Below are 112,929 nucleotides of genomic sequence, written 5' to 3' on the forward strand. Positions count from 1 at the left end.
CTTCGTCGTCCTGCTCTCGGGCTACGTCTATCCGGTGTTGACCGAGGGACCCCACACCACGGCGACGTTCTCCAGCTACGCCGTCGGCTGGCTCACGACGCTGGTCCCGCTCGTCGGCGTGCTGCTCGGCTACGGTGCGGTGGTCGGTGAACGCGAGACCGGCTCGCTGTTGCTGTCGCTCTCGCTCCCGATCAGCCGCGAGGACATCGTCCTCGGGAAGTACGTCTCGCGGACCGGGCTGCTGGCCGCGACCATCGTCGGCTCGATGGCCGGCGCGGGCGCGCTCGTCGTGTACCCGTTCGGGACGCTCGACCTGCTCCCGTTCATCGGGTTCGTCGTGCTGACCGTCCTCTTCGGTGCCATCTGGACGGGGATCGGCATCGCCGTCTCGCTCCTGGTCTCCACGAAGCGCCGGGCCCTCGTCCTCGGCGTGACGGTGTTCTTCGTGCTCGTCATCGTGTGGGACACCGTCGTGGGCGCGCTCGCGCTCGCCCTCGAGGCACTCGGAATCACGGACGGTGACCTCCCGGACCCCCTCCAGTTCGTCGTCGGGCTGGAGCCCGGCCGCCTCTTCCGCCGCCTCACCGAGGGGTTCGTCGATCCGAGCACGACGGTCGACGGTGCGTGGTACCTCAGTGAGTGGATCGCACTCGTCCTGTTCGCCGTCTGGCTCGTCATGCCGCTCGGGCTCGCCCATCTCCGCTTCTCGGGGGTGGATCTCTGATGAGCTGGCGCGACATCGCCCACAAGGACATCAACGACGCGGGCCGCTCGAAGAGCATCTGGCTCCTCGTCGGCATCCTGCTTGTGCTCTCGCTGGGGTACGCCTACGTGCACCAGTACCTCGGCGACGAGACGTTCGAAGCCTTCGTCAACGGGCTCGCAGGCGTGATGGCACTCGTCGTCCCGCTGCTCGCCATCATGCTCGGCTACAAGTCCATCGTCCACGAGCGGACCAGCGGGAGCCTGCTGCTCACCCTGTCGCTCCCGCACGACCGTCGCGACCTGGCCGTCGGCACGTTCGTCGGCCGGGCGGTCGTCCTGCTCGTCCCCACACTCGTCGCGCTCGTCCTCGCAGGCGGATTCGGCGTGGTCCTCTACGGGACCGAGGGCCTCGCGATGTACCCCTGGTTCCTGCTCGCCACCGTGCTGTTCGGCCTCTCGTTCGTCGGTATCGCGGTCGGACTGTCGATGTCGACCACCCGGGACCGCTGGATCACCTTCGGCGCACTCGGCGGCTACCTGCTCCTCGTGAACTTCTGGGGGCTCCTGCACACGATGACGCTGCTCATCCTGCACCGGTTCGACGGCACGGTACTGCTGCCACAGAACCTGCCGGAGTGGGCGTACCTCTACCGACTGCTCGAACCCGGCCAGTCGTACTACCGGCTGCTGGAGGTCGGGTTCGACGGGCAACTGGCCAGTCTCTACCTCCGGGAGGGCGCACCGTTCTACGTCGACTGGTGGATGGGCGTCCTGCTGCTGGTGCTCTGGGCCGTCGTCCCGATGCTATTCGGCTATCGACGGTTCGTCAGGCAGGACATCTAGCGCCTTCATCTCCCCAGCCGACACCGAATCGAGGCGCGCGCTCTCCAAGTTCGAACGACGTTCAGTCCTCGGACGGGATGCCGCCGTCGCCAGCGTCGACCAGGACAGACGCGGTCTGGTCCGGAACGTCCCCCCTGAGACGGATGAGGACCGACTCCGCGTCAGAGTCTGGGTCCGCGTGCTGAAAGCTCGCTTCCATTCGGTTCGTCCTCAGTTGGTGGCCCCAGAAGCAACATTCTACCCGGACCAGGGGCGAAGATTGGTGGTCCGAATCCCGAATCGGCAAACGCCTCACGGCGACGGGACGACCAGACTCTGAGAGCGGCGGCAGTTGCGCAGTCAGGAGTCGTCTGGAGCCGTGAGCGAGAGTTCGTAGTCGCTCGTCCCGGGTCTGTTCAGAACGACGTGGTCGGTCCGTTCGCCGTCGAGGGAGACATCGACCTCGACCTCGACGAACGGAACCGGCTGCCCGGTGAGCACTGCCGTGTCGGCAGCCTCGAGTGGGGCCTCGACGAACATCGTCGTCCGGGCGTCCGCGCCGCCGAACCAGCGCCAAGAGGAGTCGTCGTCCGACGAGGCTCCGTACACACCATCCAGGTAGATCGGTTCCGACGCGTCGCCACCGATATCGTACGAGACGACCGTCTCGCCGTCGGACTGGAACGATAGTTCCGTCGCCTGGAACGCGAGTTCCCGGCTGTCGTCGCTGTCGGACCGGTGAGCTGCCGGAGCCGCCGTCCGGTTGAACGCGAGCGAGAACGTCGCGCCATCCGGGTCGAACCCCGCGGACTGGCCCGTTGCGAGTCGGTCGCGTGTGAGTTCCAGATACCGGGTGCCGAACTCCTCGTCGGGTTCGACCTGGGTGTTCTCGTACCACTCGTTGAACGAGGTGACGAGCACTGCGGGGGCCGTCGCGAGGTGGGGGTCGACCTGCTCGAGCACGCGCTCGTACCGTTCCGGGGTCGAGGAGAGTATCGGGTTGTCCTCGCGAATCGATGCGGGGAGTCCGGTGTCGTTGAACCCCGGCATGACGACGGGAACGTGGTCCGCGTCGAGTGCCTCCGCGCCGAGCTCCAGCACCTCGTTGCCGCGCTCGTAGCGGTCGTGGAAGATCGATTCGATGTCGGACCGGGCGAAGTACGGGTTGTACGCGGTGAAGCCGTCGGCGACCTCCCCGACCGGCGCGGTTCCGGGTGCGCCCCCGAACGCCACGTCCGCCAGGATGTAGGGTCGGACACCGATGGCCTCCTCGACCGCCTCGAACGCTTCCACGAGGTCACCCCGGAGGTTATCCGCGAGGTAGACGAACACGACCGGCCGCTCGTCGAGGTGGAGGTAGTTCTCCCTGCCGAAGTAGTGCTCCGCGAGGTAGCGGAAGTCGTCGACGAGGATACCCCGACCGATGGCGTCGTCGAGGTCGTAGTCCCGACCCTCGAGGCGGCCCTTGGTCTCGTAGAGGATCGAGAACTCCAGGTCGTCGAACCGCTCGCGCGGGAGGAGGGTGCGCTGGATGACGTCGTCCGTGCCCGTGTCAGGGCCCCACCAGCTCAGCGAGAGCCAGCGGATGCCATGTTCCAGACACCACTTGAGGTGCTGGTCGACCACGGCCGGGTCGCTCCCCGCGTACTCACCGAGCACCGGCTCGGAGACGATCCGGTCCGTCCAGTTCGCGTGTCCACGTGTCTCGTACCACGGGTAGTAGTGTGCACCCACGAGCCGGTCCGTATCGACGGGGTCGACGTGAATCGGTACGTGTTCGGTACGGATGCTGGTCGTGGCCTCGGCACCCGACTCGTCCGTTGCCGTGACCGTGACCTCGTACCGCTGGCCACCGTCGACCGCGACGGTCGTGTCGAGTTCGAGCCGATTCGCTGCCTCGGCGTCGACCCTCCGGCGCTGGTCTGCCACCGCTATCGTCACGGCCTGAAGCGCAGTGGTGGCCTCGACTGTCCCGGTTACCGAAAGCTGTGTGGCGTCCCCACCCAGTTCACTGGCGGTCTGCAGCGTGAACGCCACCTCGCCTCCCGACTCAGTCGTGGCCCGCGTGCTGGTCGGTGTGGTCGGGCTCCCGGTGGCGGCGCTCTCGACCGCCGGGTCCTCGCTTCCCCCCTGACAGCCTGCGAGCGCCGAGATCCCGAGCACCCCGGCTGACTGGAGTAGATCCCGGCGGCGTCTGTCGGGCATGTACGGGTCCTGTATCTGGGCTGTCAAAAATCCATGGGCCGCCCACAGGGACCCGATATCCTCGCCCGGTGAGGTGACCGTCCACGTGCGGTCGGTCCGCGTGGACGACTCGACGATGCGGGTCGTGTCGGTGCCAGCCGACACCGGGACGTGGCGGTGACCGGTCGTTCCCAGCAGCGAAACCCTTAGGCGGTCGCTTCGACTCAGACAGCACGTACATGGGCTCCGAGACCGATGCGGACCCGGGTGATGCCTTCGCCGCGCTCGGCAACGAGTTGCGGGTCGCCATCCTCCGGACACTGGCGGAAGCCGCTGAGGCCGACCGGGGCGGGTTGACCTTCACAGAGCTGTATGACGGGCTGGCCATCGACAGTACCTCCCAGCTGTCGTACCACCTGGGTCAACTGGAGGGACGCTTCGTCCGGAAGTCGAACGACACCTACGTCCTCACTCAGGCCGGGGAACGGGTCATCAGGGCGGTCCGGTCGGGGACCTACGAGCGCGAGCCCTCGTTCGAACCCACGACGGTCGAGGGTGCCTGTCCACGCTGTGACTGCACGACGTTGTCGGTGTCGTACCGTGAGCGACTGCTGACCGTGGCGTGTGCGGACTGCGACACGACCGTCGTGACCTACGACCTGCCGCCACCCGCGACGGGCGACCGGACCAGCGAGGAGGTCCTCGCGGCCTGCGACCGGCGAGCGCGGAATGAGTACGCGGTCGCAGTAGCGGGCACCTGCCCGAAGTGCGGCGGGGCGATGGAGCGCTCGGTTGAGCCGGCTGACGCCCCCGCGACCTACAGTTGTCGTGCCGACTGCTCCCAGTGTGGACTGTGCCTGTTCGCACCGGTGGAGGCCAGTCTGCTGTACCACGCGGGGGTCATCGCCTTCCTCTGGGAGCACGACGTCGACGTGACGAGCCTTCCCTTCTGGCGGTTGCTGCCGCTCATCGAGGAGTGGGAGGTCGAGCGGGTCGGTGCCGAACCATTGCCGCTGCGGGTCACCGTCGTCGAGGGGGACGACAGCCTGGTCGCGACCATCGACGAGGACCTCGGCGTGCGGTTGCTCAAAGATCTTTGAGTAGTATACCCGATAATATATAAAATCCTCGACAATATTTATCCCCGGACCGGCACTACCGGTCACCGTGACCCGACACCGACGAAGCGTACGCATTCGAATCAGAGGACGACGTACCGACTGGGAGGCGGGCCGAGCGTGACGGCCATCGAGACCGACCACCTGACGAAACGCTATGGCGACGACGTCTACGCCGTCAACGACCTCTCGTTGACCGTCGCCGAGGGGGAGGTCTTCGGCTTCCTCGGCCCGAACGGCTCCGGGAAATCGACGACTATCGACATGTTGATGGACTACGTCAGACCGACCGCTGGCTCCGCGTCCGTCCTCGGATACGACGCACAGACGGAGGCGGACGAGATCCACCGACGAGTCGGGATCCTTCCGGACGGCTACAGCCTCTACGACCGGCTCAGCGGCCGGGCACATATCGAGTACGCGATCCGTCTGAAGGGCACCGACGACGACCCCGATGCCGTCCTCCGACGGGTCGGCCTGGACCCCGACGCGGCCACCCGGACCGCCGGGACGTACTCGAAGGGGATGAGCCAACGGCTCGCACTGGGTATCGCACTCGTCGGGGACCCGGAACTGCTCATCCTCGACGAGCCCTCCAGCGGCCTCGACCCGGACGGGATACGCGACATCCGCGATCTGACCCGTGCACACGCGGAGGACGGTGGGACCGTCTTCTTCTCCTCACACATCCTGAGCCAGGTGGAGGCGGTCTGTGACAGGGTCGGCATCCTGAACCGCGGCCGACTGGTCGCGGTCGACACCATCGACGGCCTGCGGGACTCGCTGGGCACGGGAGCGACCATCTCCGTCACGGTCGACAGGATGCCAGCCGACCACGGCCTCGACGAACTCGCCGGTGTCTCCAGTGTCCTCGCGGAGGGCGACGAGGTCGCGGTGACCTGCACGGAACCGACGGCGAAGCTCGCGGTCCTGGACCGGCTCAGGGAGACGGGCGCGAGCATCCGCGACTTCGACACCCGGAAGTCGTCGCTCGAGGACCTGTTCTCCGCCTACACGCACCCCGACGAGACACGCCCACGGGTGGAGGCAGGGCGATGAACTGGCGTATCATCGCCCGGAAGGAGTTCGAGGACGCCGTCCGGTCGCGCCTGCTCTGGGGGGTCGTCGCGTTCGTGACGGTCATCGTCAGCGCGACGTTCCTCATCCCGCTGCTCGTCCCCGCACTCGATACGGGGGTCCTCTCGGCACTGGGTGGGGCGAGCGAGTTCGCGTCGATGCTGGTTCCGGTCGTCGCCCTCGTGGCGGCCTACCTCGCCATCGCCGGCGAACGGGAGTCGGGGAGCCTCCGCATCCTGCTGGGGCTCGAACCGGACCGCCGCACCGTCGTGCTCGGCAAGTTCGCCGGACGGAGCGCCGTGGTCATCGTCGGCCTCGTCGTTGGCTTCGTCCTCGCGGGTGTCGTCGCCATGGCCGTCTACGGGTCCGTTCCGGTCGTCGGCTTCCTGTCGGTCGTCGGGCTGACCGTCGCACTCGGCGTCAGTTTCGTGGGCATCGCGGTCGGCGTCTCCGCGGCCGTCGCGACACGCTCCCGTGCGATGACCGTCGGTATCGGCCTGTACCTCGGGCTCGCTCTCCTCTGGGACCTCGTCCCGCAAGGAGCCTACATGGCGACGAACGGGTCGCCGCCGGGTGGCGCGGTACCGGCCTGGTTCGTGTTCCTGCAGGGCCTCAGCCCGTCCGGCGCGTACAGCTCCCTCGTGATGACGGCCATCCACGCGACGGACCCTGCCTACCCCGCGGCCACGGCGGCCGTGCAGGGGCCGGTGCCGTTCTACGTCGAACCGTGGGTGTTCGCGGCCGTCCTGACCGCGTGGACGGTCGGACCGCTGTGTATCGGGACGTTGCTGTTCGAGCGAGCCGACCTCAACTGACGGTCCAGCCGCGACGACACAGTCGGCCGCGTGAGGGAGTCACCTGCCCCCGGGAACGGTCGTCCCGGAAACTAAGTGAGCGGGAGCAGTAGGGTTCGGACACGAGATGGTCCCCGACCTCCCCTCCCCCGACAGACGACAGTTTCTCGGTGGCCTCGCGGGTCTCGGTGCCATCGGGACGGGTCTGACCGTGGCCGTCGGCGCGTCGGAGCCCACGGCGTTGCCCGACCCGCTCACCGATGCAGCCACCAGACACTACCCGACCCCACCGGAGGTGACGGCACACTGGCGGCCGACCGTGACCGAGGACCACGCTTCCTTCGCGGTCGAACTCCTCGCACGGACCGTCGAACGAGCAGCGCCGCTGTGGGAACAGCTCGAGACGGACAGACCGTTCACCGGTGCCGGCGGCTGGCTCGAGGATGCCCGACGGGACCTCCGGTCGGGCAGGACCCACGACGCGCTCTGGAAGGCCACCTACGGACTCCAGTTCGCGGGTGAGTACCTCGGCGAGGCCCGCTGGGAGCTGGACCGTGTCGAGCTCGACGAACTGGCCGCCCGGGGTCGGTCGGTGCGCGACCGGGTCGAGACCGTCGTCGACGGCCTCGAGCCGTACCCGGTCTCGGACCCGGCGACCGACCTGTCGTGGTACCTCGAGATCGAACAGGAGGCGCTGCGGGCCGGCCAGCGAACCGACCGGTGGGCGACGGACGACGACGGCGAGACGGAGGGCGGTCCCGACAGTGTCGACGCGGACGACGTGGGCGAGGCGACGGCAGCCCTCCTCCTGGCCGAGGTCAACGTCGAGAGCGCAGAGCGGTTCCAGCGGCACCTCACGGACCGTCTCGGCGAGGATACGCGGCCGTTCGCAGAGCGGTTGGAGTCAACCACAGAAGGGTTCCGGCTGGCGCTCTCGGAGGTGCCAACCAGCGACGAGGCGCTGGCCCGGTTCGGACTGGCGGAGCGGGACCGAAGTGGACCCTACGCCTTCGCCCACTACCGGCTTGCGGACTGGTGCTACCCGACGGCGGCCCCGATGCCGTGGACGACCACGGTCGACCGGCAACTGCGTGTCGTGACGGCCGTCGGTTTCTCGCAGGCTGTGGCTCGCGCCCGCGCCCATCGCTTCGCAGTGGGCGAACTCGTCGTCGGCGAGGACGACACCGGGTTCGACTCCGGGCACGTCCTCGCCGAGAAGCGCCGCGCCCGGTCGGTGTATCGGTCGGTCGTCGGGTCGGACCCACCGCCGCTGCTGACGCGGCAGGCCGGGCGTGCCATCGAGGACCTCCAGGTGGCCGAGGTCGACGGTGGCGGCGGGTCGGAGTGGGAGATGTGGCGCGAACGACTCCAGGCGTACCTCTACGCACTGGTCGGGCGTGCGAAGCTGCGGGAGTACCCGGCCGTGCACCAGCGACTCGTGGACGACGGGTGACCGGCACGGCTCCGTCTCGGGCCGACACGTCCGGTCCGGTATCGAAGTTACTATGCGCCGCTTTCACCTCGGAGGGAACATGGGCGAGATCCGTTCGGTCGTCGACGAGAGCATCAAGAACCTGCGCGGTGCGGGGTTCGGTGCCGTCCGGGAGGTCGTCTCCCGGTCCTACCTGCGGTACGCCCGCAGTCTCGACGCCGACGACATGTTCGCCGAGGACTGGGACATGCTGGTCGTCCTCGACGCCTGCCGCGCGGACCTCTGGGACGAGGTGGCCGGCGACTACGACCTTCCGACCGGCGAGTCGCGCATCTCTCCGGGCGGCACGTCGACGGAGTGGCTCGACTCGACGTTCGGCTCCCGCGACGCCGACGAGCTGGGCGACGTGGGCTACGTCACGGCGAACCCGTACAGCTCGTCACACGTCGACCACGACGCGTTCGCCTTCGTCGAGGAGGTCTGGCGCGACGGCTGGGACGACGACGTGGGCACCACGCCGCCGCGGCCGGTGACCGCCGCCGCGGTGCGGGCCGCCCGGACCCACGACGTCGACAGACTGGTCGTCCACTACATGCAACCCCACTTCCCGTCGCTGGCGGACGAGCGCGACGACGGCATCGCGCTCGACGACTTCGGGGAGGAGTCGCTCTCGGTCTGGGAGGACCTCCGGTTCGGCAAGCGGACCGTCGAGGAGGTCTGGGAGGCCTACCGCACGAACCTCGAGATCGTCCTCGAGGACGTCGGGCTCCTGCTCGCGAACGTCGACGCGGACCGGACCGTCATCACGGCGGACCACGGCAACGCAGTCGGCGAGAAGGGGCTCTACGGTCACGCCGCCGGGATCGCGCTGCCGGAGCTCCGGACCGTTCCGTGGGCGGTGACGACGGCGAACGACGGCGGCGAGTACGACCCAGTGGCGGCGGGTGAGCTCGTGGACGGCGACGGGGCGGTCGACGCCGACGTCGCGAGCCGTCTCGAACAGCTCGGCTACCGCTGAGTGCCCGGCCGCAGTCAGACCCCTTTCGTCCGGAGCTTCAGAATGCCGATAGCGGCCGCGCCGACCGAGGTCGTGAAGAAGAACCCCCCGACGCGGGAGATGGCGACCGCGGCCGTGATGGTCGGGGCGACGACCGTCGTCGTGGCCACGAGGAGGGTGATCTGCAGGGTCTCGACGCCGCCGAGCCCGCCGGGCGTGGGGAGAGCGCCGGCGAACGCGCCCAGGGTGACCACGAACAGCGGGATGTACGGCGGGATGACGATGCCCAGCGCCCAGAACGCGAACCAGAGGCCGGCCGCCTGAAGCGCCCACCCCGAGGCCGACAGCACGACCGCGATGACGAGCCGTCGGCGGTCCGTCGCGATGCGCTCGATGCCCACGAAGAACTCCTCGACCATCCGCTCGATCGCCGCCCGGCCCGGCAGCGAGACCTTCGGGAGCACCCGGTCGACGAACCGCAGCGGCGGGACGAGGACGCCGACCAGTCGCCGCTCCAGCGCCTCGCGCTTGCGCCACACGAGCCCGCCGAGCACCGGCAGGGCCACCGCCAGCAGGAGCAGTCCGGCGGCCAGATACTGGATTTGCTGGACGAGGACCGCCTGGACCGCGTAGTAGCCGAGACCGACCAGCGCGAACAGCAGCGACGGGACGACGTTGATGGTGTCGAAACTCGTCATCGCCGCCAGCGCTCGCTCGAACTCCGCGTCGCTCGTCTCGGTGACCAGCCACGCCGCGATGGGCTCGCCACCGGCCTGCCCGAACGGGGAGATGTGGTTCGCGAAGGCCGCGCCGGCGTGGACGAGCACCGCGTCGACGATCGAGATCTCGACACCGACCGCCGCGAGGATAACTCGCAACGAGACCCCCCAGAGACAGAGCCACGCGAAGATGGCCAGCGGGACCAGCACGACGCGGGCGGGGTTGGCCCTGCGGAGCGCGTCGAGTATCTCGCCGGTCCCGACGAGGTACGCGAGCGCCAGCAACACGGCGGCCGCGATGGCGAACCCGACCAGCGTCGCGGCGGCGTTGCGAACGTTCACACCGTATCTTGGCTCGAAAGGTGGCTTCAACCCTCCGGAACTTGTCCGTCGCTGGTCGGCACGCCCCTGGTCGGGGGGATGCCGACGCGTGCTGTCCCAACAACGCCACGATTAACTCATCGTTGACACGATACGCCGCCATGGGCCAGCGATACCTCGTCCTCGGTGACCACCACGGGGACACCGAGTCGCTCCGCCGAGTCCGCGACGATATCGAGGGTGAGACGTTCGACTTCGTCGTACACGTCGGCGACGTCACCGACGCGATGCGGGCGGGCCGGGAGACGGCCGTCCGGCAGCTCCGCGAGGTCGAACCACTGCTCGATGCTATCGCGTCCCACGCCCGCCACGGCCTCATCTGGGTGTGGGGCAACCGCGACCACTTCGGCGACCTCGACGCCGACCTCGACGTCGGGACCGAGGCCCCGTCCGAGGGCTGCGTGACCGTCGGCGGCCAGCGGTTCACGAACGACCTCGACGCGGTGGCGTCCGACGTGGTCCTCGTGACCCACATGGAGACGTGGCGGCTGCTCGACCACTTCGAGGGCAGGGCGCACTTCTGCGGGAACACCCACCTCGGACGGCTGAAAGGTCGTCGGGTCAACTCCGCGTTCCTCCAGTACACCCATCGGGAGACCGGCGAGCAGTCCTTCGGCGGCTACTTCGTGGTCGACGTGACCGACGAACCACCGTTCGACGTGGAGGTGCACGAGGTGGGGACGCTGAACCGGTTCGACTGCCCTGCCCACGGCGAGCGCGGCGTCCAGTACCACGCCGCGTTCGACGGCTGCATGTACTGTGCCGAGTCGGACATCCTCATGCGCGAGATGGCGGCGTCGGCGTTCTACGGGCTCACGGACGGAACGGACCGGGAGGCGGTGCGTGAGGAGGCGCTGGTGTCGTACGCGGTCGAGCTGTGGGAGGACCCGCCACGGGGATTCCGGTCGGCGTTCGCGGACTACATCGAGGGTATCGACGGCGACCGCTACGCGCCACTGGACCGGGCCGACGATGGGCTACTCGCGGTCGCCGAGCGGAGCTACGCCTACTGAGGGCGGCGGCGGCCCGACTCACCGGAACTGCTCACGGGCCTGCCAGAACGCCACAACCGTCGTCAGCACCAGCAGGAGGAGCAACGGGATGGGGTGGAACGACGTGAACGCTCCGGGCGAGAGGAGCAGGTAGACGATTAGCACGACGGCCACGATGCCACTCACGAGTAAGGCGACTCCCCGGATGCGGTCTGTGGGGCCGGGCGACATCCTGACAGCAGTATCGTAGGCGAGCCGGAAAGGCAGTCCCTGCCTACCACACTTCTAGGGGGCGGCTGGCCCGGGTTACCGCCAGCCGAACGCGGCGGGTGCGTCACGGAACCGCTGTCCGTCGTACCGGAGCGACGCCCAGCCCCGCTCTCGTGCACCGTCGACGTCCGCGTCGGAGTCACCGACCATCCCGAACGCATCCGCCGTGACGGCCGACTCCGCGGCCTCGAAGGGTGCGGGCTCGGGCTTGTGTGCGCCGACTTCGTAGGACGTGACGACGGCGTCGAAGTGCCGGTCGAGGTCGTTCGCCGCGAGCTTCTCGCGCTGCCAGCCGGGCATCCCGTTGGTGAGCACACCCAGCTGGTAGCGTTCACCCAGCGCGGCGAGGTCTGCGTGGGTCCCGTCGGGGACTCGGCCGTACTCGGCCTCGAGTTCGAGCAGTTTCGTCGCGAGCGTCTCGTCCTCGTCGCTGACCGTGGCGAACGCTCGACGGACCGGGTCCGGTTCGCAGGCCTGGAACGCCTCGAAGAACGCCTCGTCGTAGCTCGTCAGCCACTCGTCGCGGCACTCGCCGTGGACCGACCGGAAGGTCTCCGCGAGGATCTCACCGTAGCCCCGCTCCTGCTCGAGGAGGGTGCCGTCCAGGTCGAAGTAGATCGCTCGTTTCACAGCGACGGTCCGCACAGATGGACAATAAACAGTCCGGATTCCGGCACGTTGGCGACGGAGCAGTGGGCCGTCCGAGGACGGACGTTCGGTCTGTCAGCGGCGTTCGATGAGCGCCTCGTCGGGGTCGCCGATGCGGACCGCCTCCACCTCCGCGTGGTACTCGACGGCCTCCGTCAGCTTGCCCGCGTTCTCCGCGTAGATGGTGAACAGTTCGTCCTCGGCCGCGACCTGGTCGCCCTCCCGACAGTGGAGTCGGATGCCGGCACCCGGGTCCCGGGGGGCACCCGCCCGTCTGGCGACCTCGCTGATATGACGGTTCTGGATGGTCATCACGAGCCCGTCCCGACCGGCGGTGACAACGTGACGTCGCCCACCGGGCGACAGGTCCTCGCGTTCGACCTCCGGGTCGCCACCCTGTGCGGCGACGATCTCCTGGAACTTCGACCGTGCGGCCCCGGAGTCCAGCAGTTCGGCCGCATCGGCGTCGACGTCACAGAGGTCGAACAGGATGTCGGCGAGTCTGACGCTCTTGAGTCGGAGTTCGAGCGGGCCGTCGCCGTCGAGCACGGCCAGAACGTCGCGCGCCTCCAGAATCGGCCCGATGCCCTGGCCGATGGGTTGGCCGCCACGGGTGATGGTGCACGCGATGTCGATGTCGAGATGCTCCGCGACGAGGCGGAAGTCGTCGGCGAGTTCGCGGGCACCGACCAGACTGGTGACCTTCGCGTGCTCCCCGTACGGGATGTCGATGAGCACCCGGTTCGAGCCGGCGCTCTTCTTCTTCGAGAGCACCGACGCGATGATCTGTCCGGGTGGGTCCACCGAGAGCGGGTTCTCCGCGCGGATGATCTTGTCGTCGACCGGCGACAGGTCGACGCCGCCGCCCCACACCAGGCAGCCGCCGGTCTCCTCGACGATGGCCCGCATCTCGTCCGTGGTGAACTCCACGTCGCAGAACACAGCCATCGTGTCGGCGGTGCCGGCGGGCGAGGTGATCGCCCGCGAGGAGGTCTTCGGGACGGTCACACCAGCGGCCGCGACGATGGGGACCATGATGGGCGTGACCCGGTTGCCCGCCACGCCGCCGATGGAGTGCTTGTCGGCGACGACGTCCTCCGACCAGACGATGCGCTCGCCGACCGCCGTCATCGCCTCTGTGAGATGACGGGTCTCCTCGTGGGAGAGGCCGTTCGCGTGGAGCCCGGAGACGTATGCGCCGAGTTCCACGTCCGTCAGCCGGTTCCGGTTGATGTCGTGGACGATCTGCTCGATGTCGGGGCGCTCCAGCTCGTGGTCCTCGAGCTTCGACCGGATATGGGCGACCGAGCGGGGTTTCGGAGCGAGTGAGACGCTGACCGGCCCGGTGACGTGACCCAGCCGGCTCGTCACCGCCAGCATCCCCTCCTCGACGAGTTCGGTCGTCGTCTCGACCACGCCCGTGTACGTCCGTCCGTTCCGGTCGATTCGGATGCGGTCGAGCGGATGCGCGCCCAGCTCCTCGGCGTCGGCGGTGTGGAGGATGACCGTCGGGGTCGGGGTCGCGATGTCGATCTCACGCGCGGTGAGCTCCATACCCGAGAGAGGCCCGATGCGGTAAAGAAAGGTGGGGGCCACCGTCGCGGGGGTGTGACACCAGGCGGTCCCTCGACGATATCCCGGGGAGTATCGGTGCGTTTTCCCGTTTGGTGCCCACAAAATACGGTCGTACGTTTACAACCGACTCCACGTAACAGACCGATACTACCCGATGACGGCCCTCCCATCCTGGATAGACGACCGGATCGACCACGACTTCACCAAGAAGCTCACGCAGGAGCACGTGGTCGAGACGATGCTCCACGCCGACAGACCGTTCTTCTCCGCCTCGCAGATCCGCGCCCGCGTCACACCCGAGGTCAGCAAGGAGACGGTCCGCAACCGACTCAACGAGCTCCGCGAACTGGATGTCGTGGCGACGGAGGCGTATCCCGACACCATCACGCTGTACTACATCAAGCACCCCGAGTCCGCGTGGCCGGTCTCACCCGAGGGACGGCAGGCGCTCGCCCACGAGACGCCCCTCGATACCCTCTCCGTGACCGACTTCGTCCGTCTGCGCAACCCCGCCGGTATCAGGACGCTCGTCCTCGCGGGGTTCCAGCTGAGCCTCGTGCTGTTCTCGCTCGGCGCGGTGACCGCCGCACTCTCCGTCGACATCGCCATCGGGAGCAGCATCAGGCTCTGGGCGGCCGCAGGGAACCTCTTCCTCGTCTGTCTCGTGTTGCTGTTCGCAGAACGCATCGCCCGCCAGCTCAGAGGCGACGGACTGGGTGCGCTCGCACCCTGGTCGAATCGACCGGGGGATGATCGACGGTGAAGCGTCCCACCCGACCACCCACGGAGGACGACGACGAGAGCCCGAGCGGCTACGAGGAGTCCGAACCCGGACCCAGCCTCCTGACGGAACGGACGCTGACCGGTATCTTCCTCCACCCGCTCGGTCTGGTCTCGGGGGTGGCACTGCCAGGGATCGTCTACCTGACGACCGACCACCCGTTCACCCGTGAGAACGCCCGGAACGTACTGAACTGGCATCTCTGCTACATGTCCGTGCTGGCCGGGGTGCTGTTCGGCTTCGGACTCACGTTCGTCGTGGACGCGATACTGCCGGACTTCTCGCCGTTCGACTGGGTGGTCCTCGCCATCCTCCTGCTGGTGGTCCTCGGCGTCTTCGTCCTGGCCATTCTGACGCTGTTGACGATGGTCTTCTCGGTCGTCGGCATGGCGAAGGCGATCTTCGGGACCGCGTGGGAGTACCCACTCGCGCCCGACCTGCTCGCGTGGGGGCGTGAGCTGACCAGCTGACCGTTCGGACGGAACCGCATGAGGGGACCGGTTTGGTGGCCACCAAACGGTCGTTGACGGGTGTCGATTCGCGTTCGGTGCCCGCCAAATCTGCTCCCGCTTTTACCCACCCATCGACACTGGGTCCAGACACGATGGCAGACCGACCGAACTGGTCCCGACCGCAGCGTGCCGACGAACGAACGACAGCCACCCGCCGCCGGTTCCTCGGTGGCGGTGTCGCCGCGGCCGCCCTCTCCCTCGCGGGCTGTCTCGACGACACCCTAGCGGGCGCTCATACCGACGATGACGAGACCGAGAACACGGAACAGACGACCACGAACCCGACGGACAGCCTGCGAAACGTCATCGGTGAGTACATCGACGCGGCGGCCGCGGGGGACATGGACGCACTCGCCGCGGTCACCCACGGCGAGAGCCTCCTCCACCCCGATCAGTGGAGCGACACCGACTGGGAGTTCGACACCGAGCTGTACAGGGCCGTCGACGACTTCGAGCTCCAGCAGGTGACCAGAGACGTCTCCATCGAGTTCCTGCTGGAGTTCCACGCCGTCGACGTCTGGTTCGACGAGGAGCAACTCGGGACCCGCATCGGGCCCGCCGACATCGCGGTGGTCGACCTCGGTTCGGATCCCCTGACCGAGGCAGAGCGGGACAGCTGGATCCTCGTGACCGAGGACGGCGAGTGGCGGGTGTTCTTCGTCGGCGATGGCCGGCGAGCGACCGAGGACCCGCGAGCGTCGTTCGAACCGGAGATCCTCGACACAGAGGGCGACGTCGTCGACACAGTCACGTGGGACGTCGAGCCGGGCTCCACGGCCGGAGAGGCGGCAGCGGGCCGCATCCGCGTGCGGGTCGCACTCACGGATTCGCCGGGTGTCGACGCCGACACCGTCCGCATCGAGACGACGGTCGCCGACACGGAGCTCGAGTTCTACACCGAGAAGGACGGGGCGATAACCACCAGCTGGGCGGGGAACACCGGCACCATCGGCGCGAACGCCACCGGCGACCAGCTGGTCGTGACTGCGGTCGACGGCGAGACCGAGACAGTCGTCCATCGGGAGCACTACGAGCCCGGGAACGACGATGACGCCTGATCTGAGTATCACGGCCGCGGGACGGAAGCTCGGCTTGGTCCGGGGTGGATTCGCCATCCTGCTCGTGGGCTGTGCCGTACTCGGGTACGGAGCCTACGACTACCAGCAGCAGTCCGACGCGCTACAGGGGGCGACCACGGTGAACGCCACCGTCACCGAGACCGGCATCGAACAACTCCCCCAGCGCCGCGGCAGTCCCGACTACCGCCCGACCGTGACCTACGAGTACCGGTACGAGGGGACGTCCTACACGTCCCACAACGTCTACCCCGGTTCGGCCGGCCCGAGGTTCGAGACACGGTCCGACGCCGAAGCCGAGCTCGGGGCATACGAGAACGGCTCCGTCGTGACCGCGTACGTCCAGCCAGACGCCCCGGGGGAGTCGTATCTCGCCCAGCAGCGGACGGACGCGCCGCTGAAACTGGTCGGTATGGGCGGGCTGTTCGTCCTCGTCGGACTCGGCTCGGTGCTCAAGTCGTTCCTCGGAGGCTGAGGCGGGCGTCGACTGCTGGTTGCCAAACCGTTTTCCGCCGCAATCCCCGAATACCGTCGTGAAACTCTCCATCGTCGACCTGTCGCCGGTCCCCGACGGCGGGACGGCCACCGACGCCTACGCGAACACCGTCGAGGCGGCGAAACAGGCGGAACGACTGGGGTACGAACGGTTCTGGGTCGCAGAACACCACGGGATGGCGGAGCGGCTCGCCGGGACGACACCGGAGGTGCTGCTCGGGCACCTCGCCGCCGAGACGGACAGCATCGGACTCGGCTCCGGGGCCGTCCTGCTGAACCACTACAGCCCGTACAAGGTCGCGGAGGTGTTCGGTGCGCTCGACGGGCTCGCCCCGGGGCGCATCGACGCTGGGCTCGGCAGGGCGAACGGCTCTCCCGCGAGCGACCGGGCCCTCGGGACGGAGCGGTACAGCGAGGACCCCGACGGCGACCACCGCGAACGCGTCGAGGCCGTGGTGAACCACCTCTACGACGACTATCCCGAGGGACACGAGTACGCCGACCTGTCCGTCCCGGGCTCCAGCGCGGAGCCACCGGAGCCGTGGCTCCTCGGGTCCAGCCCGTCGAGCGCCGAGCTCGCAGCCGAACTCGGGCTCCCGTACTGCTTCGCCGGGTTCATCCGCCCGCAGTGGGCCGAACACGCCTTCGAGACGTACCGCGAGGAGTTCCAGTCCGGGGCGCTCGCCGCCGGCGTCGACGAGCCGACCGGGATGGTCGCGGTGAACGCGGTCTGTGCGGAGACCGACCAGGCGGCGGCCCGACTGCGGGCGGTCGCGGAGGCGTCGTACCAGCGGCTCCGTCGCGGCGAGCTCGGGTCGACGCCGTCCGTCGACGAGGCCATCGAGGAGCTCGGCGGCGTCCCCGACCCGACCCCGGAGACGCTCGACGACGACGAGTGGCCCCGGGCCGTCTCCGGGAGTCCCGAGACCATCGAGAGCCTGCTCGAGCAGTTCGCGGACCGCGTCGGCGTCGACGAGGTGATGATCCAGCACGTGGTCGCCGACCACGACGACGGACTGCGGTCGCACGAGCTGCTGGCGGACGCGGTGGGCCTCGACCCGCGCTGAACCAGCCGGCCCACCGGAACTTCTTTCGTCGGAGCGTTCCATCGGGCGTCCGTGAACGAGGACGACGGCGGTTCGGGCGCGGACGGCGTTCCCGTCCCGGGGATGACACGGCGTCGGGTCGTCCGCACGCTCTTCCTCGTCGTCTTCCTCGACCTGCTCGGGTTCGGCATCCTCATCCCGGTCATCCCGCTCTACGCGAGGTTCTTCGGCGCGAACGAGTTCGTCGGGAGCCTGCTCATCGCGACGTACTCGCTGTTCCAGTTCGTGGGCGCGCCAGTCCCCGGCCGGCTCTCCGACGAACGGGGGCGACGACCCGTACTCCTGCTGTCCCTCAGCGGAAGCGTGATCGCGTGGACGCTGTTCGGGCTGGCGGGCGAGCTCGGGAGCGGATCGAATCGACGGCCGACGACTAGAGCAACGGCGTCGCCTCGGCCCAGAGGGATTCGAACTCCCGCTCGAACGCCTCCACGACCGCCGGATCGGTGACGCCGACGACCCCGAGCCTGTCACCCGGGTCCCGTGGGTGGGGGAGGTCGACCGTCGCCAGCTCCCCGTCGACGACGTCGAACGAGACGGGAACCGTGTGCGTGGCCCGGATCTCGAACGTTCCAGGCGCGGCCTCGACGAGGTCGGGGAAGCTGTCGGGGAGCACCTCGAGGACACTCCCGGCGAGGACGAGCGAGACCGAGACACCGTCCGTCGTGTTGTCGAGGAACGCCGCGACTTCCGTCCGGAGGGTCTCCCAGGAAGCGCCCTCGTACGGAGGCCCGACGGTCGCCAGGACCGACTCGGTGGCGGTTCGGGTGTGCTCCTGCATGGCGGTCTGCATCTCCTCGCCGCCGAGCGACCCGAGCCAGACGCTCGCGTCCGCCGGTGCCGAGGGGAGGAGGTTCGACCGGACCGACCGGGCGACTCCCCGATACCGCCGCCACTCGTCGGCGAGTTCGCGCGACCGCTCCGCGAGCAGCCTGTCGACCGCGATGTCGGGGTCGACCGCCCGGTAGCGCGTCGGCTCCGTGGGCTGGGTCCCGACCAGCCCGCGCGATTCGAGGCCGTTGAGCACGTCGTAGATACGGCCCCGCGGGACGTCGCTGGCGGTCGAGAGGTCGGCGGCCGTCGTCGCGCCGGTCACGAGCAGGGCCCGGTACACCTGCTCCTCGTAGCTCGACAGGCCCAGTTCTCCGAGCTCCGTCATCACCAGGGCCTTCTCGGGTCTCCGACAAAAATGGTCGGAGGTCCGGCGGTCGTGACCGTGCCGAGGAGCCTGCAACGAACTGCAAGTGGCAGGGGATTCGGGAACAGTGATACGAACCGCGGTGCGAACGACGGGCATGCATCCGTACCTGTTGCTCGCCGCCGCGATCGGCTCCGAACTCGTCGGGACGACCGCACTCAAGCTCTCCGACGGGTTTTCGAAGCCGGTCCCGAGCGTGGTCGTGGTCGTCGGCTACGGCGTGGCGTTCTACCTGGTGTCGCTGACGCTGGAGGAGCTCCCCATCGGCGTCGTCTACGGGACCTGGGCGGCGCTGGGCATCGTCGGTGTGGCCGCAATCGGCGTCGTCGTGTTCGACGAACCGATCGACCTCGCGGGCGGTCTCGGTATCCTGTGCATCCTCGTCGGCGTCTACGCGGTCAACGTCGTCTCCGAGATGTCCGCGCACTGAAGGTGCCAGCCGGAGGGACGTCGGCTCCGGTCGGGGGGCTCGCTTCAGTCGTCGTCGGAGGCGTCCCCATCTGCCTCGTCGAGCAGGAGCATCGCCCCGCCGAGGAGGGCGACGTTCTTGCAGAAGTTCACCTTGTTCGCCTGTCGTTCCTGGCCCTCCATCGTCCAGAAGTCGTGGATGACCGGCGTCGTCCCGAGGAAAAAGAGGATGACGGCACCGACGGACGCACGCGGGAACCGCCAGAGGAGGATCCCGACGTTGGCGACGAGCAGCATCCCGGTGACGACCGGCACGGCCACGTCCGCCATCGGGAGGCCCTTCGCCTCGGCGATATCGACCCGCTTGTCGTTGTTGCGGAAGCCGTCGATGGCCATGTAGACGAGGGTCGCACTGAACAGGGTCCGGCCGAGTCTGGACGGCGCGTCGGCCATGTTCAGACCACCTCGAGCCGGCTGACGTTGGCGCTCACGCGGCCGACGGTCTCGTACTCGCCGCCCTCGCTCCGACGCATGATCCGCCCCTCGACGTCGTCACGCTGGTCGGGGACGTCGAACAGCCCCGAACCACAGATGACGTCGCCGTCGTGCACCGCCCACGTCTCGACGACCTCGTGTGGTTCACCGGGATACGACACCCGTTCGAGGTCGCGACAGAAGTTCGTCGACTCGAACAGCGCCACCCCGTGTTCGTCGTTCACCCATGCCGGTGGTGCCTCCTCGCCGCCCCCGAAGAAGACGGTGCCCTCGTGGACGAACACGCAGCGGATGTAGGAGTAGTCGTTCCCGCGGTCGATGCGGGTCCACGAGTCGCCGGCGTCGACGGTGCGCCAGAGTCCGCCCTCCCCGACCGCGTGGCCGAGACCGAGGTTCTCCAGGTCGTGGTCGAGGTAGCCCGTCGTCGCCAACCACACGTCCTCGGAGATGGGGAGTACCTGGTGGACGTCGTCGACGATGGTGTCCCGGCGGTCCTGCCAGGTCCGCCCACCGTCCGTGCTGAGGTGGATCCCGCCTGCTTCGACGCCCGCGATGAGGTGGTCCGGTCGCCCGGGCACCGTCTCGAGCGCCCGGAGCCGGGCGTAGTGCGGGTCGATGGGGGACTCCCAGTGACCGCGGGACGGCAGGTCGCGGAAGCCCTTCAGCTCGGCCCACGTCTCGCCGTCGTCGACGGACCGGAAGATGTAGGGGTCGTTCGTGCCGGCGTACAGCGCACCGTCGGCGGTGGCGAGTATCGACCAGACCTCGCTCTGGCCGGCGTGCCAGAACCGGTCGCCGAGCGGCACTCCCAGGTCGGTCCAGCTGTAGCCGCCGTCGAGCGACCGGTAGGCCCCTGTCGACGAGGCGACGAACACGCCCTCGGTGTGGGACCAGGATTCGACGGCCGTGACAACACCGCAGTCGAGCACCAGCTCGAGCTCGTCGCGCTCGAACGGCACGGAGTCCGCCCTGCACAACCCGTCGTCTGTCCCGATTAGCAGTGACATATGTGATGTGTTACATGGGCACATATTAAGTTTTTACCAAGCTGTAAAACGCTAAGTGGCAGGGCTCCGAAGGAGTGTCCAGTACGACCGTCGACGGACGGCCGGTCGACGGGGCGAGCCAGCGCGACGACCACCACCCAGCAATGACACCCGACTACCCCACCGCCCGACCGACGGACGCATCGCACCTCGAGGACCAGTCCGAGCTCCCGACGGAGCTGCTCAACCTCCCCTGGATCGACCCCCACAACCACGCCCACACCCTGTCCTGGGAGGATCGGGAGCGATACGCGCTGTCCGGCTGTCGGTCCATGGTGATGGTGGCATCGGGCTACCACTGGACCCCCTACAAGCCGGTGCAGGCGAGCGACATCAGGTTCCTCTGGGACGACGCCATCAACCGTCGTGCCGCCATCGAGCGGAACCACTTCTTCGAGGCGAAGCTCGGGCTCGGCGTCCACACCGGCGTCCGCATCGAGGACCCCGACGAACTGCTGGCCGCGATGGACGAGTACGCGGCGCTCGACGAGGTGGTCGCCATCGGCGAGACGGGTGTGACCCCGAGCCAGCACGTCGAGCGGTGGGAGCTGGACGAACAGCGAGCCGTCGTGGGGGCGCAGATGGAGCTCGCGAGGAGCCACGACCTGCCGGTCATCCTCCACACGCCGAACACGGGAACCGAGTCGAAGCGGGCGTACCGCGACGAACTGGGTACACCGGGGTACGAGAAGAACCCCGGGATGGGAACGGAGCCGGTGCTCGACCCCGAGAACCCGGCGCTGGAGTCGGTCAAACTCGATGTTCAGGCCGCCGAAGACGCGGGACTGCCGGAGCACCGGGTCGTCGCCTCGCACGCCGACCGGAACAACACCGACTACCTCATGGCCGAGACCGACTGCTACCTGAGCTACACCATCGGCCACTCCTGGCTCGTGGGCGTCGACGCCGCGGACGTGGCGAACGCAATCGACGAGTACGGCCCCGAACGGATCATGGTCGACACCGACTGCGCGAACGTCCTCCGCACCGACCCGTACGCACTCAAGCGGGCGATCTTCGAGCTGTACCGCTACGGCATCGACCCCGCGGACATCCGGACGGTCGTCTACGAGAATCCGAGGGACGTGTTCGGGCTGGCGGCGGAGTAGTCCAGCGAGGAGAGGGACCTACAGGTAGGCGCAGTCGTTCGTCAGCTCCCCCAGCTCCTCGACGCCGATGGTCACCTCGTCGCCATCCGCCAGCAGCACCGGCGGGTCGCGGTAGACGCCGACGCCCGGCGGGGTCCCGGTGAACAGCAGGTCGCCCGGCGTCAGCGTGAACGCCTGACTGCAGAACGAGACGAGCTCGTCGATGCCGAAGATGAGGTTCGACGTCGAGGAGTCCTGCAGCCGTTCACCGTTCACCTCGGCGTAGATGCCGAGGTCGTGCGGGTCGGACACCTCGTCTGTGGTCACGAGTTCGGGACCGATAGGGGCGAAGCCGTCGAGACTCTTGCCCCGGACCCACTGACCGTCGCCGTGCTGGAGGTCTCGGGCCGACACGTCGTTGCCGACGAGGAAGCCAGCGACGTAGTCAATCGCCTCGTCCCGGTCGACCCGCCGGGCCTCCCTACCGATGACCGCGACGAGCTCGGCCTCGTAGTCGACCTTCCCGGTGAGGTCCGGGTCCCACGAGATGGAGTCCTCGGGCCCGGCGACACAGGTGGGGAACTTCGAGAACAGCACCGGCGACTCCGGGATGGGGTTGTCGCCCTCCTCGGCGTGGTCGCGGTAGTTCAGGCCGACACAGACCACCTTCTCGGGGCCGGTGACCGGTGCGTGTCGGTCGAGGTCCGCCGGTTCGTAGCGCCCGGTCCCGGTCGCCGCGGCGTACTCGACCGCGAGGTCGACCTTCTCGCGCCAGCGCCAGGTGTCGAGCAGGTCGGTTGTCGTCTGTGGGATGTCCACGCCGGCCTCGGTGCCGGCCTCTGCGACGTTCACTACATGGTCGTCGTGCAGGACGCCGACCCACGGGTCGACGCCGTCCGTGCTGTATTGTCCGATTCTCATGGTGTATCAGGGTCGCGTGTCGACAGTGGCTGGGTACGGGAGTTCGGTCAGAGGTCGATACCGGCTTCCTCGACGAGGCGTCGCCCGGATTCGACGAAGCGGTCGTGCTCCGACTCGACCAGCGGGTTCAGGAGTTCGCCGTCGCGCTTTACCACCTCGCCGTCCACGAGGACGGTGTCGATGTGGTGCGGGTTCGTCTCGAAGACGACCGTCTGGACCGGCGAGTGCACGGGCGCGGTCATGAAGTCGCTCGCGTCGACCATGATAATGTCCGCCCGTTTCCCGGGCGTGAGCGTCCCGATCTGGTCCTCCATCTGGAGCGCCTTCGCGCCCTCGACGGTCGCCATCTCGAGGGTATCGCGGGCGGTGAGCGAGACCGACGTGATCTCCTCACCGGCTTCGAGCTCCGGCTGGTTGTCCAGCATCCGCTGAGTCTGCAGGCCGATGCGCATCTGTGTCGTCATCTCGCCGCTGACGTCCGAACAGACGTCGACACCCCAGGCGACACGCCCGCCGGCCTCGTGGACCTTCCCCGTCACCGGGATACCGTGGCCCATCTGCATCTCGACCTCGGGGGTCGACGAGAACGAGACGCCCTCGTCGACGGCGTGCTGGATGTCCTCCTGCGAGAAGTGGTTCGCGTGGGCGAGGTTCACGTCCGGGCCCAGCATGTCATCGAGACAGCCGAAGCCCTGGTACTCGGGGTTGTACTCCGAGGATGGCCACTGCGCCGCGCCCATGTGGATGCTTGCGAGCGCGTCCAGTTCGCGGGCGAGTTCCAGGTCGGCGCGGGCGGTCTCGTCGACGCAGAAGTCTGGCCCACGGAGCCCGAGCCCCAGACCGAGCAGGTCGTCGTCCCGGATCCGTGTGTCGTAGACCTCGCGGATCTGTTCCTCGGGGAGACCCACGTCGCTCTCGTACCACCACTTCGCCGCGTCGTCACCCGGCGGCCCCCAGGTGTACACCGCTCGCAGTCCGGCATCCTGCAGCGCGTCGACGCCCCGCTCGGCGTGTTCGACCGAGTTGGGGTACGACCAGTCCAGGGCCGTCGTCGTTCCCGTGTAGAGCTTCTCCAGCCCGCCGAAGAGCCCCCCGAGGTACATGTCCTCGGGCTGGTAGAGCCCGGTAATGTTGCCGAGCATGTGCTCGAAGTACTCGCCCATGAGCGACCAGTCCCCGGCGATACCCCTGACCTGTGCCTGTGCGAGGTGGATGTGCGAGTCGACGAACCCCGGGAGTACGATGTGGTCCGTGGCGTCGATGACCTCGGCGTCGGGTGCGCCGAGGTTCCGCCCCACGTCGACGATCTTGCCGTCCTCGATGAGCACGTCGGCACCGCCCATCTCCCCGAGGTCGGGGTCCATCGTGACGAGCGTGCCGTTTCGTATGAGTGTGACTGACATACTCAATAACACAGTCTGACCAGGAGGTTAAAAGTTTACCGAGTGGTAAACAACCTCGCCAGCGCTGCCACAGGCAATCGAGTTATGTAGCTCCCGGATGGAGTGAGGGTATGAGCGAATCGGACGAGAAGGTCTCCGCGAAGGACACCGAGGAGGTAATCATGGAGGCCACGTTCCGTGCCCTGAGCAAACAGGGCTACAGCGACCTGCGGATGCGGGACATCGGCGAGGAGATGGAGCTCACCCGGCAGGTCATCCACTACCACTTCGACGGCAAGTACGACCTCATGTCCTCCTTCCTCGAGTACATCATCGGGCAGTACGAGGGCAGCGTCGAGGTCGACGGCGACGCGGACCCGCGGACGGAACTCGACGCCCGGATCGACCAGTGCCTCTTCGGGCCGGAGTTCGAGGAGTTCTCCCACTGGGACCGGATGAAGGTGTACCACGAGCTGTACACCTTCGCCCAGAACGACGACACCCACCGTGAGATCTTCAACGACCACTACGAGCGCATCCGCGGGAGCGTCGTCGAGGTCGTCGAGGAGGGAATCGAGCAGGGCACCTTCAGGGAGGTCGACGCCGAGCGGATGGGCCAGCTCATCACGGACATCATCCACGCCGCCCGCGGCCGCCGCATGGCGCTCGGCCACGAGGACGCACCCGCGGAGGCCCGCCAGTCCATCGACGAGTTCATCCTCGACTCGCTGATGGTCGACGACGGGAACTGACAGCGACGAACGGTTCGACACCGACAACACCGTACTTCTCGCCCACCATAGTCCGTCCATGGAGAAGGTGAACCTCACCGAGGCCTTCGCCTCGTTCGACGAGCAGTGGTCGCCACGGGTCGCGGCGGAGCTGAACGGTCAGGCGGTCAAGCTCGCGAAGGTCGAGGGCGAGTTCGTCTGGCACCACCACGACGAGGCCGACGAGCTGTTTCTCGTCCGGTCCGGCGAGTTGACAATCGAGTTCCGCGACGAACCCGACGTGACGCTGGGCGAGGGCGAGCTCCTGGTCGTCCCGCGGGGCGTCGATCACCGGCCGGTCGCTGACGAGGAGGCCGAGATACTGCTGTTCGAACCGGGCGAGACGCGGAACACGGGCGACGTCGAGGACGCCGAGTTGACACAGTCGGAGCGGCAGGAGCTGTCCTGACCGCCCGGCCGACCGACCGCGCCGGCGTACCAGTGTGGAACACAGTCGTCACAGGATGGTCGGGACTGCGAAAAGAGCCCTGCAGACGCTACGACGGCCCGATACCGAGCGAGGTGTACGCGACGGTCCCGCGGCTGGAGGCGTCACCGACGGCGCTCTTCCGTCCCGGCATCCGCTGGCGCTTCTGCGGACCACCAGCGGGGAAGCGGGAACGAGGGCACCGAGGCGACGCTGGCCGCTCGCGTACGGAGAGAACAGCCTGCCCCTGCGACGAGAGCCGGAGTTGCTCAGGCCTGGGCCGTGTAGCCGGCGTCCTCGACCGCCGCGAGGAGTGCAGACACGTCGGCATCGCCCTCGACGGTCGCCTGCGCCGACTCCCGGTCGGCGCTCGCGCCGGTCACTCCCGCGACTCCAGCAAGCGCCTCCTCGACCGTCTGTTCGCAGTGTCCACAGCTCATCCCTTCGACGGTGATCGTCGTCGTCATGGATGGACGTACGGGCTCCTGGTTCAAGCAGGTTGTCCATTCGATTCAGTACTCGAACGCGCCACGGAGTTACGAATCAAAAGGAAAGATCCCCGAGCAGTGGTGGAACGACGGACCCCTAGGGAGCCGTCGTCTCCACCGCCTCGACGCTCTCGGGGCGGATCCGCGAGAGGCGCATGGCATTCGCGGTCACCGCGGTCGTCATGCCGGCGTCACCGGCGAGGACGGCGAGCCAGATCGGCACGAGGCTGAACGGCACCCCGATTGCCAGCGCCGCCTTGACGCCGAGACTGGCCCAGATGTTCTGTCTGATGACGCCGTTGGCGTCGTGGGCCAGCTCGTAGAGGTACGGCAGCTTGGCGAGGTCGTCGCCCATCAGGGCGATGTCGGCCGTCTCGAGCGCCGTGTCGGTACCGGCCGCACCCATCGCGACACCGACTGTCGCCGTCGCGAGCGCGGGTGCGTCGTTGACGCCGTCGCCGACCATCGCGACGCCGTCGTACTCGTCGTTCAACTCCTCGATGGCGGCGACCTTCTCGTCGGGCAGGAGTTCGGCGCGGAACTCGTCGACGCCGACCTGTTCGGCGATGGCACGGGCGGTCCGCTCGTTGTCACCGGTGAGCATGATGGTGTGCTCGACGCCGAGCTCGCGGAGCCGGGCGACCGTCCGTGCTGCCTCGGGCCGGACCTCGTCGGCGACCGCGATGACGCCCTCGAGTTCGTCCTCAGTGCCGACCAGCACGACGGTCTTGCCCTCCGACTGGAGCGCAGGGACGGTCTCGTGCAGCAGGTCGAGACAGTTGTTGCGGTCGCAGATGGTCCGGGCGGTCTGCGTGACGACGCCGCCGTCCGTCGTCGCGTGGACGTGCGAGAGGTCGAACCCGAGGTCCTCGAACAGGCCGGGTTTCCCCGCGTAGTGCGGCTGGCCGTCGAGGTCCGCACGGACGCCCTTGCCGGTGATGCTCTCGAAGTCGTCGATCTCGCGCTCACCGACGCCGGCGGTGGTCGCCTGCTCGACGATGGCCTCGCCGATGGGGTGTTCGCTGCGGGCCTCCAGGCCGCGAGCACAGCGGAGCACGTCCTCCTCGGTGTTGCCGTTCAGGGGGACGACGTCGGTCACGGTCAGCTCGCCCTTCGTGAGCGTGCCGGTCTTGTCGAAGGCGACAGCCTCGACCGCGCCCATCGCCTCCAGGTGGTTGCCTCCCTTGATGAGCACGCCGTTCTTCGCGGCGCTCGTGATGCCGGAGACCACCGAGACCGGCGTGGAGATGACGAACGCGCACGGACAGGCGAGCACGAGCAGGGTCAGCCCGTAGACGACGGCGGTCGACCAGGTGGTGCCCAACACGGACGGGCTCGCGAGGGTGACGACGACGGCGAACGCGACGACGACCGGCGTGTAGTACGACGAGAACCGCTCGACGAACTGCTCGCGCTCGGTCTTGTTCGACTGGGCGTCCTCCACCATCTGGACGATGCGCGAGAGGGTGTTGTCGCCCGCCTCCGAGGTCACCTCGACCTCCAGGTAGCCCCCTTCGTTGATGGTGCCCGCGTAGACCTCGTCGCCGCCCGTCTTGTCGACGGGGACGCTCTCGCCGGTGATGGGAGCCTGGTTGACGGCGCTCTCGCCGTCGACGACGACGCCGTCCATCGGTATCTTCTCGCCCGGCCGGACGACGACGACGTCGCCGACGGTCACCTCGTCCACGGACACCGCCTCCTCGTCGCCGTCGCGCTTCACCGTCGCCTCGTCCGGCGAGAGGTCCATTAGCTCCTCCAGCGAGTTCCGGGCACGGTCCATCGAGTACCGTTCGAGGAGCTCGGCGACGCTGAAGAGGAAGGCGAGCGTCGCTGCCTCGAAGTAGAGCGCCTCGCCGAAGACGACGCTGGCGACGAGCGCCCCGAGGATGGCGACGGACATCAGGAAGTCGATGTCGAGGTTTCGGTTGCGGGCGGAGTAGTAGCCGTTCCGGAGGATCTCCTGGCCACCGGTCGCGATGGCGACGAGGAACAGCACGTCCGCGACGAAGAGTTCGCTGCCCGCGACCGTCGCGACCAGCCCGTTCTGGGCGTGGAGGAAGAACTCGAAGAGGAGACCGAACACGAGGAAGCCGCCGCTGATCCAGGTCTTCACGGCGCGCGGACTCCGCCAGATGCTCTCGTCGGTCCCCGCATCCTCGGTCGCGCCCACGCTGCCGGTGCTGTCGGTGACCTCGTAGCCGGCGTTCTCGATGGCACCGACGAGGTCGGCCTCGGAGACGGTGCCGTCGTACGTGACCGACACCTTCCCGGTCGTCGGCCGTGGGTCGACGCTCAGCACGCCATCGACGGCGGTCAGCGCGTTCTCGACCTTGCCTGCGCAGGAGGCACAGTCCATGTCGGGGACCGTGTAGGAGATCGTCGTCTCGGCGGGTCGGTCGACGGAGTAGCCCGCCTTCTCGATGCGATCGACGACGGCCTCGGGCGAGGTCAGGTCCGGGTCGTAGACGACGGTCAGCATCCCGGTCGCGATCTGCGGGTCGATATCGACGATTCCGTCGAGCCTGTCGACGCTGTTCTCGACCTTGCCGGCACAGGACGGACAGTCCATGTCGGGCACCGAGAACTCGGCGACGGTGCCGCCATCAGCCTTCGAGACGGACCCCCCGTCAGGGCGATAATCGCGGCCGCTGCCGTCCCCACGGCAGGACGCGCCGTCTTGGGATACGTCGCACGAATCCGGCGTATCCCGGTCGGGTGAACTCATTGGCTGAAGCTAGGCGAGGGGGAGTTATTAAACCGTCTGCTATGGGGCAGGGTTCGACTATGTCGTCATTATTAATCCAATCGGAATGGATTATTATCCTCGGCGGTTGCGACTACCTCGAAGCGACACCAGACGCAGGGCCGTCCACTGGCCGGCTCGGGGTCTCAGAATTGGAATCCGAACCGATGCCACTTCCGGAGCGACCGTGCACCGCGACTTACGGGCACATCGACAACTGAACCGTCCACCTGGCTTTTGATTCGAAATTTCAGACCGCGAGTTGCTTGGGTGTTGAAAGGGCAAACCGATTGAAGGAGTAGCCCGTACATCCTACCATGAGCACGCATCGAAGCCAGATCGACATCCAGGGGATGAGCTGTGCGAACTGCTCGCAGACCATCGCCGAACGGGTCGAGGGACTCGACGGTGTCTCGGAGGCGAACATCAACTACGCCACCGACGAGGGCACCGTCGAGTACGACCCGGGCGAGGTCTCGCTCGGCGATATCTTCGACGCCATCGAGGACGCGGGCTACAGCCCGGTCACCGAGTCCACGACCATCGCCATCACGGACATGTCCTGTGCGAACTGCTCGGAGACGGTGCAGGACGCACTGGAGTCGCTCCCGGGCGTCGTCCGCGCGGACGTGAACTACGCGACGGACGAGGCACAGGTCACGTTCAACCCGGCGGAGTCGTCGCTCGATACGTTCTACGAGGCGATCGAGAACGCCGGCTACTCACCCGTCAGGGAGGAGCCGTCGGACCAGGACGGGACCGCCGGTGGCGACGGTAGCGGCGAGAGCGCTCGCGACGCCGCACGGAACGCCGAAATACGGAAGCAGCGTCGGCTGACGCTGTTCGGTGCACTGCTGTCGGCACCGATGCTGTTCTTCCTCGCCGACAAGTTCCTGCTCGGCGGAACGTTCGTCCCGGAGACCGTCTTCGGGGTCACGTTCGGCTGGGTCGAGTTCGCCCTCGCCACGCCCGTCCAGCTCCTGCTCGGGTGGCCGTTCTACCGGAACTCGTACAACGCGCTCGTCAACAACCGTCGGGCCAACATGGACGTGCTCATCGCGCTCGGGTCGAGCACGGCCTACATCTACTCGGTGAGCGTCCTGTTCGAGCTCGTCGCCGGCAGCATGTACTTCGACACCGCCGCGCTCATCCTGGTGTTCATCACGCTCGGGAACTACCTCGAGGCGCGCTCGAAGGGCCAGGCCGGCGAGGCGCTCCGGAAGCTGCTCGAGATGGAGGCCGAGACGGCGACCGTCGTCGACGAGGACGGCACCGAGCGCGAGGTCCCGCTCGAAGACGTGGCGGTCGGCGACCGGATGAAGGTCCGCCCCGGCGAGAAGATCCCGACGGACGGGGTCGTCATCGACGGCCAGAGTGCGGTCGACGAGTCGATGGTCACCGGCGAGAGCGTCCCCGTCGAGAAGAGCGAGGGCGACGAGGTCGTCGGCTCGACCATCAACGAGAACGGCCTGCTCGTCGTCGAGGCCACGAAGGTCGGCAGCGACACCGCCCTCCAGCAGATCGTCCAGACGGTCAAGGAGGCCCAGTCCAGACAGCCCGACATCCAGAACCTCGCGGACCGCATCTCGGCGTACTTCGTGCCCGCGGTCATCGTGAACGCCCTGTTCTGGGGCGTCGTCTGGTTCCTGTTCCCCGAGGCGCTGGCCGGCTTCGTCGACGCGCTCCCGCTCTGGGGGCTCGTCGCGGGCGGCCCCGGCGTCGCTGGCGGTGGCGTCTCCGTGTTCGAGTTCGCCATCATCGTCTTCGCCTCCGCGGTGCTCATCGCCTGCCCCTGCGCGCTCGGGCTGGCGACCCCGGCGGCGACGATGGTCGGGACCACCATCGGGGCGCAGCACGGCGTGCTGTTCAAGGGCGGTGACGTGCTCGAACGGGCGAAGGACGTGGACACCGTCGTCTTCGACAAGACGGGGACGCTCACGAAGGGCGAGATGGAGCTGACCGACGTCGTCGTCTTCGACGACGGGCAGGCCGTCGCGGACGGTGGTGAGACCGCCCCCGACGGTGGCGAGCTCGTGACCGAGGACCGCCTGACCGAGGCCGATGTGCTCCGACTCGCCGCGACGGCCGAGAGCGGCAGCGAACACCCGCTCGCCCAGGCCATCGTCGAGGGCGCTCGCGAGCGCGGTCTCGAGGTCGGCAGCCCCGACTCCTTCGAGAACGTCCCCGGCCACGGTGTCCGGGCCGAGTTCGACGGCGAGACGGTGTTCGTCGGGAACCGCAAGCTGCTCCGCGACAACGGCATCGACCCCGAACCGGCGGCCGAGACGATGGAGCGGCTCGAATCCGAGGGGAAGACGGCGATGCTCGTCGGCCGCACCCCGTCCAAGGGTGGCGACGGCGAGCTCGTCGGTGTCGTCGCCGACGCGGACACCGTGAAGGAGAGCGCGAAGGACGCGGTGAGCGCACTGCAGGAGCGCGGCGTCGACGTGATGATGATCACGGGCGACAACGAGCGCACGGCCCGCGCGGTCGCCGAGCAGGTCGGCATCGACCCCGAGAACGTCCGCGCCGAGGTCCTCCCCGAGGACAAGTCCGACGCGGTCGAAGCGATCCAGTCCGAGGGCCGGCAGGCGATGATGGTCGGCGACGGCGTGAACGATGCGCCCGCGCTCGCCGTGGCCTACGTCGGCACGGCAATCGGCTCGGGGACGGACGTCGCCATCGAGGCCGCCGACGTGACGCTCATGCGGGACGACCCCCTGGACGTCGTGAAGGCCATCCGCATCTCCGACGCAACCCTGGCGAAGATCAAGCAGAACCTCGTCTGGGCGCTGGGCTACAACACCGCGATGATCCCGCTGGCCTCGCTCGGGCTGCTCCAGCCCGTGCTCGCGGCCGTCGCGATGGCCTTCTCCAGCGTCTCGGTGCTGACGAACAGCCTGCTGTTCCGCCGGTACGACCCCGACCACGACTACAGCCTGCTCGGGCTGCGTGACTGAGATGCCGACCACGGGGGTTCCCGTCCTCCGGACTCCTCGTGGACGGACTGGGGCCGGCGAGCACGTGTTTTCATAGTATTCTCGACCGATTGGTGAATCATGGCCCGGTACCAATCCATCCTCGTCGCGACGGACGGGAGCGAGACGGCAGGGAGGGCGGTCGACCACGCGGTCTCGCTGGCCAGCGACGCCGACGATATGGTGTACGTGCTCTCGGTCGCGCATTCGCGCGAGAGTCCGATGTCCTTCGGGGTGGAGACGCTCGAGGGCATCGAGGCAGCGGTCGAGAGGACTGCAGCAGAGGTCGGCGAGCACCTCGGCGAAGCGGCGGTTTCGGGCATGGTCCGTCGGGGACGCCCCGATGACCAGATTCTCGCCGCTGCCGACGAAGTCGGCGCAGACATGATCGTCCTCGGCAGGACCGGCAGCTCGGGGCTCGCCGACCGCGTCCTCGGGGGCACGGCGGACCGGGTCGTCAGACGGTCGAAACGTCCGGTCCTGCTAATCCCCGAGACCGGCGCGACGTAGCGGGACTGACCGGACCGTTCCCTCGCCCAGGGCAGGTTTTGGATGCATGGCGTGTCGGGGGTCCGACGGCCAGTTCGCAAAGTGTCGTCGGGTACCCACCCACGTTCTCGAAAGGGCAACCGCATTGAACGGTGCGCACGTATCTAGAACCGTGGAGACGGTCCACGGAGACTCACCAATGTCCGAACGAACCACCGATAAATCGCTCGCCACGCTCGTCCTGGTCGTACTGGGAGCCCTGCTCGTCCTGCCCCTGCTGTTCATGGGCTTCGGAACGATGGGGTCCGGCGGTATGATGGGCGGCTGGGAGCACGGGATGTGGAACGGCGGGGGTGCACCTGGCTGGGTCGTGCTGCTGGGCGCGGTGATACAACTCGGGTTCCTCGCCGCCCTCGTCTGGCTCGGCTACCTCGTCTTCCGGTCGGTGAGCGATTCGTCGTCCGGGTCCGAACGCGCGCTCGAAGAGCTCAGACTGGCTTACGCTCGGGGCGATATCAGCGACGAGGAGTACGAGAACCGACGCGACCGCCTCGAACGGGACAGCTGACCATCGGCGTAGGCACGCCCGACTTACGAGGTCGAGGCCAACCGGTGGACCCCACCGCCGTCACCACCGTTGCCGAGCGCGTAGAGGTCGCCGCCATCTCGCCCGAACGAGAGGATCTGCGAGAGCTTCCCGGCGTCGCCGTCCGCGACGGGAAGGACCGACGTGGACCAGAGCCCGCTGTCGGCCGGAGTCGCTACGAACTGCCGTCCCTGCGCCCGGAAATCGCCGAAGACGAACGCACCCTGGAGGCCCGGTATCGCGTCGCCACGGTAGACGTTGCCCGTGATGACGGAGATGCCGCTGACCGGTTCGCCACTGTGTGGGTACTCGATGACCGGCTGGAGCAGGGGTTCGCCCCCACGCACGTCGTCGGGTGTGCTGCTCGGGCAGTCGTCGGCGTCGAAGCAGTGGGTCCCCTCGCGGACGTTCCAGCCGTAGTTCCCGCCGGCGTCGACCACGTCGACCTCCTCGTATCGGTTCTGTCCCACGTCACCCGCGAAGAGCGTCTCGCCGTCGAACGCGAGCCGCCAGGGGTTGCGAAAGCCCCAGGCGTACTGCTCGTCCAGCCCGTCGCGACCGACCAGCGGGTTGCCGTCCGGGATGGCGTACGCCCGGTCTCCGTCACGCCCGTCGATGTCGATGCGGAGGATGCTCCCGAGGAGGTTCTCGGTCACGTCCTGCCCGTTACCGCCGTCAGCACCGTCGTACCAGTCGCCGACGTGGCCGAACCCGCTGTCGTTCGCCGCGCCGCCGTCACCCGTACCGACGTAGAGGTAGCCGTCGGGGCCGAACAGCACCGAGCCCGCGTTGTGGTTCGCCTGCGGCTGGTCGAGTTCCAGGATCACCCGCTCCGAGCCGCGGTCCGCGGTCAGTCCGTCGGCGGAGACGGTGAACTCGGAGAGGACGAAGGTGTGGCTGTACTCCGTCGACGCACCGTCGCGACGGGGTGCGGAATATCGGACGAACAGGCGGCGGTTCTCGTCGAAGTCCGGGTGGAGCGCGATGCCGAGCAGGCCCTGCTCGAAGCCGGTGACGACGGTGTCCGTGAGGTCGAGCAGTGGCTCGTCGCGGAGTCCGGCGTCGCCGACGACCCTGACACGTCCCGGCTGTTCGGCGACGTACCGACGGTCTCCGTCCTGGGTGAAGGCGATGTCGAGGGGGTTCTGGAGGCCGCTGGCGAGCGTCTCGAGGCCGACCGCGTCCGGAACGGCAGGTGTGGTGGTCTCCCCACCGGAATCCGGGTCTGTACTCGTTCCCCCTCCCGTCGTCGGGTCGTCACCGCGGGTCGGCGTCTCCCCGGGTTCTGAGTCGTTCGACGCACAGCCAGCGGTGAGTGCGAGCGCGCCGGCACTGGCGGCGAGGAAGCGACGACGATCCATATTCCTACTGCCACGTGCAGTCGGTTATAGCTGGTGCGAGGGCTGGAGCCGGCAGGTCGGCGGGGTCAGCAGATCTCGAATCCGACGGTCGGTTCGCCCTCGGAGATAGCCACGTTCACGTCGCCGAAACAGGCGGTCGTCTGGACGGCGCGGGAGTCCCGATTCGACCCAACCTCGGCGACGATACGGTACTGGACGATACCGTCGGGCTCGAGCCGCTCGAGGTTGTAGACGACCCCTTCGAAGCCCGGTTCGATCTCGACGGACATGCTGTGGACCTCCTCGCCGTCGCGCCGGATACGGAGCGACAGCGTGTGGGTGGTATCGTCACCGTTGTCGACCCTGATCGGATGGTCGGGGTCGAACTCGTCGACGCCGGACAGTGGCCCGTCTGTCCCACCGGTCGTCGTCTCGGCGATGTCGTCGTCGGTCGGCGCGTGTGTCGGGTCGGTCGTCGTCTCGGCGATGTCGTCGTCGGTCGGTGCGTGTGTCGGGTCGGTCGTCGTCGGGCCGTCACCCGAGTCGTCGCTCCCGCCGAGCGAGTCCAGACAACCAGCGAGGCTCGCGACGGTCAGCGTGGAGGTGGTCGAAGCGAGGAACCTGCGGCGATTCATCGTACAGACCCACCAGAGGCCTCCGGGAAGTGTTTTGTGGAGAACTGACCTGCTAGCCGGCTACGGCCAGAGGCCGCGTGCCTCGTGGGCCTCGGCGACCCGGGAGAGGGCGACGATGTAGGCGGCGTCACGCCAGCTCACGTCGCGGTCGTCGAACTCCCTCCGGACGTCGTCCCAGGCGGCCTCCATCTCGGCCGCGAGCTCCTCGTGGACGCGTTCGAGCGACCACGCACGGCGGTTGATGTCCTGCAGCCACTCGAAGTAGCTCACGGTCACGCCGCCGGCGTTCGCGAGGATGTCGGGGACGACGGGGATGCCGCGCTGGTCGAAGATGTCGTCGGCGATGGTGGTGGTCGGGCCGTTCGCACCCTCGACGATGATGTCGGCCCGGACGTCGTGTGCGTTCTCCGCGGTCAGGACGTTGCCGACCGCGGCGGGGACGAGCACGTCGACGTCCAGTTCGAGCAGCTCCTCGTTGCTGACGGTCCGGGGTGCCTCGTGCTGCATGACGGCCTCCGGCTCGGTCGCGTGGGACGGGATAGCGGCCGTGTCGAGCCCGTCGGGGTTGTAGATGCCGCCGTTCACGTCGCTCACCGCGACGACGTCTGCACCCCACTCGTCGAGCAGTCGCGCGGCGTTCGCGCCGACGCTCCCGTACCCCTGGATGGCGACGGTGGTGTCGGAGACGTCCCGGTCGTAGTACTCGACGACCTCACGGGTGATGATGGCGACGCTGCGGCCGGGCGCACCGTCGCGTCCTTCGCTGCCGCCGACGACCGGTGGTTTGCCGGTCACGACACCGGGTGTCGTCTCGCCCTGCTGCATCGAGTACGCGTCCATCAGCCACGCCATCGTCTGCGGGTCCGTCCCCATGTCCGGAGCGGGGATGTCGACCGTCGGGCCGATGACGTCGCGGATCTCCTGTGCGAACCGACGGGTGAGTCGCTCCTTCTCGTCGGTGCTGAGCTCCTTCGGGTTCACCGCGATGCCGCCCTTCGCGCCGCCGAATGGCAGGTCCATCACGGCGCACTTCCAGGTCATCCACATCCCGAGACCGACGCACTCGTCGCGGGTCACCTCCGGATGGTACCGCAGCCCGCCCTTGTACGGGCCACGGACGCTGTCGTGCTGGGCACGGTAGCCGGTGTACACCTCGACGCTGCCGTCGTCGCGCTCGATGGGCACCGTGACCTCGTGGACCTTCTTCGGGTACCGGAGCCGCTCGACGATGTTCGGGTCGATGTCCACCAGCTCTGCGGCGTGCTCGAGCTGTCGACGGGCGGTCTCGACGGCCGACTCGGGTTCGAGTGTCCCCGTCGTGCTACCGTCGTCCGTGGTCACGTCCGATTGCGACGCCATGGTCACTCGATGGGCGTCTGTCGGTTTCGCATCGCGCCGGCACAGTCGGGACAGCTGCCCGGTGGGTCGCTCGTAACGATGATCGTTCCACACTCGAAACACTCGTAGGATCGCTCCTCGTCGGGGTTGACGTCGACATCTCTCATTGTTGTCACGAGCGCCGCCGGTGGAACCGAGGCACTCGGAAGAGCAGTAATAGGTGTATAAGGGAATATCCGTCCGTTGGATGTCACAGGGCAACAGTAGAGACGGGTGTACTATCGAACCCCTCCCGGCCTCGGAGGTCGCGTCCCCTCCTCGAACAGCATGGCGAAGAGCTTCCGCTCGACGGTGCGGACGTGGCGGTAGAACGCAGTCGAGGAGATATCGAGCGTCTCCGCGACCGCCTGCCCGCTGCTGTCCCGGGGTGACTCGAAGAAGCCGCTGAAGTACGCAGTCTGGGCGACCTCGAGCTGTCTGTCGGTCACCTCGTCCAGGAACGTCGCGTAGAGGTCGCGCTCGTCGACGTTCTCGAGCGTCTGTCTGGAGCGGAGCTCGACGCCGGAGAACGTCTCGCGGACGAGCTGGGTCACCGTCCGGACGTCGATGCCGTTCGGCACGTCGACGACCAGCGTCGTCGTCTCCGGCGTCGTGGTCGCCTCGCGGAAGACGGCCCCGTGGTCGGCCAGTTCGAGAGCGAGGAACGGCTGCGAGAGACGGAGCCTGACGACCCCGCTGGCCCCGTCGTCGCTGACCGTCTGGACGCCCTCGATAGCGACGAGGTCGTCCGCCGCCTCGACGACGGCGGAGACCGATGCGTCCTCGAACCTCGCGAAGACGAAACTCCCCTCGGTGGTCTGCTGGACACCGCCCCGGTAGGAGATGGTGCAGTCGGCCGCGCGGGCGAGCCGCGAGAGGACGAACGCATCGTCGGCGATGTCGAACTCGACGCGGGTCATCGACGTCGAGAGGAGTGCGTTCTTGCGTTCGAGGGCGCTCAGAGCCGAGGCGATGGTCTCGCCGAGTTCGGACAGGACTGCCCGCGCCGTGTCGTCGAAGGCAGCTCTGGAGTCCGCGTACACCGTCAGCACCCCGTGGGTCAGGTCGTTGTACACCAGTGGGATGCTGAGGACGGAGAGGTAGTCCCTGGCGAGCGCGTCGGTCCGCCAGGGCTCGTCCCGGAGGCCGGCGGCGACGTTGCTCACCGTCGTCGTCTCCCCGGCCGCGGCGGTCCTCCCGACGGGTTCGCCACCGGTCTCGTCCACCGTGAACGTGCGACTGTCGAGGTAGCCCTGTTCCGCTCCGTCCCACGCCCGGGGCGTGACTGTCCCCGTCGCCCGGTCCACCGTCCCGACCCAGGCGAACGCGAACCTGTCGTCGTCGGTGAGCAGTTCACAGACGGTGTGGTCGACCGCGTCACGGGTCTCCGCCTGCACGAGCGCCTGGTCGATCTCGCGGATCGTCTCGTTGATCCGGTTCAACGCGGTGAGCTGGTCGTTCTTGCGCTGGAGCGTTCGGTCCTGTTCGCGCAGGCGCGACTCGCGGGTGACGCGGTCCAGTGCTGCCTCGGCCGTCGCCGCGAGCAGGTCCGTCAGCTCGCGGGTCACGTCGTCGAAGGCATCGACGCTGTCGGAGCCCACGAGGAACACCCCGTGGTCACCGAGCGGGATGAACGCCGCGCTCCTGATGTCGGTCGCCTCGTTCGCGAGCCGTGCCGACCGGTGGACGTCGTCGAAGAAGAGCGCCTCGTCCTCGACGAAGCTGAACGCCGGGAGCGTGTCCTCGCTCACCGGTACATCGGGGAGTGGGCCGTGGAGCTCCGAGAGCGCAGCGGAGTACGCACTCGGCCGGAGCTGGTTCGAATCGGGGTCGAACAGGAACACCGCACTCGCGTCGAGGTCGAGGACGCCGGGGGTGTCGTCGACGACGTGCTGTGCGATCTCCTGGTGGGTCTGCGCGTAGAGGAAGTCGCGAGCGGTCTCCTGCAGCGTCGCGAGCGCCTCCTCGCGCTGCTTCCGTTTCGTGATGTCGCGACAGCTGTACAGCAGTGTCCCGTCCTGGATGGACACCTCGCGCACGTTCACGAGAAGCGTATGCTCGTTGCCGGCCTTGTCGGTCGCCGTCACCTCGATGTTCTTGAGGACACCGTCGGCGGCGAGCTCGTCGCGGTCGAACAGCGGATCCCCGAGCAGTTCGTCGATGGGGACCCGGTCGCGGAGCTCCTCGGCCGTGTACCCGAAGATGAAGTGGACGTTCGGACAGACGTAGGTGTACTCGCCGTCCTCGTCGGTCATCAGGACGGTGTCGGTCATGTTGTTGAGCGTGACGCGGTGGAGTTCCTCGGAGCGCCGCAGGTCGCGTTCGAGGTCGATGCGGTCGGTGACGTCGACGCCCTCGACGACGACCGACACCAGTTCGTCGCGGTCGTTCGAGACGGGGCGGACCGAGAGGTCGACCACGGTGGAGTCGTCGGTGAGCGACGACCGGGCGACCACCGCGTTGGCGAACGACCCGTCGAGGGCCGTCTCGACGAGGCGTCGGACGTCGTCGTTCGGCTCTTCCGAGTCAGACCACCAGGGGAGTGTCCAGAACGGTTCCCCGAGGAGATCGTCCGTCGGCGACTCGAGCATCCCACGGGCGGCCTCGTTGAGCCTGGCGAGGTGCCCGTCGGGTGCGAGCACCCACGTAGCGGTGCGGTCGTCGTCGAACATCGCGTCGAACTGCCGGGCGCGTTCACGTCTGGTTCGCCGACTCCTGGCTGCGCTGACGGCCCGTTCCGTCCGAGCGGACAGGTCCTCGATGGCGGCGTCGACGTCGTCCCCGATAGCCACGTAGTCGGTCGCACCGGCCCCGAGGAGCCCGCTCGCCGTCTCCTCGTCCCCGGAGTCGGTCGCGACGACGACGGGAGGGGCCGCCGTCTCGGACCGGAGGTACTCGATGAGGTCCACCGCGGGAGCGTTCGGGAGGGACAGAGCGGTCACGATGCAGGCAGGAGAGCGGCCGTCCACGAACTGGAGTGCCCCGTCGACGCCGTCACGGCGGTGGACGGTCGCATCGGTCTCTGTGGCGAGGCCATCCGCGAACCGGTCCAGCCAGTCCGTGGCTCCGACGAGAAGGAGGTCGGCGTCGTCGAGCGTCGCGTCGACGGCGGTCATCATTGGTCACCCGGAGAGCGATGCAAGCCGTCTGAGACCAGTGTAACGGTTCGGCCGGAGGACACGGGGGATCCCATCTTCGAAGGAACGAGGTGCTCCCGGCATTAGGGGTTTACTATCCAACGGTACGGGTCGAGCGTGGCGGGCCCGCAATCGCTCCGGGAGTGTGGACCGGCGACCGGGCGGTCGGTGCCTCGATGGGCACCCCACGAAGCCAAGTTCGAGGTGAGCGGCTATCCTCCCATGGGAGAGCTAGAGACGGAGGAGCAGCGGACGCGTGCCGAGGTCGCGACGTACCTGCGGGATCTGGCCGACCAGCTGGACAGTTCCGAGCCGGTGACGCTCGGACTCGGTGGCCACCGGTGAGCCTCGATCCCGACGACGACATCACGTTCAAGCTGGAGGGCGAGTCCGACTGGAGCGAGGGCGACACCGAGGCCAAGCAGAGCATCGAGTTCGAGCTGGTCTGGTGGCGGGAGGCGACGACCCCCGAGGAGGGACACCTCTCGGTGGAGTCCGAGCGTCCCTGACACCCGTCACTCCCGTCGGACTCGGTGCAGGTACAGGAGACAAAAGACACCGGCGAGGACGGCGACCGGAATCTCGTACGGCTGGCTGTGGAACGCGAGCAGCGAGGCCGCAACGGCCAGCGAGCCGCCGAGCACCGCGTAGCCGAGCGCACGGTCGGTCCCCCCGTCGACCGGCTCGGTGCGGACCACCAGTTCGCCCCGTTCGAGACGGCTCATCGTCCGCTCGACCCGGTACGGAGCCCTCGCCAGCGCGGGGAGCGACCGTCGGAGGTCCGTCCAGGTGTCGTCGAGGAGCGCCTGGAACTCCGTCTCGATGAACCCCTGCTCGACGAGGAACGACCGGATGACCGCGAGGAAGTCGAACTCCGGGTCGAGCTGGCGACAGACGCCTTCCCCGACCGTGCCGACGCGGATGAGCAACATCACGTCGGGTGGAATCCGGAACGGGAAGTCCTGCAGCATCGTGGTCAGTTCGGTGACGATGGCGCGCCAGGTCACCTCGTGCCGCCCTTCGAGGTTCTCGATGACGAGGTCGAGCACCCGGCCGACCTCCGCACGGTCGACACCGACCTCCAGCACGTCCAGGGCGATGAGCGCGTCGACGAGGGCATCGACGTCCTGTCGGACCAGTGCTCTGTACAGTGAGACGATGTCCTCCTGCACGGTCGGGGCCAGGCGTTCGCTCATCCCGAAGTCGTAGATGAGCAACCCTCCGTCGTCGGTCACCGCCAGATTGCCCGGATGCGGATCGGCGTGGAACACGCCGTCGACGAGCCCCATCTTGAGGTACACCGTGGCGATCCGGGACGCCATCTCGTGGGGTGTCACGTCCAGACCGTCGAAGGCTCCGTCGTCGGTTATCTTCCGGCCCGTCCGGTACTCCATCGCGAGCAGTCGCTCGGAGGAGAGCTCGTGGTGGACCGCCGGCACGACGACGTCGTCCTCGTCCGCGAGGTTCTCGCGGACCTCCGCCATGATGCTGCGTTCGCGATTGAAGTCCAGTTCGTCCGCGATGATCTCCTCGAAGTCCTGGGCGGCGTTCTCCAGGGAGTACCGCTGGCGCTCGTTCGCGAAGAGGCTGACCAGGGGGATGATCCGCCGAACGACACGCAGGTCGCGGTCGATCTGCTCCTTTACGTCGGGGCGTCGGACCTTGAGCGCGATCCGCTCTCCCCGATACCGGACGGTGTAGACGAACGCCAGCGAGCCACCGGCGACTGGCTCGAGCGTCGCCAGGTCGATATCCGCACCCAGTTCGGCCTCGACCACCGCACGCGGGTCCCCGCCGGCATCCTCGGGTATCTCGTCCTGCAGGGTCCGGAACTCGTCGGCGTAGATCGGGGGCACGATGTCGGGGCGCGTCGAGAGCACCTGGCCCACCTTGACGAACGCCGGGCCGAGGTCGAGCATCGTGTCCCGGAGCCGCTCGGCTCGGTCCCGATGGACGCGCTCCTCGAGCCGCCTGGGTCCGCCGAACAGCAGGAACCGGCGTCTGTCGCGGAGGAAGGCGAGCGCGAACGGGAGGAACCGGAGGAGGACGGCGACGTATCGCCGGTAGAAGCCGGTCATCGATACCGGGGTCGTGGGGTGTTCGCGGGCGTCTGGTGCATAGCAGTCCGTTCAGACGAGTTGCATAAATAGCTGGGTGACTGTGGTCGCGAATCGGGTGAGCAACGGGACGCTGTCCGACGCCCACCGGCCGGGTTCGACGGTGGCCGAACGGGGGACCGACACGGGACTACCCGGACCCCGTCGGTCATTTCCGGGGAGGGATTCGGGACTCGACCGCAAGACAGATACGTCGTGTCCAGATAGTCTTGCACGTCAATGGATAGCGGGAGCAATATTACACGGCGGCGCGCCCTCCTCGCCGGCGGTGCGACGGTCGCCTTCGGCGGCGGCGTCGCGTATCTCGCATCACGAACGGGGTCCTCGAGCGGGGAGTACACGCCGTCGACGTACCAGTCGCTCGACGAGTCGACGGGGTACGGGGTCGAACTCGCCGGGAGACCGGTCGTCGGCGAGCGCGACGCCCCCGTCGACGTGTACTACTGGACGGACTACCTCTGCCCGTTCTGCAAGGAGTTCGAGACGCAGACGCTGCCGAAGATCGGTCGGAACTACATCGAGCCCGGCGACGTGCGGCTGGTGTTCCTCTCGTACCCGAACATCGGGCAGTACTCGATGCCGTCGGCGCAGTGGGACCGGTGCGTCTGGCGGCTGAACGCCGAGACCGAGCCGTCGGCGTACTGGCACTGGCACGGGGAGGCGTTCGAGGCGCAACAGAGCGGTGGCCACGACTGGGCCGACGAGTCCACCTTCGAGGACATCACGGAGCGGACCGACGGCGTCGACGTCCCCGCAGTCGACGACTGTCGACAGAACAACCGCGAGGAGATTCGATCGAGCATCGAAGCGGACGTCGACCTGGCCCAGAACTCGGGGGTCCAGGGGACGCCGGGCTTCGTGCTCTACAACCGGGACGCCGATGCCGCCGGGAAGATAGTCGGGGCCCATCCCTACGAGAACTTCGCGGAGGCGCTCGACAGGGTGGTAGCGGCGTGAGTACCGCCGACAGCACGGGCCAGGGGCACCTCCACACCCTCCGTGACGCTCTGACCTATCCCCTCACCTCTGACCGCCGGCTGCTGGTCGCCGGTGTCGCCACGGCACTGACGTACCTCGTGCTCGTGTTGAGTACGTTCCCACAGTTCTCCGTCCAGATCGTCTCGAAGGACCCCGCGGACATCGGCTACGCCGTCTCGGCGCTCACCCGGGAGGTGTACCTCACCACCGGCTGGATAGGGCTCGCACTCGTCGTGCTGTACGCGCTCCTGACCGGGGTCGCGCTGACCCACACCGCCGCGCTGTACCGGCAGACACGGGCGAGCGGCGCATCGTCGCTGGCGACGGTGCTCCCGGGCGTCCTCGCTGCGGGCTGTGCGAGCTGCGGAGCCGGCGTCCTCGGGATGCTCGGGTTCGTGGGGGCGATGGCGGCGCTCCCGTTCCAGGGGAACCTCCTCCGGGCCGCCGGGATCCTGCTGCTCGTCGGATTCCTCGCCAGAACGGGCGACCCCCGGACCTGTGACGTAGGTGACCTCACGTGAACGTCGCCGGTGACCGACGAGACGTCCTGCGAGGCGTCGCCGTCGGACTGGGCGTGTTCCTGGTGTTCGGGGCGGTGACGGGACTGATACCGAACCCGCTCTACGTCCGGATGGTCGCCAGGACGCCGGTGGACTACCTCTTCCTGTTCGCCACATCCGCGTTCGCGGCGGCGTTCGTCTACCAACGGTCGCTGGCGGCGGAACCAGTCGGTGACGGTGTCGCCGTCGGCGGCGTCATCTCCGGGGTCCTCGCGTTCGGGTGTCCAATCTGCAACGCGCTCCTGCTCGCGCTGTTCAGCAGCTCCGCGCTGCTGACGTACTTCGACCCGCTCCGCCCGCTGCTGGGCGTCGCGAGCATCGGTCTCTTCGTCGGTCTCCTCTACTACCAGCGGGTCAACTGTCGGCGGTGTTGAGACCACGGCCCGATTCCACCGTCACGGGAACCGGCGCATCACTCTTGGTAGCAAACAGCGTAGTTCTAGCCATGTACTCGAGCATCCTCGTGCCGACGGACGGGAGCGAGCACGCCGAGCGGGGCATCGAACACGGGATGGACCTGGCGGCGGAACACGGCGCGACACTCCACGTGCTGTTCGTCGTCGACGAGAACGTCTACGGGTCGACGCCGGCCCTGAGCAGCTACGAGGCGGCGCTGGAGCGGCTGGCGGACGACGCAGAGGACCTCGTCGGGGACGTCGTCGAGGACGCCATCGAACACGGAATCGAGACGACGACGGCAGTGCGCCGCGGCGTTCCCCACCAGGAGATTCTGACGTACGCTTCGGAGAACGACATCGACGCCATCGTGATGGGCAAGCGCGGTGCCTCGGGGGAGCCAGGCGAGGGCCCCCACCACCTCGGGTCGGTGACGGACCGTGTCCTCAGGGGGTCCGAGGTGCCGGTCACACCGGTCTGAGCGAACCGGAGTGGGGCGGCCGAGACGGACACAACCGGGGCGGACCCGACGTGCTTCGCCCCCGAATCGCCTGGGTGCGGCGGGACACGAAGTACTTCGACTGCGATATCAAGACGGTCGACGACCGAGGAGCAGTCGATGGGTAGACAAGAGACGGTACCACCGACAGCGACTGCAGTTGCGAACGGATTCGACGCACGTGCCGACGCGGCGGCCAGCGGAGGGAACCGATGACGGAGCAGCGGGACCGGACGACGAGGCGGCGCGACCTGCTCAGGGCGGTCGGCGCGACGGCGTTCGCAACCTCGGTCGCGGGCTGTGCGGCGCTGACTGGCGGTTCCGACAGCCCGGCGGCGGACCCGACACCACAGGCGACCACGGCCGCGCCACCGACGGATCAGCCGACCACGGCAGGGGACGGCGAACCGACGGACGACACCGGCCAACCTGCCGGTGACGGACCCACGGCGGGCATGGAGGCCTGTCCGGCGGGGAACGCGGGCGGCGGCGACGTCGTCGAGATCGGCGGCACGTTCACCGAGGACACGACGCTCGGCTCCGAGGCCAGCGAGTACCTGGTCACCAGCTCGCTCGACGTAGAGGACGGCGCAGTGTTGACCGTCGAACCGGGGACGAAGCTCCGCTTCGCACAGGACACCTCACTCGTCGTCAGAGCCGACTCCGCGCTCTCGGCGGTCGGGAACTGCGCGGAGCCCGTGGTGTTCACCGGTGATCAGGCGACACGCGGCTTCTGGAAGGGCATCTTCTTCGAGGGGTCCGACCGGGTGCAGAGCGAGCTGACCTACGCGGTCGTCGAGTACGGCGGCGGGGACTCGTTCATCTTCGCGCCTGCACGAGCGAACGTCGTGGCCATCGACGGCGCACGACTCCGTATCGACAGCTCGAGCCTGCGCGAGAGCGACGCCTACGGGCTGGCCTACAGCGGCAGCGTGACGGTCGACAGTTTCGAGCAGAACGTGCTGACGGCCAACGGCGACGGTGCCGCGTACGTCTCGTCACAGTCGGCGCACTTCCTGAGCGACGGGAGCACCTACACGGGAAACGACGAGGACCGCGTCGCCATGCACGGCGACGACATCGGGGCCGACTTCGCGGGCACGTGGGACGCACTCGACGTGCCCTACACCGTGGAGACGGGGGACAACATCCGGCTGGACGGTGAGCTGACCATCGCCCCCGGGACGACCGTCGAGTTCGGACAGGGCGTCGGTCTCCTGGTCTCGGAGGACGGCCCCGGTTCGCTCCGAGCGGTCGGGATGGACCCCGAGACCGAGGAGGTCCAACCAATCACGTTCACCGGCTCACAGCAGACCCGTGGTTACTGGAAGGGCGTCGGTATCGTCGGCAGCGACCAGACGCCGAGCCGGTTCGAGCACGTGGTGTTCGAGTACGGCGGCGGCGACGACTACATCTTTGCGCCAGGGGAGGCCAACCTCGCCGTCTGGGACGGCTCGCGGGTCGACGTCTCGAACTGCACGTTCCGCGAGAGCGACGCCTACGGCTTCGCCTTCTCCGGTAGCGCACGTGTCGACGCCTTCGTGCAGAACACGGTGACCGCGAACGCCTCCGGGGCCGGGCTGGTCTCGTCCGCGACCGCGCACGTCCTCTCCGACACCGGGACCTACACCGGTAACGACGAGGACTTCGTGCTCGTCCGCGGGGCCACGATTCCGGGTGACGACGAGGTGACGTGGGACGCAATCGACGCCCCCTATCGCGTCCAGACCGGCGAGAACGTGCAGGTGGACGGCCACCTCACAGTCGGCCCCGGCACCACCGTCGAGTTCGGACAGGGCGCCAGCATGACCATCGAGGAGAACGGGCCGGGCCGGCTGACGGCGGTCGGCATCGACCCGGACACCGAGGAGAGCCAGCCGATCACGTTCACGGGTGAACAGCAGACCCGCGGCTACTGGGACGGCATCGCCTTCCGCGGCACCGACCGGACCGAGAACCAGCTCCGCAACTGCGTCGTCGAGTACGGCGGCGGCGACGACTGGATCTTCGCACCCGCCAGGGCGAACGTCGTCGTGTTCGAGGGCTCACGGGTCCGCATCGACGGCTGCACACTCCGGGAGAGCGACGCCTACGGCTTCGCCTTCTCCGGCAGCGCGAAGGTCGACAGCTTCACGGCCAACACCGTCACTCGGAACGCGTCGGGGGCGGGGAGGGTCGCCTCGTCGACGGCCCACCCGCTCTCGGACACCGGCACCTACACCGGCAACGACGAGGACATCGTGCTCGTCCGTGGCGACACCATCGGGAGCCGACAGACCGTCACCTGGGACGCCATCGACGTGCCCTACCGGGTGAACACCGACGACAACGTCGAGGTGAACGGACACCTGACGATCGACCCCGGGACCACCGTCGAGTTCGGCCAGGGTGCGCGGATGACCGTCGAGGAGGACGGTCCCGGCGCGCTCACGGCCGTTGGCGAGTCCGGCAGTCCGATCACCTTCACCGGTGAACAGCAGACGCCGGGGTTCTGGGACGGCATCGCCTTCCGCGGCAGCGCGCGGACCGACAACCAGCTCCACTGGTGCGTCGTCGAGCACGGCGGCCGCGACGACTGGATCTTCGCCCCCGGTCACGCGAACGTCGTCGTGTTCGAGGGCTCGACGCTCTCGCTCCAGAACTCGACCATCCGCGACGGCAGCGGCTACGGGCTCGCGGTGAGCGGCGACGCGACAGTGAGCCAGAACGGGAACACGTTCTCCGCGAACGGGGGCGGGGCGCAGAACTGAGGCGTCCGGAGGGAACCGGGGGACGGTTTCTGCGGCCTCGTCCTCCAGAAAGCACTTGTCTGTATTCCTGAAACCCCTATCCATGGACCGACGGCAGTTCCTCGGTCTCGCGGCGGCCGGGGTTCCGTCCATCGCCGGCTGCCTGGGTGGCTCTCCGGGCGAATCGCCGCCAGCCTCCACCGAATCGCCAGCCTCTGAACCGACTACTCGAACGCCGAGTATCAATGAGACATCGACCCGAGTCGAGATGGGAGAGACGGCTACGGTCGGGGACCGGGACGTGGTTCTCTCCGAGCCCAGACTCCGGAAGGGCGTCTACACAACGGGCGTCCACGACCCGCGGCTGGTCGCGTGGCGTGGCCAGTACATCGTGGTCACGGTCACTGGCTCCGACCTGGCGTCCATCGACGACCTCCGAACGGAGGTCCCCGGCGGCAGCGACGTCTCCGTGTCCCCGACGCCGACGCTCACCGACCGGGAGTACGCGGTTCCCCTTCCGCCAGGCAACCACGAGAGGGCCGAACTGGTCGTGGAGGAAAACGGTGAAACTGCCCGCTGGAGCCTCCCGGCGGCGGTCCAAGAGAACGTCGGCAACATGCCGAGGTTCGGCATCGAGTCGTCCGAGTTCGTCCGGCGTGACGGCGACCTCGAGCTGGAGATGACTGTCCGGAACGAGGGCGACCGGGACGGCCAGTTCGTCGCGACGGCGAGTTCGGCGGCCTTCAGCGGGAAGCGCGCCTTCGAGTTCCCGGTCGCGGCCGGCGAGTCGTACGAGTACAGCGGAACCGCGGGCGGGATGGCCCTCCTGTTCGACAACGACGGTGGCGGGACGTTCGTCGTCGAGTACCCGGGACGTGACGGGGTGGAGCGGCACGAGATTCGTGCGGAGATGCCGGGCACGACGGCGAACTGACCGGGTCGGCGCTGGGGCCGAGTGTCACGCCGTACTCAGTCACCGGATGCCGCGACCGCACCGACCTGCACGTTCCAGAGGCGCGCGTAGCTCCCTCCCGCCTCGACCAGCTCGTCGTGCGTGCCCGATTCGACGATCCGGCCGTCGTCGAGCACGACGATCTGGTCGGCGTGCCGGACCGTCGAGAGACGGTGGGCGACGACGAACGTCGTGCGGTCGGCGGTGATCTCGGCGAGGTGCTCCTGGACGATGCGCTCGGTCTCGGTGTCGACGTGGCTCGTCGCCTCGTCGAACACCAGCAGCTCCGGGTCGCCGACGACGGCGCGGGCGATGGCGAGTCGCTGGCGCTGGCCGCCCGACAGCGAGGTGCCCTGCACGCCGAGTTCGGTGTCGTAGCCGTCGGCCAGTTCGGTGACGAACTCGTGAGCACCCGCGACGCGGGCGGCCTCGCGGACCCGCGCGTCGTCCACCTCACCGTCCGGTGCGCCGGCCGCGACGTTCTCCCGGACGGTGCCGTCGAACAGGAACGAGTCCTGGTCGACGTAGCCGACCTGTTCGCGGTAGGACTCCGGTTCGATGTCGGTGAGAGCCCGTCCCTGAACCTCGATGTGACCCGTTCCGGGGTCGTGGAACTTGAGCAGCAAGTCGAGGAGCGTCGACTTGCCAGCGCCCGTCGCCCCGACGATACCAACTGTCGAGCCGGATGCGACGGCGAGGTCGATGCCATCGAGGACCGGCCGGTCTGTCCCGGGGTAGGTAAAGGAGACGTCGTCGACGGTCACGCCGGGTGCGTCGAGGTCGACGGCGGCCTCCTCCCGACGACCGGTCCCCACCTCGCGAGCGGTGAGTCCCCCGATCCGTTTCGCGGCCGCCTTCGCGCCCTTGTAGCCGTTGATGAGGCCGCCGAGGTTCTTCAGCGGCGGCGTCATCCGCTCCAGGTAGAAGAGGAACGGGACGAGCTCCCCGGCGGTGAGCGTCCCGGAGAAGACCAGCGGTGGTCCGACCGTGGTCCACTGGACCCCGATGGCGACGACGAGGACGAGCCAGACACCGACGACGAGGCGGTTGAGCGGTGCCTGTCGGATGGAGAGCCGACGGTTCGCGAGCCGGGCGTCGGTGTACTCGCGCGAGGCGTCGGCGGTCCGCCGGCTCTCGGCGGCCTCGGCGGTGTTCGCCTTGATGACGTCGAGCCCGCCGAGCGCCGTCTCCAGCAGCGCGTTCAGTCCGCCACGCTCGGTCCGGATGTCGTCCTGGATCGGCTCCACCCGCCGGGAGAACCAGAGGTTCATCGCGGCCAGCACCGGCGCGGATAGCAGGACGAACAGCGCGAGCTGGACGTTCAGCAGGCCCATGTAGACGAACGCACTCACGATGGTGGTGAGCGCCCAGATGCTCGCCTCGACGAGCTTGTTGAAGAACGTGTCCAGCTGGTTCACGTCGTCGTTCAGCGCGCTGATGACGTTGCCCGTGCGGTGCTCGTCGAAGAAGGCCAGGTCGAAGCCGACGACCGTCGAGAAGGCTCCTGTCCGGACCTCGTGCAGGAACCGCTGGGTGTACAGGCCGAAGCAGTACTCCCCGACGAACGAGAGCGAGTGCGACACCAGACTGGTCGCGACGATGAGTGCCGTGACGAAGACGAGCAGGTCGATGGTCTCGGTCGGGACCACGGACTGCGGCAGCAGCGGCAGAGCGAAGGGCTGGTCGTTGAACAGCGCGTCGATGCCCAGTCCGATGAGGTAGACGTCGGCGAGGCTCAGGAAGATGGAGACGAACGTCGACGCCATCGCGACCAGCAGCAGCGGAAGGTCCGCCCGTCCGTAGCGGTCGACGAGCGAGACGAGCGGGTGGTCGTCGGCCCGCTCCGAGAACGCATCCGTCATCCCTGGACCTCCGTTTCGGGGGCGTCGGCCGACCCATCCATCCCGGTCGCGACGGCTCCGGTCTGGACCGCCCAGAGCGAGGCGTACGTACCGTCCCGGTCGACGAGTTCGTCGTGCGTGCCGCGCTCGGTGATCCGGCCGTCCTCGAGGACGACGATGCGGTCGGCCTGCCGGACCGTCGAGAGTCGGTGGGCGACGGCGAAGACGGTCCTGTCCTGGGCGACGGAGCGCAGTGTCCGCTGTATCTCGGCCTCGGTCTCGGTGTCGACGTGACTCGTCGCCTCGTCGAACACCAGCAGGTCCGGCTCCGTCAGGAGGGCCCGGGCGATGGCGAGACGCTGTCGCTGCCCACCGGAGAGCGTGGTGCCGCGCTCGCCGACCTCGGTGTCGTAGCCGTCGGCCAGCTCGGTGACGAACTCGTGTGCGCGAGCCTGCTTCGCTGCGTCGACGACGGCCTCGCGTGGGGCGTCCGGGGCCGCGTAGGCGACGTTCTCGTGGACCGTCCCGGGGAACAGGAACGGGTCCTGCCCGACGTAGCCCACGTGCTCCCGGAGGCTCTCGACGGCGTGTTCGTCGATTGGCCGGCCGTCGATGCGGATCTCGCCGGTGTCCGGGTCGAAGAACCGGAGCAGGAGCTTCACGAGCGTGGACTTGCCAGCGCCGCTGTGGCCGACGATACCGACGAAGTCACCGGGGTCGGCCCGCAGGGAGACGTCCTGCAGCGTCGGCTCGCCAGCGGCGTCGTCGTAGGTGAACGACACCCCATCGTAGTCGACACCGCCGTCGGTGACGGACAGCGGTGGTGCCTGCTCGTCGGGGCTCTCGGCGGCGTCGTGGCGCAGCAGCGGGACGACCCGACGACCGGACGCCCGACCGTTCTCTATCCTGTCCAGCACCTCGACCGCGAGCTTCCGCGTCGGGTCCATCAGCGAGAACGTGTACATGATGAACGTGAGCAGGGTCCCCGCGGTGAGCGACTGCGTGAAGACGGCCGGGGTGCCGGTGAGGAGCCAGTAGCTCCCCACGCCGAAGAGGAACCAGACGCCGGCGACCGCGAGCAGCCAGGAGACGCGGTTGTAGATGGCCCGGAGCTTGAGAGCCGACCAGGCAGCGCGCTTGTAGGCCGCCGAGGCCGCACCGAGCCGACTGGTCTCGTGCCGTTCTCGGACCAGCGACTTCACGCTCCGGATGCCCTCGACAGCGTCACGGAGACGGTTGTTGAGCCGGCCGACGTTCGAGCGCACGGCGTCGTACCGCGGCTCGAGCAGCCCGGCGTAGTACCGCGCCGTGACGGCGACGACCACCGGGAGCACGGCCACGACGAGTGCGAGGTTCCAGTTCAGGAGCAGCATGAAGGCGAACGCGGTGAGGAGTTCACCGCCGTAGACGACAGCTGCGCGACCGCCGTCGAACAGGTCCGCGAGGTTGTCCACGTCGTCGTTGAGGACGCTCAGACGGTCCCGGTCCCCGGTCCAGTGGGCCGACAGTGGAAGACCGATCGCCGTGTCGAACGAGGTGGTCCGGATCTCGTGGAGCGTTTCGAGGGTGGCGCGCTCGTAGACGAGGGTGCCGTACCAGCGGCAGAGGCTCTCCCCGACGACGGCGACGGCGAGGAGTGCCACCACGAGCGCGGCCTGTGCGCCCGTCTCGTCCGGAGCCAGTCCGGCGGGGACGAGTGGCAGGGCGAACGCCTGGCTCTCGAGCAGCAGCGAGTCCAGTGCGACGCCGATGACGAGCGCGGGGACGCGCTGGAAGGCGAGCGCGAGCAGTATCAGCAGAGTGCCGCCGACGAACTGGCGACTGCGGCGGCGGGCGAACCGGTGCAACAGGTAGCGAACGGGGGTCGATGTCGACATGTCGTGGTGTGGGGGAGCGCGTATCGTCGATGTGCGAACGGTCTGGCGTGTCACAGTTTCAGAGCTGGGAACGGAATAAGCGTAATCTGTACCGCGGTACTGTAAGAACCCAGACACGCCTGTCCTCAGGGGGCCGTCCCATCCAGAGACTCGGCGGGGTCGAAACAGCGCGGCACCCGACCACAAATCAGTTGCCGGTGGGCGTGAACGACGGCATATGGACGGTGAGCAGCCGGACGACACCACCGAAGGGGTCGACGAACGGCCGCCGGACGACGTGTTCGGGCTGCTCGGGAACGAGGTCCGCGTCGACATCCTCCGGGCGCTCGGGATGCGACCGGACGACCGGCTCTCGTTCTCGGCGCTGTTCGACCGCGTCGACATCGCCGACAGCGGGAACTTCAACTACCACCTCGACAGGCTGTGCGGCGTGTTCGTCCGGAAGACCGACGACGGCGACGACAGCGGCTACGAGCTGACCCACGCTGGCCGGGAGGTCGTCGGCGCGATGTACGCCGGCACGTACACGACGAACGCGACCATCGACCCCATCAGGCCGGGCTGGAACTGCCTGCTCTGTGACGGCGAGATGGTCGTCCGCTACGCCGACGAGCGTGCGGAGTTCCGCTGCGTGGACTGCGACGGCGGGGCCGAGTTCTCGTTCCCGCCGGGCAACATCGACCAGTACGACCGGGCGGAGCTACCGACCGCGTTCGCCCGCTGGTACCACCAGACGTTCGGGAGTCTGTTCGACGGGTTCTGCCAGCTCTGCTCGGGGCGCGTCGAGCGCGACCTCCTGTGGCTCCCCGGCGGCGGCCCCGGCGAGGACCCGAAGCCGTCGATGGCCGAATTCGAGTGCGGGCGCTGCGGAAGCGTCGCCCACGTCTCCGGCGGTACGATGGCCACCTTCCACCCCGTCGTGGAGGGGTTCCTCGCCGAGCACGGCTTCGACGCATCGGCACGCCACCCATCGCAGGTCTGGGCCGACCTCGACGGGTTCCGGGCGGAGATCCACAGCGAGGAGCCACCCCGGTTCTCGGTGGTGTTCGAGGTTGGCGGGGAGCGGGCGACCGTCGAGGTGGGTCCACACGCGAGTGTGGAGGCTGTGACGCGGGAGTCTATCGAGGAGTGAGAGTGGGTCGAGGCTCACAGGGTGATGCGTGAGATGTACCCAGGGGCACGAGGCAGAAAGATACCCGGCTCCGCCACCACCTCCGCACCGTCGATCCCTGATGAAAGACTCGAAACGGTGGTGACGGGACTATTCAGCCGGTAAGTAGGTCCTCTGTATCGAACGCTCAGTGGATTCGAACCTGTCGACTCCTCTCGGACGATTCTTTGAATTTCTCCGGGGACTTGATATGTAGGACTGTAGGTTCCCGTGACTGGGTTGGACTCTGTTGACCGGGTCTGGTGCTCTCTGGGAGGGGTTATCCAGTCTGGCAGACACCCGTGTGGCTGAATGATCGGATGGGGTTTCCAACGAATGGCCGCAAGATGGGCTGTCTCCCTAATTATTCGTTCGCCGATACCGGTTCGCCGTCTTCTATCTGCCATTCGAGTTCGACTTCGAACTCGGCCTCGTCGTCGGTTACCTCGTACTCGACTTCCAGTTCGAAGCGCTCTGGAACCGCCACCGTGAAGCCGTTTTCTCCTTCGATGTCGATCGTCCCGTTCTCGACACCATCAGCGACTTCACGGAGTATTCCCGCACCGTCTGCCCGACTCATCACCCGCTCACCTTCACGTTCCGTCTCACCATCTGTCGATTCCGCTTCGGTCTCGGATTCTTGTTTATCGTTTCCCATACCGACTCTACGACGGCTGCCAATAAAATATCTCGGCCTCCATCAAAGTCAAAGACGCTGCCGCGATGCCCATTTGTGCGTTTGCCCAACACAGTCAGTGATACGGCTCTACCGAACCTTTCGAATGTTATCTGGTGGGATAGGGCGCTAAAACCTCACGCGTCAGCGCGGGGATACAGCGCCCTATCCCACCAGATAAACAAGAGGCGACCAGAAAGTGCCTGAAGCAGAGCGATTACGGGACAGCCTACAGAGACTCGAGCAGGAACTGGGGAGACCACCGGAGCTGGCAGACATCCTCGAGCGGGAGGACTGCCCGAATCTGCCTCCGTTCCAGGACGCGTTTGGCTCCTGGTACAGCGCGCTGTGGGCGGTCGGATTCACACCCCAGAACCCACCGAGCTACTGGGAGGCTGCACTCGAGTCAGCAGGATATGCGACGCCAGTGAAACCAGTCCAGAAGTGGACTGAAGATCGGCTCTTGGACGATCTGTGCGAACTGGCGGACGCACTCGGTCGAAAGCCGAAAGCGGTCGATGTCGCACATGAGTCGGAGATGGCTGCACCGCGAACGTACGACCACGTCTTCGGCTCCTGGAACACCGCGCTCGAGGAGGCTGGGTTTTCGGCGACGCCCGTTGGCAAGCTACGAAGATATTCGGACGAGGAATTGATCACGACCCTTCAGTCGATAGCTGCAGGACTGGACCGACAGCCCCGAACCGCTGATGTCGTGGTGCGCTACGCGCCGGAAGGCCGGTAGACGTTCGCGTCCTTTCGCCGAACCATGCAGTCAGTCGTCCAGCGGCTCCTGTAACGCCTCCTCGATCGGCTCGTCGCCGGCCGCGAGTTCGAACGTCTCGCCGAACGTGCTCTCGGCCTCGAGCGCCGAGACCAGCGTCCGGGAGACGTCCTCACGCGGGATATCGACGTCGTCGCCGTCGAGATGGACGCCCGTTCTGATTCGTCCGGTTCCGTCCTCGTCCGTCAGCGGTCCGGGTCGGACGATCGTGTACGTCAGGTCGCTCTCCCGTAGGTACTCGTCGGCCTCGGCCTTTGCCTGGAGGTACTCTCGCAGCTCTTCCGGACCACTCTCGGGCCGATCGGCGTTAATCGAGCTGAGCATCACGAACCGTTTGATGCCTTCGGATTCGGCCTCGTCGACGAGATTGTTCGCGCCGTCGCGGTCGACGCCCCACACGTCCTCGCCGCCCGAACCCGCGGCGAAAATGATCGCGTCGATTCCCTCGACGGCGTGCGAGACGTCCCCGGTCAGATCCGCGACGACGGGTTCGGCACCGAGGTCCTCGATGTCCGACGCTTGCGACTCCGCGCGAACCATCCCCCGAACATCGTGGTCGCTCTCGGCGAGGATGCGGGTCGCGTGTTGGCCGACCTGTCCGTGCGAACCGGCAACGAGTACGTTCATACGCTAGATATCGGCTGGCATGGTGAAGAGGGTAGCGGGGATCGGCGGCCCCAGGAGCGACGGAATAGAGTAAACGAGCCCACGTTGTGGTCGGAGCCCTTCGCGCGGGGAGAGCTGTGGGATGGTCTCACGAGCCGTGACGGCGCGCGGTCCCGACGCTCGATCAGAGACCGGAGGGAGCCACGTTGCACACGTCGCGGAAGGCACCCTGGACGACCTCCGAGATGGCGGGGTGGACGTGGATCGTCTCCGCTATCAGCTCTGCATCGGCACCCGCTGCGACGGCCGTGCTCACCTCGTGAATCATCGTCGACGCCTCCGGGCCGATGATGTGACAGCCGAGGACCTCGCCCTCGCTCCCCACGATGGCCTTCGCGAATCCGCTCTCGTTACGCAGTGCCGACCCGAGCGCCGTGTCGTCGTAGGCGCAGGTCCCCACCTCGTAGTCGATCCCCTCGTCGAGGTCACCCTCGTTTTGCCCGAGGCTGGCGACCTGGGGCGACCCGAAGATGGCGTGAGCCATCCCTGGGTACTCGACAGGTCGCTCGTTCCCGCGAACGGCGTTCTCCACGACGTACTCGGCCTCTTTGTCACCGGAGTGTTTGAACATATAGTTGCCCGCGATATCGCCCATTGCGTAGACGCCGTCGACCGACGTCCGGAGGTACTCGTCGGTTTCGACGAACCCCTGTCCGTCGGTCTCGATGTCGGCTGCCGAGACGTTCCAGACATCGCTGTTCGGTTTCCGGCCAGTTGCGATCAGGAGTCGGTCACCGCGAACATGTATCTCCTCGCCAGCTTCCGATTCGGCGGTAACCACGCGCTCGCCGTCCTCATCTGCGATTGCCGTCGCTTCGAACCCGAGGTGCAACTCGTGTTTCTCCCGGTAGGCCTCGGTAAGTCGCTCGGCTATCGCCGCGTCCTCTCGGGCGGCGAGTGCGTCACCGCGGCCGACGATTACCACGTCGCTGCCTACCTGGGAAAAGAAGTGACTCAACTCGACGGCGATGTAGCCGCCGCCGACCACGACGAGTCGGTCGGGGAGCGCATCGAGTCGAAGCGCTTCGTCGCTCGTAAGGTAGGGCGTTTCGTCGATTCCGTCGATGGAATCCGGAATCATCGGTCGGCTACCGCCCGCCAGTACGATCTTCTCGGCAGTGAGCCGGTCGCCACCCTGGCCGTCGCTGCCGTTGACCTCGACCGCGTGTGGGCCGACGAAGCGTCCCTCGGTCTGATAGAACGTAAGGTTGCTTCGGTTGCGCGCGCGACGGGCCTTCTCCTCGGCCGCTTAGTGACGGTTTCTATCACGTTGTCGACGATTTCGGCGAACGCGACGCCATCGACGGATGCCTCGATTCCGAAATCGTCGGCGTGACGGATGGTCTCGGCGACGTCTGCGCGGTGAATGAGTTTCTTCGTGGGGTTACAGCCGCGGTTCAGACAGGTGCCGCCGAGATGCCCTCGCTCGACGAGCGCCGTATCCAACCCCTCGTCGGCCGCCGCCGCGGCGACCTGATTTCCGGTTCCACCACCGAGCACGATGAGGTCGTAATCAGTCATCCTGCCTCATAATTGGGTGTTCAGGGGCTAGCTTCTTTCGCTTGGGAGGGTACCCAGGGCGCCTGTCCCTGTTCGTTCCCCCGACTGGTAACGCGTACATGGCTGGGAAACTACACGACTGGTCGCACCTGACGCTCCATGCGAGGTGCGAGGAGCGGTTCGCGAGTGGGTACGTGACGAGGGACTAAGCGCCGCGCACGGATTTCACCTCGTCAACTATCCGCAAGCGTTCAGCTACGATGACCTCATCAACAACGCACTCTACATCGGTACAGTGCAGGGGAAGGGCCTCCGCAGTCCGCCACGGTGGGTATCCGTCTCAGAGATTCAGAGGGGATCGACGGATGGAGTGACGGCGTTCTATCTGTACCTCGCAGTCGGGTTCCGGACGAAAAAGCGTGTCAACGGAACCGCAACTGTCAAAAACCACCCGAGTGACCCGTTTCCTTCTTCAGCACCCTGTCATTTGTTTGCATTAAGCATTAGACCGTGCTCCACGTAATGGACGTGTATGCAAACCGTTATCCATCTCGTGTCAGGAGACGAGAACGAGCAGAAAACAGCACTGGCTATCGCCAAAAACCTCCTGGACGACGAGACTGGCAGTATAGATGACGTTGCGGTTGTCGTTCAGGCGGATGGAATGAAGGCGATTAAAACTGGCCAAGAGAGCGAGGAGCAAGTTCGGGCCCTCTTGGACGACGGTGTCTCATTCAAGGCCTGTAGCAACACACTCGAGATGATGGGTCTCGACGAATCCGACCTCGTTGAGGGCGTTAAGACCGTCCCAGAGGGTGCTGTGGAAGTGACGCGATTGGAGACGGAAGGATACGCCTATATGCGGCCGTAGTGACCTCACGAAACTCTCAGTTGATCTGGAACGGTTTGCAGTCTAGTTCTTGCGGATGGCTCGGTCAAATACTGGTGGAGTAAACAGAGTCACTGTGCGATATCCATTCTTTGTATTTCGCGTCGTTTCTGAGTGTATTCTAGTAGCAGGCTCAAACGATTCTGAACACAGGGGGCGAATTGAGCGGATGGAACTCATACTTGTACGGAAATAATCTTGTCGAGTTCTGTTATACAGTGCGAGGAGAATACCCGTGCCTTTAGGCGCGGGATGAATCCGACAACCCATTCCACAATCCATCGTCAATAGCACCGCCGGGTATTCCACTGCCACGAAACACTAAAATTTACAATCGAAGATAGCGTAATAGATTATACATCGTTTCAGAATGCTGGAAGTCCACCGTACCCTCCGTACGAAAATCCTCAACCACAGTCAGGCAGAAGAATCGCTTGACCGGCACGGGTGGAGTGCCAGCAAACTCTGGAACGTCGCCAACTACCACTCCCCGAAGTGTGGGAGGAAACCGGTGAGATTCCCGACCACGGCGAGCCCAATGCACCGTTTGGTGGACTCAAACAGTCTGGCCTTGGCCGCTACAACGGCGAATGGGTGCGGGACGAACTCCTTGAGGAAAAGTGGATCTCGGTCCAGCACGAGGAACGTGAGTACGGTCTGCTTGACTGAGACGGCGTTCTTCACCCGGAGCTGTTCCGTCGTTCAAACGACTGCTGAATGCAACCCCTGTATCTCGCACGGCGTTTTTGATCGCTACCGATTAGATCAGATGGTTGGTCGATACGTGAATCGGTGAAGTTTTGCAGTCAAAACGGGGATCCGATAACGATGTCCGTCCAGAAAGCCCTCCTCTCCGAACTGTTTGCAATCCTGCTCGTACTATACGGAGGATTCACGGTGATTGCTCCTTACCAAACTGGCCATCCGTCGTTTATCCACGCAGGATTCTACCTCGGACTCTTCGGATTCCTCTATGGTCTCGTGGGTACCGAGATTTTGCGAACATCCCGGAACGATACATAAGCATAGCTACTTATCGGCTTACTCAGCTCGACGGCCATCGAACAATGAGTGACTACGTCCACTGTTCCGCTGGTGCATCTCGCAGTCCAGCAGTCGCAGCAACTGCACTTGCAATACACTCAAATTTAGAGCTCGAAGAAGCATTCAAACGAATTTCGAACCGACGAGATGCGGTTGAGCCGCATTACGCGCTACTCCAGCAAGCTGCGAGAGTGTCTTCTGACACATCAATATAACTCTGATTGTACTCCTCATCAGATCCTCCAGGCGGACAAGATTCAACATCCACCCGAGGAACTGGGAAACTAGGTTGGAAGATGACACGGACGAACGACCCTTACGACCTGCAACGGTTCGTCGACGCCCAAGACCCCGTCATCGACGAGGTTAAACAAGAACTCCGAACGGGACGCAAGCGTAGTCACTGGATGTGGTACATCTTCCCCCAGATGGAAGGACTCGGCAAGAGTGAGATGGCTCAGCGGTACGCGATTTCGTCACGAAGCGAAGCCAAAGCCTATCTAGAACATCCCATACTTGCGCCGAGATTGCGCGAATGTACCGGGCTCGTGAACGAGACCAACGATCGATCGGCGAACGAGATTTTTGGCAGACCGGATGACCTGAAGTTCCGCTCCTCGATGACACTGTTCGAAGTCGTTGCAGATGACCCAGCACTGTTCAGAGACGCACTAGAGCAGTTCTTCGATGGCGAACCCGACCCGAAGACGCTTGAGTTGCTGGCGGATGGCTGATTGGCGAGACGGCGTGTTCGAGCTTGCTGGATGGGATGCTCGCTCCACAGGATGATGTAGGAATACCGCGACAGCGAGAGCGATGATTCTTGCGGTGGAAGAAACATCGGCAGACGGTGTACGTTCGCCCCAGAATTTATTGATGTAGTGATACGTGAGGGGTGTATGGGTCGTTCTCTTCAGTTTTCGGTCCCGCATAGCTCTGTAGACTGGAATTCGACGGGCGACCCTCCGAAGGACCCGTACTTAGATGCGATTGCCGCCGTTGACGCGGATGTCGAACTGTTCTGTCCACAGCCATACGCTCATCATATCGTTCCTGTCAAGCGGACGCTCGACGCTTACAATCTTGACATAGGGACAGTCCACGGGCCGCACCTCCAGCGATTGCTAGAAGACGACGACGGTGGCGTGAACTCGCTGTTCACCAAACTGCGACACCTCCATCTGGCGTCTGTCATCGATAAAACCCCGGAGCACCGCTTAGAGCCTGCTGTATCCACCCATCACGCGCCACGTTTCTGGAGGGGCGACGATGTAGACGTCGACGCTGCCAGACGCCAGTTCCTCGAACGGCTCGCGGACGCAGTCTCGAAAGCCGAACCAGACGGTAGCCGCGACCACCTCGACGCGGACGTCTACGACGGTTCACGGATTACTGCCACCGTCGCCTTGGAGAATGTCGCCCCTCGTGGCCCCCACCAGTACCTCCTCGTCACCCCTAGCGACGTCGAAGCCCTTGTTTCAACTGGTGAAAGTCTGGGGATCGACGACGCGTTCGCGTTCACCCTGGATGTTGGTCACTCGACCGAGCCTGTGGCACTGCTGGAAGCGATGCACGATGTCCGGAACGTTCATCTGCACAGTACAGTCGCACTCGACTCGAGCGAAGCACGCCGAATCCACGACCGGTATGAGTTAGCGGAGACGGCCGAAGTCGGGTCGGAGGACCGCGATGGCGTTGCCCACCACCTTCCGCCGCACGTCGGCGACCTTGATCTCACTCGAATCTTGGACGCACTGGACGACACCGGCTACGACGGCCCACTCACGGTCGAGCTTGACTCGATATACCACCGACCGGAGGTTGTCACCGAGGTTTCCGACGCACTCGACCGCTACCAGTGACCGTTTGGGGAGCCAGTTACTGCTCGTGTCCTCAACGGACGTCACCAGCCAATCAGAATTGGAGCTGTCTGCCCAGAGATGTACAGGATCAAAGTCACCCACTCGAGTCTGGAACGACGGTATCTGCTCGACGGCGATTCATATGACGTCCCCTAGTTTCGAGGACTGACTGCTCATACAGTCAATTTGGGCGCGACGGGTGTGGCAATTGCGGATCGCAACTGCGATGGGGAAGTCTTTCACAGCGGATGACCCACGGGACATTTTTCAGTGGTCGTGATCGTGACTTGCTATCTGCGGGCTTTGATCAGCAAATTCCGTTGGTTCTTCTTCGAACGTGCGCTTACAGGTCTTCGAGCAAAAATAGTACGTCGTCCCATCGTGGGACGCACTCGGGCCCTCATCGTCGGTTCGCATCCCGCACACCGGATCTCGATACTGACCTGGTGCGCCGAGTCCCCGCCGGTAGACATACAGAAGGAACCCGGAGAGTGCAAAGGCGATAATATTGAGGTAGAACGTGTAGTTGAGCTCGAAGTACGTCTGCTCGGTTGCCGTCTCGCCACCCGCGAGGTCCGGGACGATGCCGAGGGCGTCGAACAGCAGCTCCATGAGGAAGCCGGTGAACGCCATCGTCACGAAGAAGACACCGAGGATGTACAGCATGATCTTCCAGCCGTAGTACTTCCGGTAGACGTTCAACACGGGGATCGTGATGAGGTCAGCGTAGACGAACGAGATGATCCCGGCGAAGCTGACGCCACCGCCCCACAGCGCGACGGCGAACGGGACGTTCCCCATACTGCCGACGAAACTGAGCACGGCGATGATGACGCCCATGACGGCGTTCTCGGCAGTCACCAGCAGGCCGTCGCCCTGAATGAACAGCGTGTTCCACACCCACTGCGGGACGAAGACGATGACGAATCCAGAAATAAGGAAGCCGGCAACGATGTCCTTCCAGATCATCGACCACTCCTTGCGGTACTGATTCCCGACCTTGTACCAGCCACCCCACGACAGCAACTCGTCACGCCACCCGCCGCTACTCGACGTCTCCTGGCGGTAGGTCTCCATACAGCCCTCCGAGCAGAATTTGAGCGTCTCACCGCCGTCGGTCGTGAGCGTGTACTCGTCTTTTCCCTCCATCCCGCAGGTGGGATCTTCCGTGACGCCCGATGCGTGATCACGTTCGTTGAGCGTTTCTCGGACTTCGTTAAACAGGTTCTCGGGGAGCGTCAGGTGAACGATGACCGCCATGACGGCGATGAGGATGAGGCCGCCGAGCAACTCTGCGAGGAGGAATTCCCACCCGAGCAGGATCAGGATCATCAATCCGAGCTCGACGATGAGGTTCGTCGACGCGAACATGAACGCGAGGAAGTTCACCGTGTGCGCCCCCTTCTTGAATAGACCCTTCCCGATGGCGACGGCCCCAAAACTACAGCCACTACTCGCTGCTCCGAACACGGTCGCCTTGGTAAGTCCAGTTAGATCGCCCTCACCCAGCACCTGTGCCATCCGTTCCTTCGAGACGTAGACTTGGACGAGGCTCGTGATCGTGAGGCCCATGATAATCGCCCACGCCGCCGTCCAGAGAAACCCGACACCGATTCGGAGGGATTCAAGAACTCCGTCGATTATCGTCGCCTGCATAGGTGTATCTTTGTAGGAATCATCTATTGCGGTTTTGCTTAGAATATACTGACTATGAAGGTGCTGATACAATGGAATCGTAACCCATGGCCAAAAATAATCTATCAGAACGGGGAAGGGCCTCGTAAATCACCACAGGAGCCGTGGAATCCGACTTTAGTTTCATAAGGAAAATCGGATTAAATCACGCCGACGTATCAGAGGCTAATGGGACCAGTAGAGACCGATGATATCCCAAATGAGGAGGATACCACCTGGAGGAACAGTGTTCGCCGGCCTGCTCGTTTGTCTAGTACAGTACCTGGGGCATCCATTCCTAATTCACGATGACTGCCGATCTGGCAATCCACGATGCACTCGTTCTCACAGCCGACGAGCGGAACCGGCTGTACGAGCGTGGCACAGTATTCATCACCGATGGCTGTATCGAAGAAGTCCGACCGTCACGTGCAGGAGACGGAGAATTAGAAGCGTCCACCGTTATCGACGGGAACGGGAAACTGTTGATGCCTGGGTTGGTGAACGCCCACACGCACTTGGAGATGACACCGCTCATCGGTGCGTTTAGCGAACTCGATTTGACGGAGATGCTTGGGAGCGGGACGGCCTTGTTCAACAGACTAGGGAACGGCGAATTCGAGTACCTCGTCGAGGCGGGCGTCGAGCTCGCAGCGCTCAATTTCCTCCTGGGCGGTGTCACGACCGTGAACTCGATGGACGCACGGCCTGCCGCAGGTGCAGAGGCGTTCGGGGAAGCAGGGCTCCGCGGATTTTTCGGCCCGGCGATCTCGGACCTCTTCTGGGACCAACCAGTCGATCAGCAGTTCTCCCGTGCTCGCGAGTTCGTCGAAACGTACCACGACACGTACGACGGCCGAATCAGGGCGACGATCTGCCCGCACGACGACTGGTCGTGTACCCGGCAGTTGTGGGAACGGACCGCGTCCCTCGCCGCAGAGTATCCGGACCTGCTCGTCCACACGCACTTGCTCGAACTCGAGGAGAGTAACACGATGGCACGAGCGAACGGCGGCGAGGACTCGGTGGGACTGCTCGACGACGTTGGACTCCTGGACGACCGACTGGTCGCTGCTCACTTTCGCCTCGCCGACGAAGAGGACATCCAGCGAACCGCCGAGGCGGACGCAGCCGTTGCGCACTGCCCGTCCGTCTTCTGTTACTGGAATCCGGATGGGGAGACACAATGGACACCTGTTCCCGAGCTTCGAGCCGCAGGCGTCGACGTCGGAGTAGGGATTGACGACCACTACTGGCACGACTCATACAGCATGTTCGGAGAAGCGCGGCAAGCTCGGCTGGCGGCAAATCTCAAGCGTTCAGCCGGGCAGTTCGACTCGATGGAACTGATACGAATGCTCACTATCGAGGGTGCACGCGCGCTGGGGGTGGGTGACGAGATCGGCAGTATCGAAGCGGGGAAGCGCGCGGATATTATCCTCCTCGACGTCGACAAGCCGAAGTTCACGCCACGGACCAATATTCCTGCACAGGTCGTGAACAACGCAGCACCTGCCGATGTAGAGACAGTAATCGTTGACGGCGACATCGTCCTTCGGAATGGCGTGCCCGAGACGATGAATTCGGACGACGTGCGACAGCGGGTAAATCAGTCTGTCGAGCGCTTCGAGGACGAGACGGGCTGGGAGTTACACGTTGGTGGTAGCGAACCGCCGACCAGCATCGAGACAGTACGGGACCTCCCAAAGCGTGGCCCTGCGAGACTCCTGACTCGCCTCGCAATTCAATCGGCGCGTGATCGGTTCCCCTTCTAAGCGGGTGGCAAAGAACAGTCCACACACCCTTCAGCGCGATATACGGAGCAGCCGGTCTTGCAGTACACTCTTCAAGGATTCTCCGGCTATGTACAGCTATGCCTAGTAACCGCAACTCCAGGGGGGGTTCCACCCCCGTTGGTTGACTGGCTGGAATTGTTTCTTTTTGAGGATTTCACCATAGCAGCCTGACCTCCCGCTCGGTACTGCCTGATCCAGGCGGAGGCGCTCGACTAGTTGTGCTGTAGACGCGCCCTGTATCTCGACCGATGTCCAAACACCTCGTTGAGCTGGAAGAACTCACAGTGGTCAATTCGCAGCCTTCAGTGACCGGTGGTTTCGTGTCGTGTCGTATCTGATGAGCCGCATCATCTCGTACGTGACTGGTGCGACCGACGACGACGGATTCAGCGGGCTCGCCGGGGGCTACGGCGGCCGCCGCGACCTCCTCGTCTTCGACGCGTTCGACCCGGACACGCCGGAGCCGACCTTTCGATTCCGGCGAACCGACACGGACGAGACCGTCGAAGTGACCTACCACGTCGGCGACGTTCCCGACGGCGGGTCCGCAATCGGGAATCTTCAGGGAATCCTGGATGGGTCTGCGAGCGAGGAGCAGCGGGCGGCTTTCGCGGAGGCCTGGCACCATCGCGTGCAGGTCGTCCTTGACGACGACTCGTTGTTCACCGTCGAGACTGCGTGACTGGGTTCGACATCCTAGTCTCGAAAGCCGAGTAATCGAAGGCCATTCAGGGAAACGAGGACCGTCGAACCCTCGTGGCCGACCACGGCCAACGGTAAGGGGATACCGCGTAACAGAATCGCGCCAACCATCACCGCGATTGCACCGAACGCGATTGCGAGATTAACTGTCAGCGTTCGGCGCGTCCGGCGGCCGAGTCCGAGCACGTAGGGAATCTTCCCGATGTCGTCGCCCATCAACACGACGTCGGCTGTCTCGAGGGCAATGTCAGTCCCGGCGCCACCCATCGCGATGCCGAGCGTTGCCGTCGCCAGTGCCGGTGCGTCGTTCACCCCGTCACCCACCATCGCCACGTTTTCGTATCGCCCAACCAGGTCTTCGATGGTCGCCACCTTCTCTTCCGGCAATAGTTCCGCCTGTACCTCGTCGATACCTACTTCGTCGGCGATCTGCTGTGCGACGCGTTCGTTGTCGCCGGTCAACATGACGATGTGCTCTACGCCGAGCGATCTGAGGTCCTCGATCATCTCTGCAGCCCCAGGGCGAACCGTGTCGGTGAACGCAAGCCATCCCAGTACTGTGACATCGTCGCCGCTCTCGCGTGCAACGAGGACGCTCGTCTTTCCCTCCGCCTCCAGAGTCTGAAGCCTGTCGAGGCCGGGTTCGATTCCCGAGATCACGGCGTCTTCGAGGACCGTCTCGACGTAACTCCGATTCCCGATGTGGATGGTCCCGTCGTCGACATCGGCGCGCACTCCCTTCCCAGCCTCCGACTGAAACCGACGTGCGTCTGGGACGTCGAGGGCTCGGTCTTCGGCTTCCGAGACGGTCGCACGAGCGAGGTGGTGCTCCGAGCGGGCCTGCACGGCGGCTGCGAGCGAGAGCAGCTCGTCGGCAGTTAGCGACTCGTCCCCAAGACCGTCCCGGACGAACACGTCCGTCAGCTGCGTCTCGCCCCGCGTGAGTGTGCCCGTCTTGTCGAACGCAACGGCGTCGATATTCGCGGCCGTCTCTACGTGTTCGCCGCCCTTGAACAGGACGCCCTGCCTGCCGCCGGAGGCGATCGCCGACAGCACCGCCGCCGGCGTGGAGATGATGACCGCACACGGCGAGGCGGCGACCATCAGGGTCATCGCGCGGTAGAACGTGCTAGTGAACTCGCTTCCGAGCGCGAGCGGGATGGCGATCGCCGCGATCGTGAGCGCGAACACGCCGAGGACGTACGGCTGTTCGAGGCGGTCGATGAGCCGCTGTGTCGGCGCCTTCTCGCTCTGGGCGCGCTCGACCATGTGGATGAGCCGGCTGATTGCCGACTCGTGGGCCTGTCGCGTGACCTCGATTTCGAGGCTGCCGCTCTCGTTGATCGTCCCGCCGAACACCTCGTCACCGGGTTCCTTCGGTACCGGGACGGATTCACCAGTGAGCGAGGCCTGATCGACCGTTCCCTCGCCAGACGCGACGACGCCGTCGAGCGGAATCCTGTCGCCGGGACGGACGACGAACACGTCGCCCACGGCGACCTCGTCGATGGGCACAGTGACCTCCTCACCGTCGCGGAGGACCTGTGCCTCGTCCGGTCGCATCTCGACGAGTGACTTGATCGCCCGTCGCGAACGGCCAATCGCGTAGTGCTGGAGAGTGTTCGATAGTGAGAACAGGAACAGCAGCATCGCGCCCTCGAATGGTGCGCCAATCGAGAGGGCGCCGAGTGCGGCAACGATCATCAAGAGGTCGATATCGACCGCATGGTGGCGGAGCGTCTCGATCGCGCCTTTGAGCCCATACCACCCGCCGAAGACGTATGCGACGCCGTAACCGGCCCACATGAGAAGCTGTGGTCCTTCGAGCCACCCCGTCACAAGGCCGGCTGCCATCCCGAGGAGCGTCAGACCGACGAACACGGCCTCCTGCCTGAGTTCCGAGCGGGTACTTACGTCATCCGTTGCTGTCTCAGATTCGTCCTGAATCGACACGTGTCGGTCGCGGACAGCGTCTCGAATCGTTTCTTCTGAGGTGATGCTCTCGTCGTAGGTGATCCGGGCGTCCCCTGTTCGAAACGAGACGTCGACATCGTGGACGCCGGAGAGACGTTTGAGATGTCGTTCGAGCGCCCGTGCTCCCGCGTCGCCACGACCACCTCGTCGTTCAATGTGGATCGTACACGTCGAGAGGGATTGTGATTCAGTAACAGCCACGTTCTCGATACCTATGGTTTGGTTTGATTTCACGTTTTAGGTGGACCCACGAGCATTCCTCCGATCCTGATCTCGGTACACGAGTCGAGGATTTCATCCAATGATCGTTACCGGGATCTGTGCTCGGCGAGTGACTGTCTCGGCGACACTCCCGAGGAACGTCCGGTCTAGGCCTGACCGGCCGTGGCTACCCATAACGATCTGGTCGATGCCGTTGTCGGCAGCGTAGTCGAGAATCTCACGCGCCGGTTTCCCGACTTCAGTGACAGTATGGAGCACAATATCGTGTTCCGCCGCGAGATCCGTCGCAGTCGTGTGAATCTCGGTCGCCCGCTCCTGGGCGGTATCGTACCAGTCCTCTGCGACTGGCAAGCCACCGGCCTCTACGTCGATTACCGAGTCGATCGGGTTGATGACGTAAATTGTGGTGATCGTGGCGTTCGGAAAGGTCTCGAGTGCGTACGTGAGTGCACGCTCGGCAAGTGGGGAGCCGTCCAAGGCGACGAGAACGTTGTCAGGCATACGATAGAGTTCGAGAGGAGGTGAGAAGAGTGTAGTGCCGAAAACTCGGAACCTGGGAGTACCGTTAATTACCCATCAATCTCTCAAAGCGCCTCTGTTGCAACGTCACCGAGTTCTCCGGCTTCGATATGTAAGTACCGCTCCCGGACCATCTCTTCTGAGTTGTCGAGATATCGAGCTGCGACCGTATACCCGAAGGCCCGGACAAGCACCTCAGCCATTCCACGTCGACCGCCGTGGGGGGCGAGGTAGTCGTGCTTAGGATGGTCGATGTCCATGTCGAAAATCTCCCGCTTCACGAGCAAGGCGGGTCGGTTAGCTAAAAATGCTGTCGGTGGGCGAGACGAAGTCGCCGCCCCCGAAGGGGGTGGCAGCTTCGCCGACTACGCGGTTATGTCCCTGCACTGTCTGCGGGTTCACCTCGACAAATTCTACCGAGACGCTCTCGATTTGCTGAGGTCGATTCCTTCTTGAGTATCTTCCAGGTGCTGGACATCAGGCAGGAGGTGAGGGGACCAGCCCTCCCTTCAACCCACAGCGTCGTCCAGAGAATGTCGACCACAGCCACCAGGAGCAAGACCACGCCAACAACGAGGGAGGTCGGATTCATTTCACCCACCTGCTAAAGTCAGTCTTCAAATTGTGTCTCATATGTTGTATTTCCATCTGGTGACACCTATCTGCGGATCTACCGTGGCGACACGCGGTTTGGTGGTGAAAAATCGGGGTTCCGTCGGTCGTTCGATTATGCGTTCGCCATCTCGCGGCAGGTTTCCGCACAGTCGCGGAGTACGTCGGCACAGACCTTGCAGTGTTCGGCGTCGTGGCGCTCGCACTCGTCGGCGCAGTCCTCACAGGCTTCGGCACAGACCTGGGCAAGCTGGGAACCGTAGTTCGAGTTCCGTGCCATGAAGCGTGCGTGTAGCGTCGTGAGATCGGCTACGTCTCGACAGAGACGGGCACACTCCTCCATTCCCTCGTCACCGAGACACTCGTCAGCACACCACTCGCATGCTTGGGCCGCTTCGAGACAGTTATCGATACATTCAGCCATCTGTTCGTTCTCGCCGACGTGGTCGATCTGAGCCAGAGCCATTACACGACTTCGTTACATACGGCTACGGATTGTTATAAACAGATTAGACTCTAAACGAGGAATAATGGGTGGCTTACTGTGTCTCCGGTCTACACGACAGATGAGACGGGGGAGATTATCGTATCCGAGGCCTGGACTTTCTCGCTCGTCTGCATCCGCATTGGGACCACGTATGAGAGCCCGCGCTGGCTGATCATCTCCAGGACGTGCTGACTATCGAACGCCCGGTCCATCGACACGTTATCGACGTGAACGAGATCCTCAGCAGAGTTAAGCAAGTCTTCGACGATTTCCTTGCGTGATTCGCCTTTCCGCACGGGACGAGCATCGAGCGCGAGGGGAACAGCGATACCGACCAACTGAACTGTGGCCCACTGATAGGCGTACTCGTCGGTGTTCCCGTTCGTTCCGATGATCTCGTCCTCGTAGCCGGTGCGGTCTCCCGTGAAGGGGTCGGCCTCGGTGATGTCGATCGCGACGATTCCTGCGCGGAAGAACTCCTCCGTCTCTGCGACCTCGTCAATGAGTTGCCGGACCGCCTGCCGGTACATCTCTCGGATCTCCAGTATCGAGAGGTCACGAATCTGGTCGCGATGAGCGTGTCCGAGTGGTGTCCCCTGGCCGAACGTCTACGAGGAGTGGAGAGACGCCCGAACACCTACCACGGCTCCAGCCCCCGACGTGACAGCGACCCCCACCGCCGTCATCTGGAACGCCAGCTGCCACGTCCCGGCCGGTACCGCGTGGACGTGGTCCGGCGAGTCGACGACGAAGTGCAGCGCGACGCCGAGCACGAACGCGGCCGCCATCGAGACGGAGAACAGCACCAGCCCGGACCGATACCCGCGACGATGGAGCACCACGCCGAGCACCGGCCCCAGGAACGTCGTCGCCACGACGAGTGCGTCCTGCCAGGCTGGCAACGGCACCGGCACCAGTCCGTGTGTCAGCCCGTGGGTCGTCGCGGCGGCGAGGTGGAGCACGAGCACGCCCGGGAGGAGACGGCTGCGCATCGCTACGCGTCCACGACCTCGCCGGTCGCCCGCCAGCGCGACACCACCTGCGACAGCCCCTCGTCCACCGTCGGATACTGGGGCTCCCAGTCGAACGCCTCGCGCAGTCTGTCGTTCGAGGTCCGCATCGGCTCGGTGAGCAGTCGACGCATGTTGTCGTCGACGAACAGCCCGGCCAGCCAACCCGGAATCCGTCGCGGACGAGGGGCGTCGAGCTCGTCCGCGAAGCGCTGGAGGAAGTCCGCGTACGTGGTCGGGCGGTCGTCGACGACGTGGAACGTCCCGGTGGCGTCGCCGTCGACCGCGGCGGCGAAGGCGCTCGCCGCGTCGTCGACGTGGACGAACGACAGTTCCGCGTCGTCCCGCCCCAGGAGGCCGCCGGCGATGATGGGCATGCGACGGTCGAGCAGCCCCTCACCGAACTTCCGCGTGTGCACCGTGTCGGGTGCATAGAAGTAGCCGCCCCGGAGAACGACCGGCTCGAACCCGTGCGTCTCGGCCCCCTCGGTGACGATTCGCTCGGCGTCCAGCGCGGACCGCGTCGAGCGGTCCGGCTGTGGCTCGGCCTCCTCGTCGAACCGGCTCCCGTCCGGCTGCCGTGCCAGCCAGACGACGCTCTGGAGGAGCAGGCGGTCGGCGTCGTGCTCGGCGGCCGCGGCGACGAGGTTCTCGGCACCCTCTCGGCGCACCCGGTCGTTCAGCTCCCACTCCTCGTCGTCGGGGTTCGTGTCGGTCGGGATCTTCGTCGCCGCGTGGACGAGCACGTCCGCACCGTCGGCGGTCTCGACGACCGAGTCGCGGTCGCGGGCGTCGCCACGTCGTGGCGCCCCACCGTTCTCCCGGACGACCCGGTCGCCCTCGCTATCCCGCGTCAACCCCACCACGTCGTGGCCCCGGTCGGCACAGAGCGCGACGGTCCGACGGCCGAGTACGCCGGTCGCTCCAGCGATGAACACATTCATACGCTGTCATTGCTCGCCGTCGCCAAGCCCGAACTGCCGACATTGGTCGGGTTATTTTTGTATTCAGGTGACGACCGACGTTCATGCGCTACCTCACGCTCCGTGTTACGGGGGCCGAAGCGGAGCTGCACCCGCTCGTCCCCGCACTCACCGACGAGTCGGTGTTCCGGGACGCCCAGATGGTCGACTGGGCACCGTCGCTCGACCCGCCACGGGCGACGGTCCTGCTCTACGTCGACGGCGACATCGAGCGGTTCGTCGACGTGCTGGAGGAGACGGACCTCGTGCTCGACTACGACGTGACACGCGTCGGCGACGAGCGGGCCTACGTCTACGTCCACTCGGAACCGCACCCGGTAGAGTGGCAGTTGTTCGATGTGGGAACCACCGAGGGGCTCATCCCGGTGTTCCCGATCCAGTACCATCACGACGGTTCCATCACGGCCCGAATCGTCGGCCCGACGGAGACGCTTCAGGCTGCGGTCGAGTCGATGCCCGGGGGCGTCGAGACGAAGCTCGAACGTGTCGGCGAGTACGACCTCGGCCGGCCACCGATCCCGCCATCACTGCCACCCCGACAGCGCGAGGCGCTCGTGACCGCGCTCGAACTCGGCTACTACGAGGTGCCGCGGGCAGCGGGCCGGGACGACGTGGCGGCCGCCATGGGCTGCGCCCCCAGCACGGCCTCAGAGCACCTGCAGAAGGCGGAGCGCCACGTCGTCAGGACCTACCTGAACCGGAACGGGTGACCGGGGTGGGTTCGAACCCGGTCGGCTGCATCCGACCACCGAGGTGGGCCCGGCAGACGTTCGTCCCGTTCACTCCGTCGACTCGTCCGGGCGGTCGTCTCCCGAGACCGGCCCACCGGAATCCGTCGGCTCCGTCGCAGTATCGTCCTCCGATACCTGCTCGTCGTCCGCCGCTTCTTCAGCAGGCTCGGGCAGGTCGCGGACGACGAGCACCGGGGCGGCTGCACCCTCTGCCACGCGCTCTGCGTCGTCGCCGAACAGCGCGGAGAGCACCGGCGGCCCGCCCTCGCCCATGACGACCACGTCGAACTCGGCGGTCCGGGCGACGATATCGTAGATCGGGGTCTCCGAGTCGCTGGTCTCGACCGTGATGCGTGCCGGGTCGAAGCCTCGCTGCTCGAGCGTGGCGTCGGCGCGCTGGACCGCGGATTCGGCGTCGTAGCCGCCACCTTTCACGCCCCAGAGCGTGACCTGCCCGTCGTCATCGGCGAGGAGTGCGGCGACGAGGTCCACGAGACGGGCGACGTCTATCTTCCCCCGGACCGCGACGAGTACGTCCTCGACCTCGCCGGTCGGGTTCGGAAGCAGCATCGCCGTCGCACCGACCTCCTCTGCGACGCGCTCGACAGTCTGGTCGCGGTTGTGGGTGAAGACGACCCGGGTCTCGATGTCCCGCCCGGCGTCGCGGAACGCCTCCGCGATCGCATCGACAGCCTCCTGGGCGCGGTCCTCGAACTGCATACTCCCCTGCTCCGTCGGCGTCTGGTCCGGGAGCACGTGGTAGCCCAGGACGACGATCTTCGCCGGCGCGAGGAAGTCCACCAGCGGTTCGGGTATCGTCTGCCCCTCCAGCACCCGCACCGGGATGAGCACCGTCGGGGGTTCTCGTACCTGGCCGTCCTCGGCGTCCATGGCGTCCGTGGTCGCGTCCCAGGACATTCAAACCACCCCCTTCAGCGAGACGTCGTTCGCGTAGTAGCCGTACCAGACACCCGAGGCGACCATGATCGCGATACCGATGAGCTGTGATGTGGGTTTCATGAACAGGATGAGTCCGAAGCTCGCGAACGCACCGAGGCCCGCGACCAGTCGGTAGGCCGGGACACGGAATTCGGGGTCGTACCACTCGGGCTCGTCGCGTCGCATGGCGATGAGCGCCACGCACATCAGCCCGTACATCACCAGATGGAGGAACGAGGCGACCTCCGCGAGCACCTCGACCTCCCCGTAGGCGACCAGCACGAGCACGGGACCGCCGCCCATCGCGAGTGCGATGTGGGGCGTCCCGTACTGCAGGTTTATCCGGCTCGCGAAGCGGGGGAGTATCGCGTCCTTGCTGAGCGCGAACACCGCCCGGGAGGTGGAGAGGATGGAGGCGTTCGCGCTGGAGACCGTGGCCAGCAGTCCCGCGAGGAGGATGACGATGGCACCCGGCGCACCGACGAAGTTACGGGCGACCTCCACGATGGCGGTCTCCCCGAAGCTCGAGAGCGTGTCGCTGCCGAAGGCGCTGGTCGCGACGAAGATGGTCGCCACGTACAGCGTGCCGACGACGAGCACCGACCCGACCATCGCGAGCGGGAGGTTCCGCCCGGGGTCCTTGATGTCGCCCGCGACCGTCGCGACCTGCGCGAAGCCGAGGTAGGACGTGAACACCAGCGCGGCCGTCGTGAACACCGGGAGCGGCCCGAACGGAAGGAACCGCTCCGGGGTACTGGCTCCACCGAACACGCCGACTGCGTCCAGACCGCCGTAGCCGAGGAACAGGACGAGGATGGTCAACAGCAGGCCGACGACGTAGTTCTGCAGCGCCGCCGCGTTCTCGGTCCCGAACAGGTTCAGGGCCGTCAACAGGACCCCGAACACGAGCGCGAGCGGGACGACGACCGACACGTTTCCGACGACTACTCCGGCTTCGGCCAGCACGGCCGCCGCGTAGTTCCCGAAGCCGACGAGGTAGAACGCGGTGGCGAAGACGAGCCCGAGCCAGATGCTGATGCCGACGATAGCTCCGGCGAGGGCACCGAGCGCACGCGAGATGAAGTAGTAGCCCCCGCCTGATTTCGGCATCGCGGTCGCCAGCTCCGATGCCGGGAGCGCCACCAGGAGCGCGATGACCGCACCCAGCGCGAAGGAGCCGGCGGCGGCCGGCCCGGCACGGCCGGCTGCGAGCCCCGGGAAGACGAAGATGCCCGCGCCGATCATCGTCCCGATACCGATGGCCAGTCCACCCTTCAGACCGATGGACCGTTCGAGTTCGGTACCCTCCTCGGTGACGGAGGCCTCACCGGACGCAGACTCGACGGTCGTGACCTGTTCGGGCGACTCGCCCTCCCGGTTCGCACCCGCCGTCGTCGCGGCCTGTTCCTGACCAGTCCCCATGTGTATCCGTGATACTCGACCAGCATCGTGAAAAAAGTGCGCCAGGGTTCGGCCACGGGCCGGAGTCGGCGTCGAGTCGGCAGTCACGCGACGACGAGGGATGTGACTCACTCGCGGTCGGGAGTTCATCTCGTCGGACGGCCACAAGACACGGTCGGAGGATGTGAGAAGAAATATCGCGTGGGACCTGGCAGAGTACTGGTTGGTCCGCGAGCAGGACCACGGGACGGCGGGGCAGGCTATCCGAACGTATCGACCCTCCTCAGTGCAATGTCGTTCGGCTACACGCTCCTCGTAGCCCGGGACGACAGCCCGCGCTCGTACTGAGGTGGCGATGGCACCGACGACGGCACTGAAACGCTGGTACGTCGGGGGACAGGTTCACCGGGACGATCCGATGCACCAGCCGGACTCTGGAGATGGCTCAGCCGGAGTGAGGCCCGCTACGGAGACGCCCTGATGCCGACGAACGAGCCCTCACCGTACCCCTCCGCCACCGGTTCCCGCTCGTCGATGTCGCCCGGCCAGTGGAAGATCGTCTGCACGAACTCGAACTCGGTGAACCCCGCCGCTTCGAGTGCTCCGACCAGCTCGTCGGTCGAGACGAACACCGCATCGCGGTAGAACGGGTTCTCGGACTGCTTCTCCTGGTACACCTGTCCGACGGGGCTATCGCGGTCGATGTACCCGATGACGAGCGAGCCGTCAGGCCGCAGGACGCGTCGGGCCTCCGACAGCGTCTGCGGGATGTCGTCGACGAAGCAGATCGTCGTGACGAGCAGGGCCGTGTCGAAACTGCCGTCGCGGAACGGCAGCGCCTCGGCGACGCCCCCGACCGCGTCGACGCCTCGCTCGCGAGCCCGGGCCAGCATCCGCGCTGCCGGGTCGAGGCCGACCTGCATCCCGAGCGGTGCAGCGAACCGGGCGCTGCCGACGCCGATCTCCAGGCCGAGTCCCGGCTCCGGAACGAGCTGCTGGAGCACCCTCACCTCCGACTTGTAGGCGGCTTCGTTTTCCTCGAACCACGCGTCGTATCGGTCGGTGTGGCGTTCGAAGGGTCCCGTCCTGGGCATGCGTGAACTTCGACTGCCCGGAACGTACCGCTACGGGAGCCTGCGGGTATTTGGTCGCTGCCCCCGATTGGTGTGCCATGGATATCGTTCCCGAATCCGACGTCGAGGCGACCGAGGCGGTCGATGGGGCCCACCTGAAGCTCCTGGCTGGCGGCAGCGAGATGAACGTACAGCACTTCCGGATCGAGCCCGGTGCGACCGTCCCCGAGCACAGTCACCCGCACGAGCAGACGGGCTACCTGCTCGAGGGAGCGCTCACGTTCTTCGTCGACGGCGAGACACACGTCGTCGAGGCCGGCGACTCCTACGTCCTCACGGGCGGCGAGTCCCACGGCGCCGAGAACCGCGGTGACGAACCCGCCATCGGGCTGGACATCTTCAGCCCGCCACGTGACGATCCCGACTGGCAGGACTGAGGCGGGCGAGCAGTGGCAAGCGGTTCCGCACGCCGCTGGTCGGACTCGGCGGCCGCGGACTCAGCGCCCGATGGTTCCCTGCCGGGTGACCGGCGCACCCGGGTCGATGCAGAACGCGACGAGTATCGACGGTTCGCGCGCCGTGACAGCGACGTCCTCGACACCCTTCACGAGCGCGGATTCCGTGTGGCCGAGGGCCGTCCCGTCCGGACCGATACGCACCGCCCCCTCGAACACGTAGAGGTAGGTGTCCCAGCCCGCTCGGGAGGGGAGGGTGGTGCTCGCGCCCTCGTCGAGGCGACAGTCGTAGAACTGGACCTCGTTGCGAACCCGGAGCGGTGCCTCCCCGTCCTCGGGACCGAACAGATACCGCCACTCGTTGGGTTCGGGCCCGGGGATCGGCTCGTGTTGGATCTCGGGCTCGAGGTCGAGACCGTGCGGACGGACGAAGATCTGCAGCATCCGTAGCGGCGGGTCCGCCGCAAGCGTCTCCTCGGCGTGCCAGAAGCCACTGCCGGCCCCCATGACCATGAGGTGCTCGGCATCCGTGACCAGCTCGTTCCCCTGTCGGTCGTCGTGTCGCATCACGCCGGCAGGCACCCACGAGATGATCTCCTCGTTTCGGTGCTGGTGCATCCGGATCAACGTCCCCGGGTCCATGAAGGACTCGACGACCGTCGCCAGTGGGCCGTAGCCGTGGTCGTCGTGGCCCGGGACTGCACGTCCGGGGAAGTTGAAGTGGATGCGGAACTTGCCCTGGTTCTGGGAGATATCGGTCCGAGGAGCCGTGTGTATTCCGGGCTCCGAGGTGGCCGACGCTGATTCGTCCATCGATACCAGGGTAGGGCTTCGACGTTCATATGGGTTGGTTTCCCGGTGGTGACCCGCTCGAACCTGAACTCGGAGCCCCCCGGAGACGGTCGGGTGGTCAGAGCGCACACGCGGTGCGCTGTTAAGATGCCTCCCCGTCCATCGTGGGGTATCGATGTCCCAGAGATCGCCACTCTCCGCCTCCGAGTCGGGGGCCGGACTGCTGGATCTGCCGCCGAGTGCGAAGCTGGTCGCGAAGACGCTCGAATACGAGGGCGACGCCACGCAGTCCCAGCTCGCCGAGTCGACGCTCCTCCCGGTTCGAACCGTCCGGGATGCACTGACGCGCCTTGAGGCACAGGGCCTCGTCAGCTCCCGTATCTCGTTTCGGGACGCACGGATCCGGGTCTACTCGCTGGATATCGAGCGAGAACGGCACTGACCACCTGTCGGCGTGGGTTCGACCGTGCTGGCAGGTATCGTGGGTACCACCACCACGGTTTTGGAACCGGGGCGCTAGCACCGACCATGGCACGCACGGCTGTTATCGCGGGCGTCGGTCCTGGTCTCGGCGAGTCGCTCGCGAGGAAGTTCGCGTCCGAGGGCTGTGAGGTTGCCCTCTTCGCCCGGAGCGCGGCGTTCATCGAGGAGTTGGCCGCCGACCTCCCCGAGCCGGGTGCTGGGCTCGCGGTCCAGACCGATCTCGCCAGCGTCGAGCAGATCCGGGACGGGTTCGAGACGGTCAGGGACCAGTTCGGCCCGGTCGATATCCTGGTGAATCACGCGAGTGCCGCGTCGTGGAAGGGCCTCATGGAGTCCAGCGTCGAGGAGTTCGAGCGACCCTGGAAGGTCAACGGCCGTGGTGCGTTCGTCTGCTCGCAGGAGGCCGTCGGTGACATGGTGGACACCGGCGGTGGCACCGTCATCTTCACCGGCGCGACCTCCGCGGTCCGGAGTCTCGGCGGGACAGTCGGGTTCACCGCGGCGAAGTTCGCGGCCCGCGGGATGGCGATGGACATGGCACAGGAGTTCGGTCCCGAGGGCGTCCACGTCGCACACGTCGTCATCGACGGCCAGATCGACGGCCCGGGAGCACGCGAGCAAGCCCCGGACCGCGACGGGGACACGTTCCTCGACCCCGACCGGATGGCCGAGACCTACTGGCATCTCGTCGAACAGGACCAGGTCGACACGCAGCCGTTCGAGGTGCACATCACCAACGGACCGCAGAACACCGAGTTCGTCTAGCAGGTCGGAGCCGGGTCAGAGCCAGCCCGAACTCACTGGAGGCCCATCGCCTCGATCTGCTCCTGGTACCGGTTCCGGATCGTGACCTCCGTCACCTGCGCCACCGCGGCCACCTCGCGCTGGGTCTGCTTCTCGTTGCACAGCAGCGAGGCCGCGTAGATCGCTGCCGCGGCGAACCCCGTCGGCGACTTCCCCGACAGGAGCCCCTGTTCGGCCGTCACGTCGATTATCTCGTTCGCCTTCATCTCCACCTCCTCGCTCACGCCGAGTTCGGAACAGAACCGGGGGACGTACTCCTTCGGGTCGACGGGCTCCATCCTGAGGCCGAGCTCCTGCGAGATGTACCGGTACGTGCGCCCGATCTCCTTCTGCTCGACACGCGAGACCTCCGACACCTCCTCGAGACTGCGCGGAATCCCCTCCTGTCGGCAGGCGGCGTACAGACAGCTCGTCGCCACGCCCTCGATGGACCGACCACGGATCAGGTCCTCGTTCAGTGCCCGCCGGTAGATCACCGACGCCACCTCGCGAACGGACCGCGGGACGCCGAGTGCCGATGCCATCCGGTCGGTCTCGCTGAGTGCGAACTGGAGGTTCCGCTCCCCGGCGTCCTTCGTCCGGATGCGCTCCTGCCACTTCCGGAGGCGCGACATCTGACTGCGCTTCTCCGAGGAGAGCGACCGGCCGTACGCGTCCTTGTTCTGCCAGTCGATCTGGGTCGTCAACCCCTTGTCGTGCATCGTCTGCGTCGTCGGTGCCCCGACACGACTCTTGCTCTGGCGCTCCCCGTGGTTGAACGCCCGCCACTCCGGCCCCCGATCGATCATCTCGTCTTCGAGCACCAGTCCGCAGTCGTCGCAGACGAGCTCGTCACCGTCACCGCTCGTGACGAGCTGTTCCGACCCGCACTCCGGACACGACTCCGTCTCCGATTCTCCAGTGTGCTCTTCCTGTTCCGATTCGGTGACCGCCTCCTCTGTCTCCGCGTGCCGGTTCAGACGAGCCATTAAGTCTACTGCCTATTACTTGTTCAGGCTGTTTATACGTGTTGTCCGTTTGGTTACGCACGAACCCACAGATCTGCCCCTCCGAGTAACCACCCTGCCTCATCGCGTCACAACTCGCAGAGCGAGTCGCCCGGGTCCACCTCGTCGCGACGGTCACGCTCCCGTGGATAGCGACGGACAGCGATGTAACGATCCACCGCGTTACCGCATATTACGACCGGAGCGGAGGTGTTCTAACACCGCGACCACGTGCAGAATGATGGAAATAGTGAAGGTTTCACAGCCGAGTGGGGAGAGCGTGCTAGAAGGGTTCTACGACAAGGTCGAGGTCGGCGAGACGGTCGAGACCATCGGCCGGACGGTGACGGAGAGCGACGTCGTGAATTACGCGAACGCGACGGGCTGCTGGCTGCCGATCCACACCGACCGGGAGTTCGCAGCGGAGACGCAGTACGGCGAACGCGTCGTCCAGGGGACGTTCCTGCTCGGGCTCGCAGAGGGGTTGCTGTACTCGAACGAGCCGACGGGGATCCGAGCGAATGCTGGGATGGAGTCGATCCAGTTCCATCGACCCGTCTTCGTCGACGATACGGTCCACTTCGAGGTAGAGGTGCTGGAGAAGACGCAGCGCGATGACCACAGCGGCGTCGTGACGCTCGACGTGGAGGGCAAGAACCAGGACGACGCGACCGTCGTCGAGTACCGGACGAACCTGCTGATGATCACCGAGGACGCACACGAGACACATGACTGAGACAGCCGACGACCACGAGTACGACAGTGAGGAACCGCACACCGGACTCTTTCAGTGGTATCTCGAACGCCGCGCAGCGACGAGACCGGACACGCGAGCGTACACGTACTCGCCGCTGGGGCTGGTCGCGGCGACCGAATCGGCGGCGACCTGGGGCGAGTTGAACGACGCCGCGAGTCGGCTCGCCGCGCAGCTCGCAGCGGACGGGGTGGAAGCGGGGGATTTCGTGGCGACCCTGTTCCCGCCGTCGGGGCCGTTCGCCGAGGTGTACTTCGCGGCGGCGAAGCTCGGCGCGACACTCGTGCCACTGGACCTCCGGGGGAAACCCGCGGACCACCAGCACGTCCTCGCGTCGACGGAGCCCGCCGCGTTCGTCGGCGCAGGACAGTACCGCGACACCGACTTCCAGGCGGTCCTCGAGGAGGTACCCGCGTTCGAGGGGATCGGGTCGACGTACTGGCTGGGTGCGGACTACCACGCGGACCTCCCCGAAGCAGGAGCGTACGAGTGGACGGCGGCGGACCCCGACGGAACGCCGAAGACCGACGACTCACCGGGCTGTACGGATCCGGATACGGGGCTGCTGGTGGTGTTCACGAGCGGGACCACCGGCGACCCGAAGGGCGCAGTGCTCTCCCATCGGAACGTCGTCTTCCAGGGGACCGCTATCTCGTCGGTCTGGGATATCGACGATTCGGACACGGTGCTCGTGCACCTGCCGACCGACCACGTGGGCGGTGCGACGGAGCTCATGGGCAGTGCGGTCGTCGCCGGCGCTGACGTGGTGTTCCTGGACGCCTTCGATCCCGGCGTCGCTCTGCAGTTGATCGAATCACGGTCCATCTCGATGGTCGGGAACGTTCCCGCGATGTGGGGGATGCTGTTCAACCACGACGACTTCGCCGAGACCGACCTCTCGTCGCTGGACGTCGCGGTGGTCGCCGGGCAGGCACCCTCCGAGGACATCCTGGCCGGGATGGCGCAGGCGGCGACGCATGCGGTCACCGGCTGGGGGCTCACGGAGACGGCTGGGTTCGTGACCCTCACCGAGCTCGGGACGCCGGTCTCCGAGATGACCACGACTGTCGGGAAGCCGTTCCCGGGCTTCGACGTCCGCACCGTAGCGGACGGCGAGTTCCTCCCGGAGGGGGAGACGGGAGAGATCGTGGTCCGTGGCGACGGCGTCATGGACCGGTTCCTCACCGCGGAGCAGACGGAGGGGGCGTTCGTGGAAGGAGAGTGGGTCCGGACCGGCGACCTCGGCTTCGTCGACGACGACGGGCACGTCCGGCTGCGCGGCCGCAAGAAGAACATGTACATCTCCGGGGGCTACAACGTGTACCCACCGGAGGTCGAGGCGGTGCTGACCGACCACGAGGCGGTCGAGCAGGCGATGGTCATCGGTGTCGCGGACGACACCTGGGGTGAGGCCGGACACGCGTTTGTCCTCAGAACGCCCGGGAGCGACCTCACGGCGGCCGGTGTCGAGGAGTACGGCGAGCAGGAGCTCGCGGACTACAAACAGCCCGTCGAGTACACCGTCGAGGACGAGCTGCCGTTGACCGCCCTCGGGAAGATCGACCGCCAGCAGATCATCGAGAGCTACGACTTGGACCCGGTCTGACTCCAGCAGGCGGACTTTCTCCAGACGACTGTCGGGTGCCATATCGAGTCGATATGACGGTGGCGCATCGACCGGGAGGCGATCGAACCTCACCGCGGACAGGCGACGTCAGTGGCTGTATTCGATGCTGCCGTCCCGATTCCGTTCGAGCCCGGATACACGAGCGGCAGGACTGACCGTGTCGACTTGGTATGACAGCCAGCAGAGTTATCGTGGTCGGGTGGCAAATTTTACCTGGATGGACCGGAGGGGGTCTGTCCGGGGAACGAATCAGACTCATTTCCGATTCCAAACGACACGGCCGAACCCCTCGCCTACTCCCCCACCTTCGACGGGAGAAGACCGACAGTCGGCGTCCGGTCCGTCGTCCTGGGCACGAACTCCGATGAGAAAGAGCTGGCGCTCTCCCCGGACAGACCCGAAACGACCGGGGTCTCGCCCTCCCCGCGTCGCCACCGGTAGGGACGGACCGAATGCGCTTCTCGCCAGACACTCAACCTCGACGAGCGGTTCCTCGAACGAGGGTCGTGACACTCGGCACGGTCGATGCCGACCAGAAGACGGCAGTCGACGCCGGCCTGCACAACACCTATGATTTCACCGTGCAAATTGCTAGCGTATGTCGGAACACATCCACGAGACGCTCGAGGTCGACGAGTTCACGCTCGGACTCGTCGGGCCGGACCAGGAGTGGGCGGGAACTGTCGCCGACGGCGGGACCGTGAAGACGCACACGCCGGCCGGCTGCTGGGGACCGATGATCACGCCGTCCTTCCGCGGCGGCCACGAGGTCACACGCCCGATCTTCGTCGAGAACGCGGAGCCGGGCGACGCCCTGGTCGTCAGGATCAAGGACGTCGAGGTGACCAGTCTCGCGACCAGTACAGGCAGTATGGCCGAACGGGAGGGTGCGTTCGGTGACGACCCGTTCGTCGACCACCGGTGTCCGGAGTGTGGCGCTGAATGGCCCGAGACGATAGTCGAGGGAACCGGCGAGGATGCGATCCGGTGTGCCGAGTGTGGCGCGAACGCGTCCTCGTTCGGGTTCGAGTACGGCTACACCGTCGTCTTCGACGACGACCGGACGGTCGGCATCACCGTCGGCTCCGAGGGCGCACACGACCTGGCCGAGCGCGCCGACGAGGCGATGGCGCTCCCCGAGAACTCACGGCAGCACCCGATCCTGTTGTACGAGCCCGACGAGATGCCGGGGACGCTCGGCCGCCTCCGGCCGTTCATCGGCAACATCGGGACCACACCGGCGGTCGAACTCCCCGACTCGCACAACGCCGGTGACTTCGGACAGTTCCTCATCGGTGCCGAACACGACTGGGGGCTGGCGGACGAGACCGAACTCGAGGCCCGGACGGACGGGCACATGGACTCGAACGAGGTGCGTCCCGGCGCGACGCTGATCTGCCCGGTGCGCGTCGAAGGCGCAGGGCTGTACGTCGGCGATCTCCACGCGAACCAGGGCGATGGCGAGCTCTCGCTCCACACGACCGACGTGAGCGGGAAGACCGAACTCGAGGTCGAGGTCATCAAGGGGCTCGACCTCGACGGGCCCATGCTCCTGCCGAACGAGGCCGACCTGCCACACATCGCGAAGCCGTACTCCGGGGCCGAGCGCGAGGCCGGGCAGGCACTCGCCGACGAGTACAACGTCGAGACGCTGCACGACGCGGCACCGGTCCAGTTCATCGGCTCCGGCGCGACGATCAACGATGCGACGGAGAACGCGTTCGACCGGGCGAGTTCGCTGTTCGGGATCACCGAGGGCGAGGTGCGCTCACGCTGTACCTTCACCGGCGGCGTCGAGATCGCACGGCTCCCGGGAGTCGTCCAGTTGACCATGCTCGCACCGACGGCGCTGCTGGAGGAGGTCGGGCTCGCGGAGACGGTCCGGGAGCAGTACGGTCTCTGACAGGGGGTGTCGGTCACCCACCACGCATCGCAGGGAAGATCTTCACCTCGTCGTGCTTCGACACGGGCTGGTCCCACGTCGCCTTCTCATCGTCGACCATCACACGGACGCTCGGTCGGAGGCCGCCGTCGTCGTCGACGAGCTGTGAGGCAGTCCGCGGGTACTCGCCGAGGAACGCCTCGAGCAGGTCTCCGACGGTCCCGCCATCCGCTGGAACGTCCACGACCTTCTCGCCCGTTGCGGTCCGCAATGGTCCGTACACGTACACCTCCATTGGCGGTGGTAGGGCCGGGTGATACAAAGCTGTGGCTTCCCGCCGGGTTCTCATCGCCGTGAGACGAGCGACGACCAACCGGAGAGGCAGAAGGCAGTTGTGAGTAGACCCTGGAGTCCGGCGGTCCACTGTCTCGGGTCTGCTTCGGAGGAGCCTCGATGAACTGCCACTCGAGCGGTGTCTCAACGGAGCCTAACACGGGAATCCAGGTGAGCGACCACAACACCTAATTGCAAACGTGAGATACGTGATTAGCCACCATGGATCTCGTCTTTTTCTCGTACGTCGTTCTCTTCGCGCTCTCTGGTGTCGCCTGTCTCGGCAGTATTCCACGGGCACGCACGATCCAGCATCCCGGCACCCGGAGGGCGTTCGTCGCGTTTCTCGCGTCGGTTGCACTCTGGTGTGGTGGATACCTCGGCTACTTGCTCGCGCCGACTTCCACGAGTAAAACCGCCCTGTACGTCACCGGGTTCATCTTCGCGTTCGTCGCGGTCGGCGCGTGGGTATGGTTCTGTGCCGAATACACCGGCCGGTCGCTACAGAACACGCCGTTCCGCTACCCCGCACTGGCCGTGTTCCTCTTCCTCATCGGGCTCAAGATCACGAACCCGCTCCACAACCTCTACTTCACCACGGAATGGACGACAGAGCCGTTCCCCCATCTGGCGATCAATCATCAACTGCTGTACTGGGTCGTCCTCGGGCTCTCGTACGCGGTCATCATGGTCGGGTTCTTCATGCTCGCGGAACGGCTGTACCAGACCGGGACCGATAGCCGGCCGCTCGTCATCCTCTTCGGAATCACCGGCGTCCCGGCAGTCGCGACGATCCTCAGCGAGCAGTCCGCGACACTCCTCCCCCTGATGTACGAACCACCGGGTGTCGCGGTCTTCGCTGTGGGCACCCTCTTCGTCTACTTCGACCGTTTCGAAGCGATTCGGATGACCACTGGGACGACGAGGCCGGCGATATACCTCGACCAATCGAACCGGGTACGGGACTTCAACCACGCCGCGGAGACAATCTTCCCAGGGCTTCCGGACGCGGTCGGGGAACCGATCGCCGTGGTGAGCGAGAGACTCGCCGATCACATCTCCGAGACGGAGGTTGTATCCGTCACCGAGGACGGGGAGACCCGCTACTACGAAGTCGCCACGACACCGTTCCTCTCGGGGGAAGTGCGGACTGGACAGCTAGTGACGATCACGGACGTCACCGAGCGGGAGTCGTACCGGCGGAAACTCGAGGAGAAGACCGAACAGCTCGAGGCGCTGAACCGGGTCGTCAGACACGACATCCGAAACGATATGGCAGTGGTCCTCGGCTGGGCAGAATCGCTGGAGGACCACGTGGACGCGGAGGGAGAGGAAGCACTCGACCGTGTGATTCGCAGTTCCGAGCACATCGTAGAGCTGACCGAGACCGCACGCGCGTTCATCGAATCCCTCACGGACGACTCCGTTGCGGACCTGAAACAGGTCGACGTTCGGACGATAGTCGAGGCGGAACTGACCACTGCTCGGGAGACGCATTCAGCGGCACGCTTCGAGATCGCCGGTGAACTGCCAGCAGCCCCCGTCCAGGCGAACGAGATGCTGTCGTCGGTGTTCCGGAATCTCCTGGAGAATGCTGTCCGGCACAACGACAGCGCAACGCCCAGAGTCACGGTCAGTGGAGCGGAACACGAGGACTCCGTGCAGATACGGGTCGCAGACAATGGTCCGGGTGTTCCGGACGACCGGAAGGAGCAGATCTTCGGGAAGGGCGAGAAAGGAATCGACAGTCCGGGGTCCGGGATCGGGCTGTACCTCGCTCACACGCTGACGAAACAGTACGGTGGTGCTGTCTGGGTCGAAGACAACGAGCCGACCGGCGCTGTGTTCGTCGTCGAGCTTCCGCTCTACAGCGACACCGGGTCAGAGACGACACGAACCCAAACAGACCCCGCTGGATAGCGGTTCCCTCTGCCCAGAATGGTTACGACAGCGAACGTGTGATAGCTGGCACGGACCGCCGTGAGTACGTAGCAGGTCTGACCCTCCCAATCGCGTTGACTACCGTGGAGTGATGTGAGAGATCGGCCTCGCTGAGGCCGAACTTCCAGAGAATTCGTGCTATATCGCTCAGCAAATCGAGGCGGTCTCGATAGGATCTGTCGAGGGGAACCCGCAGACGGTGGAGGGACTCAACCGCGTAGTCGGCGATCGCAGTGTTCGCTAACCGGACCGCCTTGCTCGTGAAGCGGGAGCGTTTCGACATAGAGCCTCGACGATCTCCCGCTTCGTTTCCCAATTTCTAACTGTCGAAGTCGACGCCGCCTAGTGATCCACCAGATCCCTATGGTTTATTTCACTTGGAGGATCGTGGCCCGACCAATGAGGCCCACATCGGATTCCGTGTCATCAGGTCGACCGAATCTCCTACTGTGTGACTGTGCCAGCGAACAGACTCAGCTCTGGGTCGGAGCCCTTTCGAGCCATAACGACGGTGTTCTGTGCCTGCTCACGGATTTCGGTCACCTTCGAACCAAATATCAATCGTCGTAATTTCCCCTTTTGTGGTGCCCCGATGACCGTCAAATCGTGATAGGCGGATTCCTCGATTATCTCCGACGTGACACCGTTGCCATCGATGATGCGGGTATCTACCTCGATAGTATCAGAGATCTGTACTGCTCCTGCTTCGAGAAGCTCCTCTGCTTCTGCTCGTTTCAGTCCAGAGTTGTCCGTCTCGAGGATGTGCACGAGTTCGATCCACGCATCGTTGGCTGCGGCGAGAGAACTGGCGACGTTCACAGCGGCTCCGGAGTGTGGACCCCCGGCAATTGGAACGAGTATCGATGCAATCGATTCAGGTGAGGATCGTCCATTGACGACGACTGTATCGCAACCTGTGCGCTTGGCGATTTGTGCTTCGATGCGCTCCGATGCATCGTCTCCCATTACGATAATGTTGATGTGGAATGTAGCTGCTGCCGTAGCAACTGTCTCGATGGGACTCGGCCCTGTGAGGGGTAGGCCGAGCACATCCACGTCGATCGAAGTGCTATCCCGGGCACGAAGAACCGTCTCGGCCACGTCACGAGTTGTTTCGTACGACGCAGTGCCGGTCCCGGTCTCGATCTCACCGATAAGTAGCTGGGTGTCTAGAGATGTCGCAATCGCCCCCGCGATACTGAGAACGGTGTCGGACTCCCGCTGAAAAAACGGGTACAGCGTTCGCGTCCTCGACGCACTCTTCGGATCACCATCCAACGGCCGGTCCTGCTCGTCTGGTGGGTCACTCATTTCCTACCTATTTTTGCTTTGAGCATTTAGTACTATCTCTGTTCATAGGAGCGCAATATTTGGTTCATATATTCTTCATCCACCAGAACAGACAGTTCAGAAACACATAGGTTAAGTCACTCCGGAATTCACACCGAGACAGACTGATGATCTGCAGTCTTCGTTCCACCAGCACGGTCGACTCACCTGTCCCGGATCCGTTCGGTCGACGACCAATCCCACGTCACGCCCCCCCACGACAGGTGTAGCTCGATATGTACATCATCATCGTCGGTGCGGGCGACATCGGAACACCGCTGATCGACATCGCGACTCGGTCCGGGAACGAGGTCGTCGTCATCGAGCGTGATCCCGATAAGGCCGACCGCGTCGCGAACCAATATGACTGCCTCGTCCTCAACGCCGACGCGACGACGAAGGAGACGATCAGCGACGCCGGCGGCGAGCAGGCCGACGCGATTATCTCGACGACGGACCAGGACGCGACGAACATCATGGTGTGTCTCCTAGCTCAGGAGTTCGATATCCCCGCCATCCTTTCCGTCGTCCACAACCCCGAGCACATGGGGCTGTTCCGCCAGATCGGTGTGAACACGATGCAGAACCCACAGCAACTCATCGCGGAGTACCTCTACCGTGCCGTTGCACGACCAGCGATCGTTGATTTCATGCGAATCGGTGAGGAGGCGGAGGTGTTCGAAATCGAGGTGACGCCGGAGGCCCCGATTACAGGGAAGTCGCTGAACGAAGCCGCCGCCTCCGGACTGCTCGACGACGACATGCTCGTCGTAGCGATCGAACGGAACGGCGAAGGACACCCGATAACCCCACGAGGGAACACCGAGATCGAGGCTGGTGATATCCTCACCGTGTACTCGGGTGTCGGGGCCGATCCAGAGATAACCGACATCTTCGGCCACCACGAGGACCGGACGTGATGGTGACTGACGCCCACCCGTATCGAGCCGGACGAACGACCCCATACCATGTGTTCAGGACATGAACGCGTCGTACGCACCGGTTGGTCGTGACGTCGGCCGCATGCTGCAAGCGCTCGCAGGACTGGTACTGATCACGATCCCCGTCTCGCTGGTCTGGGGGGAGTACTACGTGCTGCCAGCGCTCCTGCTGTCCGCACTCGTCCCGCTCGCGAGTGGCCGACTCCTCACGTCCGCGTTTCAGGACGCATCGGACCCGGGAAAACTCCACGGGATGATGGTCGCAGCGGCAGGCTGGTTCTCCGTCGCACTGTTCGGCTCGCTGCCGTTACTCCTGATCGCCTGGACCATTGCGCTCGATCCGGTGTACTTGGACGCCCCAGCGCTCAACGGACGGGCCGCGTCGACGGTCGGAGCGTTCAGAAACCCGCTCAATGCGGTGTTCGAGTCGATGAGCGGGTTCACCGGGACCGGACTCACGATGACCGACGACGAGTCGGCACTGCCGCGGACGCTACAGTGGTGGCGAACGTTCATCGAATGGATCGGCGGTGTCGGCGTCATCGTCCTGACGACCGCGATCCTCGCCCGACCGGGGAGCGGTTCGCTGACATTGTACGAGAGCGAAGCCCGGTCCGAGAAGATCCACCCGAGTATCGTCTCGACGGTCCGGACCATCTGGTGGATCTTCCTGCTGTTCACCTTCGTCTCGATACTCGTCCTTTGGCTGGCGGGGATGCCGCTCTGGGGCGCGATCAACCACGCGATGACCGGGCTCGCCACCGGTGGGTTCTCCATCACGGACAACTCCATCGCGACGTACGACAGCGCCGTGATCGACTTCGCGCTGATCCCCGTGATGATCCTCGGTAGTATCGCCTTCCCCATCCACTATCTGATACTGCAGGGTGACCTGAAGAACCTCTACACCGACCTCCAGACGCGATGGATGTTCGGCTTCTTCGGGGCTGGCTCATTGCTGCTCTCGGCGATGGTGTATACCAGTGGGACCTACGACTCCTGGTTCGACGCCGTGCGGTACGGGCTGTTCCAGTTCGTCTCTGCGATGTCCTGTACCGGGTTCCAGACCGCGGTCGACTCGACGAACGTCGCCCTCGGAAAGTGGCCTGCCCAGGCACAGTTGACTGTCACATTCGGTATGGTCGTCGGGGCAGCCGCTGGCTCCACCGTGGGTGGCATCAAACTCATCCGACTCGCGACACTCGTGAAGGGAATCCGTCACCGGATCACGGACGTTTTCGTCCCCGATACGGCGGTCCGTCGGCTCCAGATCGACGACAGGCGGCTCACCGAGGAAGAGGCGAACCGCGAGTTGGGTGAGGCAGCCATCATCTCGGTTCTCTGGTTCGTGTTCCTCGCCCTCACGACGTTCGTGCTCCTGCTGGTGCTGCCCGAGAACCAGTACACGCTGGAGAACGTCGTCTTCGAGGTCGCGAGCGCCCAGGGTAACGTCGGCCTTTCGTCCGGCATCACCGGTCCGGGGATGCCGACAGTCGGGAAGCTCTTCTTCCTGTTCAACATGTGGATCGGTCGGCTGGAGATTATTCCCGTCCTCGTACTGCTCAGGGCGTTGTTCACCCGTGGAGGACTGTACCGATGAGACTCGACGAACTCCCCCTGGTCCGCTACGTCTTCGAGTCCGGCCCGGACGATCCCGTGTTCGATGCGCTCCTCCTCAGTGGCCCGCTGCTCATCGGGATACTCGCCATCGTCGGCCGGTCGCCGATTTCGGTCGGACTCGCCGTACTGTACCTGCTCGTGTTCGCTGGCTATCTCCCGTACAACTGGTTCAGGAACCGAAGACAGGAACGGTGAACAGAAATGGTTTGGCAGCACGGACCCTACGGGTACGACATGGACTACCGGCTAGATGAAATCGACAAGCGAATCCTCTATCATCTGGCTCTCGAGGCACGTGACACCTCTGCGCCCGACATCGCTGAGGAAGTGAACGTGTCAGCGGGGACAATCCGTAACCGGATCAACCAGTTAGAGGAGCAGGGAATCATCAGAGGCTACCACGCCGATATCGACTACGAAAGGGCGGAAGGGATGCTCACGAACCGGTTCAAGTGTACGAGTGCGGCAGCTGATCGAACCAAACTCGCGAAGCAGATCCTCCAGATTCCAGGGGTCGTGAACATCCGTGAGATCATGACCGGGAAGGCCGATCTGGAGATCAAAGCCGTCGGGAGCGACACCAGAGATCTCACACGGATCGGGGATGCGATCCTCGAACTGGGCGTGGAGATCGAGGACCAGGACATCATCAAGCGCGAGCACTTCCGGCCGTATCGGCCGTACGGTCCGGCCGAGACGCGGCACTCCCCGTCGATAACTGATTTCATGAGTCTCGCCGGCGACGCCGAGGTCGTCGAACTCACGGTACGTGAGGGTGCCCCGATTACGGGAACCACGCTTCGAGAGGCGAACTCCGATGGGCTCCTGGAGGAGGGCCTGCTCGTCGTCGCGCTCGAACGCGACGGTGAGGTCCTCACGCCACACGGTGAAACGAAGCTCGAGCCGGGCGATCTCATCACCATCTTCGTCCACAACGGCCAGAGCGGCCAGGTCGAATCAGTGTTCGCGCCGCAGGAGGCCTGACGAAACATCGCTCACCGGGGCTCCGGATTGTGAGGTTTCGGCCCAACCGGGAGAGCGTGTCATCCATCCGCAGATAGTTCGCACCCCGAATGGCGATTGCGAACATTACGGAAAGTCACGGGGGGAGCCCCGTGCTTTTACGTGGGGATGGATCCCACAACTCCCCGGCAAGCAACGGTCACCGCGCTGACCGGATGTGTCGATTAGTGTCGTTTCGTACTGAGCTGTAAGTACCTCTGAATCCCATGCTGGGAGAGGAGTAACGGCTGGTTGGTACAACCAGTAGTCGTCTCCCGAGGCGGCTACGATTCCGAAACATCTCAACTCAGCGGTGCGGTCCCGTGGGAATCCTCACCCTTCAGCACGTGGAGGACGTCACCCCCCGCTCGACATCGTTCGAGACGAACCAGGATCCGAAGTTCGGGTCCATCTTCACCATTGCGTATCCTGTTCCCCCTCGTTCGACAGCAGGTGCGTCTCATCGAGGGGCATCGCCACCCCCAGATCCGCTCGCTTCGAACCCAGCATCTGAGAAGGGACGGAGGTCAGCCGTGGGACCGCCGAGTGCTCTCGGGGAACGGGACACACCACCGTTCAGAAGCGTCGGTCCTCGACGACGCTGCGCACGAGGCCGGCGAGGCGCTCACGGAGCGGCCGGACGATGGGGTTCGGCTGGCTGCCGAGGTACGCGGTCATCGGGTCGTACTCACCGGTCTCGAGCAGGTGGAGGAGAACGGCCGTCACGCGGTGGTTCCCGTCGAGTATCCTGGTCTGTGCTCGCCCACGTCGGGTGAGCAACACCGGCGCGGGCACCGACTCCCCGGCGGCCACTCGCTCCCGGTCGGCGAGGATGTGCTCGACGTCGACGCCGGTCTCCGCGGCGAGCGTCGCGGGCGGTTCCTGCTGGATTCGTCGAGCGCCATCGAGCACGCGACGGTCGTCTGCGAGGCCGCCCCACAGCGAATCGGCGGGCCCGTCGATGTAGCGGAGTCGCCGGAGCTCGGCTTCCCGGAGCTGGAGTCGATACCACCGGGGCGCTGGGTCGGCGTGGAAGATGGCCGCCGCGCCCGGTTTCCTCGCGAGCAGTGCCTCGTGGGCCTCGCGCGTCGAGAGCTCGTCGATCCGGTCGGCATCGAGGTTGTCGTCGCGCTTGTCCGCCTCCAGGGCGAGCCAGTGGTCGATGACCGTCCGTCGTGGGACCCGTTCGAGCCCGTCGGGCGTGGACAGGCCCCTCATCGGTGGACCGACCGCGTGAGTGTGAACACGAACAGTGCGACGAAGAACGCCCCGATGAAGCCCTCGAGCGCGGAGAACACCCGGAGGCCGAACGAGTCCACGCCGGGGACCGGTGGGGTGCCGATGATGAACGAGATGAAGCTCTGGAAGCTGAAGAGGACGTACTCGCGGAACGGGACACCCGCGCTTCCAGGGGCGAGACCGGCCGCATACAGCACTGCGAACCCGAGGCACAGGCCGGCCGACGACAGCACCACCCTGCTCGGGCGCTCGCCGTAGCCGGTCGTCGCGCCCATCGTCAGGTTGGCCACCCACCGCCAGAGGCCGGTCCAGCCACGACGGCGTGGCAACGCACGGAGGCGCTCGCCGTGGCTCAGCCGTCGATACCCCATCTCCTTGCGGAAGAACTCGCCCGCCGCCCGGGTGTCGCCCGCCGCGGTCGCCCCGCGCTTGGCGCGGAGGTAGGTGTTCTCGATGCCGGCCATTCCGAGTGCTGCGTCCGTCGTATCGCTCCAGAGCCCGAGCCACCGGCCGACCGCTGCGCGGAGCCCACCGTCGCGGCCGTAGCCGTGGATCCGCCAGTCGACCGCTTCGAAGGCGTCGCGGTGGCCGGCGACGTCGAAGTCGTCGAACTCGGTCCGGAAGAGCCGCAGGTGGTCCAGTCGGGGGCCGGGTTCGTCGCTCCCGACGAGGTCGACGTCGCCGAGCACCCCCTTGGTGAGGTCGGCACGACTGTCCGTCAGTCGGAGTTCGCCGCCGTCGAGCCTGCTTCGGGAGAGATCGACCGGCGTGGCCGCTGCGGCCGGTGCGAGCCTGATATCGTCGAACCGGGCGTCGCGTGCGTGTGCCTCGTCGGCGAAGCTCGTGTCGACGAGCGTCGTGAGTCCACGACCGGCGGCCTCGTCGAGGTTCGCGACCGCGGTGAACTGTGCGCCGTGGAAGTTCGCGCTCTGCTCGAACTGGGCCTTGGCGAAGGTGGCGTAGCGACGGTCTTTCTCCGCTCCTCCGGGTGAGCCGTCGGCTTCGTCACCGAACCGGGCGCGTGTGAATCGTGCCTTGCTCTCGAAGCGACTCCGATAGAAGGAGACGTTCCGGCGGAAGCCAGCGCCGACGAACGTGGCCGTCTCACCGAACCGCGCGCTGCGAAACGACGCGTCGCCGCGCACGGTCGCGAACCGCATCGAGAACATGCTGTCGGGGATCGTGGTCCCAGAGAGGTCGAGCCCGCCGTGGACGACCGCGAATCGGAGGTCGATCGGGACCGTCACGGAGGCGGTCAGTTCCCGGTTCGACAGGTCGAGCGTTCCGAAGCGCGCACCGTCGAGCGCCCGGTCGGCGGGGTCGTCCGATTCGATGGCCGCCACGAGCGCATCCCGGACCCGTTCGTCGTCCTTCTCGTCCGGGGGGAGGTGGAACAGACAGCGGTCGTCACGGACCGCCTCGTGCGGGCATGCACTCGCAGGGTCGTCGGTTGCCGCATCGGCCAGCATGTTCACCTCGCGCCACGCGGTCTCGACCTCGTCCCAGGTGAACCCGAGCGTCTCGGCGTCGTACCGCTGGCAGAGCGTCCATGCGGGCGTCCATCGGAGTCGTGCGGGCGACTCGTCGAGGCGCTCGCCGAGGCGCTCCAGTGCGGCCGTCCGGCCGCGGTTGGTCCGGACCTGGTTGACGCCGGATTCGGCGCGAAAGCGCAGGAACATGTGCATCGACCACTCGCGCAGGCTCGCCTCCACGCGGGCCTGCCACGCCGGCGAGGCGTAGTACGTGCACTGACTGTCCATGGAGCGTTCACCACCGTTCGGGGCTTCAATCTCCCGGCTCATCGATCCAGGACGCGCGAGCGGAGGAACGCCCGCAGCCCGGTGGTCGTCGCGGTGTACGACGGCTGTCGCGCGGCCGTGTCCGCGGCGGCCGTCCCCAGGCGCACGAGCAGCTCTCGGTCGTCGGCCAGCCGGGCGAGGCGCTCCCGGAGCGTGTCCGGGTCGTCGGGTGAGACGAGATAGCCGTTCTCGCCGTCGACGACGACGTCACCGGCACCCCCGGCCGCAGACGCGATGACGGGGAGGCCGAACCCCATCGCTTCGAGGTAGACGATGCCGAACCCCTCGTGCCGGGACGGGACCGCCAACAGGTGTGCGGCTGCCAGTCGGTCGGCCAGGTCGGCGTCCGGGAGGAACCCGGTGAACGTCACTCGGTCGTCGATGCCCGCCGCCGTCACCTGCCGCTGGAGACGCTCCGCGTAGTCGGGAGCGGCGTCCAGAGCGCCGACGACCGTCAGCTCACAGTCCGGCACTGCCGCCACCGCGTCGATCAGCCCGTGGACGTTCTTCCGTGGGACGACGCTCCCGACCGCGACGATCCGAAGCGGCCCGTCGATCGCGCGTCGCTCGATCACCGTCGGGGCAGGAGTGGTCCGGTCGTCGAAGCGGTCGCCGGCCGGTTGCCCGACGTGCAACGGCCCGTCGTAGCCGTGCGCTCGAACCGTCCTGGCCGTGTCGTGACTGGTCGTCACCACGGCGTCGACGCTGCGGAGATACGCCCGTTCGACGGCACTGTACCACCGCTGTCGGAGCGGTGACCACCGCTCGCTCGCCCGGAGGTGATGGACGATGGAGACGATGGGCGTCTCGCTGTCGACCCGTCGATTCCAGCCGACGAGCGTCGGATGTGCGAGTTCGTCCTGCAGCACGACGTCGTACCGCTCGAGGTCGGGCGGCGTCCCCCGGAGGCCGGCCCACAGGCCGCGATGGTAGTCGTACCACGGGAGCTCGTGGACGGTGACCGTCTCACCGGCCGCCCGCAGCTCCTCGACCAGCCGTCGGTCGTACCTGAACCCCCCTGTCGTCGTGTCGAGCTCGCCGTAGAGTACCAGCCCCAGCTGCATTCACCGGGTGTTCGCAGTGCGGGGGTTTGAATGCACGCACGTATCATACTCACCCGGTAGTGACCACTCACTGCCGGGCGCACTCGCGGTCGACGCGGACGACCGCACCGTCCCACGTCCTTCGTCGGCATTCACACCACGCAACTCCCCCGGCAACCGGTGGAACCGTGATTTGGGATCTCACGCTGCTGCGCTGTCGGCTGTTCTGGATTCCGGATCGAGACAGTCACGTCTGATGTCTCGAATTCAAAGGCCGTCATCGCTCGCTGTCGCCCCGACGCCAGTTTCGTCGAGGTCGACTTCGGGTTCGGTCAGGCCACTCCCGCGCCACGTTCCGCGGCGGTACCAGACGTACGCGATGGTCGCTCCGACGACGTTCGAGACAGCGAAGGACAGCCAGACGCCCGTTTCACCGAGCGTGCCCGCAGTGACCCACGCGATCGGGAATCGGATGACACCGAGCGTCAGCACGGATATCGCGGCCGCAGTGAGCGTCTTCCCGGCACCGCGGAAGCTCCCCGTGTATGCCCGCATGATACCCATGAACCCGAACGTTAGCGCGACGTAACGGATGAACTCGGCTCCGATGCTGATCACATCGGCAGCGTTCGTCTGGTCGGCACCGACGAACACCGAGACGATGGGCTCCGGGAACACGAAGGCGACGACGCCACCGACGCTGAGGACACCGAAGAGGACTTTCGCAGCCAGCCCTGCTGCTCGTTCGGCGCGGTCCGGTTTGTCGGCACCGATGTTCTGGCCCGTCATCGTTTCGACGCCACGGGCGACGGCGAGTGCGGGGAGGAAGGCGACCGAGAAGACACGGGTCCCGATGCCGTACGCGGCGACGACGGTGTCCGGGAACATCGCGACGATGACCAGCAGAAGGTTCATCGACACTGCTCGTCCGGTACCTTCGACGGACGCCGGAAGACCGATGCGAACGAGTCGGCGGAGATAGGAGAGGTCGGGGACCATGTCGTGGAGGCGGATCTGGACGCCACGGTTCCCACGGAACATGATAGCCAGGCCGACGACCAGTGCTATCGCGCGCGAGAAGATCGTCGCGATGGCGGCCCCTTGGATGCCGAGTTCGGGGAACGCGACTGTGCCCACGAGGGGTGCGTTCTCGACGACCGTCCAGCCGAAGATGAGGAACGGGTCGATGATGATGTTGAGAACGACAGAGCCGAACATCACGATCATCGGTGTGATCGTGTCGCCGTACCCGCGCATGAGCGCGACGAAGACGGCGAAGCCGAACATGAACAGCAGGCCCAGTGAGATGACTTCCATGTAGCTCGTCGCGAGCGGCTGGACGTCCTGAGAGACACCCATCACACCGAGGAACGTGTCGACGCCGACGTAGCCGATGGCACCGAGGACGACGGAGGCGATGACAGCGAAGGTCACCGTCTGCGAGGCGGCGTACTCGGCCTCGCGTTCCTCACCCGCACCCGTGAACTGGGCGACGAGGACGCTGCCCGCGACGGAGATCCCCATCCCGAGCGAGATGAGCAGGAAGACCATCGGAACGCGAAGCTAATCGCAGCCAGGGCGTCCGTGCTGTACTGGCCGAGCCAGAACGTATCAGCCAGGTTGTACGCCGTCTGAAGGAGGTTCGTCACGACGATCGGCATCGAGAGGAAGAACAGTGGCTTCCCGATGCTGCCCGACGTCAGGTCGAACTCCTCGGGACCCCTGAACAACGCGGAGATGCGGCTTCGCAGCCCCATCAGTGGGCTGCCTCCGATAGCTCGTCGGCGACTAGATGCTGCTCGGCGTACCGTATCACCGTGGCGTGGAGCTTCTCCGACGGGTAGTCCACGGCAACGCGTCGTGTGTGAGCCCCCGTGATGGCCGTCACGAGGAACTCGGCGTCGACAGCCGGGTCGACGGTTTCGGCGAAGTCACCGGTCGTCACGCCAGCCGCGAGGATATCCCGTAGCCGTTCGAACAGCACCACATCGAACTCCGTCAGCCGTGTCTGGATGGCGTCGTCGTACGGCGCTTGCGCCTTCGCCTCCAGTAGTGCAGTGCGGAGTTCCTGGCCAGGCGGCGCGGCTTCGTTCGTGAGGACGGTCTCGAAGACCGCGAACAGTTGCTCTCGCGGGGTGCCACCGTCGACCGCCGGAAGTCGTGCAGTGTACCGTTCGTACAGAAAGTCGAGGAACTCGATGAAGAGGTTCCCCTTGCTGTCGTAGTAGTAGTGGATGGCGGCTTTGCTTCGGTCTGCCTCGTCGGCGATATCTTCCAGGGTGAGGTTCGCGTATCCGTGTCGGCAGAGGGCACGATACGTTGCCTCCAGGATCTCGGTCGCTGTGTCGTCCTCCATTGCGGTTGAGCCTGTCATAGAAAAGTCAACGATGTCTCACCCAGAACAGGGTGAACAACAAGTGTTTCAGACGTAAGTAGCTAATACTATTATGGATGAAAGGGTTACTCAGCAAATTATTGAAGCAATAGCTGATGTTGAAGGGGTAGAACCCGAGAACTTGCATAATGTTCTCGAAGACGAGGTTTCTACGGATGCGATAAGAGAATTGGTCAACCACAGCAGTAATTCGTGGCGACTTCAGTTTGAGACGCGAAATCACATTATACAGGTGATGGGAAACAACACTATTCTCGTTGACGGCAAGCAAAAACGAGCGTCCTTCTGAACTCTGTATCCCTCGTTACCACGGAACAAGAGAATAATCCGTCAGCCCAGCACCAAGGATCCAATAGATGATTGCACTGAATGCCATCAATGCCAACAGGACAATATGGAGGTTTCTCTCTTGGCGAACTCTGTTCATACTATACTAAGGGACTGGAGACGGAAATACAGCAGGACTCCCCCAATGGAGTGTGTTATACGATTCACCTCATAGCGTCAGCTTCTCACGTCCAAGATCATCTCCTCGTTCGAAGTTGGTAATTACAACGACGAGTCGGAGACACAGCGCAAGGAATACTTCTGTTCGTGCGTGGACGTGGCCTCGGGCGCGGACGTGCCCGAGGCCGCAGTCCTTGACTGCGTCGTTGGTTCGTTCGACTCCTGTCCGGTTATTGTACGTCTCGTCCAAGATAGATTGTTCCAGCTGAACGTCCTCGCTGTGTTCCTCAATTCGGTCTTCGATCCTGTACTCGATGTCTTTCGGGTCGTCAGTGTTTCGCGGGTTGTATGTGGCGATTGGCACGACGCCTGCGACCAGCAGGCGGTCGTGCAATTCGAGGATGTCGTAGGCACTGTCTCCAAGCATCCAGATGGGTGTATCGACGGCGAGCGCGTCACGCGTGACGCGCATCGCCGTCTCCTGATCCGCTTGCTTGGCCTGTGTGAACTCCGCTGCAATCGGTATCTTTGCACCGGTCGAGACAATCGTACAGCCGAAGCCGTAGTAGTACTCTTCAGCCGTTGGATCGTAGTTCCATGACGCCGCGTCGTTGTACTGGATCGGCTCAACGTGTGTCGAATCGATAGAGTACGTCGAGTCGAGCAGGCCGCGGGCGGCGGCCTGCTCGACGAGCCTGTCGAAGACATCGTCGATAACGTGTTCGAGGTCGGTGAGAAACCGGTCAATCGTGTCTCTGGATGGCGGTTTGTCGAGTCCACAGTAGTACCAAACGAGACCGTTCTGGAGTTCTCGTGCAACCGGACGCGTTCCGTAGATGTCCTTGTAATAGCAGTGCAGAAAGCCGCAAAAGAGGTCTGGTGGCTGATGGACTCGTGTTCGCCCCCGCCTTGAGGGGGCGAACACGTCGTACTCCAGCAGAAACTCGAACTCAAGGTGCTCAAACAGCGGTACTGTCTCGGTGGCCGCGACATTCAAGAAGTCGTCTACCGAAGCTACGTCTTGCAGGGCGTTGGTACTGCTGGACACAGTTTCCAAACCCTGCGGCCTCCCTTGGGAGGCTTTCTATGACACGCTCTTGCGGTTACCATCCTAACTTATTAACTAATTAGTCAAAAGGGCTTCGACAACGGTGCATTTCATCTACATCAGCTAACGTACCGTCTGGTGGCAGCTCTGACTAACTGATTGATAACCCAGAGTGTTCGTCCCGGAGAGCACAATTATTATCCAACGGTGTGTAGAACCGGCACCCAATGGGCGAACCATCGGAGCGTACCTTCACGGACGCCGAACGAGCGATCATGGAGGCGACCTATCGGGCACTTCGGGAACACGGGTACGCCAACCTCACGATCAAGCGGATCGCAGACGAGTACGGGAAGTCCACGGCCGCAGTGCATTACTACTACGAGACCAAGGACGAACTCCTCGCAGCCTTCCTCGACTACCTCCTCGATCGGTTCGCCGACTCGATACACGACATCGAGACGACCGACCCGGAAGAACGGCTGGAACTGCTGCTCGACGAGCTCCTCGTCAGACCGCAGGAGAACCCCGACCTCTCCATCGCGCTGCTGGAGATGCGGAGTCAAGCCCCCTACAAGGAGGCGTTCAGTGAGCGCTTCCAGCAGAACGACGAGTACATCCGATACACACTCAAGGCCGTGATCAATCACGGAATCGACGAGGGCGTGTTCGCCGACGTCGACGCCGACTACGTCACCCGTTCACTGATGACGATTGCGGACGGGGCCCGGACCCGAGCAGTGGTGTTGGACGATCTCGAAGCCCTCGAGACCGGTCGGGAGACCGCACGCGAATACGTCGACAGGGCGCTTCGGCAGTAGGTCAGGTCACTCCGGTGGCTCCACCTTCGGCAGTTCGACGACGAACACCGAGCCGGTGGGCGCACCGTCTTCGACCCAGACCTCACCACCGTAAATGTCGACGAGGGTGTCCACCAGGTAGAGCCCGATCCCCGTCCCGTCGCTGCCCAACCCTTTCTCTCCTTTCCCGAAAACCGCATCCTTCCGGTCGTCAGGGATTCCCGGCCCGTCGTCCGCGACGTTGACCCTCACGGCCTCCGCTCGCTCCGTGACCGACACGTGGACCTCCGGCACGACCTTCGCGTTGTGTTCGACGGCGTTCGCGAGGAGATTCCGGAACACCGACCCGAGGAGGTCGTTGCCCTCAACGGAGACCCGCGGGACCGACTCCTCCAGCGTGACCTCCGCGTCCGTATACTCCGTCCTGGCGTCCTCGACCGCCCGTTCGAGCGTCCGCTGGAGGTCGACCGGCTCGGTGTTCTCCTCCGCCGAGAGCATCACCTCGGACATGTTCCGCGCCGTCAGCGTCAGCTCGACCGCGTGGCTCGCGGTCTCCTGAACCGTCCGGAGCAGTTCCATCCCCGAGTCGTCGACGTGACTCGCGAGTGACTCCGCGTACGCCGTCACGAGTTGCAGGTCGTTCCGGATGTCGTGGCGGAGTATCTCGTTCAGCATCTCGAGGTCGTCACGCTGGGCTTCCAGTCGGCGTTCGTACTCCTTTCGCTCCGTGATGTCCTGTGCAACCTTGTGGATGTGGTCCGTCCCGTCGTCGTCCTGATAGAGCGACGCCGTCACGGCGACGTCGATGGTCTCACCGTCGACGGTCAGCAGTTGCTCCTCTCGCTTGACCTGGTTGGAGTCCGCGTCGTAGAGTGCGGCTATGAGATCCTCGCGGTCGCTCGGCTCCGCGTAGAACTCCACGACGCTCCGCCCGGCGAGTTGATCGTCCGACTCCGCTCCCAGCAGCGAGACCAGTCCGGGATTCAGGTACTCGAACGTCCCTTCCGGGTCAGGGGTCGTTCTGAACACGCCACTCGGGACCGTCTCGAGGAGTTCGGAGGTCAGTCCGAGCTGCTGTTCGTACCGTTTCTGCTCCGTGATGTCCTGCTGGAAGCCGACGAAGCTCGACACCGTACCGTCGTCCGACCGGACCGGCGCGACCGTGACCCGGTTCCAGAACTCGCTGCCGTCCTGCCGGTAGTTCCGCAGCTCGACGGTCACCGGCTCCTCGGCATCGATACCCCTTCGAAGTCGAGCGGCGGGCTCGCGAGCGGTCCCTTCGCCCTGCAGGAATCGACAGTTCCGGCCAACGACGTCGCTCTCACTGTAGCCGGTGAGCTCCTCGAAGCCCTCGTTGACGTAGACGAGCGGGTTGTCGGGCTGTCCGGGGTCCGAGAGACTGATACCGATGGGCGCGGTGTCGATCGCCTGGAGCTTCCGGGACATCGCCTCGGTGTCCGTCGTCGCTGTGGTCCTCACGACGAAGTAGCGTGGGTCCTCACCGGCGGTAGCCTCGACAGCAGCGACCCGGACCTCGACGGACACCGCACCACCGGCGTCCGTCCGGAGTACCCATCCGGTCGTCGCTCCCGAGTCAGCAAGCGCCTGGAGCTCGCCGAACAGGCTGGACGACGGGCTGCTCCGCTGTTCGACGATCTCCGCCAGTGCGCGCCCGCGGAGGGACTGACACTCCGACCCGACGAGATCGGCGAACCGCGAGTTACAGTCCTCCACCCGGCCAGCCTCCCGTCCGAGGACGACGAGACCGTCCGGACTCTGGTCGATCACCGCCTGGAGGGCAGTCCCGGAGAGGTTCATAATCGAAAGAAGGAGGCGCACCGATTAGCCCTTTGTGGCCACGGGTACCGTGTCGGTCCTGCTCGGTCAGTTGAAAGAGCTATGCCACTGGTGTGTCCCGTGCATCGACTGGTCCTTTTCCAGGCCACCGCCACCCTCCGCTCGGAGGCTCTGCCGGGCCCTCGTGAACCGGGAGGAGAAGCTCGTTGACCGCGACCTGCACGTCGAGACCGGCGAATCGGCGATGACCGACGCCCTCGACGAAGTCAACCTCCGAGGGACGTCGTCGTCAGCTTCTGTGGCCTGCTACCACCCCCGGTCTCGGGCGAGTCGCGAAGCGAGCACGGGGACGAGAATCAGCTACCGACAGGCTTCGGACGTGCTGAGTGGAGGAGCCCGAGGTGACGCTACTGGACCGAGTAGCCCCCGTCGACGGGGAGTGGCTGCCCGGTCACGTACGACGCGTCCTCGGAGCAGAGCCAGACGACTGCGGCAGCGATCTCCTCCGGCTGACCCAGTCTGTCTGCGGGGATCGCGGCGACCGTCGCCTCCATCGACTCAGGGTCCTCTTCGCCAGAGCGGGCGACCATGGGCGTGTCGATGACGCCCGGTAGCACCGCGTTCACCCGGAGGCCGTCGCTGCTGAATTCGACGGCCGCGGTCCTCGTCAGTCCGACGACGCCGTGCTTGCTTGCGACGTACGGGCTCAGATTGGGGAACCCGAGAATGCCAGCGATCGAGGACGTGTTCACGATGGCCCCGCCACCGCCCTCCAGCATGGCCGGGATCTCCTCTCGCATCGCGTAGAACACCCCGTTGAGGTTGATATCGAGGACCCGGTTCCAGTTCGCGTCGTCCTGTTCGGCGAAGCCGACCTGGTCGCCCTCGATACCCGCGTTGTTGAACGCGAAGTCGAGCCCACCGTACGTTTCGACGGCCGTTTCGACCGCGGTGGCGAGGTCGCCTTCGTCCGTGACGTCCGTCTCCACGAACGTGGCCTCGCCCCCATCGGCCTCGATCCGGGAAACGGTCTCTTCGCCGCCCTCTACGTCTATATCGGCCGCGACGACGCTCGCCCCCTCTTCCGCGAACCGCTTGGCAGTCGCGCGCCCGATTCCCGAGGCCGCACCGGAGACCAACGCGACTCCGCCGTCGATACCGTTCATACGAGACCACCCGTCCCGTCGAGGCTGGGGTCTGCCACCTCACGCCGAGTGAACCCGTACCCCGTCGTCGACGCCATCACGTGCTCACCTCGAACCCGACCACGGCTCTGTTCCCGACTGCGACGTCTGTACTCGCCCCTGCCGTGACAATTGGTTGCATCACACAAGCTAGTACGCCTTTCGAGATATTTCTGAGTTCTGTTCGGATATTGAGGTGTAGAACGTCGCCTCACGGCCACGGACATTGTCGGTTCGTCCAGCACGAGGACCGATACCCGCGACGGCAATGCTTCTCCCCGTAATCACTGCCCCATCGACCAGCGTTTCACATCCCCCACTCGTACTCGACCACCCTGATCGCGAACGGGTCGAAACGGTTCTGGATATTTGTAATCTCGAGTATATTTTGGATCCTGCGCGGGATAGTTCGACTGGGACTTTAACGGATCGAACCCTCCGTATACTAGTCGATAATCCACCGGCGTTTGCCTGGACCACCCTCTCCCTCCTGCGTTTTTTTGCCTGGTCCATGCATATCTGGTCGAGATTGGCTAGACCGGCTGGCTAGACCACTCTGACGGGAACCACCAGAGCGACAGTCTTGGCCGCCACAGCTGCCAATCTCGACTCAAGTACTTCTACCAAATACCGAGCTGAGAGGAAAGTGAACCTCCATAGTATCTATCCTGATATTTCCTTCAGTGTGGACAGCTCCCCAGGTTCTTCAGAGAACGGGACTCCTCGGTGATTGCAGGACCCAACCTCGTTCAGAAACGGGGTATCAGGCCGGGGCGACGCTTGTACGGTTTCGGAAGACACGAATTGTTCGTCAGCTCCAGCCCGTAAGTAGTTCGTGTATTAACTCGGGGACAGAGACAGTGCCACGACTGTGAGTTCGGCGGCTGCGTCAGTCGGCCTCGGCGCCAGTAACCGCGTACACCGATGGATCTTCGCCCGCACTGTTCGTGGTCCACCTGGAGACGGCGAGGGTCAGGGCCAGCCCCAGGAGCATCCCGGCGATGGCCGGTGTCCAGCCGAAGTAGTCGGCCGGGAGGGCGACGACCGGACGGCCGAGCAGGAGCTCTGAGAGGTATCGCAGCACCTCGAACGTGCTGAGGAGGTAGAACAGCTGGGAGCCACCGATACCGGCGGAGATCCCCCACTTCGTCGTCCCGTCCCAGTACAGCGCCACCAGCACGGGGAGCGCGAGCTGTGCGAAGCCGCTGAACGCGGTGTCGCCGATCTGGACCAGCGTGCCGGGCGCGTAGAGGCTGGCGACGAACGACAGCGACGCGAATATCACGACACCGATCCGTGCGACCGTCGCCTCGCCACCGAGCGCGTCGTCCACCGCGTCTGCCCGGCCGGTCAGCGGCCGGTAGAGGTCCCTGGTGAGGTATGAGGCCCCGGAGAGCAGCATCGAGTCACTCGAGGACATCATCGCGGCCATCGCGCCGGCGACGACGACGGCCGTGAACCACGGTGCCGTGTACGCCTCGAGCACGGCCGGGACGACGTTCCCCCCCTCGGGCACCTCGACGCCAAGCCCCGCGGCCCACGTCCCGAGCATGAACGCCGGGACGAAAAGCAACACGACGAGCACGGGCCACAGCGACAGCGTCCGCTTGAGCACGCGCTTCGACCGCGCGACGAAGAACCGCTGGTTGATCTGGGGGAACATCGTCACGCCGAAGGCGATGCTGATCGCCGTCGAGAGCATCCACTGGGGCGAGTAGACGCCACCTCCCAGCCGGAGGAACTCCGGGTTCGATGCCGCAACAGCGTCCGTCGCGGCGGTCGCCCCGCCCGCGGCCGAGAGCACCCAGCCGATGGCCACCCAGACGATGCCCAGCATGAACAGACCCTGGAGCGTGTCGGTCCAGGCGACACCGCGCATTCCCGCGATAGCGACGTAGAGAATCATGAACAGCGTAATCCCCCCCGCCCCGACCCAGAACGGGACTGCGCCGTCTGTCAGCCCGACGATCGCCTGCCCCGCACCCTTCTGCTGGAGCATCACGTACGGGAACAGCCAGAAGATGCTGATGGCGGCGACGGCACCCCGGAGCCAGGTGGAGCCGAACCGGTCGCCGAGCATCTCGCCGAGCGTGACGTAGCCGTTCTTCCGGCCGACGAGCCACTGCTTGTAGCCCAGTACGTACCAGAGGATGGCGAAGAGGATGCCGTCCATCAGGCCCATCACGAGTATCCACTCCGGCCCCGCCGAGTACGCGAGGTTCGGGCCCCCGAAGAAGGTGAACGCCGACAGCAGCGTCGCGAACGTCGTGAAGAGCAGGACGACGGTGCCGAAGGTCCGCGAGGCGAGGTAGTAGTCCTCGGCCGTCCGGTCGGTCAGCCGGTAGGCCAGCAGGCCGACGCCCAGCGCGACCAGTAGGTAGCCGGTGACGATTCCCAGCTGGAGTGTGGTCTCCGCCATGGGTCACACCTCCTCGATCCCGACGCCCCACGCCCGACGAACGAACACCCGGAAGGCGACCGAGGCCAGCAGCATCCAGCCGATGTGCCACCAGAGCCACACCGGGAGCCCCGCGACGACCGTCCCGTCCCGCCAGAGGAACCACGGGATCGCCAGCGCCGAGAGCAGCACGGCGACCACAGCCCAGACCCATCCGCCTCGTGTTGCGCGTGCCGACATCAGTGAATGTGGAGTTCCCAGTCGCTGTTCAGATAAACGTTCCTGCTGCGGCCCGTTGCGTGGCGGGCGACCGCGTCGTCCTGGGTCGGGCCTTATTCCACGACGACCATGCAGAGGGTATCGGCGACCACAGAGTAGGCGATGTCGTACGGGCCACTCCATCCGAGATGGGTTTCGAGGCTCGCTGGACACTATCCCTATATAACTAGACTATTATTGAAATCGGAGGATTGTTCCAATCTGGGCTGCGGTGGTAGTTCCACCCAGCAGCGCGCACAGTTCGCAGTCGAATCTGGAATACACCGAATACCAAAGTATACTATCGTTTTACTGTTGTCTCCCCGCCTGAGAAGGACAGAAAAGGGAGGGTTCGAATGCCATATCACGAACCCAGTCCAACTGGTGAGCAGGAGAGACAGCCAGATAACATTTATATGAATATTTGTATATCTTCGATACTCTCAGTTAGATGTTGTTACAGAAGCGGGTTTGTACTCGGTCGAACCGGCTCGGACCGAACCACCGACGGGACGAGGGCGGACACCCTGTCGACTCAGATTTCCGTGATGGTCCGCTTGTCGACGTCTACCGCGTCCGCGTCCTCCGGGAGCAGTGCGACGACGAGGAACTCCGGATACTCGGCGAAGTACGCCACGAGCTTCGCGATGCGGTCCGAGTCGATGGCCTCCAGCGAGTCCAGCAGCATCACGGGGACCGACTCGTAGAGTTCGTGGACGAGATACCCCGCGAGGGCGACGACGAGACCGACGACCTCGCGCTCGCTCTCGCTGAGGGTCTCGACGGTGCCCTCGTACGCACCCCCCGACTCGGACTCCCGGACGATGTGGAGCTCGAACACCGTCTCCTCGACCTTCCTGCGGCCCTGTTCCGTCTCCCGCTCCTTGCGTTCGATCCAGATGCGGGCGATGTTCTCGTACCCGAGGATGTCGAGTATCTCCGCCATGTGGTCGTTGAACTCCTCGACGGCGTTCTCCTCGAGGCGGTCGATCCGGTTCCTGAGCTCGTCCAGCTCCTCGACCAGCTGGTCCCGGCGGGCCTCCAGCTCCGCTCTGTCGTCGAGGAGCGATTCGAGCTCCTCGATCTCGGACTCGGCGGTGGCGAGCTCGTCCTCCTTCTGGTCGAGTTCCAGCTCCACCCTGTTCGCCTCCCTGTGGAGTGCCAGTATCTCGTCGTAGTCGGACGACTGCTCCTCCTCGACTGCCGCCTCGAGCGCTTCGATCTCCTCGTGTAGCGTCTCCCGCGTCTCCTCGAGTTCCTCGATGCGGGCGCGTTTCGCGTCGAGCTGGACGTCGATTTCGGCCAGCCGGTCCTCGAGTGACTCCCGTTCGTCTTCTGACGCCTCGGCCTCGGCGATCCGCTCGGTCGTCTCGTCGATGCGGTCCCGGATGGACTCCCGTTCGGCCAGCTTCTCCTGTCGGAACGAGCGGAGTCGGTCGAGCGTCTCCTCGATGTCCTCGCGGGCGACGCGGGAGCCACAGGTCCAGCAGGTCACGGAGCTCTCGTCCTCGAGCAGCTGGTCCGTGACCGGTCCGTCCCGCTCGTCGTGGTCGTCATCGGCGAGCACGGCCGCGATTTCGTTGTCAGTCCCCGTCAGCATCTCCTCGTTGAACTGCACGACGCTCTGGAGTTCGTTCATCTGCGCGGTCACCGTACGCTGGCGCTCCCGAAGGTCCGCGAGGTCGCTCCGGAGGGCATCGAGGTCCGTACCGGGTCGGTCGGCCAACACTGCTCGACGGTCCTGTTTCTCCTCGCGCTCCGACTCCAGCGAGGCGATTGTCTCACGGAGCGTCTCGAGCTGGAATCGGATGTCCTCCAGTTGCGAGCGGTGCTCCTTCAGCTCCGACAGCCGCTCCTCGATGGCCGCCGTGGATTCCCGCCCCGCCGACAGGTCGCCGTCCGCCCGGTCGATCTCGGCAGCCAGTTCGTCGAGCCGTTCGCGTCGCTCCCCGATGGCCGACTCGAGCTCCCGTTTGCGGCGTTCGAGCTCCACCAGCTCGGGCTCCCGCTCCGCTATCGACGAGAGCCGGTCGTCGATGTCCCGCTTCTCGGCCTGGCGGAGCTCGATCTCCGCCTCGATCTCGGCAGTGTCGATCGGACGGGTGAGGAGTTCGTGGAGGTTCTCCCCGCGAGCGACCGCCCGGCGAGCCTCGTTCTCCTCGAGGAGGAACGCGAACAGGTCGGCGGTCTCGGGGTCGTCCAGATAGCCGGACCCGGTCGCGGTGACGGTCCCGTTTCGGCGTTCGAACCGGCGCTCGACCACGGTATCCCCGAGCGAGAGCTCCACACGACCCTCCGCCGCATCTCCCTTGAGCGTGTACTGGTCGCTCCCCATCGCCGCCATCAACGCCTGCAGGAAGGAGGTCCGGTTCGTCGCGTTCCGTCCCTCCAGCACGGAGACGCCCTCCGAGAGCGTCACCGACGTCCGCGAGATACCGCCGACGTTCTCCACCTGAAGAGAGAGTTCCCCGCGCAGGGATTCAGCCTTCGACATAGTTGGCGATACCCTCGACGGCTCTTAGTTCTTGTCGTTCACTCACTCGTCCGCGAGTTACTCCGAAGGACAGTCACAGCCGTCGGTCAGTACCCGTTCCAGGTCCATGGACCGTCCGCAGTCACGGCAGACTATCCGGACGTCGACGAGCACCTCGGGGTCACCGACGTCCGTAACCCCGGCGTTCTGCAGCGATTCGAGTGTCGACTCCGTCACCAGCGACGTCCGCTGCTGGAGCGCGTATATCCGATCTCTGGCCTGTTCACTCCGTTCCGTGGTAGTCTTCTCGTCGGGCCCCGACGCCTCCAGACAGTTAGTGAGATGGCGGTACACCGTCTGATGTGAGACGAGACGGTCGGCGAGCTGCTCGACGTCGACGCCGGCCCGGTCGAGTTCTCGCCTGATCTCGATCACCTCCGATTCGGCGAGCTCGTCCGTGTGCAGGGCCTCGTAGACGGGGGTCCGACTCCACTCGAATCGACTCACGTCAACAGCGGTCAGCTCGGCCTCCACGAGGTCCCTGTTGAGCGTCTCGGTCAGACTGCGGACGCTCGTGCCGTCCTGCCACTCCGCCGTCAGCCAGTCGTCGACGTCGCTGCGGCCGTACTCGGCAGTGACGCGTCCCACCTTGCAGCCACAGTTCTCGCGTTCAACCATGTGTTCCAGGACGAAGTGTTACAACCATATATTCGTAACGACACCGTCACTGGTGGCAGTTGTCGCCCCCACGATGACCGAGGAGCGCACGGACGGTCGAACCGTCGGTAGACCGTCGTTACCGCTGTACGGGGCGTATACTACGAACGCGGCTGGAAGTAGCAGCTGGAAGTAGCAAGACGGTACCGCACGACCGTGTCGCTGTGCGGGGCAGAGACATGGTCGAGACCCACCGGAACGACCTCCCTGGACGCACAGTGCGCTTCGACGGCGGTCGATGGGAGCCCACGACGGTCGACGCGCTGTCGAGGACCAACAGTTAATCCCCTGCCCGCCGAACCACACACTGTATGAGCACCATCCTGCTGGCCACGGACGGGAGTGAGTACGCAAGACACGCCGCCGAACAGGCCATCGAACTGGCCGCGGAGCGTGACGCACCGTTGCACGTCCTCTGTGTCGTGGACAGACGCCGGTTCGACGACCCCGCGCTCAGTTCGGCAGAGCTGGCGACCATCTACGCGGACGACCACGCGGCCCTCTGTGTCAACGAGGTCACGGAGCTGGCCGAACAGCGGGAGGTCCATGTCGAAGGCGACACCCGCCACGGCATCCCACACGAGGTCATCATGGAGTACGCCGACGAGGTCGACGCCGAGGTAATCCTCGTCGGGGAGCACGGCGACCACGACGAGCACTTCTCCGGCGTCGCCCGGAAGGTACTGGCGGACTCCGACCGGGAGGTCCGTGTGGTGAAAGTGGCGGCGTGACGAAGCGAGGCGCTCCTCGGGAGTGTCGCAGAAGCCGTCGCGAGACGGTCTCCAGCATCCGTCACCATCGTCCCATGAGGGTCGTTCCATCCGTGTGCGAGCCACCCGACAGTTCGTGGTCGAAGCGTGCGAAGCGCCTGTCAGTACGGGAGCCAGGCAGAGTAACTCGCAGAGGCCCACCGTCGCGGACCACTACATCGGTTTGCTGCCCGGCAGACCCGTCCTCCCTCGCTACCCTTCCTCTTCCAGTCCATAATCGCCACCGTACTTCAGGAAGATGTACGCGAGCCCGGTGACCGTGAGTAACGCGACCGTCGTGAGAACGACCAGGGTCCAGGCCGCATCGGGGATCGTAGGAATCGCCGGGCCGTCACTCCCCTCCTGTGCCCCGCCCGGTGTGACTTCGATACTGGCGACCATCCCCACGCCTTCGTGTGGGATACAAAAGTACTCGTAGGACCCAGCGACATCGAACGTGTGCCTGAAGGATTCGCCTCCGGGGATGTCACCGGCCGCGGTGTTACCGACAGCGTAGCCGTTCCGAGCTGGTCCTTCCGCGTCGAAGTCGCCCGACGCGAAGTATTCCGCGTCTTCTGGGATTTCGTCCTCGTACGCCGTGACAGAATGACCGATACCGCCGACGTTCACCCAGTCGATGGTGTCCCCCGGGGCAATCGTGATCGAATCCGGATCGAACACGAGCGAGTCCGTCATCTCGATGGTCTGGCGCTCGCCGTCCTGTGCTGCCACAGCACCGACCACACTTGTTACTGCACTCGCACCTGTCGCTGTCGTCAGGAAGCGTCGCCGGGTCAATCGGGGTGACATACCGTCTGTAGTTGTTCGACACCGAGCCGCAAAACATCATCGTGAAATGACAGTTTCGAAACTATTTCAACCTCGGTACCTCCGTCGCATCGAACTCCCTGGGCCTCCATCGCCCCATTCGCCCACCACAACTGCGAAACACGACGAGTGTCGGTGGTGAATCAACCTGAAGGCCGTGTACCGCCGCCCTGCAGATCCGACCCCGCGCCCGTCGACTGTTCTTGCGACCCCCGGTGTTCGATTCGCTTGAAGTATGTTTCTCATACAGCGACCACGTGCCGACCATCGGAGTCACCCCCGTGGCTCGAACTGCAGCGTTCTGCCGTAAGGTCGACCAGCACCGGAACCCACGGGCAAATCTGTTACAGCCCTATTTTTGTAACAAACGCATCTTGGTATCCAATCTACTTGGACGTATTGCGGCCCCGCGCATATTGATTGGTACCAATCAACACACCCTGCATTCTCGCGAGACACCCGTCTCAGGTTGGGGGTTCCAACAGTTTTCTGCCGTAAGTACACCTGAGATGGCTCGAGCCTGGACGACTGACTGTACGACTCAACGGAAACTATCCGGAACAATTACTCGGAACGTGGACGACTGATGGACGTTCATAATCCGAGTAGTTCGTATCCGATTCGTTCGCCATCGGATGCGCTTGGCGACCCCGAGTTCGTCTACCGCTTGTGACCCACACGGGACCCGTCCGGATTGGATGCTGCCCACTCCGCTGCAGCAGGTTAACATGAGCGGAAAGTCAGACCCGACCGTTTTTCTCGCCGGTGCCACAACGACACGTACGCAGCGATGAGCCACCAACCCCACGAGGAATCGTCGACCTGGGACCAGACGGCGGTCGCGGTCCTGCAGGAGTACCCGCCCAGCGTCAAGCTCGTCGCGAAGGTGCTCGACGCCGAGGGCGAGTTGAGCCAACGGGAGATCGCCGACGAGTCGCTCCTCCCGCCCCGGACTGTCAGGGCGGCGCTGAACAGACTCGAGGACGGAGACCACCTGACGACCCGGTACTCGTTCCGGGACGCCCGGAAGCGCCTGTACACGCTCGATTTCGAGTCCGAGTCCGTCCTGAGCCGGTCGTAGACCAGTGCTCGCATCTTTCGTCGCACCGTCCGCCACCAGATTCGTCCCAGCTACTCGGATTCACTGCCAAGAATTAACTGGCCCCACTTCGTACGCCGGAGCATGACACCAACCGATTCCGTCAATCGCCCGGTGAAGACGACGGAGTACTCCATCCAGATCCTCGAGTCGTTGAAGTCGACCCCGGGGCAGTCGCTGGCCGATCTGACCGCGGAGTTCGACATCGCACGCAGCACCATCCACCGACACCTCCTCACCCTCGAGGCGAACGACCTGATCGTTCGCGACGACGATGGGCGCTTCTCGCTCGGTCTCAGGCTGCTTGATTTCGGCCGGCGGTCGAGAGAGTACGTCGAGTTCTTCGACGTCGGTCGCCAGCAGGTTGACCGGCTCGCGGAGACGACCGGAGAGAAGGTCTGGCTCGTCGCCAAGGAGGACGACCACAGCGTCCACCTCTACAAGGCTCACGGCGACAACCCGCTGGAGACGTCGGCCCAGGTCGGCCAGCGGCGCAACCTCCACCAGCTCGCCGCCGGGAAGTCGATGCTGGCGTTCCTCCCGGACGACGAACTCGACGAGATCGTCGAGCGCCGTGGCCTCGAGGAACAGACCGACAGCACCATCACCTCCGAGGACGAGCTGCGCGAGGAGCTGGACGCGATCCGCGACCGGGGCTACGCGTTCAACATCGGCGAGTCGGTGACCGGTCTCAACGCCATCGGCGCGCCGATCCGCGACGAGGACGGCTACCCCGTCGGGGCCATCAGCATCTCCGGCCCCGCCCACCGGGTCAAGGACTCGTTCCTCACCGAGGAGCTCCCGGACACGTTGCTCGCCGCCATCGACGAGATCCACATCAGTCTCCGGTACGGGACGAACGCCTGACTCGGACGCGTGCTCGTGGGGCGACCCGTCTCGGCTCCGCCGTCGACCGGGGAGATGGCATGTTTTATGTGGCCAACCCGTGATTCCTCACTCGCATGTTCAAGCACGTAGCGCTGCTCGTCCGGAAGGACGGGATGAGCCACGAGGAGTTCCGCGACTACTGGGAGAACAACCACTCGCCACTGGCGAAGGACATCGAGGGCGTCGTCCGCTACCAGACGGTCTATCCCACCGAGCCGGAGCACGCCGAGTTCGACGGGATCGCCGAACTCTACTTCGAGACGCTCGACGACCTCCACGAGGCACTCGGTAGCGAGGGCTCCCGCGACTACGACCCCACCCGCGAGGTCGCAGCGAAGGCCCGCGAGGACGTCGACAACTTCCTCGACGTCGAGAAGCGCCCCCGGTTCATCGGCGAGGAGAAGGTCTGGAAAGACGAGGTCGACGGCGACACCGACGGCCTCTACAAGCACTCGGCGCTGCTGGTCCGGCAGGACGGGATGAGCCACGAGGAGTTCCGCGACTACTGGGAGAACAACCACTCGCCCCTTGCGAAGGACATCGAGGGCGTCGTCCGCTACCAGACGGTCTACCCGACCGATCCCGAGAACGCCGAGTTCGACGGCGTCGCCGAGCTCTACTTCGAGGACCTCGACGACCTCTACGAGGCACTCGGCAGCGAGGGCTCCCGCGACTACGACCCCACCCGCGAGGTCGCGGCGAAGGCCCGCGAGGACGTGAACAACTTCCTCGCCGTCGAGGAGCGCCCCCGGTTCATCGGGCAGGAGAAGGTCTGGAAGGACGAGACCGATGCCGACGGATACTGAGACCACCGGACGCGACTACGAGGCACAGGTCCGGGACGCCTACCCCGAACTGGAGCACATCGAGGACGATGAACTGCGCGAGCAGGTCGTCGAGGCGTGGACGCTCGGGCTCGAGCGCGGCGGCTGGCAGGACATCTCCGACATCCCCTACGCCTGGAACATCCACGAGGTCACCAACGTCGAGCACGTCCGCGGGGTGACGAAGATCGCCATCGAGTCCGCCGAGATTCAGCGCGAGTTCCACGGCGCGGACCCGGACATGGACGTCGTCGTCGCCGCCTGCCTGCTCCACGACGTCGGCAAGGCCTACGAGTACGTCGACTTCGTCGATGCGGAGATACTCGACGAGCCCGACCGCGAGCACTACGCCAGCGAGGAGATCCCCCACTCCATCTCCGGCTACGCTCTCGCCCACGAGGTCGGCACACCCCTGGCCGTCCAGCGCGCCATCCCCCACTTCCTCGGCGAGGTGCCCACCCGGACGATGGAGGCCGAACTCGTCAAGAGCGCGAACTCGGCGTCCTCGAACGCCATCACCCAGTCCGCCATGGGCATCACCCTCAAGGAGTGGGTCGACCAGTACAGCCAGACCCAGAACTGAGACCGCCGTCGGCGTCCGCCGCTGGGTCGACTCGCTCCTTTTCAGTCACAGGATAACAATAACCAGAATCGGCCAAACTATGTTCCGAGGAAGGTAACTGGTCGACGGGTCCCTTTCGACCAGTCCGTGCCTGCGGCCCCACCTTCCTCTCGTTTCGTACTGACGATACCTCCGGTGCAGTTCCGTTACAGCGGTTCGAGGCCGGCCTCCTCGCGGAGCACGTCGATGTACCTCCGGAAGCCGGACTCGAGGTCGTACTCGACTTCGTACCCGGTGTCCTCCTGGAACGCGGTCATGTCCAGGCGCTGGGTCCACGGCAGTTCACCCTCGTCGCTCACCTCGATCTCGGCGTCAGGGATGATGGACTCGACGGTCTCGGCGGCCTCGCGGATGGACGCCAGCTCGCCCCGGACGTTGTACACCCGCTGGCTGAGGTCCTCTTCGGGCGTGAACGCCGCGAGGCGGAACGCCTGGGCGATGTCCTCGACGTGCTGCCAGTCGATCTCCTGATCGCCGTACTCGACGGAGAACGACTCCCCGACGGCGGGCTTCTCGACGATGTTCGCGAGGAACGCCGACCCACCGGTCTCACGGTACGGGCCGTACGCCACGGTGGGGCGAATCGCGACGTGGTCGACGCCGAACTCCTCGTTGTACACCCGAGCCTGGTGCTCGTTGTACTCCTTCGTCGCGCCGTAGAGCGTGTCCGGGTAGACGAGGTCGTCCTCGGTCACCCACCAGTCCCCGCCGTCGTCGTAGTTCGCCGGCGGTGCGTAGACGGCCGCCGAAGACGCCCACGCGACCCGTTCGACCTGGTCGTCGAGCGTGCGGGCGGCCTCGAAGATGTTGTTCGTCCCCTCGATGTTCACCTGCATGGCGGCGCGGGGGTTCGACTCCGCCGTGTTCGTCAACAGCGCCGCGAGATGCACGATGTGCGTCGTGTCCGTCTCCGCCACCGCGTTCACCACATCGGTCGGGTCGCTCACGTCGCCGCGGCGGATCTCCACCTCGTCGGCGATACCCAGCTTCTCGAGGATGCGCGGGTCCGTCGACAGGTCGTACGCCACCACGTCGTGCCCGTGGTCGAGCAGGTCCTTCGCGACGTACGAACCGATGAATCCGGTACCACCAGTGACTAGGACGGTGTTGCTTGCTGCCATCCCTTCGACCGTCACACGAACTCGCAAAAAGCGTTGCGCTGTCAGCGGCTCCTGACGCTTACTCGTGGAGCCCGCCGACCTCGGCGTAGAACGACGACTGGAGGCTCTCGACCATGTCGGGCTCGCGGTCGATGCGCACGTCGACGACCGTCGGCACGTCGTTCGTCTTCGCCTCGGCGAGCCTGTCGTCGAGGTCCGCCGGGTCGTCGACGCGCATCGCGTCGGCACCGAACCCGGAGACGACGGTCGAAAAGTCGGTGTCGTGGAACTCGACGCCGGGGATCTGGTCGTCCATCTGCCGGACCATCCCCAGGGAGGTGTCGTTGAGCACGACGAACGTCGGCGCGACGCCGTACTCGACGGCGGTCTCGACACAGGTCATCGTCATCGTGAAGCCGCCGTCGCCCGCGACCGCCACG

General features: G+C 65.4%; 105 protein-coding genes and 9 pseudogenes (2 of these 114 running past the window's edge). 59 read left to right on the plus strand and 55 right to left on the minus strand.

Annotated elements, in window-relative coordinates; all coding sequences use genetic code 11:
• Both NO345_RS15490 and NO345_RS15495 read left to right on the plus strand, forming a co-directional pair.
• Positions 1–724: the 3' portion of an ABC transporter permease gene (locus tag NO345_RS15490; RefSeq protein ID WP_256300686.1), read on the plus strand. It extends 83 nt beyond the left edge of the window; only the last 724 of its 807 coding nucleotides appear in the window; its start codon lies beyond the left edge, outside the window; its stop codon occupies positions 722–724.
• Positions 724–1,548 carry an ABC transporter permease gene (locus tag NO345_RS15495; RefSeq protein ID WP_256300688.1) on the plus strand — a complete coding sequence of 275 codons (825 nt, stop codon included), beginning with the start codon at positions 724–726 and terminating at the stop codon, positions 1,546–1,548. The genes NO345_RS15490 and NO345_RS15495 overlap by 1 nt, the downstream gene beginning before the upstream one ends.
• 61 nt (positions 1,549–1,609) lie before the next feature.
• On the opposite strand, the gene NO345_RS15500 is transcribed toward NO345_RS15495, so the two are convergent.
• Both NO345_RS15500 and NO345_RS15505 read right to left on the minus strand, forming a co-directional pair.
• Positions 1,610–1,747 (minus strand): hypothetical protein, encoded by a 138-nt coding sequence (locus NO345_RS15500; protein WP_256300690.1) that lies wholly within the window; start codon positions 1,745–1,747, stop codon positions 1,610–1,612.
• A 140-nt stretch (positions 1,748–1,887) separates the two neighbouring features.
• Complete coding sequence (locus tag NO345_RS15505; RefSeq protein WP_256300692.1) at positions 1,888–3,732, minus strand: glycoside hydrolase family 99-like domain-containing protein; 1,845 nt, start codon at positions 3,730–3,732, stop codon at positions 1,888–1,890.
• A gap of 218 nt (positions 3,733–3,950) precedes the next feature.
• On the opposite strand from NO345_RS15505, the gene NO345_RS15510 reads away from it, so the two are divergent.
• From NO345_RS15510 to NO345_RS15530, 5 genes are all read left to right on the plus strand, one after another.
• Complete coding sequence (locus NO345_RS15510; RefSeq protein WP_256300694.1) at positions 3,951–4,811, plus strand: ArsR/SmtB family transcription factor; 861 nt, start codon at positions 3,951–3,953, stop codon at positions 4,809–4,811.
• A gap of 138 nt (positions 4,812–4,949) precedes the next feature.
• Positions 4,950–5,888 (plus strand): ABC transporter ATP-binding protein, encoded by a 939-nt coding sequence (locus NO345_RS15515; protein ID WP_256300696.1) that lies wholly within the window; start codon positions 4,950–4,952, stop codon positions 5,886–5,888.
• Complete coding sequence (locus NO345_RS15520) at positions 5,885–6,721, plus strand: ABC transporter permease subunit (protein ID WP_256300698.1); 837 nt, start codon at positions 5,885–5,887, stop codon at positions 6,719–6,721. The genes NO345_RS15515 and NO345_RS15520 overlap by 4 nt, the downstream gene beginning before the upstream one ends.
• 106 nt (positions 6,722–6,827) lie before the next feature.
• The gene (locus NO345_RS15525; RefSeq protein WP_256300700.1) at positions 6,828–8,153 is read left to right on the plus strand and encodes a hypothetical protein; all 1,326 of its coding nucleotides are present in this window, start codon (positions 6,828–6,830) and stop codon (positions 8,151–8,153) included.
• A gap of 79 nt (positions 8,154–8,232) precedes the next feature.
• The gene (locus NO345_RS15530) at positions 8,233–9,150 is read left to right on the plus strand and encodes a hypothetical protein (protein ID WP_256300702.1); all 918 of its coding nucleotides are present in this window, start codon (positions 8,233–8,235) and stop codon (positions 9,148–9,150) included.
• 14 nt (positions 9,151–9,164) lie between these two features.
• Here NO345_RS15530 and NO345_RS15535 read toward each other — a convergent pair whose 3' ends face one another.
• Positions 9,165–10,190, minus strand: coding sequence for a lysylphosphatidylglycerol synthase transmembrane domain-containing protein (locus NO345_RS15535; RefSeq protein WP_256300703.1), 1,026 nt, complete (start codon positions 10,188–10,190; stop codon positions 9,165–9,167).
• A gap of 140 nt (positions 10,191–10,330) precedes the next feature.
• Here NO345_RS15535 and NO345_RS15540 point away from each other — a divergent pair, with 140 nt between their 5' ends.
• Positions 10,331–11,242 carry a metallophosphoesterase gene (locus NO345_RS15540; protein WP_256300705.1) on the plus strand — a complete coding sequence of 304 codons (912 nt, stop codon included), beginning with the start codon at positions 10,331–10,333 and terminating at the stop codon, positions 11,240–11,242.
• A gap of 18 nt (positions 11,243–11,260) precedes the next feature.
• Here NO345_RS15540 and NO345_RS15545 read toward each other — a convergent pair whose 3' ends face one another.
• The 3 genes from NO345_RS15545 to NO345_RS15555 form a co-directional block, all read right to left on the minus strand.
• On the minus strand, positions 11,261–11,407 hold the full coding sequence (locus NO345_RS15545; protein ID WP_256300707.1) for a hypothetical protein: 147 nt from the start codon (positions 11,405–11,407) through the stop codon (positions 11,261–11,263).
• Positions 11,408–11,527: 120 nt separating this feature from the next.
• A complete protein-coding gene (locus NO345_RS15550; RefSeq protein WP_256300708.1) occupies positions 11,528–12,121 on the minus strand; it encodes an HAD family hydrolase in 594 nt (197 codons plus the stop codon).
• A 93-nt stretch (positions 12,122–12,214) separates the two neighbouring features.
• Entirely contained in the window at positions 12,215–13,693 is a 1,479-nt protein-coding gene (locus NO345_RS15555; RefSeq protein WP_256300710.1) for an AMP phosphorylase, read from the minus strand.
• A 175-nt stretch (positions 13,694–13,868) separates the two neighbouring features.
• Here NO345_RS15555 and NO345_RS15560 point away from each other — a divergent pair, with 175 nt between their 5' ends.
• The 6 genes and pseudogenes from NO345_RS15560 to NO345_RS15585 form a co-directional block, all read left to right on the plus strand.
• Positions 13,869–14,477, plus strand: a complete 609-nt coding sequence (locus tag NO345_RS15560; protein WP_256300712.1) for a hypothetical protein — start codon at positions 13,869–13,871, stop codon at positions 14,475–14,477.
• Entirely contained in the window at positions 14,474–14,965 is a 492-nt protein-coding gene (locus NO345_RS15565; protein WP_256300714.1) for a magnetosome magnetite crystal formation protein family, read from the plus strand. Before NO345_RS15560 ends, NO345_RS15565 begins: the two co-directional genes overlap by 4 nt.
• 134 nt (positions 14,966–15,099) lie before the next feature.
• Positions 15,100–16,065 carry a hypothetical protein gene (locus NO345_RS15570; protein WP_256300715.1) on the plus strand — a complete coding sequence of 322 codons (966 nt, stop codon included), beginning with the start codon at positions 15,100–15,102 and terminating at the stop codon, positions 16,063–16,065.
• Positions 16,055–16,558 (plus strand): DUF3592 domain-containing protein, encoded by a 504-nt coding sequence (locus tag NO345_RS15575; protein ID WP_256300717.1) that lies wholly within the window; start codon positions 16,055–16,057, stop codon positions 16,556–16,558. Before NO345_RS15570 ends, NO345_RS15575 begins: the two co-directional genes overlap by 11 nt.
• A 58-nt stretch (positions 16,559–16,616) precedes the next feature.
• Positions 16,617–17,645 (plus strand): LLM class flavin-dependent oxidoreductase, encoded by a 1,029-nt coding sequence (locus NO345_RS15580; protein WP_256300719.1) that lies wholly within the window; start codon positions 16,617–16,619, stop codon positions 17,643–17,645.
• Between the two features lie 102 nt (positions 17,646–17,747).
• Positions 17,748–18,026, plus strand: a pseudogene (locus tag NO345_RS15585) (MFS transporter); the annotation flags it as partial.
• Positions 18,027–18,054: 28 nt separating this feature from the next.
• Here the strand turns inward: NO345_RS15585 and NO345_RS15590 are convergent.
• Entirely contained in the window at positions 18,055–18,840 is a 786-nt protein-coding gene (locus tag NO345_RS15590) for a TrmB family transcriptional regulator (protein WP_256300721.1), read from the minus strand.
• Between the two features lie 136 nt (positions 18,841–18,976).
• On the opposite strand from NO345_RS15590, the gene NO345_RS15595 reads away from it, so the two are divergent.
• Positions 18,977–19,309, plus strand: a complete 333-nt coding sequence (locus NO345_RS15595) for a DMT family transporter (protein ID WP_256300723.1) — start codon at positions 18,977–18,979, stop codon at positions 19,307–19,309.
• Positions 19,310–19,353: 44 nt separating this feature from the next.
• Here the strand turns inward: NO345_RS15595 and NO345_RS15600 are convergent, their stop codons facing one another.
• Together NO345_RS15600 and NO345_RS15605 are read right to left on the minus strand one after the other, a co-directional pair.
• Positions 19,354–19,740 carry a DoxX family protein gene (locus NO345_RS15600; protein WP_256300725.1) on the minus strand — a complete coding sequence of 129 codons (387 nt, stop codon included), beginning with the start codon at positions 19,738–19,740 and terminating at the stop codon, positions 19,354–19,356.
• A 2-nt stretch (positions 19,741–19,742) separates the two neighbouring features.
• Positions 19,743–20,789, minus strand: coding sequence for a beta propeller repeat protein (locus tag NO345_RS15605; protein WP_256300728.1), 1,047 nt, complete (start codon positions 20,787–20,789; stop codon positions 19,743–19,745).
• Between the two features lie 143 nt (positions 20,790–20,932).
• Here NO345_RS15605 and NO345_RS15610 point away from each other — a divergent pair, with 143 nt between their 5' ends.
• A complete protein-coding gene (locus tag NO345_RS15610) occupies positions 20,933–21,937 on the plus strand; it encodes a TatD family hydrolase (protein WP_303647067.1) in 1,005 nt (334 codons plus the stop codon).
• A gap of 18 nt (positions 21,938–21,955) precedes the next feature.
• Here NO345_RS15610 and NO345_RS15615 read toward each other — a convergent pair whose 3' ends face one another.
• The gene (locus tag NO345_RS15615) at positions 21,956–22,837 is read right to left on the minus strand and encodes a fumarylacetoacetate hydrolase family protein (protein WP_256300731.1); all 882 of its coding nucleotides are present in this window, start codon (positions 22,835–22,837) and stop codon (positions 21,956–21,958) included.
• 47 nt (positions 22,838–22,884) lie between these two features.
• Complete coding sequence (locus tag NO345_RS15620) at positions 22,885–24,240, minus strand: amidohydrolase family protein (RefSeq protein ID WP_256300733.1); 1,356 nt, start codon at positions 24,238–24,240, stop codon at positions 22,885–22,887.
• Between the two features lie 110 nt (positions 24,241–24,350).
• On the opposite strand from NO345_RS15620, the gene NO345_RS15625 reads away from it, so the two are divergent.
• Positions 24,351–24,971: a TetR/AcrR family transcriptional regulator gene (locus tag NO345_RS15625; protein WP_256300734.1), complete on the plus strand. Its 621-nt coding sequence runs from the start codon at positions 24,351–24,353 to the stop codon at positions 24,969–24,971.
• A 58-nt stretch (positions 24,972–25,029) separates the two neighbouring features.
• Positions 25,030–25,398: a cupin domain-containing protein gene (locus NO345_RS15630; RefSeq protein WP_256300736.1), complete on the plus strand. Its 369-nt coding sequence runs from the start codon at positions 25,030–25,032 to the stop codon at positions 25,396–25,398.
• A gap of 287 nt (positions 25,399–25,685) precedes the next feature.
• Here NO345_RS15630 and NO345_RS15635 read toward each other — a convergent pair whose 3' ends face one another.
• The gene (locus NO345_RS15635; RefSeq protein ID WP_256300738.1) at positions 25,686–25,883 is read right to left on the minus strand and encodes a heavy-metal-associated domain-containing protein; all 198 of its coding nucleotides are present in this window, start codon (positions 25,881–25,883) and stop codon (positions 25,686–25,688) included.
• A 118-nt stretch (positions 25,884–26,001) separates the two neighbouring features.
• A complete protein-coding gene (locus NO345_RS15640) occupies positions 26,002–28,629 on the minus strand; it encodes a heavy metal translocating P-type ATPase (protein ID WP_256300740.1) in 2,628 nt (875 codons plus the stop codon).
• Between the two features lie 335 nt (positions 28,630–28,964).
• Here NO345_RS15640 and NO345_RS15645 point away from each other — a divergent pair, with 335 nt between their 5' ends.
• From NO345_RS15645 to NO345_RS15655, 3 genes are all read left to right on the plus strand, one after another.
• Positions 28,965–31,607 (plus strand): heavy metal translocating P-type ATPase, encoded by a 2,643-nt coding sequence (locus tag NO345_RS15645; RefSeq protein ID WP_256300742.1) that lies wholly within the window; start codon positions 28,965–28,967, stop codon positions 31,605–31,607.
• 99 nt (positions 31,608–31,706) lie between these two features.
• The gene (locus NO345_RS15650; RefSeq protein WP_256300744.1) at positions 31,707–32,135 is read left to right on the plus strand and encodes a universal stress protein; all 429 of its coding nucleotides are present in this window, start codon (positions 31,707–31,709) and stop codon (positions 32,133–32,135) included.
• Between the two features lie 178 nt (positions 32,136–32,313).
• The gene (locus tag NO345_RS15655) at positions 32,314–32,682 is read left to right on the plus strand and encodes an SHOCT domain-containing protein (protein ID WP_256300746.1); all 369 of its coding nucleotides are present in this window, start codon (positions 32,314–32,316) and stop codon (positions 32,680–32,682) included.
• A 23-nt stretch (positions 32,683–32,705) separates the two neighbouring features.
• Here the strand turns inward: NO345_RS15655 and NO345_RS15660 are convergent, their stop codons facing one another.
• The 5 genes from NO345_RS15660 to NO345_RS15680 all read right to left on the minus strand — a co-directional run bounded on the left by NO345_RS15660 (position 32,706) and on the right by NO345_RS15680 (position 39,168).
• Complete coding sequence (locus NO345_RS15660) at positions 32,706–34,061, minus strand: PQQ-dependent sugar dehydrogenase (RefSeq protein WP_256300748.1); 1,356 nt, start codon at positions 34,059–34,061, stop codon at positions 32,706–32,708.
• Between the two features lie 65 nt (positions 34,062–34,126).
• Positions 34,127–34,675, minus strand: coding sequence for a hypothetical protein (locus tag NO345_RS15665; protein WP_256300750.1), 549 nt, complete (start codon positions 34,673–34,675; stop codon positions 34,127–34,129).
• A 60-nt stretch (positions 34,676–34,735) separates the two neighbouring features.
• Positions 34,736–36,040, minus strand: a complete 1,305-nt coding sequence (gene gdhB, locus NO345_RS15670) for a glutamate dehydrogenase GdhB (protein ID WP_438266775.1) — start codon at positions 36,038–36,040, stop codon at positions 34,736–34,738.
• On the minus strand, positions 36,037–36,180 hold the full coding sequence (locus NO345_RS15675; RefSeq protein ID WP_256300753.1) for a rubrerythrin-like domain-containing protein: 144 nt from the start codon (positions 36,178–36,180) through the stop codon (positions 36,037–36,039). The genes gdhB and NO345_RS15675 overlap by 4 nt, the downstream gene beginning before the upstream one ends.
• Positions 36,181–36,291: 111 nt before the next feature.
• Positions 36,292–39,168, minus strand: coding sequence for a bacterio-opsin activator domain-containing protein (locus tag NO345_RS15680; protein ID WP_256300755.1), 2,877 nt, complete (start codon positions 39,166–39,168; stop codon positions 36,292–36,294).
• Between the two features lie 243 nt (positions 39,169–39,411).
• On the opposite strand from NO345_RS15680, the gene NO345_RS15685 reads away from it, so the two are divergent.
• Positions 39,412–39,534, plus strand: coding sequence for an amphi-Trp domain-containing protein (locus NO345_RS15685; RefSeq protein WP_256300757.1), 123 nt, complete (start codon positions 39,412–39,414; stop codon positions 39,532–39,534).
• Entirely contained in the window at positions 39,531–39,698 is a 168-nt protein-coding gene (locus NO345_RS15690) for an amphi-Trp domain-containing protein (protein ID WP_256300759.1), read from the plus strand. Before NO345_RS15685 ends, NO345_RS15690 begins: the two co-directional genes overlap by 4 nt.
• Before the next feature lie 6 nt (positions 39,699–39,704).
• Here the strand turns inward: NO345_RS15690 and NO345_RS15695 are convergent, their stop codons facing one another.
• Complete coding sequence (locus NO345_RS15695; protein WP_256300761.1) at positions 39,705–41,267, minus strand: ABC1 kinase family protein; 1,563 nt, start codon at positions 41,265–41,267, stop codon at positions 39,705–39,707.
• Between the two features lie 258 nt (positions 41,268–41,525).
• Here NO345_RS15695 and NO345_RS15700 point away from each other — a divergent pair, with 258 nt between their 5' ends.
• The 6 genes from NO345_RS15700 to NO345_RS15725 all read left to right on the plus strand — a co-directional run bounded on the left by NO345_RS15700 (position 41,526) and on the right by NO345_RS15725 (position 47,402).
• A complete protein-coding gene (locus tag NO345_RS15700; RefSeq protein ID WP_256300762.1) occupies positions 41,526–42,263 on the plus strand; it encodes a DsbA family protein in 738 nt (245 codons plus the stop codon).
• Entirely contained in the window at positions 42,260–42,805 is a 546-nt protein-coding gene (locus NO345_RS15705) for a hypothetical protein (RefSeq protein ID WP_256300764.1), read from the plus strand. The genes NO345_RS15700 and NO345_RS15705 overlap by 4 nt, the downstream gene beginning before the upstream one ends.
• Positions 42,802–43,218: a hypothetical protein gene (locus tag NO345_RS15710; RefSeq protein ID WP_256300766.1), complete on the plus strand. Its 417-nt coding sequence runs from the start codon at positions 42,802–42,804 to the stop codon at positions 43,216–43,218. The genes NO345_RS15705 and NO345_RS15710 overlap by 4 nt, the downstream gene beginning before the upstream one ends.
• Before the next feature lie 71 nt (positions 43,219–43,289).
• The gene (locus NO345_RS15715; protein WP_256300768.1) at positions 43,290–43,721 is read left to right on the plus strand and encodes a universal stress protein; all 432 of its coding nucleotides are present in this window, start codon (positions 43,290–43,292) and stop codon (positions 43,719–43,721) included.
• A 230-nt stretch (positions 43,722–43,951) separates the two neighbouring features.
• Positions 43,952–46,489: a hypothetical protein gene (locus NO345_RS15720; protein ID WP_256300770.1), complete on the plus strand. Its 2,538-nt coding sequence runs from the start codon at positions 43,952–43,954 to the stop codon at positions 46,487–46,489.
• 247 nt (positions 46,490–46,736) lie between these two features.
• Complete coding sequence (locus NO345_RS15725; RefSeq protein WP_256300772.1) at positions 46,737–47,402, plus strand: hypothetical protein; 666 nt, start codon at positions 46,737–46,739, stop codon at positions 47,400–47,402.
• Between the two features lie 35 nt (positions 47,403–47,437).
• On the opposite strand, the gene NO345_RS15730 is transcribed toward NO345_RS15725, so the two are convergent.
• Positions 47,438–49,282, minus strand: a complete 1,845-nt coding sequence (locus NO345_RS15730; RefSeq protein ID WP_256300774.1) for an ABC transporter ATP-binding protein — start codon at positions 49,280–49,282, stop codon at positions 47,438–47,440.
• Positions 49,279–51,138 (minus strand): ABC transporter ATP-binding protein, encoded by a 1,860-nt coding sequence (locus tag NO345_RS15735; RefSeq protein ID WP_256300776.1) that lies wholly within the window; start codon positions 51,136–51,138, stop codon positions 49,279–49,281. Before NO345_RS15735 ends, NO345_RS15730 begins: the two co-directional genes overlap by 4 nt.
• A 217-nt stretch (positions 51,139–51,355) precedes the next feature.
• On the opposite strand from NO345_RS15735, the gene NO345_RS15740 reads away from it, so the two are divergent.
• The gene (locus NO345_RS15740) at positions 51,356–52,270 is read left to right on the plus strand and encodes a winged helix-turn-helix domain-containing protein (protein WP_256300778.1); all 915 of its coding nucleotides are present in this window, start codon (positions 51,356–51,358) and stop codon (positions 52,268–52,270) included.
• A 382-nt stretch (positions 52,271–52,652) separates the two neighbouring features.
• Here the strand turns inward: NO345_RS15740 and NO345_RS15745 are convergent, their stop codons facing one another.
• Positions 52,653–52,946 (minus strand): amphi-Trp domain-containing protein, encoded by a 294-nt coding sequence (locus NO345_RS15745; RefSeq protein WP_256300780.1) that lies wholly within the window; start codon positions 52,944–52,946, stop codon positions 52,653–52,655.
• Positions 52,947–53,163: 217 nt separating this feature from the next.
• Between NO345_RS15745 and NO345_RS15750 the strand changes: the two genes are divergently transcribed.
• On the plus strand, positions 53,164–53,709 hold the full coding sequence (locus NO345_RS15750; RefSeq protein WP_256300782.1) for a homing endonuclease associated repeat-containing protein: 546 nt from the start codon (positions 53,164–53,166) through the stop codon (positions 53,707–53,709).
• A 30-nt stretch (positions 53,710–53,739) separates the two neighbouring features.
• Here the strand turns inward: NO345_RS15750 and NO345_RS15755 are convergent, their stop codons facing one another.
• From NO345_RS15755 to NO345_RS19865, 3 genes are all read right to left on the minus strand, one after another.
• Entirely contained in the window at positions 53,740–54,375 is a 636-nt protein-coding gene (locus NO345_RS15755; protein ID WP_256300784.1) for an SDR family oxidoreductase, read from the minus strand.
• A 163-nt stretch (positions 54,376–54,538) separates the two neighbouring features.
• Positions 54,539–55,522 carry a dihydrolipoyl dehydrogenase family protein gene (locus NO345_RS15760; protein WP_368407888.1) on the minus strand — a complete coding sequence of 328 codons (984 nt, stop codon included), beginning with the start codon at positions 55,520–55,522 and terminating at the stop codon, positions 54,539–54,541.
• Positions 55,492–55,935: an FAD-dependent oxidoreductase gene (locus tag NO345_RS19865; RefSeq protein WP_368407887.1), complete on the minus strand. Its 444-nt coding sequence runs from the start codon at positions 55,933–55,935 to the stop codon at positions 55,492–55,494. Before NO345_RS19865 ends, NO345_RS15760 begins: the two co-directional genes overlap by 31 nt.
• Before the next feature lie 511 nt (positions 55,936–56,446).
• Between NO345_RS19865 and NO345_RS15765 the strand changes: the two genes are divergently transcribed.
• The 6 genes and pseudogenes from NO345_RS15765 (at position 56,447) to NO345_RS15785 (ending at position 59,709) form a co-directional block, all read left to right on the plus strand.
• Positions 56,447–56,785, plus strand: coding sequence for a DsrE family protein (locus tag NO345_RS15765; RefSeq protein WP_256300786.1), 339 nt, complete (start codon positions 56,447–56,449; stop codon positions 56,783–56,785).
• Between the two features lie 388 nt (positions 56,786–57,173).
• Positions 57,174–57,338 (plus strand): annotated as a pseudogene (locus NO345_RS20045) (RNA-guided endonuclease InsQ/TnpB family protein); the annotation flags it as partial.
• A pseudogene (locus tag NO345_RS19870) lies at positions 57,323–57,472 on the plus strand (aldehyde dehydrogenase family protein); the annotation flags it as partial. The pseudogenes NO345_RS20045 and NO345_RS19870, both read left to right, overlap by 16 nt.
• A 159-nt stretch (positions 57,473–57,631) precedes the next feature.
• Positions 57,632–57,826, plus strand: a complete 195-nt coding sequence (locus NO345_RS15775; RefSeq protein WP_256300788.1) for a hypothetical protein — start codon at positions 57,632–57,634, stop codon at positions 57,824–57,826.
• Between the two features lie 317 nt (positions 57,827–58,143).
• Positions 58,144–58,581 (plus strand): DUF1810 domain-containing protein, encoded by a 438-nt coding sequence (locus NO345_RS15780; protein WP_256300789.1) that lies wholly within the window; start codon positions 58,144–58,146, stop codon positions 58,579–58,581.
• A 165-nt stretch (positions 58,582–58,746) separates the two neighbouring features.
• On the plus strand, positions 58,747–59,709 hold the full coding sequence (locus tag NO345_RS15785) for a sugar phosphate isomerase/epimerase family protein (RefSeq protein ID WP_256300791.1): 963 nt from the start codon (positions 58,747–58,749) through the stop codon (positions 59,707–59,709).
• A gap of 267 nt (positions 59,710–59,976) precedes the next feature.
• Here NO345_RS15785 and NO345_RS15790 read toward each other — a convergent pair whose 3' ends face one another.
• Positions 59,977–61,365: a permease gene (locus NO345_RS15790; RefSeq protein ID WP_256300793.1), complete on the minus strand. Its 1,389-nt coding sequence runs from the start codon at positions 61,363–61,365 to the stop codon at positions 59,977–59,979.
• Between the two features lie 326 nt (positions 61,366–61,691).
• Here NO345_RS15790 and NO345_RS15795 point away from each other — a divergent pair, with 326 nt between their 5' ends.
• Positions 61,692–63,158 (plus strand): amidohydrolase family protein, encoded by a 1,467-nt coding sequence (locus tag NO345_RS15795; protein ID WP_256300795.1) that lies wholly within the window; start codon positions 61,692–61,694, stop codon positions 63,156–63,158.
• A 355-nt stretch (positions 63,159–63,513) separates the two neighbouring features.
• A pseudogene (locus tag NO345_RS15800) lies at positions 63,514–63,861 on the plus strand (hypothetical protein); the annotation flags it as partial.
• Between the two features lie 14 nt (positions 63,862–63,875).
• On the opposite strand, the gene NO345_RS15805 reads toward NO345_RS15800, so the two are convergent.
• The 3 genes and pseudogenes from NO345_RS15805 to NO345_RS15815 form a co-directional block, all read right to left on the minus strand.
• Positions 63,876–66,056, minus strand: coding sequence for a heavy metal translocating P-type ATPase (locus NO345_RS15805; RefSeq protein WP_256300798.1), 2,181 nt, complete (start codon positions 66,054–66,056; stop codon positions 63,876–63,878).
• Positions 66,057–66,149: 93 nt separating this feature from the next.
• Complete coding sequence (locus NO345_RS15810; protein ID WP_256300800.1) at positions 66,150–66,578, minus strand: universal stress protein; 429 nt, start codon at positions 66,576–66,578, stop codon at positions 66,150–66,152.
• A gap of 83 nt (positions 66,579–66,661) precedes the next feature.
• Positions 66,662–66,859, minus strand: a pseudogene (locus NO345_RS15815) (site-specific integrase); the annotation flags it as partial.
• On the opposite strand from NO345_RS15815, the pseudogene NO345_RS15820 reads away from it, so the two are divergent.
• A pseudogene (locus tag NO345_RS15820) lies at positions 66,855–67,046 on the plus strand (IS5/IS1182 family transposase); the annotation flags it as partial. The pseudogenes NO345_RS15815 and NO345_RS15820 overlap by 5 nt on opposite strands.
• Before the next feature lie 277 nt (positions 67,047–67,323).
• Here the strand turns inward: NO345_RS15820 and NO345_RS15825 are convergent.
• From NO345_RS15825 to NO345_RS15840, 4 genes and pseudogenes are all read right to left on the minus strand, one after another.
• Complete coding sequence (locus NO345_RS15825) at positions 67,324–67,674, minus strand: four-helix bundle copper-binding protein (protein WP_256300802.1); 351 nt, start codon at positions 67,672–67,674, stop codon at positions 67,324–67,326.
• A gap of 128 nt (positions 67,675–67,802) precedes the next feature.
• Positions 67,803–68,288 (minus strand): annotated as a pseudogene (locus NO345_RS15830) (transposase); the annotation flags it as partial.
• Between the two features lie 15 nt (positions 68,289–68,303).
• Positions 68,304–68,687 (minus strand): hypothetical protein, encoded by a 384-nt coding sequence (locus NO345_RS15835; protein ID WP_256300803.1) that lies wholly within the window; start codon positions 68,685–68,687, stop codon positions 68,304–68,306.
• Positions 68,688–68,689: 2 nt separating this feature from the next.
• A complete protein-coding gene (locus NO345_RS15840; protein WP_256300805.1) occupies positions 68,690–69,649 on the minus strand; it encodes an NAD-dependent epimerase/dehydratase family protein in 960 nt (319 codons plus the stop codon).
• An 83-nt stretch (positions 69,650–69,732) separates the two neighbouring features.
• On the opposite strand from NO345_RS15840, the gene NO345_RS15845 reads away from it, so the two are divergent.
• Positions 69,733–70,398, plus strand: a complete 666-nt coding sequence (locus NO345_RS15845) for a helix-turn-helix domain-containing protein (RefSeq protein ID WP_256300807.1) — start codon at positions 69,733–69,735, stop codon at positions 70,396–70,398.
• Between the two features lie 69 nt (positions 70,399–70,467).
• Here NO345_RS15845 and NO345_RS15850 read toward each other — a convergent pair whose 3' ends face one another.
• The 3 genes from NO345_RS15850 to NO345_RS15860 all read right to left on the minus strand — a co-directional run bounded on the left by NO345_RS15850 (position 70,468) and on the right by NO345_RS15860 (position 73,853).
• Positions 70,468–71,337 carry a universal stress protein gene (locus tag NO345_RS15850; protein ID WP_256300809.1) on the minus strand — a complete coding sequence of 290 codons (870 nt, stop codon included), beginning with the start codon at positions 71,335–71,337 and terminating at the stop codon, positions 70,468–70,470.
• Positions 71,338–72,780 (minus strand): APC family permease, encoded by a 1,443-nt coding sequence (locus NO345_RS15855; protein ID WP_256300811.1) that lies wholly within the window; start codon positions 72,778–72,780, stop codon positions 71,338–71,340.
• Between the two features lie 443 nt (positions 72,781–73,223).
• Positions 73,224–73,853 (minus strand): class I SAM-dependent methyltransferase, encoded by a 630-nt coding sequence (locus NO345_RS15860; protein ID WP_256300813.1) that lies wholly within the window; start codon positions 73,851–73,853, stop codon positions 73,224–73,226.
• A 77-nt stretch (positions 73,854–73,930) separates the two neighbouring features.
• Here NO345_RS15860 and NO345_RS15865 point away from each other — a divergent pair, with 77 nt between their 5' ends.
• Positions 73,931–74,269 carry a cupin domain-containing protein gene (locus NO345_RS15865; protein ID WP_256300815.1) on the plus strand — a complete coding sequence of 113 codons (339 nt, stop codon included), beginning with the start codon at positions 73,931–73,933 and terminating at the stop codon, positions 74,267–74,269.
• Positions 74,270–74,329: 60 nt separating this feature from the next.
• Here NO345_RS15865 and NO345_RS15870 read toward each other — a convergent pair whose 3' ends face one another.
• Positions 74,330–75,100, minus strand: coding sequence for a pirin family protein (locus tag NO345_RS15870; protein ID WP_256300817.1), 771 nt, complete (start codon positions 75,098–75,100; stop codon positions 74,330–74,332).
• Positions 75,101–75,254: 154 nt separating this feature from the next.
• On the opposite strand from NO345_RS15870, the gene NO345_RS15875 reads away from it, so the two are divergent.
• Both NO345_RS15875 and NO345_RS15880 read left to right on the plus strand, forming a co-directional pair.
• Positions 75,255–75,521 carry a MarR family transcriptional regulator gene (locus tag NO345_RS15875; protein ID WP_256300819.1) on the plus strand — a complete coding sequence of 89 codons (267 nt, stop codon included), beginning with the start codon at positions 75,255–75,257 and terminating at the stop codon, positions 75,519–75,521.
• A gap of 86 nt (positions 75,522–75,607) precedes the next feature.
• On the plus strand, positions 75,608–76,327 hold the full coding sequence (locus NO345_RS15880; protein ID WP_256300821.1) for an SDR family NAD(P)-dependent oxidoreductase: 720 nt from the start codon (positions 75,608–75,610) through the stop codon (positions 76,325–76,327).
• A 32-nt stretch (positions 76,328–76,359) separates the two neighbouring features.
• Here NO345_RS15880 and NO345_RS15885 read toward each other — a convergent pair whose 3' ends face one another.
• Positions 76,360–77,334, minus strand: coding sequence for a transcription initiation factor IIB (locus NO345_RS15885; RefSeq protein WP_256300823.1), 975 nt, complete (start codon positions 77,332–77,334; stop codon positions 76,360–76,362).
• A 298-nt stretch (positions 77,335–77,632) separates the two neighbouring features.
• On the opposite strand from NO345_RS15885, the gene NO345_RS15890 reads away from it, so the two are divergent.
• From NO345_RS15890 to NO345_RS15900, 3 genes are all read left to right on the plus strand, one after another.
• Positions 77,633–78,088, plus strand: coding sequence for a MaoC family dehydratase (locus tag NO345_RS15890; RefSeq protein WP_256300825.1), 456 nt, complete (start codon positions 77,633–77,635; stop codon positions 78,086–78,088).
• Positions 78,081–79,712 carry a class I adenylate-forming enzyme family protein gene (locus NO345_RS15895; protein ID WP_256300826.1) on the plus strand — a complete coding sequence of 544 codons (1,632 nt, stop codon included), beginning with the start codon at positions 78,081–78,083 and terminating at the stop codon, positions 79,710–79,712. Before NO345_RS15890 ends, NO345_RS15895 begins: the two co-directional genes overlap by 8 nt.
• Before the next feature lie 619 nt (positions 79,713–80,331).
• A complete protein-coding gene (locus NO345_RS15900; RefSeq protein ID WP_256300828.1) occupies positions 80,332–81,636 on the plus strand; it encodes an acetamidase/formamidase family protein in 1,305 nt (434 codons plus the stop codon).
• 13 nt (positions 81,637–81,649) lie between these two features.
• Here the strand turns inward: NO345_RS15900 and NO345_RS15905 are convergent, their stop codons facing one another.
• Positions 81,650–81,910 carry a ubiquitin-like small modifier protein 1 gene (locus NO345_RS15905; RefSeq protein ID WP_256300830.1) on the minus strand — a complete coding sequence of 87 codons (261 nt, stop codon included), beginning with the start codon at positions 81,908–81,910 and terminating at the stop codon, positions 81,650–81,652.
• A gap of 260 nt (positions 81,911–82,170) precedes the next feature.
• Between NO345_RS15905 and NO345_RS15910 the strand changes: the two genes are divergently transcribed.
• Positions 82,171–83,868, plus strand: a complete 1,698-nt coding sequence (locus tag NO345_RS15910; protein ID WP_256300832.1) for a sensor histidine kinase — start codon at positions 82,171–82,173, stop codon at positions 83,866–83,868.
• Positions 83,869–84,333: 465 nt separating this feature from the next.
• Here NO345_RS15910 and NO345_RS15920 read toward each other — a convergent pair whose 3' ends face one another.
• The gene (locus NO345_RS15920; RefSeq protein WP_256300834.1) at positions 84,334–85,200 is read right to left on the minus strand and encodes a universal stress protein; all 867 of its coding nucleotides are present in this window, start codon (positions 85,198–85,200) and stop codon (positions 84,334–84,336) included.
• Positions 85,201–85,454: 254 nt separating this feature from the next.
• Here NO345_RS15920 and NO345_RS15925 point away from each other — a divergent pair, with 254 nt between their 5' ends.
• The 4 genes from NO345_RS15925 (at position 85,455) to NO345_RS15940 (ending at position 88,763) form a co-directional block, all read left to right on the plus strand.
• Entirely contained in the window at positions 85,455–86,138 is a 684-nt protein-coding gene (locus NO345_RS15925; protein WP_256300836.1) for a potassium channel family protein, read from the plus strand.
• 61 nt (positions 86,139–86,199) lie between these two features.
• On the plus strand, positions 86,200–87,759 hold the full coding sequence (locus tag NO345_RS15930; RefSeq protein WP_256300837.1) for a TrkH family potassium uptake protein: 1,560 nt from the start codon (positions 86,200–86,202) through the stop codon (positions 87,757–87,759).
• Positions 87,756–87,974, plus strand: a complete 219-nt coding sequence (locus NO345_RS15935) for a hypothetical protein (protein WP_256300838.1) — start codon at positions 87,756–87,758, stop codon at positions 87,972–87,974. The genes NO345_RS15930 and NO345_RS15935 overlap by 4 nt, the downstream gene beginning before the upstream one ends.
• 39 nt (positions 87,975–88,013) lie before the next feature.
• Positions 88,014–88,763, plus strand: coding sequence for an Lrp/AsnC family transcriptional regulator (locus tag NO345_RS15940; protein WP_256300840.1), 750 nt, complete (start codon positions 88,014–88,016; stop codon positions 88,761–88,763).
• 594 nt (positions 88,764–89,357) lie between these two features.
• Here NO345_RS15940 and NO345_RS15945 read toward each other — a convergent pair.
• From NO345_RS15945 to NO345_RS15965, 5 genes and pseudogenes are all read right to left on the minus strand, one after another.
• Positions 89,358–89,999, minus strand: coding sequence for a hypothetical protein (locus tag NO345_RS15945; protein WP_256300841.1), 642 nt, complete (start codon positions 89,997–89,999; stop codon positions 89,358–89,360).
• Positions 89,996–91,780: a hypothetical protein gene (locus NO345_RS15950; protein WP_256300843.1), complete on the minus strand. Its 1,785-nt coding sequence runs from the start codon at positions 91,778–91,780 to the stop codon at positions 89,996–89,998. Before NO345_RS15950 ends, NO345_RS15945 begins: the two co-directional genes overlap by 4 nt.
• Positions 91,781–91,818: 38 nt before the next feature.
• A complete protein-coding gene (locus NO345_RS15955; RefSeq protein ID WP_256300845.1) occupies positions 91,819–92,883 on the minus strand; it encodes a glycosyltransferase family 4 protein in 1,065 nt (354 codons plus the stop codon).
• A 246-nt stretch (positions 92,884–93,129) separates the two neighbouring features.
• Positions 93,130–94,619 (minus strand): annotated as a pseudogene (locus NO345_RS15960) (MATE family efflux transporter).
• Entirely contained in the window at positions 94,619–95,218 is a 600-nt protein-coding gene (locus NO345_RS15965; protein ID WP_256300847.1) for a TetR/AcrR family transcriptional regulator, read from the minus strand. Before NO345_RS15965 ends, NO345_RS15960 begins: the two are co-directional and overlap by 1 nt.
• A gap of 91 nt (positions 95,219–95,309) precedes the next feature.
• Between NO345_RS15965 and NO345_RS15970 the strand changes: the two genes are divergently transcribed.
• Positions 95,310–95,546, plus strand: coding sequence for a HalOD1 output domain-containing protein (locus NO345_RS15970; protein WP_256300849.1), 237 nt, complete (start codon positions 95,310–95,312; stop codon positions 95,544–95,546).
• A gap of 207 nt (positions 95,547–95,753) precedes the next feature.
• Here the strand turns inward: NO345_RS15970 and NO345_RS15975 are convergent, their stop codons facing one another.
• Positions 95,754–96,752 (minus strand): transposase, encoded by a 999-nt coding sequence (locus NO345_RS15975; protein WP_256300851.1) that lies wholly within the window; start codon positions 96,750–96,752, stop codon positions 95,754–95,756.
• A 227-nt stretch (positions 96,753–96,979) separates the two neighbouring features.
• On the opposite strand from NO345_RS15975, the gene NO345_RS15980 reads away from it, so the two are divergent.
• Positions 96,980–97,573, plus strand: coding sequence for a TetR/AcrR family transcriptional regulator (locus NO345_RS15980; RefSeq protein WP_256300853.1), 594 nt, complete (start codon positions 96,980–96,982; stop codon positions 97,571–97,573).
• 6 nt (positions 97,574–97,579) lie between these two features.
• Here the strand turns inward: NO345_RS15980 and NO345_RS15985 are convergent, their stop codons facing one another.
• The 6 genes from NO345_RS15985 to rdfA form a co-directional block, all read right to left on the minus strand.
• A complete protein-coding gene (locus NO345_RS15985) occupies positions 97,580–99,370 on the minus strand; it encodes a PAS domain S-box protein (protein WP_256300854.1) in 1,791 nt (596 codons plus the stop codon).
• A gap of 386 nt (positions 99,371–99,756) precedes the next feature.
• Positions 99,757–100,515, minus strand: coding sequence for a glucose 1-dehydrogenase (locus tag NO345_RS15990; protein ID WP_256300856.1), 759 nt, complete (start codon positions 100,513–100,515; stop codon positions 99,757–99,759).
• 907 nt (positions 100,516–101,422) lie between these two features.
• Positions 101,423–102,952 carry a sodium:solute symporter family protein gene (locus NO345_RS15995; RefSeq protein ID WP_256300858.1) on the minus strand — a complete coding sequence of 510 codons (1,530 nt, stop codon included), beginning with the start codon at positions 102,950–102,952 and terminating at the stop codon, positions 101,423–101,425.
• A gap of 3 nt (positions 102,953–102,955) precedes the next feature.
• Positions 102,956–103,171 carry a DUF3311 domain-containing protein gene (locus NO345_RS16000; RefSeq protein WP_256300860.1) on the minus strand — a complete coding sequence of 72 codons (216 nt, stop codon included), beginning with the start codon at positions 103,169–103,171 and terminating at the stop codon, positions 102,956–102,958.
• 553 nt (positions 103,172–103,724) lie between these two features.
• On the minus strand, positions 103,725–105,683 hold the full coding sequence (locus NO345_RS16005) for an archaea-specific SMC-related protein (RefSeq protein ID WP_256300862.1): 1,959 nt from the start codon (positions 105,681–105,683) through the stop codon (positions 103,725–103,727).
• Between the two features lie 57 nt (positions 105,684–105,740).
• On the minus strand, positions 105,741–106,340 hold the full coding sequence (gene rdfA / locus NO345_RS16010) for a rod-determining factor RdfA (protein ID WP_256300864.1): 600 nt from the start codon (positions 106,338–106,340) through the stop codon (positions 105,741–105,743).
• A 350-nt stretch (positions 106,341–106,690) separates the two neighbouring features.
• On the opposite strand from rdfA, the pseudogene NO345_RS16015 reads away from it, so the two are divergent.
• Positions 106,691–107,188, plus strand: a pseudogene (locus NO345_RS16015) (universal stress protein).
• 153 nt (positions 107,189–107,341) lie between these two features.
• Here NO345_RS16015 and NO345_RS16020 read toward each other — a convergent pair.
• Positions 107,342–107,860, minus strand: coding sequence for a plastocyanin/azurin family copper-binding protein (locus NO345_RS16020; protein ID WP_256300868.1), 519 nt, complete (start codon positions 107,858–107,860; stop codon positions 107,342–107,344).
• Between the two features lie 886 nt (positions 107,861–108,746).
• On the opposite strand from NO345_RS16020, the gene NO345_RS16025 reads away from it, so the two are divergent.
• The 4 genes from NO345_RS16025 (at position 108,747) to NO345_RS16040 (ending at position 111,350) form a co-directional block, all read left to right on the plus strand.
• Positions 108,747–109,037, plus strand: coding sequence for a winged helix-turn-helix domain-containing protein (locus NO345_RS16025; RefSeq protein WP_256300870.1), 291 nt, complete (start codon positions 108,747–108,749; stop codon positions 109,035–109,037).
• A 102-nt stretch (positions 109,038–109,139) separates the two neighbouring features.
• Entirely contained in the window at positions 109,140–109,922 is a 783-nt protein-coding gene (locus NO345_RS16030; RefSeq protein ID WP_256300872.1) for an IclR family transcriptional regulator, read from the plus strand.
• A gap of 95 nt (positions 109,923–110,017) precedes the next feature.
• Complete coding sequence (locus NO345_RS16035; RefSeq protein WP_256300873.1) at positions 110,018–110,749, plus strand: EthD domain-containing protein; 732 nt, start codon at positions 110,018–110,020, stop codon at positions 110,747–110,749.
• Entirely contained in the window at positions 110,733–111,350 is a 618-nt protein-coding gene (locus NO345_RS16040; RefSeq protein ID WP_256300875.1) for an HD domain-containing protein, read from the plus strand. Before NO345_RS16035 ends, NO345_RS16040 begins: the two co-directional genes overlap by 17 nt.
• A 185-nt stretch (positions 111,351–111,535) precedes the next feature.
• Here the strand turns inward: NO345_RS16040 and NO345_RS16045 are convergent, their stop codons facing one another.
• Together NO345_RS16045 and NO345_RS16050 are read right to left on the minus strand one after the other, a co-directional pair.
• Positions 111,536–112,510 (minus strand): NAD-dependent epimerase/dehydratase family protein, encoded by a 975-nt coding sequence (locus NO345_RS16045; RefSeq protein WP_256300877.1) that lies wholly within the window; start codon positions 112,508–112,510, stop codon positions 111,536–111,538.
• A gap of 58 nt (positions 112,511–112,568) precedes the next feature.
• Positions 112,569–112,929, minus strand: the 3' portion of a protein-coding gene (locus NO345_RS16050; RefSeq protein ID WP_256300879.1) for a thiamine pyrophosphate-binding protein. Its footprint extends 1,328 nt past the window's final position; only the last 361 of its 1,689 coding nucleotides appear in the window; its start codon lies beyond the right edge, outside the window — the gene reads right to left on this strand; it ends in the stop codon at positions 112,569–112,571.

It is taken from the genome of Haloarchaeobius salinus (assembly GCF_024464185.1).
In the GTDB taxonomy this organism is placed as follows: domain Archaea; phylum Halobacteriota; class Halobacteria; order Halobacteriales; family Natrialbaceae; genus Haloarchaeobius; species Haloarchaeobius salinus.

Bases quoted from the DNA above. Each gene is read 5' to 3' on its own strand.
- NO345_RS15660 (WP_256300748.1), bottom strand. From the start codon at position 34,061: ATGGATCGTCGTCGCTTCCTCGCCGCCAGTGCCGGCGCGCTCGCACTC.
- NO345_RS15640 (WP_256300740.1), bottom strand. From the start codon at position 28,629: ATGAGTTCACCCGACCGGGATACGCCGGATTCGTGCGACGTATCCCAA.
- NO345_RS15775 (WP_256300788.1), top strand. From the start codon at position 57,632: ATGTCCGTCCAGAAAGCCCTCCTCTCCGAACTGTTTGCAATCCTGCTC.
- NO345_RS15910 (WP_256300832.1), top strand. From the start codon at position 82,171: ATGGATCTCGTCTTTTTCTCGTACGTCGTTCTCTTCGCGCTCTCTGGT.
- NO345_RS15650 (WP_256300744.1), top strand. From the start codon at position 31,707: ATGGCCCGGTACCAATCCATCCTCGTCGCGACGGACGGGAGCGAGACG.
- NO345_RS15755 (WP_256300784.1), bottom strand. From the start codon at position 54,375: ATGAACGTACTCGTTGCCGGTTCGCACGGACAGGTCGGCCAACACGCG.
- NO345_RS15995 (WP_256300858.1), bottom strand. From the start codon at position 102,952: ATGGCGGAGACCACACTCCAGCTGGGAATCGTCACCGGCTACCTACTG.
- NO345_RS15540 (WP_256300705.1), top strand. From the start codon at position 10,331: ATGGGCCAGCGATACCTCGTCCTCGGTGACCACCACGGGGACACCGAG.
- NO345_RS15940 (WP_256300840.1), top strand. From the start codon at position 88,014: ATGGACTACCGGCTAGATGAAATCGACAAGCGAATCCTCTATCATCTG.
- NO345_RS15745 (WP_256300780.1), bottom strand. From the start codon at position 52,946: ATGGGAAACGATAAACAAGAATCCGAGACCGAAGCGGAATCGACAGAT.
- NO345_RS15845 (WP_256300807.1), top strand. From the start codon at position 69,733: ATGCGCTACCTCACGCTCCGTGTTACGGGGGCCGAAGCGGAGCTGCAC.
- NO345_RS15635 (WP_256300738.1), bottom strand. From the start codon at position 25,883: ATGACGACGACGATCACCGTCGAAGGGATGAGCTGTGGACACTGCGAA.
- NO345_RS15685 (WP_256300757.1), top strand. From the start codon at position 39,412: ATGGGAGAGCTAGAGACGGAGGAGCAGCGGACGCGTGCCGAGGTCGCG.
- NO345_RS15500 (WP_256300690.1), bottom strand. From the start codon at position 1,747: ATGGAAGCGAGCTTTCAGCACGCGGACCCAGACTCTGACGCGGAGTCG.
- NO345_RS15955 (WP_256300845.1), bottom strand. From the start codon at position 92,883: ATGCAGCTGGGGCTGGTACTCTACGGCGAGCTCGACACGACGACAGGG.
- NO345_RS15600 (WP_256300725.1), bottom strand. From the start codon at position 19,740: ATGGCCGACGCGCCGTCCAGACTCGGCCGGACCCTGTTCAGTGCGACC.
- NO345_RS15895 (WP_256300826.1), top strand. From the start codon at position 78,081: ATGACTGAGACAGCCGACGACCACGAGTACGACAGTGAGGAACCGCAC.
- NO345_RS16025 (WP_256300870.1), top strand. From the start codon at position 108,747: ATGAGCCACCAACCCCACGAGGAATCGTCGACCTGGGACCAGACGGCG.
- NO345_RS15720 (WP_256300770.1), top strand. From the start codon at position 43,952: ATGACGGAGCAGCGGGACCGGACGACGAGGCGGCGCGACCTGCTCAGG.
- NO345_RS15605 (WP_256300728.1), bottom strand. From the start codon at position 20,789: ATGTCACTGCTAATCGGGACAGACGACGGGTTGTGCAGGGCGGACTCC.
- NO345_RS16005 (WP_256300862.1), bottom strand. From the start codon at position 105,683: ATGTCGAAGGCTGAATCCCTGCGCGGGGAACTCTCTCTTCAGGTGGAG.
- NO345_RS15790 (WP_256300793.1), bottom strand. From the start codon at position 61,365: ATGCAGGCGACGATAATCGACGGAGTTCTTGAATCCCTCCGAATCGGT.
- NO345_RS15525 (WP_256300700.1), top strand. From the start codon at position 6,828: ATGGTCCCCGACCTCCCCTCCCCCGACAGACGACAGTTTCTCGGTGGC.
- NO345_RS15795 (WP_256300795.1), top strand. From the start codon at position 61,692: ATGACTGCCGATCTGGCAATCCACGATGCACTCGTTCTCACAGCCGAC.
- NO345_RS16040 (WP_256300875.1), top strand. From the start codon at position 110,733: ATGCCGACGGATACTGAGACCACCGGACGCGACTACGAGGCACAGGTC.
- NO345_RS15765 (WP_256300786.1), top strand. From the start codon at position 56,447: ATGCAAACCGTTATCCATCTCGTGTCAGGAGACGAGAACGAGCAGAAA.
- NO345_RS15630 (WP_256300736.1), top strand. From the start codon at position 25,030: ATGGAGAAGGTGAACCTCACCGAGGCCTTCGCCTCGTTCGACGAGCAG.
- NO345_RS15855 (WP_256300811.1), bottom strand. From the start codon at position 72,780: ATGGGGACTGGTCAGGAACAGGCCGCGACGACGGCGGGTGCGAACCGG.
- NO345_RS15590 (WP_256300721.1), bottom strand. From the start codon at position 18,840: ATGACGGAGCTCGGAGAACTGGGCCTGTCGAGCTACGAGGAGCAGGTG.
- NO345_RS15865 (WP_256300815.1), top strand. From the start codon at position 73,931: ATGGATATCGTTCCCGAATCCGACGTCGAGGCGACCGAGGCGGTCGAT.
- NO345_RS16045 (WP_256300877.1), bottom strand. From the start codon at position 112,510: ATGGCAGCAAGCAACACCGTCCTAGTCACTGGTGGTACCGGATTCATC.
- NO345_RS15725 (WP_256300772.1), top strand. From the start codon at position 46,737: ATGGGAGAGACGGCTACGGTCGGGGACCGGGACGTGGTTCTCTCCGAG.
- NO345_RS15575 (WP_256300717.1), top strand. From the start codon at position 16,055: ATGACGCCTGATCTGAGTATCACGGCCGCGGGACGGAAGCTCGGCTTG.
- NO345_RS15980 (WP_256300853.1), top strand. From the start codon at position 96,980: ATGGGCGAACCATCGGAGCGTACCTTCACGGACGCCGAACGAGCGATC.
- NO345_RS15620 (WP_256300733.1), bottom strand. From the start codon at position 24,240: ATGTCAGTCACACTCATACGAAACGGCACGCTCGTCACGATGGACCCC.
- NO345_RS15505 (WP_256300692.1), bottom strand. From the start codon at position 3,732: ATGCCCGACAGACGCCGCCGGGATCTACTCCAGTCAGCCGGGGTGCTC.
- NO345_RS15905 (WP_256300830.1), bottom strand. From the start codon at position 81,910: ATGGAGGTGTACGTGTACGGACCATTGCGGACCGCAACGGGCGAGAAG.
- NO345_RS15825 (WP_256300802.1), bottom strand. From the start codon at position 67,674: ATGGCTCTGGCTCAGATCGACCACGTCGGCGAGAACGAACAGATGGCT.
- NO345_RS15875 (WP_256300819.1), top strand. From the start codon at position 75,255: ATGTCCCAGAGATCGCCACTCTCCGCCTCCGAGTCGGGGGCCGGACTG.
- NO345_RS19865 (WP_368407887.1), bottom strand. From the start codon at position 55,935: ATGACTGATTACGACCTCATCGTGCTCGGTGGTGGAACCGGAAATCAG.
- NO345_RS15665 (WP_256300750.1), bottom strand. From the start codon at position 34,675: ATGAATCGCCGCAGGTTCCTCGCTTCGACCACCTCCACGCTGACCGTC.
- NO345_RS15735 (WP_256300776.1), bottom strand. From the start codon at position 51,138: ATGTCGACATCGACCCCCGTTCGCTACCTGTTGCACCGGTTCGCCCGC.
- NO345_RS15935 (WP_256300838.1), top strand. From the start codon at position 87,756: ATGAGACTCGACGAACTCCCCCTGGTCCGCTACGTCTTCGAGTCCGGC.
- NO345_RS15740 (WP_256300778.1), top strand. From the start codon at position 51,356: ATGGACGGTGAGCAGCCGGACGACACCACCGAAGGGGTCGACGAACGG.
- NO345_RS15835 (WP_256300803.1), bottom strand. From the start codon at position 68,687: ATGCGCAGCCGTCTCCTCCCGGGCGTGCTCGTGCTCCACCTCGCCGCC.
- NO345_RS15595 (WP_256300723.1), top strand. From the start codon at position 18,977: ATGCATCCGTACCTGTTGCTCGCCGCCGCGATCGGCTCCGAACTCGTC.
- rdfA (WP_256300864.1), bottom strand. From the start codon at position 106,340: ATGGTTGAACGCGAGAACTGTGGCTGCAAGGTGGGACGCGTCACTGCC.
- NO345_RS15625 (WP_256300734.1), top strand. From the start codon at position 24,351: ATGAGCGAATCGGACGAGAAGGTCTCCGCGAAGGACACCGAGGAGGTA.
- NO345_RS15680 (WP_256300755.1), bottom strand. From the start codon at position 39,168: ATGACCGCCGTCGACGCGACGCTCGACGACGCCGACCTCCTTCTCGTC.
- NO345_RS15780 (WP_256300789.1), top strand. From the start codon at position 58,144: ATGACACGGACGAACGACCCTTACGACCTGCAACGGTTCGTCGACGCC.
- NO345_RS15990 (WP_256300856.1), bottom strand. From the start codon at position 100,515: ATGAACGGTATCGACGGCGGAGTCGCGTTGGTCTCCGGTGCGGCCTCG.
- NO345_RS15785 (WP_256300791.1), top strand. From the start codon at position 58,747: ATGGGTCGTTCTCTTCAGTTTTCGGTCCCGCATAGCTCTGTAGACTGG.
- NO345_RS15555 (WP_256300710.1), bottom strand. From the start codon at position 13,693: ATGGAGCTCACCGCGCGTGAGATCGACATCGCGACCCCGACCCCGACG.
- NO345_RS15900 (WP_256300828.1), top strand. From the start codon at position 80,332: ATGTCGGAACACATCCACGAGACGCTCGAGGTCGACGAGTTCACGCTC.
- NO345_RS15870 (WP_256300817.1), bottom strand. From the start codon at position 75,100: ATGGACGAATCAGCGTCGGCCACCTCGGAGCCCGGAATACACACGGCT.
- NO345_RS15645 (WP_256300742.1), top strand. From the start codon at position 28,965: ATGAGCACGCATCGAAGCCAGATCGACATCCAGGGGATGAGCTGTGCG.
- NO345_RS15510 (WP_256300694.1), top strand. From the start codon at position 3,951: ATGGGCTCCGAGACCGATGCGGACCCGGGTGATGCCTTCGCCGCGCTC.
- NO345_RS15675 (WP_256300753.1), bottom strand. From the start codon at position 36,180: ATGAGAGATGTCGACGTCAACCCCGACGAGGAGCGATCCTACGAGTGT.
- NO345_RS15850 (WP_256300809.1), bottom strand. From the start codon at position 71,337: ATGTCCTGGGACGCGACCACGGACGCCATGGACGCCGAGGACGGCCAG.
- NO345_RS15965 (WP_256300847.1), bottom strand. From the start codon at position 95,218: ATGGAGGACGACACAGCGACCGAGATCCTGGAGGCAACGTATCGTGCC.
- NO345_RS15985 (WP_256300854.1), bottom strand. From the start codon at position 99,370: ATGAACCTCTCCGGGACTGCCCTCCAGGCGGTGATCGACCAGAGTCCG.
- NO345_RS15695 (WP_256300761.1), bottom strand. From the start codon at position 41,267: ATGACCGGCTTCTACCGGCGATACGTCGCCGTCCTCCTCCGGTTCCTC.
- NO345_RS15840 (WP_256300805.1), bottom strand. From the start codon at position 69,649: ATGAATGTGTTCATCGCTGGAGCGACCGGCGTACTCGGCCGTCGGACC.
- NO345_RS15715 (WP_256300768.1), top strand. From the start codon at position 43,290: ATGTACTCGAGCATCCTCGTGCCGACGGACGGGAGCGAGCACGCCGAG.
- NO345_RS15920 (WP_256300834.1), bottom strand. From the start codon at position 85,200: ATGAGTGACCCACCAGACGAGCAGGACCGGCCGTTGGATGGTGATCCG.
- NO345_RS16030 (WP_256300872.1), top strand. From the start codon at position 109,140: ATGACACCAACCGATTCCGTCAATCGCCCGGTGAAGACGACGGAGTAC.
- NO345_RS15495 (WP_256300688.1), top strand. From the start codon at position 724: ATGAGCTGGCGCGACATCGCCCACAAGGACATCAACGACGCGGGCCGC.
- NO345_RS15700 (WP_256300762.1), top strand. From the start codon at position 41,526: ATGGATAGCGGGAGCAATATTACACGGCGGCGCGCCCTCCTCGCCGGC.
- NO345_RS15970 (WP_256300849.1), top strand. From the start codon at position 95,310: ATGGATGAAAGGGTTACTCAGCAAATTATTGAAGCAATAGCTGATGTT.
- NO345_RS15730 (WP_256300774.1), bottom strand. From the start codon at position 49,282: ATGACGGATGCGTTCTCGGAGCGGGCCGACGACCACCCGCTCGTCTCG.
- NO345_RS15860 (WP_256300813.1), bottom strand. From the start codon at position 73,853: ATGCCCAGGACGGGACCCTTCGAACGCCACACCGACCGATACGACGCG.
- NO345_RS15570 (WP_256300715.1), top strand. From the start codon at position 15,100: ATGGCAGACCGACCGAACTGGTCCCGACCGCAGCGTGCCGACGAACGA.
- NO345_RS15885 (WP_256300823.1), bottom strand. From the start codon at position 77,334: ATGGCTCGTCTGAACCGGCACGCGGAGACAGAGGAGGCGGTCACCGAA.
- NO345_RS15925 (WP_256300836.1), top strand. From the start codon at position 85,455: ATGTACATCATCATCGTCGGTGCGGGCGACATCGGAACACCGCTGATC.
- NO345_RS15945 (WP_256300841.1), bottom strand. From the start codon at position 89,999: ATGAGGGGCCTGTCCACGCCCGACGGGCTCGAACGGGTCCCACGACGG.
- NO345_RS15880 (WP_256300821.1), top strand. From the start codon at position 75,608: ATGGCACGCACGGCTGTTATCGCGGGCGTCGGTCCTGGTCTCGGCGAG.
- NO345_RS15950 (WP_256300843.1), bottom strand. From the start codon at position 91,780: ATGGACAGTCAGTGCACGTACTACGCCTCGCCGGCGTGGCAGGCCCGC.
- NO345_RS16035 (WP_256300873.1), top strand. From the start codon at position 110,018: ATGTTCAAGCACGTAGCGCTGCTCGTCCGGAAGGACGGGATGAGCCAC.
- NO345_RS15810 (WP_256300800.1), bottom strand. From the start codon at position 66,578: ATGCCTGACAACGTTCTCGTCGCCTTGGACGGCTCCCCACTTGCCGAG.
- NO345_RS15655 (WP_256300746.1), top strand. From the start codon at position 32,314: ATGTCCGAACGAACCACCGATAAATCGCTCGCCACGCTCGTCCTGGTC.
- NO345_RS15610 (WP_303647067.1), top strand. From the start codon at position 20,933: ATGACACCCGACTACCCCACCGCCCGACCGACGGACGCATCGCACCTC.
- NO345_RS16000 (WP_256300860.1), bottom strand. From the start codon at position 103,171: ATGTCGGCACGCGCAACACGAGGCGGATGGGTCTGGGCTGTGGTCGCC.
- NO345_RS15520 (WP_256300698.1), top strand. From the start codon at position 5,885: ATGAACTGGCGTATCATCGCCCGGAAGGAGTTCGAGGACGCCGTCCGG.
- NO345_RS15530 (WP_256300702.1), top strand. From the start codon at position 8,233: ATGGGCGAGATCCGTTCGGTCGTCGACGAGAGCATCAAGAACCTGCGC.
- NO345_RS15930 (WP_256300837.1), top strand. From the start codon at position 86,200: ATGAACGCGTCGTACGCACCGGTTGGTCGTGACGTCGGCCGCATGCTG.
- NO345_RS15615 (WP_256300731.1), bottom strand. From the start codon at position 22,837: ATGAGAATCGGACAATACAGCACGGACGGCGTCGACCCGTGGGTCGGC.
- NO345_RS15560 (WP_256300712.1), top strand. From the start codon at position 13,869: ATGACGGCCCTCCCATCCTGGATAGACGACCGGATCGACCACGACTTC.